At 63.0% G+C, this 112,865-nt stretch carries 112 protein-coding genes, 1 tRNA gene and 1 pseudogene (2 of these 114 only partly in view); 57 read left to right on the top strand and 57 right to left on the bottom strand.

Annotated features, from left to right (window positions below; genetic code table 11):
* From CUV01_RS00825 to CUV01_RS00840, 4 genes are all read right to left on the bottom strand, one after another.
* Window positions 1-1,697, bottom strand: partial view of a hybrid sensor histidine kinase/response regulator gene (locus CUV01_RS00825; RefSeq protein ID WP_101461762.1) — the 5' portion only. It extends 370 nt beyond the left edge of the window; only the first 1,697 of its 2,067 coding nucleotides appear in the window; it begins with the start codon at window positions 1,695-1,697; the stop codon falls past the left edge of the window.
* 89 nt (window positions 1,698-1,786) lie between these two features.
* On the bottom strand, window positions 1,787-2,944 hold the full coding sequence (locus CUV01_RS00830) for an RsmB/NOP family class I SAM-dependent RNA methyltransferase (protein WP_101458815.1): 1,158 nt from the start codon (window positions 2,942-2,944) through the stop codon (window positions 1,787-1,789).
* Between the two features lie 63 nt (window positions 2,945-3,007).
* Window positions 3,008-5,146, bottom strand: coding sequence for a malate synthase G (locus tag CUV01_RS00835; protein WP_101458816.1), 2,139 nt, complete (start codon window positions 5,144-5,146; stop codon window positions 3,008-3,010).
* A gap of 204 nt (window positions 5,147-5,350) precedes the next feature.
* Window positions 5,351-6,328: a hypothetical protein gene (locus tag CUV01_RS00840; protein WP_101458817.1), complete on the bottom strand. Its 978-nt coding sequence runs from the start codon at window positions 6,326-6,328 to the stop codon at window positions 5,351-5,353.
* Between the two features lie 199 nt (window positions 6,329-6,527).
* Here CUV01_RS00840 and CUV01_RS00845 point away from each other — a divergent pair, with 199 nt between their 5' ends.
* The 5 genes from CUV01_RS00845 to CUV01_RS00865 are packed head-to-tail and all read left to right on the top strand — an operon-like array spanning window position 6,528 to window position 11,698.
* Window positions 6,528-7,274 carry a 5-oxoprolinase subunit B family protein gene (locus CUV01_RS00845; RefSeq protein ID WP_157994744.1) on the top strand — a complete coding sequence of 249 codons (747 nt, stop codon included), beginning with the start codon at window positions 6,528-6,530 and terminating at the stop codon, window positions 7,272-7,274.
* Window positions 7,271-8,287 carry a 5-oxoprolinase subunit C family protein gene (locus CUV01_RS00850; protein WP_101458819.1) on the top strand — a complete coding sequence of 339 codons (1,017 nt, stop codon included), beginning with the start codon at window positions 7,271-7,273 and terminating at the stop codon, window positions 8,285-8,287. The genes CUV01_RS00845 and CUV01_RS00850 overlap by 4 nt, the downstream gene beginning before the upstream one ends.
* Window positions 8,287-9,054, top strand: coding sequence for a LamB/YcsF family protein (locus CUV01_RS00855; protein WP_101458820.1), 768 nt, complete (start codon window positions 8,287-8,289; stop codon window positions 9,052-9,054). Before CUV01_RS00850 ends, CUV01_RS00855 begins: the two co-directional genes overlap by 1 nt.
* Before the next feature lie 19 nt (window positions 9,055-9,073).
* Window positions 9,074-10,864 carry a gamma-glutamyltransferase family protein gene (locus CUV01_RS00860; protein WP_101458821.1) on the top strand — a complete coding sequence of 597 codons (1,791 nt, stop codon included), beginning with the start codon at window positions 9,074-9,076 and terminating at the stop codon, window positions 10,862-10,864.
* Between the two features lie 3 nt (window positions 10,865-10,867).
* Window positions 10,868-11,698, top strand: a complete 831-nt coding sequence (locus CUV01_RS00865) for a sulfite exporter TauE/SafE family protein (RefSeq protein ID WP_101458822.1) — start codon at window positions 10,868-10,870, stop codon at window positions 11,696-11,698.
* A gap of 21 nt (window positions 11,699-11,719) precedes the next feature.
* Here the strand turns inward: CUV01_RS00865 and CUV01_RS00870 are convergent, their stop codons facing one another.
* Window positions 11,720-12,985 (bottom strand): MFS transporter, encoded by a 1,266-nt coding sequence (locus CUV01_RS00870; RefSeq protein WP_101458823.1) that lies wholly within the window; start codon window positions 12,983-12,985, stop codon window positions 11,720-11,722.
* 63 nt (window positions 12,986-13,048) lie between these two features.
* Entirely contained in the window at window positions 13,049-14,125 is a 1,077-nt protein-coding gene (gene queA / locus CUV01_RS00875) for a tRNA preQ1(34) S-adenosylmethionine ribosyltransferase-isomerase QueA (RefSeq protein WP_101458824.1), read from the bottom strand.
* A 116-nt stretch (window positions 14,126-14,241) separates the two neighbouring features.
* On the opposite strand from queA, the gene CUV01_RS00880 reads away from it, so the two are divergent.
* Both CUV01_RS00880 and bfr read left to right on the top strand, forming a co-directional pair.
* The gene (locus CUV01_RS00880) at window positions 14,242-14,535 is read left to right on the top strand and encodes a (2Fe-2S)-binding protein (RefSeq protein WP_101458825.1); all 294 of its coding nucleotides are present in this window, start codon (window positions 14,242-14,244) and stop codon (window positions 14,533-14,535) included.
* Window positions 14,483-14,968 carry a bacterioferritin gene (gene bfr / locus CUV01_RS00885; RefSeq protein WP_101458826.1) on the top strand — a complete coding sequence of 162 codons (486 nt, stop codon included), beginning with the start codon at window positions 14,483-14,485 and terminating at the stop codon, window positions 14,966-14,968. The genes CUV01_RS00880 and bfr overlap by 53 nt, the downstream gene beginning before the upstream one ends.
* 101 nt (window positions 14,969-15,069) lie before the next feature.
* On the opposite strand, the gene CUV01_RS00890 is transcribed toward bfr, so the two are convergent.
* Window positions 15,070-15,744 (bottom strand): HAD hydrolase-like protein, encoded by a 675-nt coding sequence (locus CUV01_RS00890; RefSeq protein ID WP_101458827.1) that lies wholly within the window; start codon window positions 15,742-15,744, stop codon window positions 15,070-15,072.
* A 105-nt stretch (window positions 15,745-15,849) separates the two neighbouring features.
* Between CUV01_RS00890 and glmU the strand changes: the two genes are divergently transcribed.
* Window positions 15,850-17,193 (top strand): bifunctional UDP-N-acetylglucosamine diphosphorylase/glucosamine-1-phosphate N-acetyltransferase GlmU, encoded by a 1,344-nt coding sequence (gene glmU / locus CUV01_RS00895; protein WP_101458828.1) that lies wholly within the window; start codon window positions 15,850-15,852, stop codon window positions 17,191-17,193.
* Complete coding sequence (gene glmS, locus CUV01_RS00900; protein ID WP_101458829.1) at window positions 17,194-19,011, top strand: glutamine--fructose-6-phosphate transaminase (isomerizing); 1,818 nt, start codon at window positions 17,194-17,196, stop codon at window positions 19,009-19,011.
* 565 nt (window positions 19,012-19,576) lie between these two features.
* On the opposite strand, the gene CUV01_RS00905 is transcribed toward glmS, so the two are convergent.
* Together CUV01_RS00905 and CUV01_RS00910 are read right to left on the bottom strand one after the other, a co-directional pair.
* Complete coding sequence (locus CUV01_RS00905; protein ID WP_101458830.1) at window positions 19,577-20,245, bottom strand: ABC transporter ATP-binding protein; 669 nt, start codon at window positions 20,243-20,245, stop codon at window positions 19,577-19,579.
* Window positions 20,238-21,539, bottom strand: a complete 1,302-nt coding sequence (locus tag CUV01_RS00910) for a lipoprotein-releasing ABC transporter permease subunit (RefSeq protein ID WP_101458831.1) — start codon at window positions 21,537-21,539, stop codon at window positions 20,238-20,240. Before CUV01_RS00910 ends, CUV01_RS00905 begins: the two co-directional genes overlap by 8 nt.
* Window positions 21,540-21,674: 135 nt before the next feature.
* Here CUV01_RS00910 and radA point away from each other — a divergent pair, with 135 nt between their 5' ends.
* From radA to purF, 3 genes are all read left to right on the top strand, one after another.
* On the top strand, window positions 21,675-23,039 hold the full coding sequence (gene radA, locus CUV01_RS00915; RefSeq protein WP_101458832.1) for a DNA repair protein RadA: 1,365 nt from the start codon (window positions 21,675-21,677) through the stop codon (window positions 23,037-23,039).
* A gap of 40 nt (window positions 23,040-23,079) precedes the next feature.
* Complete coding sequence (locus tag CUV01_RS00920; RefSeq protein WP_101458833.1) at window positions 23,080-23,679, top strand: CvpA family protein; 600 nt, start codon at window positions 23,080-23,082, stop codon at window positions 23,677-23,679.
* A 149-nt stretch (window positions 23,680-23,828) separates the two neighbouring features.
* Entirely contained in the window at window positions 23,829-25,313 is a 1,485-nt protein-coding gene (purF, locus tag CUV01_RS00925; RefSeq protein WP_101461763.1) for an amidophosphoribosyltransferase, read from the top strand.
* 23 nt (window positions 25,314-25,336) lie between these two features.
* On the opposite strand, the gene CUV01_RS00930 is transcribed toward purF, so the two are convergent.
* Window positions 25,337-25,543, bottom strand: a complete 207-nt coding sequence (locus CUV01_RS00930; protein ID WP_101461764.1) for a SlyX family protein — start codon at window positions 25,541-25,543, stop codon at window positions 25,337-25,339.
* A gap of 49 nt (window positions 25,544-25,592) precedes the next feature.
* Between CUV01_RS00930 and hisS the strand changes: the two genes are divergently transcribed.
* The 3 genes from hisS to hisG are packed head-to-tail and all read left to right on the top strand — an operon-like array spanning window position 25,593 to window position 28,809.
* Entirely contained in the window at window positions 25,593-27,077 is a 1,485-nt protein-coding gene (gene hisS, locus CUV01_RS00935; RefSeq protein ID WP_101458834.1) for a histidine--tRNA ligase, read from the top strand.
* Window positions 27,074-28,141, top strand: a complete 1,068-nt coding sequence (locus CUV01_RS00940) for an ATP phosphoribosyltransferase regulatory subunit (RefSeq protein ID WP_101458835.1) — start codon at window positions 27,074-27,076, stop codon at window positions 28,139-28,141. Before hisS ends, CUV01_RS00940 begins: the two co-directional genes overlap by 4 nt.
* Complete coding sequence (gene hisG / locus CUV01_RS00945) at window positions 28,135-28,809, top strand: ATP phosphoribosyltransferase (protein ID WP_101458836.1); 675 nt, start codon at window positions 28,135-28,137, stop codon at window positions 28,807-28,809. The genes CUV01_RS00940 and hisG overlap by 7 nt, the downstream gene beginning before the upstream one ends.
* A 16-nt stretch (window positions 28,810-28,825) precedes the next feature.
* Here the strand turns inward: hisG and CUV01_RS00950 are convergent, their stop codons facing one another.
* From CUV01_RS00950 to CUV01_RS00965, 4 genes are read right to left on the bottom strand one after another with little or no spacing between them, the layout of a single operon-like run.
* Window positions 28,826-29,665 carry an ATP-binding protein gene (locus CUV01_RS00950; RefSeq protein ID WP_101458837.1) on the bottom strand — a complete coding sequence of 280 codons (840 nt, stop codon included), beginning with the start codon at window positions 29,663-29,665 and terminating at the stop codon, window positions 28,826-28,828.
* Window positions 29,662-30,540, bottom strand: a complete 879-nt coding sequence (tatC, locus tag CUV01_RS00955; RefSeq protein ID WP_101458838.1) for a twin-arginine translocase subunit TatC — start codon at window positions 30,538-30,540, stop codon at window positions 29,662-29,664. The genes CUV01_RS00950 and tatC overlap by 4 nt, the downstream gene beginning before the upstream one ends.
* A gap of 1 nt (window position 30,541) precedes the next feature.
* Window positions 30,542-31,009, bottom strand: a complete 468-nt coding sequence (gene tatB / locus CUV01_RS00960; protein WP_101458839.1) for a Sec-independent protein translocase protein TatB — start codon at window positions 31,007-31,009, stop codon at window positions 30,542-30,544.
* Between the two features lie 19 nt (window positions 31,010-31,028).
* Window positions 31,029-31,271, bottom strand: a complete 243-nt coding sequence (locus tag CUV01_RS00965; protein WP_101458840.1) for a twin-arginine translocase TatA/TatE family subunit — start codon at window positions 31,269-31,271, stop codon at window positions 31,029-31,031.
* A gap of 161 nt (window positions 31,272-31,432) precedes the next feature.
* On the opposite strand from CUV01_RS00965, the gene CUV01_RS00970 reads away from it, so the two are divergent.
* On the top strand, window positions 31,433-32,044 hold the full coding sequence (locus CUV01_RS00970) for a MarC family protein (RefSeq protein ID WP_101458841.1): 612 nt from the start codon (window positions 31,433-31,435) through the stop codon (window positions 32,042-32,044).
* On the top strand, window positions 32,044-32,625 hold the full coding sequence (locus tag CUV01_RS00975) for a retropepsin-like aspartic protease family protein (RefSeq protein ID WP_101458842.1): 582 nt from the start codon (window positions 32,044-32,046) through the stop codon (window positions 32,623-32,625). The genes CUV01_RS00970 and CUV01_RS00975 overlap by 1 nt, the downstream gene beginning before the upstream one ends.
* Before the next feature lie 39 nt (window positions 32,626-32,664).
* Here the strand turns inward: CUV01_RS00975 and CUV01_RS00980 are convergent, their stop codons facing one another.
* Together CUV01_RS00980 and CUV01_RS00985 are read right to left on the bottom strand one after the other, a co-directional pair.
* Window positions 32,665-33,114 carry a DNA polymerase III subunit chi gene (locus tag CUV01_RS00980; RefSeq protein ID WP_101458843.1) on the bottom strand — a complete coding sequence of 150 codons (450 nt, stop codon included), beginning with the start codon at window positions 33,112-33,114 and terminating at the stop codon, window positions 32,665-32,667.
* A gap of 78 nt (window positions 33,115-33,192) precedes the next feature.
* The gene (locus CUV01_RS00985) at window positions 33,193-34,809 is read right to left on the bottom strand and encodes a leucyl aminopeptidase (RefSeq protein WP_101458844.1); all 1,617 of its coding nucleotides are present in this window, start codon (window positions 34,807-34,809) and stop codon (window positions 33,193-33,195) included.
* A 106-nt stretch (window positions 34,810-34,915) separates the two neighbouring features.
* Between CUV01_RS00985 and lptF the strand changes: the two genes are divergently transcribed.
* Genes lptF through rsmA form a run of 6 tightly spaced genes read left to right on the top strand, consistent with a single transcriptional unit; the run spans window position 34,916 to window position 42,642 of the window.
* Window positions 34,916-36,055 carry an LPS export ABC transporter permease LptF gene (gene lptF / locus CUV01_RS00990; protein WP_101458845.1) on the top strand — a complete coding sequence of 380 codons (1,140 nt, stop codon included), beginning with the start codon at window positions 34,916-34,918 and terminating at the stop codon, window positions 36,053-36,055.
* Entirely contained in the window at window positions 36,052-37,161 is a 1,110-nt protein-coding gene (gene lptG, locus CUV01_RS00995) for an LPS export ABC transporter permease LptG (protein WP_101461765.1), read from the top strand. Before lptF ends, lptG begins: the two co-directional genes overlap by 4 nt.
* Window positions 37,158-39,473: an LPS-assembly protein LptD gene (locus tag CUV01_RS01000; RefSeq protein WP_232962373.1), complete on the top strand. Its 2,316-nt coding sequence runs from the start codon at window positions 37,158-37,160 to the stop codon at window positions 39,471-39,473. Before lptG ends, CUV01_RS01000 begins: the two co-directional genes overlap by 4 nt.
* A 32-nt stretch (window positions 39,474-39,505) precedes the next feature.
* A complete protein-coding gene (locus tag CUV01_RS01005; RefSeq protein WP_232962378.1) occupies window positions 39,506-40,762 on the top strand; it encodes a peptidylprolyl isomerase in 1,257 nt (418 codons plus the stop codon).
* Between the two features lie 10 nt (window positions 40,763-40,772).
* Window positions 40,773-41,738, top strand: coding sequence for a 4-hydroxythreonine-4-phosphate dehydrogenase PdxA (gene pdxA / locus CUV01_RS01010; protein ID WP_101458847.1), 966 nt, complete (start codon window positions 40,773-40,775; stop codon window positions 41,736-41,738).
* Between the two features lie 52 nt (window positions 41,739-41,790).
* Window positions 41,791-42,642, top strand: coding sequence for a 16S rRNA (adenine(1518)-N(6)/adenine(1519)-N(6))-dimethyltransferase RsmA (rsmA, locus tag CUV01_RS01015; RefSeq protein ID WP_101458848.1), 852 nt, complete (start codon window positions 41,791-41,793; stop codon window positions 42,640-42,642).
* Window positions 42,643-42,779: 137 nt separating this feature from the next.
* Here rsmA and CUV01_RS01020 read toward each other — a convergent pair whose 3' ends face one another.
* The 6 genes from CUV01_RS01020 to CUV01_RS01045 form a co-directional block, all read right to left on the bottom strand.
* Window positions 42,780-43,463: a DUF4167 domain-containing protein gene (locus tag CUV01_RS01020; RefSeq protein WP_101458849.1), complete on the bottom strand. Its 684-nt coding sequence runs from the start codon at window positions 43,461-43,463 to the stop codon at window positions 42,780-42,782.
* 238 nt (window positions 43,464-43,701) lie between these two features.
* Entirely contained in the window at window positions 43,702-44,556 is an 855-nt protein-coding gene (gene prmC, locus CUV01_RS01025) for a peptide chain release factor N(5)-glutamine methyltransferase (RefSeq protein WP_232962382.1), read from the bottom strand.
* Window positions 44,553-45,605: a peptide chain release factor 1 gene (gene prfA, locus CUV01_RS01030; RefSeq protein ID WP_101458850.1), complete on the bottom strand. Its 1,053-nt coding sequence runs from the start codon at window positions 45,603-45,605 to the stop codon at window positions 44,553-44,555. Before prfA ends, prmC begins: the two co-directional genes overlap by 4 nt.
* 160 nt (window positions 45,606-45,765) lie before the next feature.
* Window positions 45,766-46,728, bottom strand: a complete 963-nt coding sequence (speB, locus tag CUV01_RS01035; protein ID WP_101458851.1) for an agmatinase — start codon at window positions 46,726-46,728, stop codon at window positions 45,766-45,768.
* Window positions 46,729-46,840: 112 nt separating this feature from the next.
* Entirely contained in the window at window positions 46,841-47,980 is a 1,140-nt protein-coding gene (locus CUV01_RS01040; protein WP_232962384.1) for a Hint domain-containing protein, read from the bottom strand.
* A gap of 155 nt (window positions 47,981-48,135) precedes the next feature.
* Window positions 48,136-48,720, bottom strand: coding sequence for a YceI family protein (locus CUV01_RS01045; protein ID WP_101458852.1), 585 nt, complete (start codon window positions 48,718-48,720; stop codon window positions 48,136-48,138).
* A 318-nt stretch (window positions 48,721-49,038) separates the two neighbouring features.
* On the opposite strand from CUV01_RS01045, the gene rpsF reads away from it, so the two are divergent.
* From rpsF to bmt, 4 genes are all read left to right on the top strand, one after another.
* Window positions 49,039-49,401 carry a 30S ribosomal protein S6 gene (gene rpsF / locus CUV01_RS01055; RefSeq protein ID WP_101458854.1) on the top strand — a complete coding sequence of 121 codons (363 nt, stop codon included), beginning with the start codon at window positions 49,039-49,041 and terminating at the stop codon, window positions 49,399-49,401.
* Between the two features lie 12 nt (window positions 49,402-49,413).
* Window positions 49,414-49,641 (top strand): 30S ribosomal protein S18, encoded by a 228-nt coding sequence (gene rpsR, locus CUV01_RS01060; protein WP_085867363.1) that lies wholly within the window; start codon window positions 49,414-49,416, stop codon window positions 49,639-49,641.
* Window positions 49,642-49,653: 12 nt separating this feature from the next.
* Window positions 49,654-50,277: a 50S ribosomal protein L9 gene (gene rplI, locus CUV01_RS01065; protein WP_101458855.1), complete on the top strand. Its 624-nt coding sequence runs from the start codon at window positions 49,654-49,656 to the stop codon at window positions 50,275-50,277.
* Between the two features lie 161 nt (window positions 50,278-50,438).
* The gene (bmt, locus tag CUV01_RS01070; RefSeq protein WP_101461769.1) at window positions 50,439-51,449 is read left to right on the top strand and encodes a betaine--homocysteine S-methyltransferase; all 1,011 of its coding nucleotides are present in this window, start codon (window positions 50,439-50,441) and stop codon (window positions 51,447-51,449) included.
* Window positions 51,450-51,499: 50 nt separating this feature from the next.
* Here bmt and CUV01_RS01075 read toward each other — a convergent pair whose 3' ends face one another.
* Together CUV01_RS01075 and CUV01_RS01080 are read right to left on the bottom strand one after the other, a co-directional pair.
* A complete protein-coding gene (locus CUV01_RS01075; RefSeq protein ID WP_101458856.1) occupies window positions 51,500-51,880 on the bottom strand; it encodes a DUF3461 family protein in 381 nt (126 codons plus the stop codon).
* 86 nt (window positions 51,881-51,966) lie between these two features.
* Window positions 51,967-53,046 (bottom strand): PA0069 family radical SAM protein, encoded by a 1,080-nt coding sequence (locus CUV01_RS01080; protein ID WP_101458857.1) that lies wholly within the window; start codon window positions 53,044-53,046, stop codon window positions 51,967-51,969.
* Window positions 53,047-53,187: 141 nt separating this feature from the next.
* Here CUV01_RS01080 and CUV01_RS01085 point away from each other — a divergent pair, with 141 nt between their 5' ends.
* From CUV01_RS01085 to CUV01_RS01100, 4 genes are all read left to right on the top strand, one after another.
* Window positions 53,188-53,892: a corrinoid protein gene (locus CUV01_RS01085; protein ID WP_101458858.1), complete on the top strand. Its 705-nt coding sequence runs from the start codon at window positions 53,188-53,190 to the stop codon at window positions 53,890-53,892.
* A 194-nt stretch (window positions 53,893-54,086) separates the two neighbouring features.
* Window positions 54,087-54,266 carry a hypothetical protein gene (locus tag CUV01_RS01090; protein WP_101458859.1) on the top strand — a complete coding sequence of 60 codons (180 nt, stop codon included), beginning with the start codon at window positions 54,087-54,089 and terminating at the stop codon, window positions 54,264-54,266.
* The gene (locus CUV01_RS01095; protein ID WP_101458860.1) at window positions 54,256-54,888 is read left to right on the top strand and encodes a DUF1638 domain-containing protein; all 633 of its coding nucleotides are present in this window, start codon (window positions 54,256-54,258) and stop codon (window positions 54,886-54,888) included. The genes CUV01_RS01090 and CUV01_RS01095 overlap by 11 nt, the downstream gene beginning before the upstream one ends.
* Window positions 54,885-55,343, top strand: coding sequence for a GNAT family N-acetyltransferase (locus CUV01_RS01100; RefSeq protein WP_101458861.1), 459 nt, complete (start codon window positions 54,885-54,887; stop codon window positions 55,341-55,343). The genes CUV01_RS01095 and CUV01_RS01100 overlap by 4 nt, the downstream gene beginning before the upstream one ends.
* Window positions 55,344-55,346: 3 nt before the next feature.
* On the opposite strand, the gene CUV01_RS01105 is transcribed toward CUV01_RS01100, so the two are convergent.
* Window positions 55,347-55,940 carry an HNH endonuclease gene (locus CUV01_RS01105; RefSeq protein WP_101458862.1) on the bottom strand — a complete coding sequence of 198 codons (594 nt, stop codon included), beginning with the start codon at window positions 55,938-55,940 and terminating at the stop codon, window positions 55,347-55,349.
* Window positions 55,941-56,123: 183 nt separating this feature from the next.
* Between CUV01_RS01105 and CUV01_RS01110 the strand changes: the two genes are divergently transcribed.
* Window positions 56,124-56,567, top strand: coding sequence for a VOC family protein (locus CUV01_RS01110; protein WP_422385858.1), 444 nt, complete (start codon window positions 56,124-56,126; stop codon window positions 56,565-56,567).
* Here the strand turns inward: CUV01_RS01110 and CUV01_RS01115 are convergent.
* The 7 genes from CUV01_RS01115 to CUV01_RS01145 all read right to left on the bottom strand — a co-directional run bounded on the left by CUV01_RS01115 (window position 56,564) and on the right by CUV01_RS01145 (window position 61,927).
* Complete coding sequence (locus CUV01_RS01115) at window positions 56,564-57,634, bottom strand: 2'-deoxycytidine 5'-triphosphate deaminase (RefSeq protein ID WP_101458863.1); 1,071 nt, start codon at window positions 57,632-57,634, stop codon at window positions 56,564-56,566. The genes CUV01_RS01110 and CUV01_RS01115 overlap by 4 nt on opposite strands.
* A gap of 72 nt (window positions 57,635-57,706) precedes the next feature.
* A tRNA-Pro gene (locus tag CUV01_RS01120) sits at window positions 57,707-57,784 on the bottom strand.
* Window positions 57,785-57,867: 83 nt separating this feature from the next.
* Entirely contained in the window at window positions 57,868-58,497 is a 630-nt protein-coding gene (locus tag CUV01_RS01125) for a MerR family transcriptional regulator (protein ID WP_101458864.1), read from the bottom strand.
* Window positions 58,498-58,511: 14 nt separating this feature from the next.
* Window positions 58,512-58,814, bottom strand: a complete 303-nt coding sequence (gene ihfA / locus CUV01_RS01130) for an integration host factor subunit alpha (RefSeq protein WP_101461771.1) — start codon at window positions 58,812-58,814, stop codon at window positions 58,512-58,514.
* A 135-nt stretch (window positions 58,815-58,949) separates the two neighbouring features.
* Window positions 58,950-60,035: a TRAP transporter substrate-binding protein DctP gene (dctP, locus tag CUV01_RS01135; protein WP_101458865.1), complete on the bottom strand. Its 1,086-nt coding sequence runs from the start codon at window positions 60,033-60,035 to the stop codon at window positions 58,950-58,952.
* Window positions 60,036-60,084: 49 nt separating this feature from the next.
* Window positions 60,085-61,416 carry a TRAP transporter large permease gene (locus CUV01_RS01140; protein ID WP_198731857.1) on the bottom strand — a complete coding sequence of 444 codons (1,332 nt, stop codon included), beginning with the start codon at window positions 61,414-61,416 and terminating at the stop codon, window positions 60,085-60,087.
* A complete protein-coding gene (locus tag CUV01_RS01145) occupies window positions 61,406-61,927 on the bottom strand; it encodes a TRAP transporter small permease subunit (RefSeq protein ID WP_232962393.1) in 522 nt (173 codons plus the stop codon). Before CUV01_RS01145 ends, CUV01_RS01140 begins: the two co-directional genes overlap by 11 nt.
* A gap of 137 nt (window positions 61,928-62,064) precedes the next feature.
* Here CUV01_RS01145 and CUV01_RS01150 point away from each other — a divergent pair, with 137 nt between their 5' ends.
* The gene (locus CUV01_RS01150) at window positions 62,065-62,334 is read left to right on the top strand and encodes a DksA/TraR family C4-type zinc finger protein (protein WP_101458867.1); all 270 of its coding nucleotides are present in this window, start codon (window positions 62,065-62,067) and stop codon (window positions 62,332-62,334) included.
* Window positions 62,335-62,374: 40 nt separating this feature from the next.
* Here the strand turns inward: CUV01_RS01150 and CUV01_RS01155 are convergent, their stop codons facing one another.
* The 3 genes from CUV01_RS01155 to rpmF are packed head-to-tail and all read right to left on the bottom strand — an operon-like array spanning window position 62,375 to window position 64,699.
* Window positions 62,375-63,349 (bottom strand): beta-ketoacyl-ACP synthase III, encoded by a 975-nt coding sequence (locus CUV01_RS01155; protein ID WP_101458868.1) that lies wholly within the window; start codon window positions 63,347-63,349, stop codon window positions 62,375-62,377.
* Entirely contained in the window at window positions 63,346-64,473 is a 1,128-nt protein-coding gene (gene plsX / locus CUV01_RS01160) for a phosphate acyltransferase PlsX (RefSeq protein ID WP_101458869.1), read from the bottom strand. Before plsX ends, CUV01_RS01155 begins: the two co-directional genes overlap by 4 nt.
* A gap of 19 nt (window positions 64,474-64,492) precedes the next feature.
* Complete coding sequence (rpmF, locus tag CUV01_RS01165) at window positions 64,493-64,699, bottom strand: 50S ribosomal protein L32 (RefSeq protein WP_101458870.1); 207 nt, start codon at window positions 64,697-64,699, stop codon at window positions 64,493-64,495.
* Between the two features lie 279 nt (window positions 64,700-64,978).
* Between rpmF and CUV01_RS01170 the strand changes: the two genes are divergently transcribed.
* Complete coding sequence (locus CUV01_RS01170; RefSeq protein ID WP_157994745.1) at window positions 64,979-66,244, top strand: cation:proton antiporter; 1,266 nt, start codon at window positions 64,979-64,981, stop codon at window positions 66,242-66,244.
* A 5-nt stretch (window positions 66,245-66,249) separates the two neighbouring features.
* Here CUV01_RS01170 and CUV01_RS01175 read toward each other — a convergent pair whose 3' ends face one another.
* Entirely contained in the window at window positions 66,250-66,777 is a 528-nt protein-coding gene (locus tag CUV01_RS01175) for a YceD family protein (protein WP_101458872.1), read from the bottom strand.
* Window positions 66,778-66,905: 128 nt separating this feature from the next.
* Between CUV01_RS01175 and CUV01_RS01180 the strand changes: the two genes are divergently transcribed.
* Complete coding sequence (locus tag CUV01_RS01180) at window positions 66,906-67,346, top strand: outer membrane protein assembly factor BamE (RefSeq protein ID WP_101458873.1); 441 nt, start codon at window positions 66,906-66,908, stop codon at window positions 67,344-67,346.
* Window positions 67,347-67,360: 14 nt separating this feature from the next.
* Here CUV01_RS01180 and CUV01_RS01185 read toward each other — a convergent pair whose 3' ends face one another.
* From CUV01_RS01185 to CUV01_RS01220, 8 genes are all read right to left on the bottom strand, one after another.
* Window positions 67,361-68,473, bottom strand: a complete 1,113-nt coding sequence (locus CUV01_RS01185) for a THUMP domain-containing class I SAM-dependent RNA methyltransferase (protein ID WP_101458874.1) — start codon at window positions 68,471-68,473, stop codon at window positions 67,361-67,363.
* 51 nt (window positions 68,474-68,524) lie between these two features.
* Window positions 68,525-68,728 (bottom strand): hypothetical protein, encoded by a 204-nt coding sequence (locus CUV01_RS01190; protein ID WP_101458875.1) that lies wholly within the window; start codon window positions 68,726-68,728, stop codon window positions 68,525-68,527.
* Between the two features lie 9 nt (window positions 68,729-68,737).
* Complete coding sequence (gene scpB / locus CUV01_RS01195; protein WP_101461773.1) at window positions 68,738-69,355, bottom strand: SMC-Scp complex subunit ScpB; 618 nt, start codon at window positions 69,353-69,355, stop codon at window positions 68,738-68,740.
* An 87-nt stretch (window positions 69,356-69,442) separates the two neighbouring features.
* Window positions 69,443-70,273, bottom strand: coding sequence for a segregation and condensation protein A (locus CUV01_RS01200; protein ID WP_101461774.1), 831 nt, complete (start codon window positions 70,271-70,273; stop codon window positions 69,443-69,445).
* A gap of 86 nt (window positions 70,274-70,359) precedes the next feature.
* Window positions 70,360-71,361 (bottom strand): beta-N-acetylhexosaminidase, encoded by a 1,002-nt coding sequence (gene nagZ / locus CUV01_RS01205; RefSeq protein WP_101458876.1) that lies wholly within the window; start codon window positions 71,359-71,361, stop codon window positions 70,360-70,362.
* Complete coding sequence (locus tag CUV01_RS01210; RefSeq protein ID WP_157994746.1) at window positions 71,358-72,578, bottom strand: SPOR domain-containing protein; 1,221 nt, start codon at window positions 72,576-72,578, stop codon at window positions 71,358-71,360. The genes nagZ and CUV01_RS01210 overlap by 4 nt, the downstream gene beginning before the upstream one ends.
* Window positions 72,579-72,650: 72 nt before the next feature.
* Window positions 72,651-74,393, bottom strand: a complete 1,743-nt coding sequence (gene argS, locus CUV01_RS01215; RefSeq protein ID WP_101461775.1) for an arginine--tRNA ligase — start codon at window positions 74,391-74,393, stop codon at window positions 72,651-72,653.
* Between the two features lie 146 nt (window positions 74,394-74,539).
* Complete coding sequence (locus tag CUV01_RS01220; RefSeq protein WP_101458878.1) at window positions 74,540-76,585, bottom strand: cation:proton antiporter; 2,046 nt, start codon at window positions 76,583-76,585, stop codon at window positions 74,540-74,542.
* 278 nt (window positions 76,586-76,863) lie between these two features.
* Between CUV01_RS01220 and CUV01_RS01225 the strand changes: the two are divergent.
* Window positions 76,864-78,498: pseudogene (locus tag CUV01_RS01225) on the top strand (DEAD/DEAH box helicase); the annotation flags it as partial.
* A 475-nt stretch (window positions 78,499-78,973) separates the two neighbouring features.
* Entirely contained in the window at window positions 78,974-80,515 is a 1,542-nt protein-coding gene (gene lnt, locus CUV01_RS01230) for an apolipoprotein N-acyltransferase (protein ID WP_101458880.1), read from the top strand.
* Window positions 80,516-80,519: 4 nt separating this feature from the next.
* On the opposite strand, the gene CUV01_RS01235 is transcribed toward lnt, so the two are convergent.
* Window positions 80,520-81,080, bottom strand: coding sequence for a CAP domain-containing protein (locus tag CUV01_RS01235; protein ID WP_157994747.1), 561 nt, complete (start codon window positions 81,078-81,080; stop codon window positions 80,520-80,522).
* 122 nt (window positions 81,081-81,202) lie between these two features.
* Between CUV01_RS01235 and guaA the strand changes: the two genes are divergently transcribed.
* A complete protein-coding gene (guaA, locus tag CUV01_RS01240; RefSeq protein ID WP_101458882.1) occupies window positions 81,203-82,756 on the top strand; it encodes a glutamine-hydrolyzing GMP synthase in 1,554 nt (517 codons plus the stop codon).
* A gap of 56 nt (window positions 82,757-82,812) precedes the next feature.
* Here the strand turns inward: guaA and CUV01_RS01245 are convergent, their stop codons facing one another.
* Window positions 82,813-83,694 (bottom strand): AbaSI family restriction endonuclease, encoded by an 882-nt coding sequence (locus tag CUV01_RS01245; RefSeq protein WP_101461776.1) that lies wholly within the window; start codon window positions 83,692-83,694, stop codon window positions 82,813-82,815.
* Window positions 83,695-83,998: 304 nt separating this feature from the next.
* On the opposite strand from CUV01_RS01245, the gene CUV01_RS01250 reads away from it, so the two are divergent.
* Window positions 83,999-84,730, top strand: a complete 732-nt coding sequence (locus CUV01_RS01250; protein WP_101458883.1) for a DUF72 domain-containing protein — start codon at window positions 83,999-84,001, stop codon at window positions 84,728-84,730.
* 74 nt (window positions 84,731-84,804) lie between these two features.
* Entirely contained in the window at window positions 84,805-85,536 is a 732-nt protein-coding gene (locus tag CUV01_RS01255) for a GNAT family N-acetyltransferase (RefSeq protein ID WP_232962395.1), read from the top strand.
* Window positions 85,537-85,557: 21 nt separating this feature from the next.
* On the opposite strand, the gene CUV01_RS01260 is transcribed toward CUV01_RS01255, so the two are convergent.
* From CUV01_RS01260 to alr, 6 genes are all read right to left on the bottom strand, one after another.
* Window positions 85,558-86,466, bottom strand: a complete 909-nt coding sequence (locus CUV01_RS01260; protein WP_101458885.1) for a hemolysin family protein — start codon at window positions 86,464-86,466, stop codon at window positions 85,558-85,560.
* Window positions 86,463-86,975 carry an rRNA maturation RNase YbeY gene (ybeY, locus tag CUV01_RS01265; RefSeq protein ID WP_101458886.1) on the bottom strand — a complete coding sequence of 171 codons (513 nt, stop codon included), beginning with the start codon at window positions 86,973-86,975 and terminating at the stop codon, window positions 86,463-86,465. The genes CUV01_RS01260 and ybeY overlap by 4 nt, the downstream gene beginning before the upstream one ends.
* Window positions 86,968-88,041, bottom strand: coding sequence for a PhoH family protein (locus CUV01_RS01270; protein WP_232962397.1), 1,074 nt, complete (start codon window positions 88,039-88,041; stop codon window positions 86,968-86,970). Before CUV01_RS01270 ends, ybeY begins: the two co-directional genes overlap by 8 nt.
* A 141-nt stretch (window positions 88,042-88,182) precedes the next feature.
* Window positions 88,183-88,887 (bottom strand): ABC transporter ATP-binding protein, encoded by a 705-nt coding sequence (locus CUV01_RS01275; protein ID WP_101458888.1) that lies wholly within the window; start codon window positions 88,885-88,887, stop codon window positions 88,183-88,185.
* Window positions 88,887-89,648 (bottom strand): MlaE family ABC transporter permease, encoded by a 762-nt coding sequence (locus CUV01_RS01280; RefSeq protein ID WP_101458889.1) that lies wholly within the window; start codon window positions 89,646-89,648, stop codon window positions 88,887-88,889. The genes CUV01_RS01275 and CUV01_RS01280 overlap by 1 nt, the downstream gene beginning before the upstream one ends.
* On the bottom strand, window positions 89,645-90,661 hold the full coding sequence (gene alr / locus CUV01_RS01285) for an alanine racemase (RefSeq protein ID WP_101461777.1): 1,017 nt from the start codon (window positions 90,659-90,661) through the stop codon (window positions 89,645-89,647). The genes CUV01_RS01280 and alr overlap by 4 nt, the downstream gene beginning before the upstream one ends.
* A gap of 616 nt (window positions 90,662-91,277) precedes the next feature.
* Between alr and CUV01_RS01290 the strand changes: the two genes are divergently transcribed.
* A protein-coding gene (locus tag CUV01_RS01290) for an IS3 family transposase (protein ID WP_232962399.1) occupies window positions 91,278-92,431 on the top strand; the annotation gives its coding sequence in 2 pieces (ribosomal slippage) (window positions 91,278-91,530 and window positions 91,530-92,431; 1,155 coding nt in all).
* A gap of 1 nt (window position 92,432) precedes the next feature.
* Here CUV01_RS01290 and CUV01_RS01295 read toward each other — a convergent pair.
* The 4 genes from CUV01_RS01295 to CUV01_RS19985 form a co-directional block, all read right to left on the bottom strand.
* Entirely contained in the window at window positions 92,433-92,834 is a 402-nt protein-coding gene (locus CUV01_RS01295) for a restriction endonuclease subunit S (protein ID WP_198731858.1), read from the bottom strand.
* A gap of 549 nt (window positions 92,835-93,383) precedes the next feature.
* Window positions 93,384-94,937 carry a type I restriction-modification system subunit M gene (locus CUV01_RS01300; RefSeq protein WP_101458890.1) on the bottom strand — a complete coding sequence of 518 codons (1,554 nt, stop codon included), beginning with the start codon at window positions 94,935-94,937 and terminating at the stop codon, window positions 93,384-93,386.
* Between the two features lie 305 nt (window positions 94,938-95,242).
* Window positions 95,243-95,710: a P-loop NTPase family protein gene (locus tag CUV01_RS19980; RefSeq protein WP_232962400.1), complete on the bottom strand. Its 468-nt coding sequence runs from the start codon at window positions 95,708-95,710 to the stop codon at window positions 95,243-95,245.
* Between the two features lie 30 nt (window positions 95,711-95,740).
* A complete protein-coding gene (locus tag CUV01_RS19985) occupies window positions 95,741-96,343 on the bottom strand; it encodes a hypothetical protein (RefSeq protein ID WP_232962402.1) in 603 nt (200 codons plus the stop codon).
* A 483-nt stretch (window positions 96,344-96,826) separates the two neighbouring features.
* Between CUV01_RS19985 and CUV01_RS01310 the strand changes: the two genes are divergently transcribed.
* From CUV01_RS01310 to CUV01_RS01340, 8 genes are all read left to right on the top strand, one after another.
* A complete protein-coding gene (locus CUV01_RS01310; protein ID WP_101458891.1) occupies window positions 96,827-98,359 on the top strand; it encodes an acyl-CoA carboxylase subunit beta in 1,533 nt (510 codons plus the stop codon).
* Between the two features lie 213 nt (window positions 98,360-98,572).
* Window positions 98,573-98,713 (top strand): hypothetical protein, encoded by a 141-nt coding sequence (locus CUV01_RS19880; RefSeq protein ID WP_198731859.1) that lies wholly within the window; start codon window positions 98,573-98,575, stop codon window positions 98,711-98,713.
* Between the two features lie 81 nt (window positions 98,714-98,794).
* Window positions 98,795-99,202 carry a hypothetical protein gene (locus CUV01_RS01315; protein ID WP_101458892.1) on the top strand — a complete coding sequence of 136 codons (408 nt, stop codon included), beginning with the start codon at window positions 98,795-98,797 and terminating at the stop codon, window positions 99,200-99,202.
* A 127-nt stretch (window positions 99,203-99,329) separates the two neighbouring features.
* Window positions 99,330-99,569, top strand: a complete 240-nt coding sequence (locus CUV01_RS01320; protein WP_101458893.1) for a hypothetical protein — start codon at window positions 99,330-99,332, stop codon at window positions 99,567-99,569.
* 117 nt (window positions 99,570-99,686) lie between these two features.
* Window positions 99,687-99,911, top strand: coding sequence for a hypothetical protein (locus CUV01_RS01325; RefSeq protein WP_101458894.1), 225 nt, complete (start codon window positions 99,687-99,689; stop codon window positions 99,909-99,911).
* Between the two features lie 109 nt (window positions 99,912-100,020).
* Window positions 100,021-102,069, top strand: coding sequence for an acetyl-CoA carboxylase biotin carboxylase subunit (locus CUV01_RS01330; RefSeq protein WP_101458895.1), 2,049 nt, complete (start codon window positions 100,021-100,023; stop codon window positions 102,067-102,069).
* Between the two features lie 143 nt (window positions 102,070-102,212).
* Entirely contained in the window at window positions 102,213-102,491 is a 279-nt protein-coding gene (locus tag CUV01_RS01335) for a hypothetical protein (RefSeq protein WP_157994748.1), read from the top strand.
* A gap of 19 nt (window positions 102,492-102,510) precedes the next feature.
* Window positions 102,511-103,158, top strand: coding sequence for a hypothetical protein (locus CUV01_RS01340; RefSeq protein ID WP_101458897.1), 648 nt, complete (start codon window positions 102,511-102,513; stop codon window positions 103,156-103,158).
* 272 nt (window positions 103,159-103,430) lie between these two features.
* Here CUV01_RS01340 and CUV01_RS01345 read toward each other — a convergent pair whose 3' ends face one another.
* Window positions 103,431-103,955, bottom strand: coding sequence for a DUF4174 domain-containing protein (locus CUV01_RS01345; RefSeq protein ID WP_101458898.1), 525 nt, complete (start codon window positions 103,953-103,955; stop codon window positions 103,431-103,433).
* Window positions 103,956-104,014: 59 nt separating this feature from the next.
* On the opposite strand from CUV01_RS01345, the gene scpA reads away from it, so the two are divergent.
* From scpA to CUV01_RS01385, 8 genes are all read left to right on the top strand, one after another.
* Entirely contained in the window at window positions 104,015-106,159 is a 2,145-nt protein-coding gene (gene scpA / locus CUV01_RS01350) for a methylmalonyl-CoA mutase (protein WP_101458899.1), read from the top strand.
* Between the two features lie 124 nt (window positions 106,160-106,283).
* Window positions 106,284-106,814 (top strand): hypothetical protein, encoded by a 531-nt coding sequence (locus CUV01_RS01355; protein WP_101458900.1) that lies wholly within the window; start codon window positions 106,284-106,286, stop codon window positions 106,812-106,814.
* Window positions 106,807-107,268 (top strand): methyltransferase family protein, encoded by a 462-nt coding sequence (locus CUV01_RS01360; RefSeq protein ID WP_157994749.1) that lies wholly within the window; start codon window positions 106,807-106,809, stop codon window positions 107,266-107,268. Before CUV01_RS01355 ends, CUV01_RS01360 begins: the two co-directional genes overlap by 8 nt.
* A 72-nt stretch (window positions 107,269-107,340) precedes the next feature.
* Entirely contained in the window at window positions 107,341-108,630 is a 1,290-nt protein-coding gene (locus CUV01_RS01365) for a homoserine dehydrogenase (RefSeq protein WP_101458902.1), read from the top strand.
* Window positions 108,631-108,709: 79 nt separating this feature from the next.
* The gene (locus CUV01_RS01370; RefSeq protein WP_101458903.1) at window positions 108,710-109,882 is read left to right on the top strand and encodes an IS5 family transposase; all 1,173 of its coding nucleotides are present in this window, start codon (window positions 108,710-108,712) and stop codon (window positions 109,880-109,882) included.
* Window positions 109,883-110,206: 324 nt separating this feature from the next.
* On the top strand, window positions 110,207-110,665 hold the full coding sequence (locus CUV01_RS01375; RefSeq protein WP_101458904.1) for a (2Fe-2S)-binding protein: 459 nt from the start codon (window positions 110,207-110,209) through the stop codon (window positions 110,663-110,665).
* Between the two features lie 3 nt (window positions 110,666-110,668).
* The gene (locus CUV01_RS01380; protein ID WP_101458905.1) at window positions 110,669-112,813 is read left to right on the top strand and encodes a xanthine dehydrogenase family protein molybdopterin-binding subunit; all 2,145 of its coding nucleotides are present in this window, start codon (window positions 110,669-110,671) and stop codon (window positions 112,811-112,813) included.
* Window positions 112,814-112,830: 17 nt separating this feature from the next.
* Window positions 112,831-112,865 carry the 5' portion of an Isoquinoline 1-oxidoreductase subunit gene (locus CUV01_RS01385; RefSeq protein ID WP_101461779.1) on the top strand. Its footprint extends 568 nt past the window's final position, so only the first 35 of its 603 coding nucleotides appear in the window; its start codon is at window positions 112,831-112,833; its stop codon lies beyond the right edge, outside the window.

Here is a 112,865-nt window from a genome sequence, read left to right on the forward strand (position 1 = left end):
ATCGTGGCGCCGCTGGTTTCGGTCAGCATCTGCGCTGCGCCGGCAGCCTTTTCCAGTTCCTTGGGCTTGGCGCCCTCATGGGCAGGGAAATACAGCGTGAAAACAGTTCCCTGCCCCAATGTGCTGTCACAAAAGATGAAGCCTCCGGTTTGCTTGATGATGCCGTAGACGGTCGACAATCCCAGGCCGGTTCCCTCGCCGGTGCGCTTGGTCGTAAAGAACGGCTCGAATATCTTGGTCAGGTGCTTGGGCGCGATCCCGTTGCCTTCATCGCGCAGTTCGACCATCACATAGGAGCCCTTGGCCAGAACCGCGCGATCCCGTTCGAATGCCTCGTCCAGATGGATATTGCGGGTCTGAATCGTGATATCGCCGCCCGACGGCATCGCGTCACGCGCATTCACCACCAGATTCATGATGACCTGCTCAAGCTGGCGCTTGTCGGCGCGGATCGGCAGCAGTTGTGCATCGTGCAGAATGTTCAGGGCAACGCGGCCACCCACCAGACGGTTCAGCAAATGGGTCAGATCGGCCAGGATATCGCGCAGATCCAGGATTTCGGGCTTCATCGTCTGCTTGCGTGAAAAGGCCAGCAGCTGACTGACCAGTGCCGCAGCGCGATTGGCGTTCTGGCTGATCTGATCCAGATCGGCATAATCCTGATCAGCCTTGTCGTGACGCATCATCAACAGTTCGCAATGCCCGCTGATTGCCGTCAGCAGATTGTTGAAATCATGCGCGACGCCCCCCGCCAACTGCCCGATGGCCTGCATCTTCTGGCTTTGGACGAACTGTGCCTCCAGCGTCTTCAAGGCACTGGCATCTGTCAGAACCGCGATATGGCCGGAGGCCTGCACGGGATCGCGGGCAAGGGAAATCTGGAAATGCCGGTCGGTATCAGCGCCGCGCAGTCGCAGCATCTCGGCGCGCTGATCGGTGCGCCCGGCGGCCACATCGGCCAACCAGTCCCCCACGGGGCGTCCCGGACCTTCGAGGATCTTGCCCAGATGAATGTCAATCGGACTGCTGCCCAGCAGGCGCCGGGCGGTCGGGTTTGCACGGCGCACGATGCCGTCACCCGACAGGCGCAGCAATGAGACCGGCAATGCGTCGAACTCGTCCTCCGGTTCGGGTTCGCTGTCATCCTCCTCGGCCTCATCCGAGCTCGCTTCATCGAGGCCGTGATAGGACCAGATCTGCAAGGGCGCATCCACCGAACGGCCCAGTGCCAACACGTCGCCATCAGGCAATTCGGCCTCTGCAAATCCCGATCGGTCGGCGCGGTTCATCAGGTCTTCGATCAGGTTGCTGGCATCGGCGCGAATATGGGCAATCCACGTCAGGATACTGCGCCCGACGATATCCCCGAACCCGTCCAGCGAGGCGGCATTCTGAAACAGGACCAATCCATCGGAATCGGTGATCCAGATAGGCTCGGGTGCGGCGACAACCTCTGATTTGATGGCCGACAGCGCCCGCCGACCCGCCATGCCACGCGCAGCCTGCAGCAGGGACATCGCCCCGCCCAGGATATACCACGCCACCGCGATCGTGGCGAAGATGATCGCCGCCTTGCCGCTGCTGCTGTCGGGAAACATCACCAGCAGCGCACTGCCCAGCAATGCCGGCAGCATCAGTGCGGGCAGGAATACGATTGCGTTACGCGGCAAACCGATCAGGCGTTCCCATCGAGCCATGATTCGTCCTTTGAACTGATCCCGCCGAACCAGATCCTGCCGATCGTTTGTTAATATCGCGTTAAGACGTGCCTTGCGGATCAAGGAATTCACTCGTCCGACTTTCGAAAGAGCGCCAGGAAAAAGCCATCGCTGGCATCCATGGGCGACCACCGGCGCTGATCGATCAACTGAAAATCCGCCGAAGCCGCAAGGAAGGCCGCGACACGGTCATCGTTTTCTTCCCGCAGCAGCGAACAGGTCATATAGGCAAGATGCCCCCCCGGCCCGACATGAAGCGCGGCTGTCGCCAAAATCTCATCCTGAACTTGAGTTAACTCATTCAAGCGACTGCTATCAAACGACCATTTTGCATCAGGTGCCCGCCTCCAAGTGCCCGAACCAGAGCAGGGCACATCCGCAACCACCAGATCATAAAGCCCTTGAGGCTGCTCGACGAGACGGATCGTTGCACCCGCGCGCGCCGCACGCGCTGGCAGATCGGCCATGCGGCGCGGTTCAGCATCATGCGCGTCGATGCTGAGATCAGCGCGCGCCGCCAGCGCCAGTGCCTTGCCCCCACCGCCGGCACAATAATCCAGAACACATGCGCCATCGCGCAGCGGCAGCGACGCGCAGGCCAGTTGCGGCGACAGATCCTGCAACTCGACCCAGCCCTCAAGATAGGCAGCCGCGGCGTTGATGCGACGGCCACCGCTGCGCACCTGCAGCGCAGTGGGCAAACGCGGATCGGCCTCGGCCTCTACCCCGTTTTCGGCCAGCGACGCGATGGCGCCCTCTCGCGTCGCCTTGGCGGTGTTGACCCGCAGCCAGATCGGCGCGCGCGAGGACATGGCACGGGCAATCGGCCCCGCCTGATCCGCCAGCGATCTTTCCCATAATGGGTGCAGCCATTCTGGCAGGTTCATCTGCTGATGCGGGTCCGGCGGGCTGCCTGCTGCCAATTCATCCTCGCTCAGCGGCGCCGGCGCATGGCCTTGACCGGTGAACATCTGCGCAGGATCGGCAGCCTCGGCGCGAAGCCGGCCCAGCATCAGGCCACGGCCATCCCTCTTGCCGCCCCAGACAGAATAGCTTGTGCGACAGCGCAAGGCATCGAAGACCAGATCCCGAACAGCCGCCCGATCCCCCGACCCGGCAAAGCGGCTGCGTCGCGACCAGCGCAACAACGCCTGTTCCGCCGGCAATCCGCCCCCGATCCCATCGAGGATCTCAATCGCTGCGGCAATCCGCGCCTGTGGTGTCATGATCGCCCCTTCCTCAGGCTCACCGCACCGGCCAGCCGGGTCAGTCCGGCCAGCGGCTGGCCTTTAGCCAATATTGGCCGCCTTGGCCCGACGCCGCGCCGCATGCAGCAAAGGCTCGGTATAACCCGATGGCTGACTGGCACCCTGCAAGATCAGATCGCGCGCCGCGGTAAATGCGATGCCATCAAACCCGGGCGCCATCGGCTGATAGTCAGGGTCACCGGCATTTTGTTGATCGACCTTGGGGGCCATGCGGCGCAGCGCGGCGTCGATATCGTCGACATCGCACAGGCCATGCATCAGCCAGTTGGCCAGGTGCTGCGCTGATATCCGCAGCGTGGCCCGATCCTCCATCAGCGCCACGTCGTTGATATCGGGCACTTTCGAACAGCCGACGCCCTGATCTACCCAACGAACGACATATCCCAGAATCGACTGGCAAGAATTGTCCAGCTCGTGCCGGATTTCCTCGGCCGACAGATTGCGCCCGCGCAACAGAGGCAGCGTCAACAGGGCCTCTTGCGAGGCATGCGGCCGGTCCGACAGACCCTCTTGCACCTCTGCCACATCGACGCGGTGATAATGCGTCGCGTGCAACGTCGCTGCGGTCGGCGACGGCACCCAGGCAGTATTGGCGCCCGCCAGGGGATGGCCGATTTTCTCTGCCAGCATCGCCGCCATCTCGTCGGGCTTGGCCCACATGCCCTTTCCGATCTGGGCGCGTCCCGCCAATCCACAGGCAAGGCCGGTGTCGACATTGCCATCCTCATAGGCCGACAGCCAGGCGGCGGATTTCATCTCGGCCTTGGGCACCATCGGCCCCGCCTGCATCGAGGTGTGGATCTCATCCCCGGTGCGATCAAGAAAGCCGGTATTGATGAACACGCAGCGATTTTTCACCGCAGCAATACACGCGGCCAGATTGGCCGATGTGCGGCGCTCTTCGTCCATGACGCCCAGCTTGACGGTATTGCGCGGCAACCCCAGCAAGTCCTCGACCCGACCGAACAGCGTGTCGGCGAAGGCGGCCTCTTCGGCGCCGTGCATCTTGGGCTTGACCACATAGACCGATCCCTTGCGGCTGTTGCGCGCCCCGCTGGTCTTGCGCAGATCATGCATGGCGGCGGCAACGGTCACGACGGCGTCCATGATGCCTTCGGGCGTATCCTCGCCGTCCAGGCGCACCGCATCGGTCAGCATCAGATGACCGACATTCCTTACCAGCAGCAAAGCGCGACCCGGATGCGATATCGGGCGGCCAGCCGGGTCTAGATAATCGATGTCGGGGTTCAGCCGACGCGTCTGGGTCTTGCCACCCTTGGTAAATGTCTCGGACAGATCGCCCTTCATCAGCCCCAGCCAATTGGCGTAAACGAGGCACTTGTCCTCGGCATCGACTGCCGCGACCGAGTCCTCGCAATCCTGTATAGCGGTCAGCGCGCTTTCCAGCACCACATCGGCGATCCCGGCAGGATCATCGCGGCCGATCGGGCTGTCGCGGTTGATCACAATGCGCATCAAGAGGCCGTTGACGCGCAAAAAGATATCGCCGGCCCCGGCGTAACCGGCGAACTGCGCGGCATCGGCCAGCCCGGTTGCGCCATCGGGCAGTGTCACGCGCAGCGCCCCGTCCGCGACAGACAGCGCTGCCACATCCGCCCAACTCCCTTGATCCAGCGGAACGACATCGTCCAGATGCGCGCGCGCCCAGGCAATCACCTGCGCGCCGCGTTCGGCGTCAAAGCCCTTGCCCTCAGGCGTGCCGGGGATCGCATCGGTTCCGTAAAGCGCATCATAGAGCGAGCCCCAACGGGCGTTTGCCGCGTTCAGCGCAAATCGCGCGTTCATCACCGGCACGACAAGCTGCGGGCCCGCCTTTCCCGCGATTTCGGGATCGACGTTTTCGGTGCCAAGCCTGAAATCAGCGGCGGCGGGCTGCAAATAGCCGATGCTGGTCAGGAAGTCGCGATATCCGGCCGCATCATGCGGTTCAGAGCGGTGCTGCTTGTGCCAGTCATCAATCTGCGTCTGCAGGGCCTCGCGCTTTTGCAGCAGCGCCCGGTTCACAGGCATCAAATCGCGCAGGATGGCGGCATAGCCCGACCAGAAGGCATCGGCATCGACACCGGCCAGCACCTGCGTTTCGATCAGATCGGCAAGCGGCGCTGCCACTTCCAACCCATGGCGCGAGACATATGACATATTCCGTTCCTCCTGCCTGTCGTCCTGAGCACCCGGTTGTCCGGGCGATATCGGCACGGGGCCGTTCTGACAGGATTAGTCGCGCAGGCCGGGCGGCTCAAGGGAGGATGACGAGATTGCCGGAAATGGCTGACGGCGCAGCTTTGCCCAGAACGCGTGTGACGGGGCGGCATGGTTCCGGGCAGTGGTCCGGGTTGACGATCACTACTCGAAACGACGCAGATAGGATCTGACACGCGCCTCACGTTCGGGATCATCCGTCGGCGCGCCGAAAAGATGGCTTTGGGCGAGGCGAAGGGGGATCTGGAACGGGCTTAGAATTTCGGCGATCCGGCGATAGGCCAGCAGTTCGGCATCAGCCCCGACGCGCCCCCAGCCCGGCTCGGCACCGGCGGTAATCGAGGTGACGCCGTTACGGCGACTGACGCTGATGCCGCAGCCCAGAGACTGCAATTGCGACAGATCAGGCAGCGTATCCTGAAAAACCGGCCCCAACATGGTGCGCCAGCCGATATCTGCGATATGCGGTGGCCGGTCTTCGGCCTTGGCCCGGACAGCCGGATTCAGGCAGGCGGCGGCACCGCGCGGCGATACCTCGATCGCGGCAGGTTTGCGCTGCATCATCGCCGGGCAATTGAACATCAGGCTTTCCATATAATCGGGCAAAAAGCAGCCATAGCCCACGACAGCGCAGCGCAGTGCCATCGCCTCGATGATCTGACTGGCCTGCTCAGAGAACTGCGTCAAATCAGCCGCCTCATGCGGCAGTTCCAGCGCCAGATAGGCGAGGCCGTGGCTTTCTCCCACCCGCAGGCAGGGTGTCGATTCGATAAAATGCGGCGCGTCGATCCAGCCGGCCAGACGCAAGTCCAGCGGCTCGTCCGATTTGCCGCCTGACAGCGCCTCGCGGGCCGCATTCAGAACATGATCGGAGACGGGCAGTGTCTTGTGTAGGCCTGCCTCGGTTCGAAAGGTCGCATTGCGAAGCTGCGCGCCCCAACGCTCGAAAAACAGGTCCGAAATCGCCCAAAGCGAATCGCGATTGCCCGGATCACGCCAACTGCCCTCACACCAGACAAGAATGCGGAAGGCAGGCGAGGCAATGGTTCGCCCGTCAAAGTACAGAAATTCCTCGCGCTCTGTGTTGAGGATCGGCTCAGCGGAATGATCTTTGACGGGCATCGGTCTAAACATGGGAGAATACTCAATTTACCTCTACGGACCTGGGGGAATCAGCGGGCCTTGAGCGGTGATACGACAAATGTCCTGACAAAAGGTTGCCAGACCCGTTCGACCTTTCGATATGCCCCCAGCTTGCACATGGCACCGCTTGCGACGCAGGATGCGACTGATCCGACCCAGTACGCGGAACGCAGCCCATATGAGCGACCCGACAGAATTGACCCCCACCGCCCTGCCCGCCGGGCTGGACGGCGTGTTGATAAGGATGGCGCTGACGCCTGCCCCTGCTGCGATGGCCGCGGCGCAGATGCTGGCGGCTGAACTGGATCGCACACCACCCAAGGGAACGGTCGAGATCGCACCGGGGCTGGTGTCGGTCCTCGTGCGGTTCGACGCGGCGGTTACGACCCGCGATCAACTGGCGAAGGCGATGCTGCGACGCGCCTCGGTCATCGCCAATGATCCCCCCGGCCTGCCCGATCCGGCGCGGCGCTGGACGATCCCGGCGGCCTTCGGCGGCGATCATGGCCCCCAACTGGGCGAGGTCGCCCGCACCGTCGGCCAATCCGAAGAGGCCGCAATCGACGAAATTTGCAGCGCTGATCTGCGCATTCTGGCGATCGGCTTTGCGCCCGGCCAGCCCTATGTCGGGCTGCTGCCCGAGGCCTGGAACCTGCCCCGGATGAGCGAATTGAACCCGCAGGTGCCGGCAGGCGCCTTGGTCTCGGCGGTGCGTCAACTCGTGATGTTCACCGCAGCGTCCACGACCGGCTGGCGACAGATCGCGCAGACCGGCTTTCGTTGCTTTGATCCGGGCCGCGATCAACCCATTCCGCTGAGGCCGGGCGACGCGATCCGATACACAGCGGTCAGCGCGTCCGATATGGCCGGGCTGATGGCAACGACGGATGGTCTGGGCGGCGCGCGCCTTGAGGTGCTGCGATGAACGCCCTGCACGTCCTGCGCGCCGAAGGCGTGCTCAGCGTTCAGGATCTGGGCAGGCCCGGCCATATCGCGCAGGGCCTCTCGCGCGGCGGCGCGATGGACCGGCTTGCGCTGATCGAGGCCGGGGCGCTGCTGGGTCTGAAATCGGTCGTCGCAGGGATCGAGATGGCGGGCACAGGCGGGCTGTTCACGGTGGATCAGCCGACGCGCATCGCGCTGACCGGCGCCGCGATGACCGCCACACTGAACGATGCCCCGCTGCAATGGCAGGCCTGTCATCTGATCGCACCCGGTCAGCGGTTGCGGATCGGCGGTGCGCAAGCCGGTGCCTACAGCTATCTGGTGCCGGCAGGTGGCGTGCTGACGCCGGAATGGCTGGACAGCCGCGCCGCCCATCTCAACATCGGGATCGGAGCGATCCTGACTTCGGGACAAAAGCTGAAGATCGGCACAGATCGCGCGCCCGAAACGCCCAGCCTGATCATCACCGTCGCCCCGCGTTTTCAGGGCGGCACCATCCGAATGATGGACGGCCCGCAAACGTCGCTGTTTTCCGATCATGTGCTGGCGACGTTCTGCCAGACCACGTTCGCGCGCGCCCCGCGCGGCAACCGACAGGGCGTGCGGCTGGATGCGGATGCGCGCTTTGCGTCGGATCACGCCGGCAGTCTGGCCTCGGATATGCTGCTGCCCGGCGATCTGCAGATGACCGGCGACGGCGTGCCCTATGTGCTGCTGGCCGAATGTCAGACCATGGGCGGCTATCCCCGCATCGGCTCGGTCATCCCGGCCGATCTGGCGCAGATCGCCCAGACCCCGCCCGGCGGTCAGATCCGGTTTCAGCGCATCACGCTGGAACAGGCCGACGCGCTTTTCCGAGACGAGGCCGGGCAGCTACGGGATGCTGCGGCCCGCTGCCGTTACCTGACCCGCGATCCAGCGATGATGGCAGACCTGCTATCCTATCAACTGGTTGGCGGCATGACGCGCGGCGACGAACTGGAGGAGGACTGATGCAAGTCGATCTGAACGCCGATATGGGCGAAAGCTTCGGGCCGTGGCGCATGGGCGATGATGATGCGCTGCTCAAGATCATCACATCGGCCAATATCGCCTGCGGATTTCACGCCGGTGATGCGGATGTGATGGCCAACACCATGCGTCTGGCTGCGGCAAACGATGTCGGCATCGGCGCGCATCCGGGCTTTGCCGATCTGCAGGGCTTTGGACGCCGGCGGATCAGGCTGTCGACCGAAGAGCTGGGCAATATGGTCGCCTATCAACTGGGCGCGGCGCAGGGCATGGCGCGGCTGGCAGGTGGCCGGGTGCGGCATCTGAAACTGCATGGCGCGGTGGCCAACATGGCCAGCGAGGACGCTGCAATCGCACGGGCCTGTTACGCGGCCGCGCTGAAGGTCGATCCCGACATCATTCTGGTCACATTGGCCGCCACCGCCTCAGAGGCCACCGCACGCGATCTGGGCGCGGCCTATGCCAATGAGATCTTCGCCGACCGCGCCTATAATGACGACGCGACGCTGGTCGATCGCAGCCAGCCCGGCGCAGTGTTGCATGATCCGGGCGTCGCGGGCCTGCGCATGGAGCAAATGATCCGCGCCGGCGGTATCGTCACGCAATCGGGCAAGACCATCCCCTGCCGCATCGACACGATCTGCGTGCATGGCGACAGCCCCGATGCCGTGGCCATGGCCGGCGCCGTCCGCAATCACCTGCAAGGCGCGGGCATCACCCTGCGCCAGTTCCCCGGCCAGCGCGCCTGAGCCTTCGAAAGATCCCGAGATGAATGATTTCACCACCCGCCCCGACATTCGCGGCACCTTCGGCACCGTGACCTCGACCCATTGGCTGGCCTCGGCCGCGGGCATGGCCATGCTGGAACGCGGCGGCAATGCCTTTGACGCGGCGGTGGCCGCCGGACTGGTGCTGCAAGTGGTGGAGCCGCATCTGAACGGCCCCGCAGGCGATCTGCCGGCAATCGTTCATCTGGCAGGTACGGGGGAAACCCGCGTCCTCTGCGCCCAGGGCACAGCGCCTGCAGGGGCGACGATGGATCACTATCATGCGCTCTTCGGCGATGGGTTGATCCCGGGATCGGGCCTCCTGGCCACGGTCGTTCCGGGTGCCTTCGACGGCTGGATGCTGATGCTGCGCGATCACGGCAGCATGGAACTGGCACAGGTCATCGAACCGGCCATTACCTATGCCCGCGACGGCCACCCGATCCTGCCGCGCGTCGCAGCAACGATCGCCGGGATCGCAGATTTCTTCCGCGACGAATGGCCCAGCAGCGCGGCCACATGGCTGCCCGGCGATGCGCCGCCAGAAGGCTGGGAGCTGTTTCGCAACCCCGATCTGGCCAACGCCTATCAGCGCCTGGCAGACGAGGCACAGGGCAACACGCGCACGCAACGCATCGATGCCGCGCGCAAGGCCTGGTCGTGCGGGTTCATAGCGGATGCCATCTGCGATTATCTGGCCGATGCATCGGTCATGGATGTCTCGGGCCAGCCGCATTCGGCGGTTCTGGCGCGCGAGGATATGGCTGACTGGCAGGCCCGATGGGAAGACCCGATCAGCATCGACTATCACGGCTGGACCGTTATCAAGACCGCACCCTGGTCACAAGGGCCGGTCATGTTGCAGGCGCTTCGTCTTCTTGAGGACATCGACCTCGCCGCCATGGACCCGTTCGGCGCCGATTTCATCCATACCGTGACCGAGGCGATGAAGCTGGCCTATGCCGACCGAGAGGCCTTTTACGGCGATCCCGATCACTTCGACATCCCTCTGGACATGCTGCTGTCGCGCGACTACGCCGCCGAACGCCGCAAGCTGATCGGCGACACCGCCAGCGATGAACAGCGCCCCGGTCGCCTGCCCGGTCTTGAGCATCTGGCCGATGCGGCCATCGCGCGGGCCGGGCGTGATTTCAACGCCGCGCGCGGTGCCAGCGCGGGCGAGCCGACCATGGCCCATCTGACCGAACGGCGCGGCGATACCGTGCATCTGGATGTGATCGACCAATGGGGAAATATGGTCAGCGCGACGCCTTCGGGCGGCTGGCTGCAATCGAACCCGGTCGTGCCGGGCCTCGGCTTTCCGCTCAACAGCCGGGCGCAGATGTTCTGGCTGGAAGATGGCCTGCCCTCATCCCTGCGCCCCGGCACACGTCCGCGAACCACACTGACCCCGTCACTGGCCGAAAAGGATGGCACCCGCATCGCCTTTGGCACGCCCGGCGGCGACCAGCAGGATCAATGGCAACTGATCTGGTTCCTGCGCTACGTCCATCACGGGCTGGGGATGCAGCAGGGCATGGATGCGCCGCTGTTTCATTCGATGCATTTCCAATCCAGCTTTTACCCGCGTCAGGCCAAGCCCGCCGAGATCATGGTCGAACCCGGCTTCGGGGCTGAGGTCATCGACGATCTGCGCGCCCGCGGCCACAAGGTCACCGTATCGGACCCCTGGTCCATCGGTCGGCTGACAGCCGCGCGGCGCGAACCCAATGGCATGCTGACCGCCGCTGCCACCCCGCGCCTGATGCAGGCCTATGCGGTGGGGCGCTAGGCGATGGAGGGGTTGAGCACAGGCACTTTGCTGGAACTGGCCGCCGTTGCCGTCGGCGCCGGCATGGCGGGCGGTGTATTGGCCGGTCTGCTGGGCGTGGGTGGTGGCATCGTCATTGTCCCCGCGCTTTATTTCGCGCTGACCCTGTCGGGGATGGAGGGCGACATTGCGATGAAAATCGCGGTCGGCACCTCGCTGGCGACGATAGTTTTCACCTCGCTGGCCTCCAGCCTCGGGCACTACAAACGCGGCGCGATCGATACCGGGCTGCTCAAACTATGGGCACCCTCGATCCTGATCGGTGTGGTGTTGGGCAGCCTCTTGGGGGGCTATGTCTCGGGCAAGGTGCTGATCGCTGTCTTCGCGACCGTGGCGCTGCTGGTGTCAGCCGACATGATCCTGCGCAAGGGCCGCGCCGATCCGGAACCGCGCAGCTTCAGCAAACCCGTCTGGGCGTTCTTTGGCGTCATTACCGGCACACTCAGCGCCATGATGGGCATCGGGGGCGGCACCATTGGTGTGCCGCTGTTGAACTTTCTGGGCTATGATATCCGCCGCGCGGTCGGCACCTCGGCAGCCATCGGCTTTCTGATCGGTCTGCCCGGCGCGCTGATCTATGCCCTCAGCGGCCTTGGCGCAGAGGGGCTGCCGCCCTTTTCCCTGGGCTATGTGAACCTGCTGGCGGCGGCGGTGATCATTCCGCTGACCACCACCTTCTCGCAATTCGGGGTCAAGCTGGCCCATTCGATCCCGCGCAGGGCTCTGCGGCTGGCCTTTGGTGGCTTTCTTCTAATCACCGCCACGCGAATGTTCATCGACCTGTTTTCAGGCTGACGCCGCCAACCCGCAGGCGGTTCAGTTCGCTTGCGGGTTTTCCTCATCCGCGCCAGCCGAGGATTGCGCCTCGTCCAGCGCCGCGCCGACGGCCAGGCTGGTCGCGGTCGGGTTGATGAGCGTATAGCCGCCCTGTTCTTGCGCGCTCAGCGAACGGCGACGCGTCATGCGCCACCCACCATAGGCCGCCAACAGAGCCAGCAGCACGCCCATATAGACCCAGAACCCGTCAGGGCCGATCCCTGCCATCAGCCAGCCGGTGACCATCGGCCCGATGATCGAGCCCACGCCATTGATGAACAAGAGCCCGGCAGAGGCCGAAGCCATATCGGACTGATCCAGATAGTCGTTGGTATAGGCCAGAAGCAGCGCATAGATCGGGTTGGCCACGCCGCCGATGATTGCGGCAATGATCGTCATGCCCCAGATATTCAGGTCCAGCGTGACCACCACAACAATGGCAAGTGCACCGATGACCGAAAGGCCCATGATCAGTTTGCGTCGGTCATAGCGATCTGACAGCCAGCCAATCGGATATTGAACCGCCAGCCCACCGATATAGATCGCGGCCACAAAGGTCGAAATCTGGCGCACCGACATGCCGACCTCGGCGCCCCAGACCGAGGACATGCCAAACAGCGCCGAGAAGACGCCACCGATCAGGAAAACGCCGATACAGCCAAGCGGCGAGGCACGATAGAGGCGACCAAAGCTCATCCGTTTGTTGGTTTCAAAGGCCGGGACGGGCTGGGCCGACAGCAGGATCGGCGTGAAGGACAAAGAGACCAGCACCGAGGGGATGACAAAGAGCAGGAAGTCCCTGGGATCGCCCAGGTTCAGCAGAAACTGCGCCGACACGACGCCCATCATCTGCACCATCATATAGGCCGACAGCGCCTGTCCCCGCTTTTCATTCGAGGTGCCCGCGTTCAGCCAGCTTTCGCCGGTGATATAAACGCCGCAAAAGCTGAACCCGATGATAAAGCGCAACACCGACCACGCGATCCAGTTGGGCGCGACGGCGTAAAGGACCAGCACCGCCGAGATCAGCGAACCCAGCGCCGCAAAAACCCGGATATGGCCGACCGTGCCGATCATCCCCGGCACGACCAGACTGCCCAGCAGGAAGCCGCCGTAATAGGTCGACATGACGAAGGACATCTGCAGTGTCGGGATCCCCTCGATCCCGCCGCGAATACCCAGCAGCGTTCCCTGCATGCCGTTGCCGACCATCAGCAGCAGGATGCCAAGAAGCAAAGGCCAGGTAGAGCGGACAACCGAGTTCATGTCACAACGTCCATCGACAAGAGAAAAAGGGGGAAAGGGTCAGAAAGCCTGCCCTAGCCCTGCTCAGTCGCCGATGCCAGCCCGAAAGCGACCGTCCGGGATCAACAGCGACGCATCCCCATAACTGAAAAATCTATACCGTTCATGAACGGCATGATCATATATTTCCTGTATTTTTTCTACGCCCATCAGCGCCGAGACCAGCATCAGCAGGGTCGATTTCGGCAGATGGAAATTCGTCATCAACCCATCGGTCACCATGAAGTGATAGCCCGGATAGATGAAGATGTCGGTCGTGCCCTCGAATGCCTCGACGCGGCCGTCCTGTGTCGCGGCTGATTCGATCAATCGCAGCGCGGTGGTCCCTACCGGGATCACCCGCCGCCCTGCCGCCCTGGCCGCATTGATCTGCGCAGCCGCATCCGCCGTGACCTCGCCCCATTCAGCATGCATCCGGTGGGTGGTTACGTCCTCGACCTTGACCGGCAGAAACGTCCCCGCGCCGACATGCAGGGTGACGTGGACGAAGTCGACGCCGCGATCCGCCAGCGCCTGCAGCAGGGCGGCGTCGAAATGCAGGCTGGCGGTCGGCGCGGCAACGGCACCCTGCCGCGCGGCCCAGACCGTCTGGTAATCCTGATGATCCTGCTGATCGGGTGCCCGCTGCGCCGCGATATAGGGCGGCAGCGGCATCGCACCTACCTGCTGCAGCGCCGCATCAAAAGCCTCGCCTGCGGCATCGAATCGCAGGCGCAATTCGCCGCCCGCGATCTCGGCCACTTCGGCGGACAGGGCCTGGCCAAAGCGGATCACCTCGCCCTCGCGCAATTTGCGCAGGGGCTTGGCCAATGCCCGCCACCCATCGGCGGCAGGCTCCAACAGGGTGATCTCGACCCGGGCCACCGCCTCGCCCTGGCCTGTCTGACGGCTGCGCGTGCCGGTCAGCCGCGCTGGAATTACCTTGGTGTCGTTCAGGACCAGCAGATCGCCGGGCTGCAAAATCTGTGGCAGGTCAAAGACATGGCGGTCAGAGATCACGCCCCCCTCGGCCAGCAGCATCCGCGCCGCGCTGCGCGGGCGGGCCGGACGCGTGGCGATCAGCGCGTCTGGCAGATCGAAATCGAAATCGTTCAGTTTCATGGGCGGGCTTCTGCGCCCTCGGACTGCAACGGTCAAGGCAGCAGATCACCAAGTGAAAGACTAAGACTTTACTTCTCCGACAGATTTGCTAAGAATTCACGCATCAGGAGCCCATCATGATCGTCTGTCACTGCACCGGTATCACCGATCACGACATCCGCGCTGCGGTTGACTGGATGCGCGCGGCTGATCCCGAGACGATCATCACCCCCGGCAAGATCTATCATGCGCTTGGCAGGCGCGCCGATTGCGGCGGCTGCATGCCGCTTTTGCTGGACACCATGCGTCATTGCGATAGCTTCGGCGTGGCCCCGCCGATTCTGCGGGACAATTCACATCGCATGAAGGGGACGCAGCATGAAGGGCGACGCCAAGGTCATCGAATACCTCAATTCGGCACTAAGATCTGAACTTACGGCCGTCAGCCAGTACTGGCTGCATTACCGCCTGCAAGAAGATTGGGGTTATGGCCGCATCGCCGATAAATCCCGCGCCGAATCCATCGAAGAGATGAATCACGCCGACCGGCTGATCCAGCGCATCCTCTTTCTTGAAGGTCATCCGAACCTGCAAAAGCTGGACCCGCTGCGGATCGGCGAAAACCCCAAGGAAACGCTGGAGGCCGATCTGGCAGGCGAGCATGATGCGCGCAATCTTTACATCGAGGCGCGCGATCACTGCGAAAAGGTTGGCGACTATGTCAGCAAGGCATTGTTCGAGGATTTGATCGGCGATGAAGAGGGTCATATCGACTACCTCGAAACCCAGATCGAACTGCACACTACGATCGGTGCGGAAAACTATGGCTTGTTGAACGCCAAGCCCGCCGACGAGGCAGAATAAACACAGATGGGGGCTGCCGCCCCCGTCCGTCCGCTGGCCGGCCTCCCCCGCGGATATTTCGATGAAGAAGAACGCGGTGTGATGCCGATGCGTTGCCGGTGTCAGGCCAGCCAGCTTTCGGCCAGTGCGGGCAGGTCATCGAAGTGATCCAGCAGCGCATCTGGGCCAAGCCGCGCAATTCCAGCACCTTCAGGGCCGAAACTGACCAGCGCAACCTTGACGCCGGCGGCTGCCGCGGTCTTGCGGTCGGTGTCCGTATCGCCCAGCAGGAAAGAGCGACCGACCTCGCCGCCGGCCGCCGCGACGGCCGCCTTGTAGGGCGCGGGATCGGGCTTGCGGACGGGCAGCGTGTCGGCGCCGATCAGACTGGCAAACGCGTCCCGAATGCCCAGTTGGTCCAGTAGCGCATGGGCCAGTCCCTCGGGTTTGTTGGTACAGACCGCAAGTCGATGCCCCTGCCCCGCCAGGGCATCGAGCGCCGCGACCACGCCGGGATAGAGCTGGGTACAGGTCGCGATATTGGCGGCGTAGTGTTCCAGCAGGCGCGGGTAGTCGTCACCCTCGGCCCCCGGCGGCAACAGGCTGTTGCCGGACATGCGCCCGTAACCTTCGCGCAGCATCGCGCGCCCGCCCTGGAACGCGATCAGACTGTCGGCCACCGGGTCCAGCAGATCACCAAGGCCGCGCGCCCGAAAACAGGCGTTGGCGGCCCCGATCAGGTCAGCCGAGGTATCGGCGAGCGTCCCATCGAGGTCAAAAACCACCGTTCCGGCCATGCTGCTGTAACCTTCCGTAAAGATGTTTGAACGCACAGGCCCTTTCGCCCGTGCTGGTGCTTGGTTAGAACGCGCCGAAAAGAAAGACAAACAAACAGGCATCCCATGTCCGATACACCCGTCGCACTCATCATCCTGGCCGCAGGCCAGGGCAGCCGGATGCAATCGGATCTGCCGAAGGTTCTGCACCGTCTTGGCGGCGTGCCACTGGTCGGTCATGCGCTGGCCGCGGGACGCGGTCTTGAGCCGGAACAGGTTGTCGTGGTCGCCGGCCATGGCGCCGATCTGGTCACCAAGGCGGTCGCCAAGCTGGAACCGGAGGCCGGGATCGCCCTGCAGACCGAACAGCTGGGCACCGGGCACGCCGTGCAGCAGGCGATGCCGCTGCTGGAGGGCTTTGCGGGCAAGGTGATCGTGCTTTATGGCGACACCCCCTTTATCTCGGAAACGACGCTGGAGGCATTGGCCGCGCATAAATCCGATGTGGTCGTGCTGGGCTTTGAGGCCGCCGATCCGGGCCGCTATGGCCGGCTGGTCGTCAACGATCAGGGTTTGCAGCGGATTGTCGAATACAAGGACGCCGATGCCGCCACGCGCCAGATCGCGCTGGTGAATTCCGGCGTCATGGCGCTGGATGCGGCCCTGCTGCGCGAGTTGATCGGCAATCTGGGCAATGACAACGCCTCGGGTGAATACTACCTGACAGATCTGGTGCAACTGGCACGCGAGGCAGGCCGGCGCGCCGATGTCGTCACCTGCGACGAGACCGAAACGCTTGGCATCAATACGCGCGCCGAACTTGCCGCCGCAGAGGCCGCCTTTCAGGCTCGCAGACGCACCGAGGCGCTGGAAAACGGCGTCACGCTGATCGAGCCCGCCACCGTCTGGTTTGCGCTGGACACGACCATCGGACGCGACGCGGTGATCGGTCAGAATGTCGTCTTTGGTCCCGGCACCACAATCGAAAGCGGCGCCGAAATCCTGCCCTTCTGCCATCTGGAAGGCTGCCATATCGCCTCGGGGGCAAAGGTCGGTCCCTTTGCACGGCTGCGGCCTGGTGCGGAACTGGGCGGAGATGTGCGTGTGGGCAATTTCGTCGAGATCAAGAACAGCGTCCTGGACGAGGGCGCCAAGGTCGGCCATCTGACCTATCTGGGCGACACGCATGTGGGCGAGTTCGCCAATATCGGCGCAGGCACGGTGACCTGCAACTATGACGGGGTGATGAAGCATCGCACCGAGATCGGCGCAAATGCCTTTATCGGCAGCGACACGATGCTGGTTGCACCGGTTCGCGTAGGCGCCGGTGCCATGACGGCATCAGGCAGCGTCATCACGCAGAACATTCCCGACGAAGCGCTGGGCATGGCCCGTGCGCGTCAGATCAACAAGGCCGGCCTTGCCACGCGGATCATGGCGGCGCTGCGGGTCAGGAAGGATAACAAGTAAATGTGTGGTATCATCGGCATTCTGGGCAAGCACGAAGTTGCCCCGCAACTGGTCGAGGCGCTGAAGCGGCTGGAATATCGCGGCTATGACAGTGCCGGCGTGGCCACCATCGACGCAAGCGGCCAACTGGATCGCAGGCGCGCGGTGGGCAAACTGGTCAACCTGAGCGACCGACTGGTGCATGAGCCGCTGTCTGGCCATTCGGGCATCGGCCACACACGATGGGCCACACATGGTGCCCCGACCGAGGTGAACGCACATCCCCATCGCCATGGTCCCGTCGCCGTCGTGCATAACGGTATTATCGAGAATTTCCGCGACCTGCGCCAAGAGTTGATCGCCGCTGGCCTGACGCCTGAATCAGACACCGATACCGAAACCGTCGCATTGCTGACCGCGCATCACATGGCGCAGGGCATGGCGCCGATCGAGGCCGCGCGGGCCACGCTGGCACGGCTGCATGGCGCCTTTGCGCTGGCATTCCTGTTCGATGGCGAAGACGATCTGATGATTGCCGCACGCAAGGGCAGCCCGCTGGCCATTGGCCACGGCGATGACGAAATGTTCGTGGGCTCGGATGCGGTGGCGCTGTCGCCCTTTACCGATCGCATCACCTATCTTGAAGAAGGCGACCACGCCGTTCTGACGCGCGAAGGCGCCAAGATCTTCGACGCTCAAGGCCAGCAGACCAATCGCGATATCACCCGGATCGACGTCGGTGCCACGGCAATCGACAAGGGCGGCTATCGGCATTTCATGGCCAAAGAGATCGCCGAACAGCCCTCTGTTCTGGGCGATGTTCTGAACCACTATATCAAGGATGGCCGGATCGTCCTGCCCGATGGTCTGGATTTCGCCGGCGTTGACCGGCTGACGCTGGCCGCCTGCGGCACGGCCTATCTGGCGGGATATGTGGCGAAATACTGGTTCGAACGTCTGGCCGGATTGCCCTGCGATCTGGATGTCGCGTCCGAATTCCGCTATCGTGAGCCGCCCTTGTCCGGGAAAAGCTGGGGCATCTTTATCAGCCAATCGGGTGAAACGGCGGACACGCTGGCCGCGCTGCACTATGCGCAGGACCGGGTGGCCAAGACCATCGGCGTGGTCAATGTGGGCACCTCGGCCATCGCGCGCGATACCGATATCGCGCTGCCGACCATGGCCGGTATAGAGGTCTGCGTGGCCTCGTCGAAGGCCTTTACCTGCCAGTTGGCCGTGCTGGCCGTGCTGGCGATCAAGGCCGCGCAGGACCGTGGCCGCCTGACCGACGAAGAGGCCGCCCGCCATATCGACGACCTGCGTTCCATCCCTGCCCTCTTGAACCAGGCGCTGACCGTCAGCGACGAATGCCGCGCGCTGGCCGACTGGCTGGCAGAGGCGCAGGACGTCCTGTATCTGGGCCGGGGTGCACTTTACCCCGTTGCACTTGAGGGCGCGCTAAAGCTGAAAGAGCTTAGCTATATCCACGCCGAAGGCTATGCGTCGGGCGAATTGAAACACGGCCCCATCGCACTGATCGACCGCAATGTGCCGGTCGTGGTCGTGGCCCCGCGTGACGCACTGTTCGAAAAGACCGTGTCCAATATGCAAGAGGTCATGGCTCGGCATGGCCAGGTGCTGCTGGTCTCGGATGCGCAGGGCATTGCCGAGGCGGGCGACGGCATCCGCGCCGGGCTGACCATGCCCACCGGCGGCGGCCTGTTCCAGCCGATCCTTTACGCGGTGCCCATGCAATATCTGGCCTACCACACAGCCGTCGCCAAGGGCACCGATGTGGATCAGCCGCGCAACCTCGCCAAGTCGGTGACGGTGGAATAGATCCGGTGAAGTGGCGGCGCGATCTTTGAAGAAACAATAAGGTTCTTACCTCCACGACAAAGTTCGCAACGAAATGGACCTGCACCGGTTTCGTTCCGGTCTTCTGAGAGCGATGCTTGAGGTGCCCCTGGTTTCCCAGACACCTGCCTCGTTCAGTTTCTGCTGTCTTACTTCGAAGTCACCCTGGCCAGTTCCCGCTTCAAACGCCGGTTCTCGGCTTCGTGGTCTCCGCCCGGCTTTGGTGACGGTTCAGCAAACAGCCTTCAAGCAGACGCACGCGATTTCTAAAAAATTATGCTGCGGTCACAGCACAAGGGTTTCCTGCCCCGCAAGTGACTGCTTCAAAGTAACAACGTCGCGCCGTCCCACCAACTCCTGCAATTCGCGCAACATCTCTTAACCCATCCCGAACCGCACGCGCGCAGCCTGTGTACAGGTAGTGTACGCCCTGTGTACGCGCGGTGTACGGATGTCACAGCCAAAAACCCAGCATTTGCTGGCATTTCCGCGTCAACCTCCGGGCGGTGTTGCGCAACAGCGTGCGCTGTGGTTGCACCGCAAAGGGTTAACCAGCCGCACCCAGATGGATGACCCGATCCATCCGTCCCGCCAACTCATGGTTATGGGTCGCGATCAGCGCGCTTAGCCCGGTCTCGCGCACCAGATCCATCAACACGCCAAACACCTTGTCCGAGGTTTCGGGATCAAGGTTGCCCGTCGGCTCATCCGCCAATAGCAGAGCCGGCGCATTGGCCAGAGCGCGGCAGAACGCCACCCGCTGTTGTTCGCCGCCCGACAATTCGGCGGGCCTGTGATCCGCGCGATGCGACAGACCCACCCGGTCGAGCAATTCACCCGCACGGGCAGCGGCCGCGCCCTGCCCCGTGCCATTGGCCAGTTGCGGCAGGATGATGTTTTCGGCGGCCGAGAATTCCGGCAGCAGGTGGTGGAACTGATAGACGAACCCCACATCGACACGGCGAGCCTCGGTCCGGGCCTTGTCGCCAAGATCGGTCATGTCGCGGCCTTGCAGGACCACGCGGCCCGTATCGGTGGTGTCCAGCAGACCGGCAATATGCAGCAGCGTGGACTTGCCCGAACCAGAAGGCGCGACCAGTGCCACGACCTCGCCGCGCGCAACGGTCAGATCGAACGCGCGCAGCGCCTCGACGGGCGCGGGGCCGTCCGCGCCATAGGTCTTGGATACGCCGTCCAGTCGCAAAACATCACTCATAGCGCAGGGCCTCGACCGGGTTCATCCGCGCAGCGCGGCGCGCGGGAAAGATGGTGACGATGAAGGACAGCGTCAGCGACAAGGCCACCGCGCGGAAGATATCCCAGCCTCGCAGATCGGCGGGCAGACGGTAGATGCCGCGCACCTCGGGCTGCCACGCGCCGCCCCCGGTCAGCGCGTTCAGCGCCGCCATGATGCTGTCGACATTCAGCGCCAGCAGCACCCCCAGCAGCACACCGATCATCGTTCCGATCACGCCCGTAAAAGCACCGCAGAGGATAAACACCCGCAGCACAGCGCCCTCGGTCAGGCCCATCGTGCGCAGGATGCCGATATCGCGGCCCTTGTTCTTGACCAGCATGATCAGCCCCGAGGTGATGTTCATCGACGCGATCAGCACCAGCACAGAAAGGATCACGAACATCACGTCGTCCTCCATATCCAGTGCCGACAGGAACGAGCCCGATGCGTCTTTCCAGGTCCAGACCAGCGCTCCCTCGCCCGCGGTTTGCAGCAGCGGCACGGTCCAGTCGCCCACCCTTTCGGGATCATCGACAAAGACCTGAATTTCATCGACCGCGCCCTCGCGGTTGAAATAGCTCTGCGCCTCGGTCAGCGGCATATAGATGCGGGTGCGGTCGATATCATAGCGCCCGGCGCTGAAGATATAGGTCACGTCATAGGCGTTGACGCGCGGCGTGGTGCCAAAGGCGGTCTTGGCGCCATCGGGGGCGATCAGCTTGATCTTGTCGCCGATCCCCAGGTTCAGTTCGCGCGCAATACCGCTGCCTATGGCAACGCCCCGATCGAAATTGGCCAGATCGCCCGCCGAGGTCGCAGGATCTGTGATGCGCGGCATCGCGGCCAGCGCCGCGTCGCTGACGCCGAACACCTCGGCCACGTTCGAACTGTCGCCCGCCGTGGCCATCACCTGCCCTTTGACAACCGCATCCGCCCGCGTCACGCCGGGCAGTGCCGCGACCTGCGCGGTCATCGCGTCGTAATCCTCGATCACGCCGGCCTGGGTATAGACCTCATCGGTCAGTTCATTGGTGAAACTGGTCGATGCCATATACAGCGTCGTATGCGCATTGGCGCCCAGGATCGTGTCGACGAACTCGGCCCGAAACCCCGACCTCACCGCCAGAGTCGCGATCAGGGCCATGACGCCAAGCGCGATCCCGATCAGGCTGATCCAGGTCATCACGCTGACCCCGCCCTCGGCGCGGCGGGCGCGCAGATAGCGCCAGGCGATCATGAATTCATAGCGCGAGAAAGGTGCTGGGCTGGACATCGGCTGACCTTGCAAAAATCGCGCAGACCCTGACCGCGCGCCTTCGAAAGATCAAGCCGACAATGGCGTGAGCATTTGTTTCCAGTGCAAATACTCATGTTGCGGTGCCGCCAATCAGATGCCACAAGATATGCCATGGCCAAGCCCGTCAACGCCTTTACCTGCACCGCCTGCGGCGCCTCCCACAAGAAATGGGCCGGGCGCTGCGAGGCCTGTGGCGAATGGAACAGCATCAGCGAAGAGGCGCCCTTGTCGCAAGGCCCCGGCCGTGGCCTTGGCGCCGCAAAAGGCCGCGCGGTGCCGCTGTCGCCGCTGACCAGCGACGAGGCACCGCCGCCCCGCACTGATAGCGGCATGGCCGAGTTGGACCGGGTACTGGGCGGCGGGTTGGTGCCGGGCAGCGCGATCCTTGTGGGTGGCGATCCGGGCATCGGCAAATCGACCCTGCTGCTGCAGGGTGCTGCGGCTTTTGCGCGGCGCGGGTTGCAGGCGGTCTATATCAGCGGCGAAGAGGCCGGCGCCCAGATCCGCCTGCGCGCGCAACGTCTGGGCCTGACCGACGCCCCGATGCGATTGGGCACCGAAACCAATCTGCGCGACATCCTGACCACGCTGGATCAGGAACGCCCCGATCTTGCGGTGATCGATTCCGTTCAGACCCTTTGGTCCGATCAGGTCGAGGCCGCACCCGGCAGCGTGGCACAGGTCCGCGCGGCCGCACACGAATTGGTGACCTTTGCCAAAAGCCGGGGCGTCTCGGTGGTGCTAGTCGGCCATGTCACCAAAGAGGGCCAGATCGCTGGCCCCCGCGTGGTCGAGCACATGGTCGATACCGTGCTTTATTTCGAGGGCGAACGCGGCCACCAGTTCCGCATCCTGCGCAGCGTCAAGAACCGGTTCGGCCCCGCAGGCGAGATCGGCGTCTTCGAGATGACCGGCGCAGGTCTGGCCGAGGTGTCAAACCCCTCGGCCCTGTTCCTCAGCGAACGTGGCCAGCCCAGCCCGGGCAGCGCGGTTTTTGCAGGCATAGAAGGCACGCGCCCGGTGTTGACCGAAATTCAGGCGCTGGTCGCCCCTTCCACATTGGCCAGCCCGCGCCGCACCGTTGTCGGCCTGGACAGTGGTCGCGTCAGCACCATTCTTGCGGTTCTGGAATCGCGCTGCGGCATTCCCTTCGCGGGGCTGGATGTGTTTCTGAACGTCGCGGGTGGAATGCGGGTCAACGAACCCGCCGCCGATCTGGCCATCGCAGGCGCGCTGTTGAGCGCGCGAGAGGACAGCGCACTGCCCGCCGACTGTGTCCTTTTCGGTGAGATCAGCCTGTCTGGCGCACTACGTCCCGTCGCTCAGGCGGAAAACAGGTTGAAAGAGGCGCAAAAACTTGGTTTTTCACAAGCGATTTTGCCCGAAGCCCGGAAGGTCGAGGGTGAGACCGGTATGTCCCTCATGGGGATTTCCGATCTGACAGGATTTGTGGGTGATGTATTCGGCGCCGGCTGAACCCCCTGAAAACAAGGAAACCGGCGCAAGGGCAGGATAAATGGACGGCTTTACCCTCATCGACGGCATCGTTGCCGCGGTTATCATTCTATCGGCCATATTGGCCTATTCGCGCGGCTTCGTGCGCGAATCACTGGCCATTCTGGGCTGGATCGGTGCGGCCATCCTGGCCTTTCTGTTCGCAGCCACGATGCGCCCGCTGATCGCGCAGATCCCGTTTTTGCGTGATTTTCTGGGCGACAATTGCGAACTCAGCATGATCGCGGGCTTTGCCGTGGTCTTTGCACTGGCACTGGTGGTCTTTTCGATCATCACCCCGCTGTTTTCGTCAGTGGTGCAGCGCTCTGCGCTAGGCGGCGTCGATCAGGGCATGGGCTTCCTGTTCGGCGTGGCGCGCGGGGTGCTGTTGGTCGCGGTGGCCTTCATCATCTATGATCGAGTGATCACCACCGAGGGCGTCACCATGGTCGACAACTCTCGCTCTGCGCAGGTTTTTGCACGCCTCGGCAATCAGATGAATGACAGCCTGCCGGATGATGCACCGGGCTGGATCGAAAGCCGCTACGAGCAACTGGTCGGCAGCTGCGGCGGCACCGCCACCGAGGTTGACGCAACCCAGACGCCCCCAGCCAGCAACTGAGCCAGGCTGATCAAAGGCTCGGCCCGGTCCTGGTAACAGGCCAATGACAAAATCACGCCCCCGTCACCACGCGGGGGCGTGACTTTTGGTCGGTGCCCCCCTACATAGCGAACGAACCCGCGCAAAACCCCGGAAAGCAGATGACCCAGATGCAACCTTTCCTGGCCCATCCGTTCGATTCGGACCGCCTGCATGAAGAATGTGGCGTCTTTGGCGTCACCGGCGTGACCGAAGCCGCCAGTTTCGTGGCCCTCGGGCTGCACGCCCTGCAACATCGCGGACAAGAGGCCGGCGGCATCGTCGCCCATGATGCCGGGCAAGGCTTTAACAGCGCCCATCGCTTTGGCTATGTCCGTGACAATTTCACCAAATCCGACGTGATGGACACGCTGCCCGGGCCGCTGGCGATTGGCCATGTGCGCTATTCCACCGCCGGGACCAAGGCCAATACCGCGATCCGCGACGTGCAGCCCTTCTTTGGCGAGTTTCACATGGGTGGCTGCGCCATCGCCCATAACGGCAACATCACCAATGCCGCGGCGCTGCGCCGAGAGTTGATCGAGCGCGGCAGCATCTTTCAATCCTCATCCGACAGCGAATGCATCATTCACCTGATGGCGCGCTCGATCCAGCGCAACATTCCCGAACGGATGAAAGACGCTCTGCGCCGCGTCGAGGGTGCCTTCAGCGTCATCGCCATGACCCGCACCAAGCTGATCGGCGTGCGCGACTCGTTGGGCGTGCGTCCGCTGGTCCTGGGCAAGATCGGCGATGACGGCTTTGCGCTGGCGTCGGAAACCTGCGCGCTGGACATTATCGGCGCAGAGTTCGTCCGCGAGATAGAGCCGGGCGAGATGGTCGTCATCTCAAAGGGCAAGATCGAATCCAGCCGCCCCTTTGGTCCCTCGACAGGTCGGTTCTGCATCTTCGAGCATGTCTATTTCAGCCGCCCCGATTCGATCATCGGCGGCCGTTCGGTCTATGAAACGCGCCGCCAGATCGGCGTCGAACTGGCCCGCGAGGCCCCGGTAGAGGCCGATCTGGTCTGCCCTGTTCCCGACAGCGGCACCCCGGCTGCCATCGGCTACGCGCAGGAATCGGGGATCCCCTACGGCATGGGGATCATCCGCAACCAGTATATGGGCCGCACCTTCATCGAGCCGAGCGAACAGATCCGCAATATGGGCGTCCGGCTCAAGCTGAACGTCAATCGCTCGCTCATCGCGGGCAAGCGGGTCGTGCTGGTCGACGATTCGGTCGTGCGTGGCACCACCAGTCGCAAGATCAAGGACATGATCCTCGATGCCGGCGCCGCCGAGGTGCATTTCCGCATCGCCAGCCCGCCAACGGCATGGCCCTGTTTTTACGGTGTCGACACACCTGATCGTGAAAAGCTGCTGGCCGCGCAGATGACAACCGAGGAAATGCGCACATGGATCGGCGTCGATTCGCTGTCATTCGTATCGCTGAACGGTCTTTACCGGGCCGTGGGCGAGGCGCGCGGACGCAACGCTGACAATCCGCAATATTGCGACGCCTGCTTTTCAGGCGATTATCCGGTCGCCCCCTTCGATCAGCTGGAACGTGGTTTCCGCATGAAACAGGGCTCTGAGACCGCGCACGCCGCAGAATAGCCCGGCACCGGCCTGCGGCGATCCTACCAATGCGGCGGGCGCTGATCTGCCACAGGCACCGATCCACCGGCATCCAGCTCTCGCTCGGCGGCGGCGCGCAGCAGGGCCTCGACCCGCCGGGTCAGCCGCGCAATCTCGGCGTCCTGCCGTGCGACCACCTCGGACAGGTCATCCACCACACGGGTCAGATGGGCCATCGCCTCTTCCAAGGCCTCGCTGCGCTTGTCCATGCCGGTCCCCTCCGGTAAAGCAGCCACGGACCGGCCAAAGGCGATCATCATGGCAAAAGATCAAAAAAAGCAGCCCCGTCCCAAGGCGGAAACGCCAAAGGGCTTTCGTGACTATTTCGGCGCTGACGTGACCGAACGCAAGCAGATGCTGGATGCGATTGCCGCCGTCTACCATCGCCACGGCTTTGATCCGCTGGAAACCAGTGCCGTCGAGACGGTTCAGGCATTGGGCAAGTTTCTGCCCGATGTGGATCGGCCCAATGCGGGCGTGTTCGCATGGCAGGAAGAGGCCGTTCCCGGCGGCGGCACGGCAGGCGACTGGCTGGCCCTGCGCTATGATCTGACGGCGCCCCTGGCCCGCGTGGCCGCGCAGTTCCGCAACGATCTGCCCAGTCCCTACCGGCGCTATGCGATGGGGCCTGTCTGGCGCAACGAAAAGCCCGGACCGGGGCGGTTCCGGCAGTTCTATCAATGCGACGCCGATACGGTGGGCAGCGCATCGGTGGCCGCCGATGCCGAGATTTGCGCCATGCTTGTGGACGCGTTGGAAGCCGTCGGCATCGCGCGCGGCGATTACCTCGTGCGGGTCAACAACCGCAAGGTCCTGAACGGCATCATGGAAACCGCCGAAATCCGCCCCGATCAGGCCGACGATGTCCTGCGCCAGATCGACAAATTCGACAAGGTCGGACGCGATGGCGTGCTGGCCCTGCTGACCACCGGCCGCAAGGACAACAGCGGCGCCGAGATCGGCGGCGTCGGGCTGGCAGATGCGCAGGCAGCCCCGGTGCTGGCCTTTCTGACCTCGAAAGGCCACGACAACGCCGCGACACTTGCCAATCTGCGCGACGCCGTTGGCAGTTCCGAAATGGGCGCCGAGGGCGTGGACGAACTGGCCCAGATCGCAGACATGCTGGCCGCCATGGGCGTGGCCGAGGATCGCGCCGTTATCGACCCCTCGATCGTGCGCGGACTTGGCTATTACACAGGCCCGGTCTTCGAGGCCGAACTGACCTTTGAAATCCTCGACGAAAAGGGCCGCAAACGGCAATTCGGCAGTGTCGCGGGCGGTGGCCGCTATGACGGGCTGGTCGAACGCTTTACCGGGCAGAAAGTCCCCGCCACCGGCGTCAGCATCGGCGTGGACCGGCTGCTGGCGGCCCTGCGCGCCAAGGGCTTGTCGGGCGGCGAAAGCGCCGGCCCGGTCGTCGTCACCGTCATGGACCGTGACCGGATGGGCGATTATCAGGCCATGGCTGCGGAACTGCGCGCCGCAGGCATCCGCGCCGAGGTCTACCTGGGCAACCCCAAGAACTTTGGCAACCAATTGAAATACGCCGACAAACGTCAATCGCCCGTCGCCGTCATCCAGGGCGGGGACGAGTCCGAACGCGGCGTTGTCCAGATCAAGGATCTGGTCCTTGGCGCGCGTATCGCAGCCGAGGCCAGCCATGAGGAATGGAAGGCCCAGCCCGCCCAGACCGAGGTCCCGCGCGATCAGCTTGTCGCCGAAGTCAGGCGCATACTGGGATGACCGGCAAACGCGAGAAACAACTGGTCGGCCAGCGCCTTCTGGCTGCCTTCCGCGACGCGGGTGCCGTCGAGGTCGCCCCCGATATCCTGCTGCCGGCCGAGACGCTGCTGGATCTCTACGGCGAGGATATCCGCGCCCGCGCCTATCTGACCGATGACCCGTTGCGCGGCGAGGTGGCCCTGCGCCCCGATTTCACCGTACCGGTCGTGCAGATGCACATGGAAAACGGCGCTGAACCCGCGCGCTATTGCTATCTGGGCGAGATCTTTCGCAAGCAGGATCCCGGCGAAACCCGGCCCGATCAGCCACGCGACAACGAATATCTGCAAGCAGGCTTCGAACTGTTCAGCCGCGATACTGACGCCGATGCCGAGGTCTTTGCGCTGTTTTACCGATTGCTGGATGCATATGGGCTCAGCCCGGCGATCGGCGATATGGGCCTGTTGATGGATGCCGTGCGCGCCCTGCCTCTGCCCGCGCCGCGCCGCGATGCGCTGCTGCACCACATCTGGCGCCCTCGGCGCTTTGCCGCATTGCTGACCCGGTTTTCCGCGCCATCGACCGCACGCGCCTTCGCGCCCTCGGCGGCACCGTTGACCGGGCTGCGCGGCATGGATGAAATTCAGACCCGGCTGGACCGACTGGCCGCAGATGCCGATGTCGCGCCCCTGCCTGCCGAATGGGGCGACCGGCTGACGCGGCTCTTTGCCATCGCCGGCCCGGCACCCGATGCGATGAATGATCTGGCGCGTCTGAGCGATGACATCCCGGCGATCCAGCCCGCAATCGAACGATTGGCCGCGCGGCTCGACGCCATTGCCGCGCGCGGCATCGACACGCGCGGACTGCACTTCGACGCCAGCCACGGCCGCCAGACGATGGAATATTACGACGGCTTCACCTTCAGCTTCACGGCAGCCGACAGGTCCGACTGGCCACCGATCGCCTCGGGCGGGCGCTATGACGCGCTGACGGCACAACTGGGCAAAGCCGGTGCCATCCCCGCCGTGGGTGGCATTGTCCGCCCCGGCCTGATCGCAGAGCTAGAGGCCGCGCCATGCTGAAACTGGCCGTACCGTCCAAGGGGCGGCTGATGGAACAGTGCTTTGACTGGTTCTCGGATCGCGGCGTGACACTGTCGCGCAGTGGATCTGACCGGGAATATGCAGGCCGGGTCGAGGGCGCGGACAACCTGTCACTGGTGCTGCTGTCAGCGGGCGAAATCCCCCGCGAACTCGGTGCAGGCCGCGTCGATCTGGGCGTGACCGGCACCGATCTGGTGCGCGAAAAGCTGGCCGGATGGCGCAGCATGGTGACCGAGATCGCGCCGATGGGATTTGGCCATGCCGATCTGGTGCTGGCCGTGCCCGCAGGCTGGACCGACTGTGAGACGCTGGATGATTTTGCGGCCATCACCCGCGATTTTCACCGCGAGCACGGGTTTCGCCTGCGCATCGCCACGAAATATCACCGCCTCGTCCGCGCCTGGCTGTCCCAGCATGAGGTCGCTGACTACCGGCTGGTCGACAGTCAGGGCGCGACCGAGGGCACGGTTGCCAATCTGACCGCCGAAGCCATCGCCGACATCACCAGCAGCGGCGAAACTCTGCGTGCGAACCATCTGAAAATTCTGGATGAACAGCCTATCCTGCAGTCTCAGGCAACCCTCTTTGCCAGCCGCCTGGCAGCGCCGGATCAGATTGCCGCCTTCGCGCATCGGTTGGGGCAGTAGAGGCCGCTTTGCCGCGTCAGACGCGGATGCCGTTGCGCCCGGCCAGATCGGTAAAGAATTGCCAGGCCACACGGCCCGACCGCGCGCCGCGCGTCGCCTGCCATTCAATCGCCTGAGCGCGCAGATCTTCTTTGGCAATCTCGACGCCATAGGCATCGCAGTAGCCCTGAACCATCGCCAGATATTGATCCTGATCGCAGGGATGAAAGCCAAGCCACAGCCCGAAACGATCCGATAGCGATACTTTTTCCTCGACCGACTCGCCGGGCTGGATGGCCGTAGAGCGTTCGTTCTCGATCATGTCGCGCGGCATCAGATGGCGCCGGTTCGAGGTGGCATAGAGAATCACGTTCTCGGGCCGCCCCGCAATACCGCCATCCAGCACGGCTTTCAGCGATTTATACTGCGTATCGTCATGGCTGAAGGACAGGTCATCGGAAAACAGCACAAAGCGTCTGTCTGTGGCACTGCCCAGAATGGCCAGCAGCCGTCCGACCGAGCCCAGATCCTCGCGCGCGATCTCGACCAGGATCAGCGGCAAGCCCTCGGACACCGCCTGCGCATGGACAGCCTTGACCAGCGAGGACTTCCCCATCCCACGCGCGCCCCAAAGCAGCGCGTTATTCGCAGCCGCGCCACGCGCGAATTGCAGCGTGTTGGCCAGCAGGATGTCGCGCGCGCGGTCGATGCCGATCAGTTGCACCAGATCGACGCGGCTGACGGCACTTACCGGGTCAAGTCGGTCGGGATCGGGCTGCCAGATAAAGGCGGTCGCCTCGGTAAAGCTGGGCGGATCAGCGGGCACGGGCGCCATGCGTTCCAGCGCCTTGGCGATGCGGGTCAGGGCGTCACTCATCTATCGGTCTCGGCCTCGGGCTCGTCCTCGACCGGCTCGACCCACAGGCCCTGGGCACGCAATTCCGCCTCGCGCTTTCTTTCGATGCGGCGCACCAGCTGGATAGAGATCTCGTAAAGCCCGTAGACCACCACGAACAGCACAACCTGGCTGATCACATCGGGCGGCGTCACCAGTGCGGCCAGCACGAGAATTCCCAGCACCGCATACTTACGCATGCTGGCCAGCCCCTCGGCCGATGCCAGCCCCGCCTTGCCCATCAGCGTCAGCAAGACCGGCAGCTGGAACGACAGGCCAAAGGCCAGCAGGAACTTCATCGTCAGGCCAAGATATTCCTGCATCGAACCCTGAAAGGCGATGCCGGCGACCTGTTGCGTCTGCGTAATCTCGTCCGTCGTGGCGACGACCGGGCCCTGCTGAAAGCCGAGGAAAAAGTCATAGGCCATTGGCAGGATGATATAAAACGCAAAGCTCGCGCCCAGAAAGAACATCACGGGCGAAGCCACAAGAAACGGCAGGAAAGCCTGTTTTTCGTTGCGATACAGCCCCGGCGCGACAAAACGCCAAAGCTGATAGCCAATGATCGGGAACGCGAGGACGAAACCGCCGAAGAATGAAATATTGATCGCGGTGAAAAAGCCCTCTTGCAGCTTGATGATCTGCAACTGGCAATCCTGACCGCGCTCTGCCAACTCGCGGCAGATGGGCTGGGTCAGGAAATTATAGATCGGCTTCCACACGGTGTAGCACGCCACCATGGTCACGATGAAAGCCAGAATCGCCCAGATGATGCGGGTGCGAAGCTCGGCCAGATGCTCGATCAACGGTGCCGAACTGTCGTCTATCTGATCCTCGGGGCGGTTTGCTGTGGCCACTTCAGTCGTCTTTCATGTCCGAGCGCCGAACGGCGTGAATTCGACGCTGCCCGGTCGCGGGGCTTTTTTCAGCCACCATCGCGTCCCCGGCATCGGCGGCCGCAGGGCTGGCTGCGGCGACGGGGGTCGGTTGGGCAGTGTCGCCCGGATCACGCTTTGGCCCGGTTTTTTCACTGGGCTTCATCGGATCCCATTTCTCGAACTTGTTCGCGGCACGGTCCAGCGCATCTAGTCCAAGATTTTTCTTTGACGTCAGCGATTTGACCTCGTGAATGGACTTGGCAGCCTCATCCAGGTCCGCGGATTTTGCCGCGTCGTCCATCGCCGAGGTAAATTCGCGCGCCATCGACCGCGCACGCGCGGTGAACCGCCCCAATTGGCGAAACAGTTGTGGCAAATCCTTGGGCCCCACGACGATCAGCGCGACAACGCCGATCAGCAGAAGCTCGCTCCAGCCAAGGTCCAGCATGGCGGATCGCTCCTGCGGCTCAGACCTTGTCCTTGGTCTCGACGGGGGTCGGCGTCACGTCGCGGGCGGTCTCGCCGGACACTTCGCGCGGCGCATCGGGGTCGCGCTCCATCTCGTCGGTGCTGTCTTTGACGCCGCGTTTGAAAGCGGTGATTCCCTTGCCGACCTCACCCATGAGCGAACTGATCTTGCCGCGGCCAAACAGAACCAGCACGACCACTGCGATGAGAAGAAGGCCGGGAAGGCCGATATTGTTCAGCATTGTCTGCTCCCTCATTGCGGGCCTGTTGCCCGCCTGCGGGCAATATCTAGGGCCTCGGGCCGCCGATTGCAAAGCCCGATTACGTGATTTTGAGGCTGCGGCGATGCGACGCCGGAACAAGACCTGCTTGGCAGTACGGCAGCGCCACGCCATAAGGAGCCATGGATATCGCGCCTTATATCACGGCCTTCGTCACACTGTTCGTGGTCATCGACCCGATCGGTCTGGCGCCGCTGTTTATCGCGCTGACACGCGACATGCAGCCGCCCGAACGCCGTCGGGTCGGCTGGCGGGCGGTTGGCATCTCTTTTGTGTTGCTGACCTTGTTCGCGCTGGCGGGCGAGCAGATCCTGGGCGCCATCGGGATTTCGCTGTCTGCCTTTCGCATCGCCGGCGGCATTCTGCTGCTGCTCACCGCCTTTGACATGCTGTTCGAGCGCCGGACCGAGCGCCGCGAAGGCCAATCGGTCGATGATGCCGACGACCCGTCCGTCTTTCCGCTGGCCACACCGCTGCTGGCGGGTCCGGGCGCGTTGGCGACGATGATCTTGTTGGTTGGTCAGGGCGATGGCTGGGGTCATCTGGCGCTGATTCTGGTGGTCATGGCGCTGGTGCTGGCCGTGGCGCTGATCCTGTTCGAGGCGGCAGGGCCGCTGGCGCGCGCGCTTGGACGGACGGGTACGATGGTCGTGACACGGCTGTTGGGGATGCTGCTGGCGGCGCTGTCGATCCAGTTCATCATCGACGGGCTCATGGGATCGGGATTGGTGTGATGGGGGATCTGCTGCCGGATGACTGGGCCAGCCTGATCTATTACGGGCTGTTGCTGCTGTTCATCGGCGGCGCGATCGCGATCGAATTTTCGGGCCGCGGCAGCCAGGCGCTGCGCATGGCGGCGCTTTGGGCCCTGATCTTTGGCGTGGTGATCTTTCTGGCCGGGCTTTGGCAGGATTGGAACGCGCCGCGTCAGATGGTCAGCGAGGACGGCACGAGGATCGAAGTCCCGATGGATTCCAGCGGGCATTTTCTGCTGACCGCCGAGGCGAACGGAGAGCCGGTGCGATTCATCGTCGATACCGGCGCCAGTTCCATCGCGCTGTCGCCCGAGGATGCCCGGCGCATCGGCCTCGACCCCGACGATCTGGCCTATATCGGGAAGGCCGAGACTGCCAATGGCACGGTCGAAACCGCCCCTGTCACGATACAGCAGTTCGCCATCGGCGACATCGTCGACACCAATGTCCCCGCCGTGGTAATCGGTGCGGAAATCTCTGGTTCGTTGCTGGGTATGTCTTACCTACGCCGGTTTGCGAGGGTCGGGTTCGAGGGCGACCTGCTGATACTTGAACGTTAACATGTTGGATGATTTTATTTCTGTAACCAACTAATAAAACTAACGTTTCCGCTCCCACCCGCCGCCTTCTTCAGACCAGTATTCGCTGGTAACCCCTGCACCCGTCAAAGCGCGCCACTGGTCGCGGGCGCGTTCGGTCGACGTGGGATCATTGCCATCGAACAGGATACAGACGCGCTGTAATTGCGCGCATTCGTCCGGCGCGACCTCCGCCCCATCCAGCGCCATCAGGCAGGCCGGCGCATTCGCGGCCTGCTGGCTGGCCAGCGTCAGCAGCACGGGCTGGCGCGCGTCATGCGGACCGCCTGCCAGACCATGCGGCATGAAACCGTCATCCATCCACAGCCGTTCATCCAGCCGCGACAGGCGCTTGGGGTCGGTGCCGCGCAGCTCTACCCGCCAGCCGGCCTGCAGCGACTTGTCGATCAGCACCGGCAGCAGCGATTCCGCAGGCGAGCGGGTCAGGTGATAGAACATCGCATTCCCCATGCCCCACCCGCCCCTAGGCCAGTTCGAGGGCTGAGCGCGCAGCCCTGACACGGGCTGCGTTGGCATTGGGGTGTACGATCATTCCGTCTCGTACTTGTCGCGAACCAGACGGTCCAGCGTCATCACACCCCAACCCGTCGCGCCCTTTGGCGCCAGATCGGTGGCCGAAGGCGGCAGTGCCACGCCGGCGATGTCGATATGCGCCCAAGCCTGACCCTTGCGGATGAACCGCTGCAGGAACTGCGCCGCCGTGATAGAGCCCGCTGCGCGGCCGCCGGTGTTCTTGATATCGGCCAAGCGTGACTTGATCAGCGCGTCATAACCCGGACCCAGTGGCAACCGCCAGGCACCCTCGCCCTCGGCCTTGGCGGCTTTCAGCAGGTTGCCGGCCAACGCGTCGTCATTGGCAAATATCCCTGCGTTCTCGTGGCCAAGCGCGATAATCACGGCGCCGGTCAGGGTGGCAAGGTCGATCACCGCGGCAGGCTTGAAACGATCCTGCGCGTACCACAGCACATCCGCCAGAACCATGCGGCCCTCGGCATCGGTGTTGATGACCTCGATCGTGTCACCCTTCATGGATTTCACGATATCGCCGGGGCGCTGTGCACGACCATCGGGCATGTTTTCGACCAGACCGACCAGACCCACGACATTCGCCTTGGCACGGCGCAGCGCCAGCGTGCGCATGACGCCAGCCACGACGCCGGCGCCACCCATATCCATGGTCATCTCTTCCATGCCGGCGGCCGGCTTGATCGAGATGCCGCCGGTGTCAAAGACGACGCCCTTGCCAACCAGTGCCAGCGGGGCCTCGCCCTCGGCGCCGCCTTGCCACCGCATGACAACCACTTTCGAGGGGCTTTCGCTGCCCTGCCCAACGGCCAGCAGCGCGCGCATACCCAGCTTTTCCAGTTCCGCCTCTTCCAGCACCTCGACGCTGAGGCCCAGTTCTTCCATTGCGGCCAGACGGTTGGCGAAATCGGTCGTCGTCAGCACATTGGCGGGCTCGTTCACCAGATCGCGGGTGAAAAAGACGCCCTCGGCCACGGCAGCGCCATCGCGCGCGGCGCTGGCCAGCGCCTCGGGGTCCTTGGCCATGAAGGTCACGCGGGCCTTTTCGGGCTGGGGCGCATCGGCATCGCTGCCGCTGGCGGGATTTCTCTCGCCGCCCTGTGCGTCGCCCAGCAAGGCATCGCCCTGCCCGCCACGCCCGGCCAGCGTCTGCGGCACGGCGCCTGCGTCATCATCGCCCGCCGCACCGTCATCATCATCCTGCTGCTTGGTGTGGTAGACGTCAAAATCATATCCCCGCAGCGCCAGCCCCAACGCGACCTCGGCTGCGCGTTTGTGATTGCCGGACAGCACCAGCGTATGGGTCTTGCCCAGTTTCGCGCCGATGGTTGCGCCGGCCTTGCGGGCCTCATCGACCGTTGCGCCATTGGGCAGGGCGACCAGCTGAACCGCCTCGGCCTCCATTCCGGCAGGCCAGGCCAGCTCTATCGCCTGACCCGGTTTCATCTTGCCGACATCCTTCGCGTTCATCGCGCGGCGCACCGCATCGCGGGCGGGCCGGGAAAAACCGGGCAGGCGCGGCATCGAACCGGGCGTCACGAGGACCGCGATTCGACCGTCATGGGTAGGGATCTTGTCCGTGTCGGCTTCGGTGAACTGGATCTCGACGGGATGGGTCATGGATGGTCCTCACTTCTGGTTGCGCAAAAGCCTAGCCCTACCGCAGCCCCTTGGCCAGAGCCGCCCTTGACGCTAATCAGGGTCAACCGATCCCGTTCAGGACACCATGCCCCGTATTGACCGCTATATCCTGTCGCAAATGCTGACATTGTTTGGCTTTTTCGCGCTGGTGCTGGTTTCCGTCTATTGGATCAACCGCGCCGTCAGTCTGTTCGAGCAGTTGATGAGCGACGGACAAACGGCCCTGGTGGTGCTGGAATTCACCGCGCTGACGCTGCCGCTGGTGATCTCGGTCGTGCTGCCGGTCGCGGCCTTTGCGGCAACGGCCTATGGCACCAACCGGATGGCCAACGAATCCGAGATGGTCGCGATGCAGGCCGCAGGGTTATCGCCCTGGCGTTTGGCGCGGCCAATCATGATCTTTGGCCTCTTCGTCGGGTTGATGGTGGCGGTGCTGGTCCACGGGCTTGTTCCTGCGGCACGGGCGCAACTGGCAGACCGCCAGGCCGAACTGGCCGAGAACGTCACCGCACAATTCCTGCGCCCCGGCGTTTTTCAATACCCATCGGATGGTGTGACGATTTTCATCGGCTCGATTGCCAGCGATGGCAGGTTGCTGGATCTGTTCCTCGAGGATGCGCGCGATCCCGCGCGGCAGGCATCCTATACGGCCGAAGAGGCGCTGGTCGTACGCGGTGAAGCCGGGCCGGTTCTGGTGATGCTGAAGGGCATGATCCAGGTGCGACATCTCGGCGATGACCACAGCCGGCTGGACGTGACCCGGTTCGAAGAGCTTAGCTATGACATCGGCGCCATGATCGCGGGCGGCAGTGCCCGTGGGCGTGACCTGCGCGATTACGCCACCCTTCGATTGCTGGACCCCGATCAGGAATTGCTGTCAGCGACAGGCGCCACCCCAGAACGAGCGCGCGTCGAGGCGCATGAGCGGATTGCCCAACCGCTGCTGTCGCCCATCGCCGCGATGATCGGTTTTGCCACGCTGCTGATCGGCGGCTATTCGCGATTTGGTGTCTGGCGGCAGGTGGTCTGGGCCATCGTCGGGCTGATCGCGGTGCAGTTCCTGACCAACGCTGCCGCCAATCAGGCGGCGTCCGATCCGTCGCGCTGGCCCCTGCTCTACATTCCCGCGCTGGCCGGAACCGGGCTGTGTCTGCTGCTTCTCTGGCTGGCCGGGCGCGCGCGCAAACCGCGCCGGGCGGCTGCGACGACGGAGGCCGCGCCATGACGATGTCGCTCTATATCGCAAGACGGTTCCTTCGCAGCTTTCTGCTGATCGGCGGCGTGTTCGGGCTGATCCTGTTCCTGATCGAAATGATCGAGATGATCCGGCGCTTTTCCGATGACGGCGTCGGGCTGGCGGGCGCGGCGGGTCTGGCCGGATTGAATATCGCCGGCAGCTTCTACGCCATTCTGCCGCTGATCGCCGTTTTGTCGGGCATCGCGCTGTTTCTGGGGCTCGCGCGCACCTCCGAGATGGTGGCCATCCGCGCCTCGGGCCGCTCGGCACTGAAAACGCTGATCGCGCCGGTGCTAACGGCGCTTGTGATCGGGGCGCTGGCGGTGGCGCTGATGAACCCCTTTGTCGCGGCCACGGGCAGTCGGTTCGATACGGCTGCGGCCAATATCGAACGCGACAACAGCCAGACCGTCAGCCTGAGCGACAGCGCCGTCTGGCTGCGTCAGGGTCTTTCCGACGCGACCAACGAGGACGGCCAGCTGATGATCCGCGCAGGTCGGGCCAGCCCGGACGCGGCCACGCTGTATGATGCCACCTTCATCATCTTCGCGACCGAGGCCGGTCCGATCCGGCGGATAGAGGCGCGTGAGGCAGTGCTGCTGCCGGGCGAATGGCAGTTGAGCGGCGTGACCGACTATCCCCTGACCGAACCCAACCCCCAGGCAGCCGCGCGCAGCAGCGATGTGCTTACCCTGCCCTCGGAACTGACTGCACAGCGCATCCGCGAAGGGTTTGGTCGGCCCGATGCGGTGCCGATCTGGCAGTTGCCGGCCTTTATCGCGGGGCTTGAACGGGCGGGTTTCTCTGCAACGCGCCACCGCACATGGTTTCAACAAGAGCTTGCTCTGCCCTTCCTGATGGCGGCCATGGTGGTGATCGCAGCGGCATTCACCATGCGCCATGTGCGTGGCCGAAATACCGGGGTCGCGGTGCTTTTGGCCTTTGGCGCCGGCATTGGCGTTTTCTTTTTGCGCAATCTGGCGCAGGTTCTGGGAGATAGCGGGCAGGTCGCGCCCTGGATTGCGGCATGGGCCCCACCGGCAGTGGCTGCACTGCTGGCGCTGGCGCTGGTGCTGCAAAGGGAGGACGGATGAGAACGCGTTTGGCAATCGTTGCGGGACTGGCGCTTGGCTTGGCATTGCCACAGCCGGGGCGCACGCAGGACAGCGGCGATTTTGGCAGCGGCCCGGCCCTGGCGCCGACCGCACCGATGCTGGACTTCTCGCCGCTGGCAGATGGCACCCTGGCCTCGACCGCGCCCGAAACCGTGGCCTCCACGGCGGATGTGACACTGACCGGCACGCCCGCTGGTGCTGCACCTGACGACGCGGCAACCGTGCTGGCCGACAATATCGTTCTGCAGGGTGACCGGACCCTGATCGCCGCAGGCGGTGTCGTGATCTGGTATCAGGGCACGCGGCTGGTGGCCTCGCGGCTGATCGTCGAGGGCGCGACCGGCGATCTGACCATCGAAGGTCCGATCCATCTGACCGAACCGGGCAAGGCCGGCACCGATGCCGAGGCCACCCTGATCGCGGATTCGGCCCAACTGGACCGCAAGCTGCAGGACGGCATCATCCGCGGCGCGCGGCTGGTCATCGCACGAGAGTTGCAGCTGGCCGCCCGCGAATTGCAGCGCACCGGCGGCGGTCGGATGACACGGCTGACCCAAGTGGTGGCATCATCCTGCCAGATCTGTGCCGAAAACCCGATCCCGCTATGGGAAATTCGTGCGCGCTCGATCACCCATGATGCCGAGCAGCGCGAACTGACATTCGAACATCCCCAATTTCGCGCCTTCGGCCTGCCGGTGGGCGGTCTGCCCTTTACCATCAGCGCGCCCGACCCGACGGTCGAACGGCGCACGGGCTTTCTGCGGCCACAGCTGCGCACGACCTCCAATCTGGGATTCGGCATCAAGATCCCCTATTTCATCACCCTTGGCCGTCATGCCGACCTGACGCTGACCCCCTATCTGGCCGCCAGCCGCACCAGCACGCTGGAGGCGCGGTATCGCCAGGCCTTCAGCAATGGCGCGCTGCAACTGGAAGGCGCGATCAGCCGCGACGACATCCAGCGCGGCGAAACACGCGGCTATCTGTTCGGGGCGGCCCGCATTGATTTGCCCCGCGACTACCGGCTTGGGGTGCAGGTGCAGACGGCCTCGGACCGGGCCTATCTGCTGGATTACGACGTCACCGACGCCGACCGCCTGTGGAGCGGGGTGACCCTGGAACGGGTGCGCCGTGACAAGTTGGTGGCCGCGCGCGTGGGCAATTACGAATCGATGCGCGAGGACGAAGACGACGCCACCTCGCCCGCTCAGGTGGCCGATGTGATCTGGTTGCGCCGTTTCGAGCCCGGGCTGATCGGCGGCGAGGCGCTGCTGGAATGGTCGCTGCATGCGCATCGGCGTCCCTCATCCGCCGATATGGATGGCCGCGACGTGGCACGTGGCTCTATGGGGTTGGACTGGCGGCGCAGTCAGATCCTGCCCGGCGGCGTGGTTGGCGCGGCGCTGGTCGGGCTGGACGCCGATATCTACCGGATCGCTCAGGACAGCAGCTATGACGACGTGGTGACCCGCGTGACCCCCAGCATCGGCGCCGAACTGCGCTGGCCGCTGATGGGCCAGTCCGGTGGCGCGACGCATCTGGTCGAGCCTGTGGTTCAGTTGCTGTATTCACCGCGCGACGAAGACAGCGATACCCCCAACGAGGATAGCCGGCTGATCGAGTTCGACGAGGGCAACCTCTTCAGCGACAATCGCTTTCCGGGCTGGGACGTCAAGGAAACCGGGCTGCGTGCCAATGTCGGCCTTAGCTGGACCCGCATGGACCCGACGGGCTGGTCGCTTGGCGTCACGGGCGGGCGGGTCTTTCGCGCGGATCCGGCAACCGAATTTGCACCCGATTCGCCCTTGGCAGGTCGCCGCTCCGACTGGCTGCTGGCCGCGCATTACTCTGGTCCGAACGGTCTGGCCGTCGCCAATCGCGCGCTGTTTGACGACGGCTTCAACTTTTCGCGAAACGAGCTGCGTCTGGGGTGGGTGCGGCCCGATCTGCAGCTCTCGGCGGGCTATCTCTGGATTGACCGTGACCGAGGCGAAAGCCGCGCCATCGACGCCTCGGAACTGACGGCCTCGGTTGGCTGGCAGGTCGCGCCGGGGCTGTGGGGGACGGCCGAAACACGCTATGATTTCGTCGCCGATCGCGCCCAGAACGCGCAACTGGGCCTGACCTACCGCAACGAATGCATCACCCTGGATATGGGTGTGCAACGGCGCTTTTCGACATCGGACATGCTGGATGCGCAGACCGATTTCGACCTTTCGGTAAGACTGGGCGGCTTTGGCCGACAGAAAGACGGTCCCGGCACAGTGGCGCGGCGATCCTGCATGCGCTAGTGTCGCGCCAAACGCAAAGAATTCAGAGGCAGATGATGCGGCATTTTCTTTCCGGCCTGGCACTGGCAACGACGCTGATGATGGCCAGCCCCCTTATGGCGCAGAATCTTTTCGAGCCGGTGATTTATGTCAACGACTCGGCGGTCACCCGGTACGAGGTCGACCAGCGCATCCGCTTTATGCAGCTGCTGAACGCGCCCGGCGCCACACCCGAGGCCGCCGAAAAGGCCCTGATCGAGGACCGTTTGCGGATGCAGGCCGCGCGCCGGTTGGGCATCACCGTCAGCGAAGAGGCGCTGAACGAAGGTCTGGCCGAATTCGCCGGTCGTGCCAATCTGGATACGCTGTCCTTTATTGATGCGCTTGGTCAGGCCGGGGTCGAACGTCAGGCGTTCCGTGATTTCGTCGAGGCCGGCGTGGTCTGGCGCGAGGTGATCCGCCAGCAGATCGTTCCCGGCGTGCAGGTGCGCGATTCTGAGATCGATCAGGCTTTCAAGCGCGAGATCGAGACACCGATCATCGACAGGGTGCTCTTGTCGGAAATCATCATTCCCGCGCCTCCGGGTCAGGAAGAGGCCGCGATGAACGCCGCGCGGCAGGCCGCGGCCAATGCCACCAGCGAGGCCGCATTTGCCGATTCCGCCCGCCGCCTCTCGGCCACCCCGTCGGCTTCGCAAGGCGGTCGGCTGGACTGGGTGGCGCTGGACAATCTGCCGCCCACCCTGCGCCCGATCATTCAGGCGCTGCGGCCAGGCCAGGCGTCGCAACCCCTGACCGTCCCCGGTGCGGTGGTGTTGTTCTACTTGCGCGATTCGCAGGGCACGCTGCGCCCCGGTGCAACCGAACAGGTGCTGGATTACGCAACGCTGCGCGTACCGTCCGCGCAGGATGCAGCAAATGTCGTCGCCCGTGTCGACACCTGCGCCGATCTCGAGGCGCGCGGCAATGGCCAGACCCTGCGCCAGACCCTGTCGCAAAACGCCATTCCGACGCTGGTGGCCACGCAGTTGGCCTCGCTGGATGCCGATGAGACAACGCAGATCAATATGGGCGGTGCGGTCGACGTGCTGATGTTGTGCTCGCGCCAACCTGCGCTGCTGGCGCAGTCTCAGGCCGATATCCCGGTGACCGCCGAAGCCGAGGACGGGGTCGAGGCGGCAGTGCCCGACGCCAATGCCCTGCCCGACCGCGAAGCCCTGCGCCAGTCACTGCTGAACCAAAAGATCAACGCCATGGCCAATGCCTATCTGGCCGAACTCCATGCTGATGCGGTGATCCGCCGGCCCTGAGGAGCGCTCAATGATCGACCGGGTGATCCTGACCTGCGGTGAGCCCGCCGGCATCGGCCCAGAACTGGCCGCCAAGGTGGCGGGCTGCGGCGTCGATTTCGCCTATCTGGGCGATCCACGCCACCTGCCCTGCGGCACCGACTGGACCCCGATCGAAGCACCGGGCGATCCGGTGCCAGTGGGCAGCCTGCCCGTTCTGCGCCATGATTTCACCGCGCCGAACCAACCGGGCCAGCCCGATCCCGCCAATGCTGAGGGCGTCATCGACGTTATCGCCCGCGCCGTCGATCTGGTCATGGCCGGACAGGCCAGCGCGATCTGCACCCTGCCCATCAACAAGCAGGCTCTGCAGGAGGGCGCGGGTTTCGCCTATCCCGGCCATACCGAATATCTGGCGCATCTGGCGGGCGATGTGCCGGTGGCGATGATGCTGAGTTCAACAACCGTTTCGCCGCCCTGTCGCGTCGTGCCTGCGACGATCCATATCCCCCTCTCGCTGGTTCCAGCGGCGCTGACGCCCGAAACGCTGGAACAGGCCATCCGCATCACCCATGCCGCGATGATCGCGCAATTCAACATCGCCGCGCCGCGCATCGCCGTCGCGGGGATCAATCCCCATGCTGGCGAAGGTGGCCGGATGGGCCGCGAGGAAAGCGACTGGATCGGGCCGCTGCTGGACCGCCTGCGCGGCGAAGGGCTGATCATTACCGGCCCCCTGCCCGCTGACACCATGTTTCACGCTCCGGCCCGCGCGCGCTACGATGCCGCCATCTGCGCCTATCATGATCAGGCACTGATCCCGATCAAGACGCTGGATTTCGCCGGCGGTGTGAATATCACCCTTGGTTTGCCCTTCATCCGCACCTCGCCCGATCACGGCACAGCCTTTGACATCGCAGGCACCGGCAAGGCCGACCCCACCTCGACCATCGCCGCCCTGACCATGGCCCGCGACATGGCGGCTGGCCGCAGATGAGGCTGACGTCAACCAGCAGAACAGGCGCGTGTTTTCAGGGGATCGCAATATCATGAGCGCGATCGACGACCTGCCTCCCCTGCGTGATGTCATCGCCCGCCATGATCTGCGGGCAAAAAAGCAATTGGGGCAGAATTTCCTTCTGGATCTCAACCTGACGGCCAAGATCGCGCGGCAGGCCGGCGATCTGAGCGGCACCGATGTGCTGGAAATCGGACCCGGCCCGGGCGGGCTGACACGCGGCTTGCTGGCCGAAGGGGCGCGGCATGTTCTGGCCATCGAAAAGGATGCCCGCGCCCTGCCCGCCTTGCACGAAATCGCAGAGGCCTATCCCGGTCGCCTGACCATTCTCCACGGCGACGCGCTGGCCATCGACCCGTCCGAGCACCTGACAGCGCCGATCCGCATCGCCGCCAACCTGCCCTATAACATCGGCACCGAATTGCTGATCCGCTGGCTGACGCCGCCCGAATGGCCCCCCTTCTGGCAATCGCTGACCCTGATGTTCCAGAAAGAGGTCGCCGAACGGATCGTGGCCAAACCGGGCAGCAAGGCCTATGGCCGGCTGGCGCTGCTGGCGCAATGGCGCGCTGATGCGCAAATCGTCATGACCCTGCCGCCCGAGGCCTTTGTGCCGGCACCCAAGGTACATTCCGCCGTCGTGCAACTGACCGCGTTGCCCCAGCCCCGCTATCCTGCGGACCCGGCGGTCCTGTCGCGCGTCACCGCCGCCGCCTTCAACCAGCGCCGCAAGATGCTGCGCGCCTCGCTGCGGGGTCTGCACCCCGACATCGAGGCAATGCTGCTGCAGGTCGAAATCAAGCCCACCGCACGGGCCGAGGAAATCGACCTGGCGCGGTTCTGTGCATTGGCACGGCTGCTGGAACGCAATCCCGGCCGTTGACCCCGGCACCGGCATCGCAAAGGTCACGTTAAAGATCGCGCCTATGGTGCGATAGTGGACGAAAAACCCGCCCCCCAAAAACGCAAGACGGGCCGCAAAAAGGCCCGCCATGCGATCATCTCTGCCTGGAATGCGGATTATTCGCCCGGCGCGGCCTCTGGCGCGCTGCCAACCGCATTATCACCATCCTTGGCCGCAGGTTTGCGACGGCTACGGGGTGCCGCGGGCGTCCGCGTCGCAGCCCCTTCACCGCGTGGTGCACGCGTCCGTTTTGGCTTGGGCTTGGCTTGGGCCTCGGGCGTCTCGACCAGACCGCTATCCTTCTCGTCCTCAGACGCGACCGCATCGGGCAGACCGCCCTGCGAGGCGTTCTGTTCGTCGCGCGGCGCCCGCTGCTGGTGACGATCCTCGGATTGGTTGGGCTCGGCATTCTGTGACTGCGGGTCCTGTTGTTGTGGACCTCCGTTGCCACCGCGCCCATCCTCATCGCCGGAATTGCGCTGGTTCTGATGCGGATTGTTATTGTTGTTATTATTATTGTTGTTTTGCTGATGCTGTGCCTGACGTTCTGCCTGCTCGCGCAGTGCTTCGCCTAGCATCCGGGTATAATGCTCTGCATGTTGCAGAAAGCTTTGCTCTGCCACGCGGTCATTCGACAGCTGCGCATCGCGGGCGAGTGTCAGATATTTGTCAATGATTTGCTGCGGCGTACCGCGAACCTTGCCTTCGGGTCCCGACGAATCGAAGACCCGGTTAACGACATTGCCCAACGAACGCTGGCGGTTCGACTTATTACGTGATCGGGATTTGGATGATCTCATCAATCTGTCTGTCAGTGCTTCCAGTTGTCGGTCTGGATTTGGTTGGGGCCGCCCGTCAGTATCTGCGCCACTGTTTGCCTATCAAGGCAGGGCAGATACCCTATTCAGCGTTATGTCTTGTCAGGCTGACCCGTGCGTTGGCGCGCTGCGCCCCCGTCACAAGACCGAATAAACATGCTGCCCCTGCTGTTACAAGTCCAAAGTGAACAATTTATTGCCAACCACAGCAATTATGGCGTTATTTCGCCGGAAATACCGCAGAAATGACGCGATTCCGCCCGTCGAGGTCACGCAGCACATCAGTCACAGCACCCTGTGCGGCAAAGAGCTCACTGACCGCCGGGGCCTGGCTTGCCCCTATTTCAACCAGCACACTGCCTCCGGGCGCAAGATGCGCACGCGCGCCCGCCGCAATCGCGCGATAGGCCGCCAGACCGTCGCCACCATCCGTCAGCGCGGATGCCTGCTCCCAGTCTCGCACTTCGGGGGCCAGCCCGGCCATCTCATCCAGCGCGATATAGGGCGGGTTCGACACGATCAGGTCAAAGCGTCCCTCGACGCCCGCATACCAATCCGCCCGGGTAAACGTGGCGGTGACGCCAATTTTCGCTGCATTGGCCCGCGCCACATCCAGCGCGGCTGTGGAAATATCGGTGCCCTGCCCGGTCGCGTCAGGCCGGGCCGCCAGCAATGAGATCAGGATCGCGCCGGTGCCGGTTCCCATGTCCAATACGCTCTGCCAGGGCCGCGCCAGCGCTGCCTCGACCAGCGTTTCTGTTTCAGGGCGCGGGTCCAGCGTCTCGCGCGTGACCTGAAACTCGTGTTCCCAAAAGGCGCGGCGGCCGATAATCTGGCTGACCGGCTGGCGGGCGGCGCGGGCGGCAACCATCGACGCAAAGGCTGTACTCAATTCCGCGGGGGCCTGCTGTTTCAGATGCTGGGCAAGCTGGTGGCGAGGCACTCTTTTTCCCAAGGATTGCTCAAGCGCGTGCAGAAACAGGCGTGTTGCATCGTTATAGGCATCGGCAATCCCCGCCGCCTCGAATCGCGACTGCGCGTCCAGGCACAGTTGCATGCCGGTCGGCGCGCTCATTCCTGCTGGGCCAGCTTTGCTGCCTGATCATCTGCAACAAGCGCATCGATGATCTCGGTCAGGTCACCGGCCATCACCCGATCCAGCGAATAAAGCGTGAGGTTGATCCGATGATCGGTCATCCGACCCTGCGGAAAGTTATAGGTCCGGATCCGTTCACTGCGATCACCGCTGCCGACCTGTGATTTCCGGTCCGCCGCCCGTTCGGCATCGGCCCGCTGACGTTCCATATCGTAAAGTCGCGCACGCAAGACAGCCATCGCATTGGCCCGGTTCTGGTGCTGCGATTTCTCGGAGCTGGTCACGACAATTCCGGTCGGAAGATGGGTGATGCGCACCGCCGAATCGGTCGTGTTCACATGCTGCCCACCCGCACCGCTGGCGCGCATCGTGTCGATGCGAATATCGCCTGCGGGGACATCGATATCGACATCTTCCGCTTCGGGCAGCACGGCGACAGTTGCTGCGCTCGTGTGAATGCGGCCACCCGATTCCGTTTCGGGCACACGCTGAACGCGGTGCACACCGGATTCGTATTTCAACCGCGCAAAGACACCCTCGCCCTCGATCCGCGCAATGGCCTCTTTCACGCCGCCCAGTTCCGTTTCGGTCAGATCCAGCAGTTGAAACTGCCAGCCCTGTGCCTCGGCGTAACGGCGATACATAGACAACAGATCGCCCGCAAACAGCGCCGCCTCGTCACCGCCGGTGCCGGGACGGATCTCGATCAGCGCCGGGCGGGCATCAGCGGCATCCTTGGGCAAGAGGGCGATCCGCAAACGTTGTTCCAGCGCCGGGATCGCGCGCTCAAGCCGCTCAACCTCGTCCTCTGCCAGTTCACGCATTTCAGGATCGGCCAGCATCCCCCGCGCATCGACCAGATCGGAACGGCCGTCCCGCCATGCGGCGATTTCCTCGACCACAGGCTTCAACTCGGCATATTCCCGGCTGATCGCACCAATCCTGTCAGGTGCCGCGCCCGCGTTCAGCTGTGCTTCGAGAAACTCGAAACGTTCCGTAATCTGTCTGAGGCGCTCTTCGGGCAACATGGGGCGGGGATTACCTGCGCGGGCGGTCTCGGGCAAGACAGAACCGCATCGCGCAGAAAAGCGCAGTTCTTCTTCACGCAAATATCCTGCGGGGGGTCCGGGGGGCTGCAAAAGCCCCCCGGCCATCGCGGGACGCATATATCGACGGCGCCGTTCGCGCTCAGCCGCGCCGGTTCCAGCCACATAGCGCGATCAATTCCATCGCCACATGCGCCCCGGCAATGGCCGTCGCACCCGTGTAGTCATAGGGGGGTGAAACCTCGACCACATCGCCGCCAATCAGGTCGATGCCCGCCAAACCCCGCAGCAGCGCCGCTGCCTGCCAGCTGGCCAGCCCGCCCCAGACCGGGGTGCCAGTGCCGGGTGCGAATGCCGGGTCCAGCGCGTCGATGTCAAAGGTGATGTAGACCGGCCGATCACCGATCACCTTGCGAATACCGGCCAGGGTTGCATCCGTACCAAGCTGATGAACCGAGGGCGCATCAAGGATGGTCACGCCAAGCGTATCGGGATTGTCGGTTCGAATACCGATGCTGACACTGGCCGCAGGATCAACCACACCCTCGCGGATCGCCTTGTAAAGAAACGTCCCGTGGTCGATCCGCTCTGGATCATCATCGACCCAGGTGTCGGAATGCGCATCAAACTGGATCAGGGCCACCGGGCCGCGTCGTGCCGCCACCGCGCGCAGGATCGGCAAGGTCACGAAATGGTCGCCTCCCAACGTCACCGGTACAACGCCTGCATCCATGATGGTGCCGATATGCGCCTCGATCCGGCCTGGCACATCGCGCGTATTGGCATAGTCAAAGGCCAGATCGCCATAATCCACGATATTCAACAGCGACAGCGGATCATAGCCCCAGCCATAGGGCGGATCATAGGGTTGCAGGGTCGATGCTTCGCGGATGGCGCGCGGACCAAAGCGGGCGCCGGGACGGTTGGTGACGGCCTGATCAAAGGGAATGCCCGTGACCGCCAGATCCACACCCGCAAGGTCCTTGCTGTAACGGCGGCGCAGAAAACTGGTCGCACCACCAAAGGCATTCTCAAAGCTGAGGCCGCGCCATTTTTCGCGTGTAAAGGCCTGATCTACCTGATTTTTAGCGTCTTCCAGCGACATGCTCTGCACCCCCGACGATATCTCGCACCCGCAGCCATCAAGACCGCGCCTCGCGTCGATCACATCGCATCATAAAGACGACGGCAAGACCAAACGGCCCTCACACCGCCTGTCACTGCACCAGAGGCTGACGATTCCTGCTGTGTCGCCCCGCCAGGCTGCGGCCCTCTCGGCCTGACAGAACCTGGCGGGCGTGGGGAAATCCTGCGCTTGCGACGTCCATCTGCGGGAAAAGCGAGCAGATCTCTTGCCGTGCCGCCGCGCTCAGCGTTTTCAGCGCCTCGGGCCCGGTATAAAGGGTTTCGGCCTCGGCACCGTCGACATGAACGATCTGATGGTCATCCAGCAGGATATGGACATAGGTGACGTTCGACAGGTCCTGCGCCACATCGATGCCGTCGATATCCAGCAGGTGTTTCGCCGCGACCAGAATTTCCGCCGCGCCAAACATGCGCAGCGCGATTTTCGAGCGAACCAGAATGCGGTGCTGCGGGGACACGACCAGATCGCGCGACGGCGTTCCCGCACCAAGCGCGCCCCTGCTGATCCTGATCGGACGCAAACGCGGCAACATGGCCAGTTCACCGGCGCCAACCCTGCGAGAACCGATCCAGCGCACTGGCTGATACCCGTTGTCACGGGTCTGAACCATCATCCCCTTGCGCAGATCGCCGATGCGGATTTCACCGACTTGGGTCATGATCAGCGCATCGGCGGAAAAGCAGATGGCGCTGAAAGGAACCTCGGGGCTGCCGCCAAAGCTGGACTGGCCCTGAATATAGGTCAGCGTCGTTCCGGGGGGCGGCGGATCACCGATGAAGGTCACGCCGGCGACGCGGATGGTATAGCCCTCGACAATGGAAACGCCCAGCATGGTGTATTCATTGCCCGCGCCGTCAAACAGCGTAACCGAGAATTCAGCGCGAACATAGACCGCCGATTGCCACAGAATATCGCTATTGCCGGGTTGGTATGTCACACCATCAATTGTCGTCGGCTGGCTAAGCAGTTGGTCGGTGACGGTATTGCCGTTGACGGGCGCGCTGTTGAGCACATCGCCGGCTTCATCAAACGTGATCGAAGCATTGGGTGCGTCAAAAGTCAGCGCGACATTGCTGGGGTTCTGCCACGAAAAGGCGTCGCCATTCACCGCATTCCTCAGCGGGTTGTTTCCTTGCAGCGAATTGCCATTGTCGGTCCGAAAGATCGGAATGCTACCGACCGAGTAAATCTGGATCGTTTGATCAGGCATAGCGACACCCCATTACAAAAACACCTTGCACAAGATCGGGCGTATAACCTGCAGCGAGAAACTTCGCCATAAATTTACTGATACTTCGACATAAATAAACGGGCGCGCAGATGACCTCTGCGCGCCCGAATACGGATCGGTTGTGATCGTGTCGGTTATTCGGCTTTGATCGCCTCGACAGAGATGTTGATTTCGACCTCGTCGCTGGTTGCCGGGACGAACATGCCCAGGTCAAACTCCGAACGCTTGATCGTGGTTTCCGCGTCAAAACCCATCGTGGGCTTGCCAGAGGCGGGATGATCGCCGCGCTGGTTCAACTCTGCCTCAAGCACGATCTGCTTGGTGATGCCGTTCAGGGTCAGATCGCCGGTGATCTTGGCTTCGTCTTCGTCCTCAAGCTCGACCGAGGTCGATGTGAACGTCACCATCTGATCATCGCCTTCGGCTGCACCGAAGAAATCATCGGACATGAAATGGGTAAAGCGCTCTTCCCAGCCGGTCAGCATGGTGCGGACGGGAAAGCTGACCTCGACCGAGGAATTCTGCGGCTCGGCTTCATCCAGATTGATGACGCCCTCGAACCCGCTGAACATGCCGGTGGTGGTCGAAAAGCCCAGGTGGTTGTACTCGAACACGATCTGGCTGTGGCTGGGGTCAAGGTTCCAGACGGTGGTTTCCTGTGCAACGGCGGGCATGGCGAAGGCGGCAAGTGCTGCTGCGGTCGTCAGAGCGAATTTCATGATTATCTTCTTCCTGTTTAGACCAAGGGGCACGCGCCCCGAGGAAATGGTGATCGTTGTATTTGCAACGGTCAATAACAAATTTTCAGCCCCCGCGCCGCAGGAATTCGGTGCCACAGCGCACATCGCCTGTGCGGTGCGCGCGGGAACCCTGCGCGCCCCTGCCGCGCCGCGGGAATCACCTTGCAATCGCAGCAATTGCCGCTATAAGGCCGCATCCTTCCGCAGATTTGCGAAACCGATGCAGCCTCTCGTGGCGGGGCGCGGAAGGCTGGATACCCGCCGTTGAAGCGCATCTTGAGAAGAGAAAGGATCGCCATGCCGCTTTATGAGCATGTGCTGATCGCTCGTCAGGACCTGTCTAACACACAGGCCGAAGGGCTGATCGAACATTTCTCGACCGTGCTGGCCGATAATGGCGGCAAGGTCGTAGAGAACGAATATTGGGGTATCCGTACCCTCGCCTACAAGATCAACAAGAACCGCAAGGGCCACTACGCCTTTCTGCGCACGGACGCACCGTCCGATGCCGTGCATGAAATGGAACGCCTGGCCCGCCTGCATGACGATGTGATGCGCGTGATGACCATCAAGGTCGACACGCACGAGGAAGGCCCCTCGATCCAGATGCAGAAACGTGACGAGCGTGGCGACCGCCGCGAGCGTCGTGACCGGAACTGAGGAGACTGATCCATGGCGAACAAACCGTTTTTCCGCCGTCGCAAGGTCTGCCCGTTCTCGGGTGAGAATGCGCCGAAAATCGACTATAAAGACACGCGGCTGCTGCAGCGTTACATCTCCGAGCGTGGCAAGATCGTGCCCTCGCGGATCACCGCCGTCTCGGCCAAGAAGCAACGTGAGCTGGCTCGTGCCATCAAGCGCGCGCGTTTCCTGGCCTTGCTGCCCTACGCCGTGAAATAAGGAGGAAGACCAATGCAAGTCATCCTGCTGGAACGTGTGGCCAAGCTGGGTCAGATGGGCGAAGTCGTGAATGTAAAGCAGGGCTATGCCCGCAACTACCTTTTGCCTCAGGGCAAGGCATTGCGTGCGAGCCAGGCGAATATCGACGCCTTCGAAGCCCAGAAAGCCAATCTGGAAACGCGCAACGCCGAAAGCCGCGCCGAAGCTGAAAAGCTGGCAGCCGAACTGGACGGTCTGAAATTCGTGATCATCCGCTCGGCATCCGACGCTGGTGCGCTCTATGGTTCGGTCACCCCGCGCGACGTCGAAGCCGTCGCCGCAGATGGTGGCCATCAGATCGACCGCAAACAGGTCGTCCTGGGCAACCCGATCAAGGATCTGGGCCTGCATGACATCGCTGTCGTGCTGCACCCCGAGGTCGAGGCAACGATCACGCTGAACATCGCGCGGTCGCCCGAAGAGGCCGAATTGCAGGCTCAGGGCAAGTCGATCCAGGATCTGGCCGCCGAGGCCGATGCAGAAGCCGAGTTCGAGATCGCCGAATTGTTCGACGATCTGGGCAGTGCTGCTGCGGACGATCTGGACGACGACGCGCCCGCGGCCACTGCCGACGAGGACGAGGAACAGGCGCAGTAAGCCATCAGGCTTACGGTACGTTAATCTTCAGCCGCGCCGGGCGACCGGCGCGGCTGTTCCCTTTCAGGCACGCAAGACCTGCGTGTATCTGTCGCGGGATATGAATTTGACCTGCCAATCCAGCCATGGAAAAGCAGATGGAACAGCCAGAGGAACACATGATGAGCGATGCGCTGACACGGTTGATGGCGGAACGCGACTGGTTGCTGGCCGATGGGGCGACCGGCACGAACCTGTTCAATATGGGCCTTTCCGCCGGTGAGCCGCCCGAATTGTGGAACGTCGATCAGCCCGACAATATTCGCGCGCTATATCGTGGCGCCGTCGATGCGGGCTCGGATCTGTTTCTGACCAATACCTTCGGCGGCAATGCCAGCCGGCTCAAGCTGCACAGCGCCCAGGACCGGGTACGCGAATTGAACCGCGTTGGGGCGGAACTGGGCCGGGAACTGGCCGATGCCGCTGGCCGCACGGTCGTCGTTGCCGGCAGCATGGGCCCGACCGGTGACATCATGGCGCCGATGGGCAGCCTGACCCACAATGCCGCGGTCGAGATGTTCCACGAACAGGCCGAGGGCCTGAAAGAGGGCGGCGCCGACGTGTTGTGGCTGGAAACCATCAGCGCACCCGAGGAATACAGGGCCGCCGCCGAAGCCTGCGATCTGGCCGGCATGCCCTGGGTCGGCACCATGAGCTTTGACACCGCCGGACGCACAATGATGGGCCTGACCTCGGCCGCGATGTCGGCCATGGTCGAAAAGCTGCCCAATCCCCCGCTGGCCTATGGTGCCAATTGCGGCGTCGGCGCATCGGACCTGTTGCGCACGGTGATGGGCTTTGTCGCTAGCGGCAATGAACGCCCGATCGTCGCCAAGGGCAATGCCGGCATCCCGCGCTTTGAGCATGGCCATATCCATTACGATGGCACGCCCGAACTGATGGGCGAATATGCCGTTCTGGCGCGTGATCTGGGCGTCCGCATCATCGGCGGCTGCTGCGGCACCATGCCCGAGCACCTGCGCGCCATGCGCGAGGCACTGGAAAGCCGCCCGCGCGGCGAGCGCCCGACACTGGAGTTGATCGCCTCGAAACTGGGTGGCTTTTCCTCGACCAGCGACGGCACCGACGATTCCGGCCCAACCCGCGAACGCCGCAACCGCCGCCGCGGGTGATCCGTCTGGCGCAATCTTCGAAAGGATTGCGCCGGCCGGTCCCTGCCCGTCTAACCGCCGGTGGTTTCGCGGATCTGCCGCGTCAGGCTGCGCACGCGCGCCATTTCCATCTCAATTGCCGTCATGGCATCGTTGATCTGGGCTGCCAGCGATGAAACCTCGCCGTGCGCGGCCAGCAGTTCATCCAGCTCGACCACAGCCTTGCTGAGCTTGGGCGAGATTTCCGTGGCCGCCTTATCCCCTGTCTGCGCCGCGGGCACCCCGATGCGACGGAAACGATAGACCCGGATCTCTGGCAACAAAGAGCCAGGCTTGCGGCGATAGCGGACGCGCAACACATCCTCTTCGCCGATATCCTCGAACAATTCGTACGAGCTGATTTCACCGGGGGAGGTGATCCCCATCTCGGTCAGCGTCGGATACATTGCCATTCCTCCTTGGATCGCGGCCGTCCCTCATACCTTTACGATAGCGCTACCGGTCAAACAAATCAACGCTCTCTGACCGAAGTTCGGTTTCAAAACAAGGATAACTGATCACCCTTGCGCGGCGGCGGGCCAAAGCGGCTGCAATCCAGCATCGGGGTTCGATCCCAATAGCCCAAGCGCTTGCGAGCAAGGTGAAAACGCTGGCGCATCAACTCGGCCTCGATCCCCTGCCCGCGCATCCGGGCACCGAAACGCGGATCATTGTCGCGCCCGCCCCGCATGGCCTGAATGCGGTTCATGATATGGTCCGCCTTGCCCGGATGATGGCGATCCAGCCAGTCGCGAAACAGCGGCGCCACCTCATTGGGCAGTCGCACGGGGATCATGCTGGCGGTGGTGGCGCCAGCCTCGCGCGCCGCCGTCAGGATGGATTCGATCTCGGGCTCGGTCAGAACCGGGATAACCGGCGCCACCATGACGCGCACCGGAATGCCCGCCCGCGACAACTCGCGGATCATCCGCAGCCGCGTGGCGGGCGTGGGTGCGCGAGGCTCCATCTGCCGGGCCAGACCCGCATCCAGCGTGGTCAGCGAGATGCCGATCGCCGCCATGTATTTCGCCGCCAGTTCCGCCCACAGATCCAGATCGCGCAGCACCGTCTGACCGCGTGTGACCAACGTGACGGGATGGTTCCAGTCGCGCAGCACCCGCAGGATGCCCGGCATGATGGCAAACTTCGCCTCGGCGGGCTGATAGGGGTCGGTATTGGTGCCCAAGGCAATCGGGGCGACCTTATAGGATTTGCGCCCGATTTCCTGCTCCAGCAGACGGGCGGCGTCGGGCTTGGCAGTAATCTTGGTCTCGAAATCCAGCCCCGAAGACAGGCCCACATAGGCGTGACTGGGCCGCGCAAAGCAATAGATGCAGCCATGCTCGCAGCCCCGATAAGGGTTGATCGACCGATCGAAGGGCACATCCGGGCTGGTATTGCGGGTGATGATGCTGCGCGGCTGTTCTGTCACGATCTCGGTGCGCAGCAGATGGTCATCCTCGGGGATGTCCCAGCCATCGGCCTCGCGCTCGGCTGACAGGCGGTCAAACCGCGGCGCGGGCCGTGTATCGGCACCGCGTGCCTTGAGGCGTTCATCAGGGTTACGGGTCGGCAGCATGGCCTAAAAATAGAACATAACAGGAACAATTGCCAGAGAATCCGTCGCCACGTCGCCCGCATGCGCCGCCATGTCGGAATTTGGCTATTCAACTGACGAAAAGCCGTCCAAAGGGCAATAAAGTGAACTGGAGGCCGCATCATGGCTGACGAAAACGACGAAATCATCCTGTCCGAGCTCAGCGACGACGACCTTGTCCAACAGATGATGGACGACCTCTATGACGGTCTCAAGGAAGAGATCGAAGAGGCGGTCAATATCCTGCTGGAACGCGGATGGGCGCCCTATGACGTGCTGACCAAGGCGCTGGTCGCCGGCATGACCATCGTCGGCCACGATTTCCGCGACGGTATCCTGTTCGTTCCCGAGGTGCTGCTGGCCGCCAATGCGATGAAAGGCGGCATGTTCATCCTCAAGCCGCTGCTGGCCGAAACCGGTGCGCCGCGCATGGGCAAGATGGTGATCGGCACGGTCAAGGGCGACATCCATGACATCGGCAAGAATCTGGTCTCGATGATGATGGAAGGCGCCGGCTTCGAGGTGGTCGATCTGGGCATCAACAACGCGGTCGACGCCTATCTCGAGGCCGCCGCCCGCGAAGAGGCCGACATCATCGGCATGTCCGCCCTTCTGACCACAACCATGCCCTACATGAAGGTGGTCATCGACGCGCTGAAGGAAAAAGGCCTGCGCGACGATTACATCGTGCTGGTCGGTGGCGCACCGCTGAACGAAGAGTTCGGCCGCGCCATCGGTGCCGATGCCTATTGCCGCGACGCGGCGGTCACGGTGGAAACCGCCAAGGAATTCATCCTGCGCAAGCATAACCAATTGGCCGGCGGCTGAGCCGGTCAAAGGTGATCACGCGTTGGCACAACTGCCTCCTCTGGCGCCGGCGGCCCGCACCGAGCACGTCGGACTGCCCGCCGGGGGCCATGGGCGAAACATCGCGCACAGGCTTGTGATCAGCCTGAATCCTAAAACTGAACCTAACTTGCCCTTTTCATCCAGCTCTTTGCGCCCCATATTAGAGGGGCAAGATGAAAGAGGACATCATGCCGCTGCCACATTTTCTGCTGATGATTGCCGCTGTTATTCTGGCGGCCGCGTTGACCATCTGGGCCACGCTGTCGGCGGGTGTGCCCTTGGCTGCGCTGGCCCTGATCGCGCTGACGGGGGCGGCTGTGCTGCACCTGTCGATGCGCGACAATGAAGGCTGACATCAACCACCTGACCGCGGCACCGACCGCGCTGCCCCGCACGCTGCTGCTGGCCTGCGGTGCCCTGGCGCGCGAAATCATCGCCATCCGCAATGCCAATGGCTGGGCGCATATGGACCTGCATTGCCTGCCCGCCGAACTGCATCTTTATCCGCAAAAGATCCCCGATGCGGTCGAGGCGGCCGTCGCCAAGAACCGCGCAGCCTATGACCAGATCATCGTCGTCTACGCCGATTGCGGCACCGGCGGGTTGTTGCAGGCGCGCTGCGAGGCGCTTGGCGTGCAGATGATCCCCGGCCCGCATTGCTACGCCTTCTTTGACGGGCTGAGCGATTTCGAGGCGCGGCAAGAGGATGAATTCACCGCCTTTTATCTGACCGATTTTCTGGTTCGCCAGTTCGACGCATTCGTCTGGCGCGCCATGGGTTTCGACCGCCATCCCGAGTTGATCGAAATGATGTTCGGCAATTACGACCGGCTGATCTATCTGGCCCAGACCGAAGACGCGGCACTGGACGCCAAGGCTCAGGAGGCCGCCGAACGGCTTGGCCTGCGTTATGTGCGGCGCCAAAGCGGCTATGGCGATCTGCCGGGCATTCTGGCAGCGGCGGGCCGCGTATGATCCGATGGGCAGAGCCGGGCGACAGCGACGCCCTGGGCAAGATCATGTTCGATGCGATCCACCGGGGCGACAGCCCCTATAGCGCCCAGCAACGCCGCGCCTGGCTGCCCGAACCCTATTCGGGCCGTGCCTGGTCGGGGCGTCTTGCGCGGCAGCGTGTCGTCGTGGCCGAAGAACAGGGCCAGTTGGTCGGTTTCATGACGATGGGCGATGACGGCAATATCGACCTGGCCTTTATCCTGCCCGAAAACCGCCATCACGGACTGTTTCGCGATCTTCTGGACCGGATCGAGCTTGCCGCAAGGGACGCCGGCATTGACCAGCTTTGGACCAATGCCAGCCTGATGGCCGAGGGTCCGTTCAAGGCCACGGGCTTTGTCACCGACCGCACTGAACATGTCGAACGCGACGGCCAGAAGCTGACGCGATTTCGCATGCATAAGTGGCTGTTCTGACAGTCAGCTTTCCAGTTCGGCGTCCCAGTAAAGGAAATCCATCCAGCTTTCGTGCAGGTGGTTTGGCGGAAAGCGCCGGCCAACCGCGTGCATCTCTTCGCTGCTGGGGCTGCGAGGGGTCTGGCGCAGGCGCATCCCGGAATGGCGCAGCGACTTGTTGGCCTTTTTCAGATTGCAGGGCGAACAGGCCGCAACCACGTTTTCCCAACTGGTGATCCCGCCACGCGACCGGGGGATCACATGATCAAAGGTCAGATCGCCCTTGGACCCGCAATACTGACATGAAAATTCGTCCCGCAGGAAAAGATTAAAGCGCGTGAAGGCCACGCGCTTTCTGGGTTTTACATAGTCTTTCAGCACAACGACCGAGGGGATCCGAAAGGCCTGCCGCTGACTTCGGACGACCTCGTCATATTCGGCCAATATGCTGACCCGGTCCAGAAATACCGCCTTGATCGCCTCTTGCCAGGGCCACAGCGACAGCGGGTAATAGCTGAGCGGTCGATAATCCGCGTTCAGCACCAGCGCCGGGTGCTGGCGAAGGCCCGAAGGCTCGCGCACGAAATGGGTTCGAAAGTCGCCGTGATCGTCAAGCATTGCTACGTTCCCGTCCGCCCCAACGGGCCAGGTCTGGGGCAAAGCACTGATCCATTGCGCCGACTATATATCGCGTCCAGCATCTGACAAGCCCCTGCATGTATTGGCACCACCTGATAGCGCCCGGCTGTGACAGCGCCATGACGGATTGCGGCACGCAGCCTGCCATGGCAGGCTGGGTGCATGTCTGATGAAATCGCCACACCTCCTTTGCTTGGAACGCTGGAATCGGCGCTTTATGCTGATGATCTGGATGCGGCCATCGGCTTTTGGCAGGATGTGATGGGGCTCGATTGTTTCCAGCACAACGAAGGACGCCATGCCTTCTTTCGCGTCAGCAACGCGCCGCGCCCGCAGGTCTTGCTGGTCTTTCGCGCCGCGGTAACGCAGCAGCCACCCGCAGCAGATGCCCGTCTGCCGGTGCCGCCCCATGGCGCGACCGGGCCGGGGCATTTCTGCCTGGCCGTTGCGCCCGACAGGCTGGACGAGTGGCGCGGGCATCTGGAAAAGGCAGGCGTGACGATCGAGGCCGATTTCCTGTGGCCCAACGGCGCGCGCTCGATCTACTTCCGCGATCCCGCAGGCAATTCCATCGAACTGGCCGATCCGTCGATCTGGGCGGGCTAGCGGAACTGCTTGGCCAGTTTCAGCCCCTGCCCCTGATAGTTCGACTTGATCCCCGCGCCGTACAGCCGGTCCGGCCGCGTGGCCATGCGCTCATAGACCAGACGGCCCACCACCTGCCCGTGCTCCAACACAAAGGGCGCCTCGTGGCAGCGAACCTCCAGCACACCGCGCGCGCCCCGTCCGACATCGCCGACACCGAAACCGGGGTCAAAGAAACCCGCGTAATGCACCCGGAACTCGCCCACCATGGCCAGATAGGGGGCCATCTCGGCGGCGTAATCGGCTGGTATCGCCACGGCCTCGCGGCTGACCAAGATATAAAAGGCCCCCGGATCAAGGATCAGCCGGCCCTCATCAGTGCGCAATTCGTCCCAGAACTCACGCGCGTCATAAGCCCCGATCCGGTCCAGATCGACCACGCCGCTATGCGGCTTGGCGCGATAGCCGACCAGATCACCATCCGAGGGCTGCAGATCGACCGAAAAGCCCAGCCCCTGATCGATCAGCGCAGGGCCGCCCGTGACCAGCGGCTGATCGCCATGCAGCGCGGACAGATCGGCATCGGACAGGACCGCCTGCCCCCGGCGCAGGCGCAACTGGTTCAGCCGCATGCCGGGGCGCACCAGAACGCTGAAGGATCTCGGGCAGATCTCGGCATAAAGCGGGCCATCATAGCCATCGGGCAGCCGGTCGAATTCGGTGCCGTCATCGGTGACCAGCCGGGTCAACAGGTCCAGCCGCCCGGTAGAGGATTTGGCATTTGCCACCGCCGTCAGCCCTTTGGGCAGGCGCAGGCGTTCCATCAGCGGCACCAGATAGACGCAGCCGCGTTCAAGTACCGCACCGCCGGACAAGTCCATCTCGTGCATCTGGAAATCGGCCAGCCGGTCAACGACGCGGTTGCCCTTGCCGGTCAGAAAGCTGGCGCGCAGCCGATAGGCGCGGGTTCCAAGGCGCAGATCAAGGCTGGCAGGCTGGATCTGTTCGGGGATGATCGCGGGCTCGGCGGAAATCGCACCGCTGTCGATCAGGTCGCGCAAGCCGCCGTCTGGCAGAACACCGTTCATGTCATCCCCCCTGAAAAGGCGATCTCTGGATATGCAAACGCCCACCCGGCGAGGGGTGGGCGTTGGCTGAATTGGTCGGGCTGGCGAGATTCGAACTCACGACCTTCCGTCCCCCAGACGGACGCGCTAACCAGGCTGCGCCACAGCCCGACGCCGGCCATATAGAGCGAACCGAGAGGGCTGCACAAGGGTCGACGAACGGAAAAATGACGGCAGGGCGACATTGGCGCTGATCAGAAGTGATCGGCGATGGTGTCCAGCAGGCGATGTGCCGCTGCACGCGCCGGATCGGACATTTGCGCGCCGCCGGGATGCTTGCGCAGCACGGCATTCGTTTCAGTCAGCCGCATCAACCAGCCAGCCTGCGCGGCATCAACCGGCGAGAAGGGCACGGGCGCGGGCTTGGGCGCAGCAACCTCTGCCGGCGCGACCGCCGCGGCGGGTTTCTGCTCCTCGGGAAACAGCGGCAAGGTATCGGATCCGCGGGGTGCGGGGCGCTTGCGGGTGCGAACGCGCGGCTCGGTTGCCGCCGTCTCATCCTGCGCGGCCTCAACCTGCTGATCACCCTCGTCCTCCAGCGCCTCACCCAGCTTGATCGCGCCGCGACGGCGAACGGTCTCGCCGCGATCCTTGGCCAGCAGCTTCTTGGCGCCGCGAATCGTCAGGCCTTCATCGCGCAAGACCTCGCACAGACCAGCCGCCAGACGCACGTCGTCGGGCCGGTAATAACGGCGGCCATCGCCGCGCTTCATCGGTTTCAGCAGGCTGAACTGGGTTTCCCAATAGCGCAGGACGTGGGGCGCGACTCCGATCATCTTGGCGACTTCACCGATGGACCGAAATGCCTGTGCGCCCTTTGCCATTCGCTATCTGGTCCTCAACCCTTGTTTCCCGCCGCCACGCGATCCTTCATCAGGTGTGACGGACGAAAGGACAAGACCCGGCGCGGCGTGATCGGCACCTCTTCCCCGGTCTTGGGGTTACGGCCAATGCGCTCGTTCTTGTCGCGCACGCTAAAGGTGCCAAAGGACGAGATCTTGACCTGATGTCCGGCGACCAGCGCATCAGAAATATGCCCCAGCACACTTTCCACCAATTGCGCAGATTCGTGCCTTGAAAGGCCGACCTCGCGGAATACGGCTTCGGCCAGATCCATCCGTGTCAGCGTCTTTTCACTCATACCCGCACCCTGTTGATTGTGCTCAAGATTGGTCAGTTTCGGTTCTTCTGTCAACAAGCGGGGCGGGGGATTCGTTCCCCCGCCCCGCGCTTTATCATTGTTTTTGTGCGGTATACCGCTGCGAAAGGCCGTCGATCAGCCCGCGCAGCCCTGGATTTTCTCCAGATCGGGACCATTGGGCGAGCGACCCAGATTATAGGGCGCCGATGCATCACGCCATTTGCTGTAATCCTGCAGATAGCTGATCATGCTGGCATAGACCTTGGCCGAAAGCGGGTTCTCGCAGGCCGCCTCTTCGATGGTCTCATTGGCCAGCGTCTGGATGTTTTCCAGCGTCGCGTCGTCCAGACGCGTGATCTCGATGCCAGCTTCCTCGAACTGGGCATAGGCTTCGGTCGCGCGCTTTTCGGTGAAGGCCAGCGACCACAGCAGATTGGCCGAAGCCGCGACTTTCAGCGTTTCCTGCGTCTCGGGCGTCAGCGCATCCCAGCTTGCCTTGTTGATCATCACACCGAACACCGATGCCGACTGGTGCCAACCCGGCGTTGACCAGTATTTGGTGACCTGCTGGAAGCCGCCCGACCAGTCAACGTTGGGGGTCGAGAACTCGGCCCCGTCAATCACGCCGCGTTCCAGCGACTGATAGATCTCGCCGCCGGCCATGCTGACCTGGTTGCCGCCCAGCTTTTCCAGCAGTTTGCCCTGCTCATAGCCCGACAGGCGCAGGCGCAGGCCTTGCAGGTCCTCGGTGGTGCGGATCGGCTTGTCGACGGTGCGGAAGCCCGATTCGTTGTTGGTCACGCCATAGGGCAGATAGACCATGCCGAACTTGCCATAGACCTCGTTATACAGCTCTGCGCCGCCCCATTCCTGGATCCAGTTGATGTAATCAACCGCGTTGAACAGCGCCGAGGTCGTCGCCAGCGGTGAAAACGCGCTGTCACGACCGGCCCAATAGCCCGGCCAGTCGGCGCCGGCCTGAACAGTGCCCGATTCGACCGCACCGAAGACCTCGCCCGCCGGAACCAGCGAACCGCCCTCGAAGAATTCGATGGTCAGCTCTTCGTCGGCGATCATGGCATTGGCCAGTTCGACGAAATGCTTGTCGATCTCGATCAACTCAAGGCTGGACGGCCAGGTGCTGGTCATGGTCCAGTTTTCGGCCATTGCGGGCGCGGCAGCGGCTGTCGCCAGCGCCGCTGCGGTCAGAAGATGTTTCATCTTTATTCCTCCTTGTTGAAATCGTTCATTCGTTCCCGGCACCCGACCCTCAAAGGGCGGGACCGTAAAGGGTTGTTGGCAGCCAGCTGACCAGCGGCGGATAGAACATGATCAATCCACACATCAAAAGCACCAGCGCGATAAAGGGCAGCACACCGCGAATAATATCGGCGGTACTGACCTCGGGTGGCGCTATGGCTCGCATATAGAACAGCGCATAGCCAAAGGGCGGCGACAGAAAGCTGGTCTGCAGCACCACTGCCATCAGCACCACGAACCACAGCGGGTCCATGCCCATTTCGCTGACCAGCGGCAGAAAGATCGGAAAGGACAGCAGCACGATGCCGGTCCAGTCCAGGAACATGCCCAGCACAAAGACGACCAGCAGCATCACCGCAACCAGCGTATGCGGGTTGTCAGCCAGCCCCCGGATCAGATCCTGACTGGCGCGCAAACCGCCGGTGATGTTGAACACCCCGGTAAAGGCGGTGGCACCCACCACGATGAACAGGATCATCGCCGAGGTGCGCCCGGTTTCCAGCATCGCCGAATAAAAGGTCCGCCATTCGAAGCGGCCGCGCACGATCACGATCAGCAGCGCCAGGGCGGCGCCGATGGCACTGGCCTCGGTCGCGGTGGCAACACCTGCCAGCATCGAACCCAGAATACCCAGGATCAGCACCAGCGGCGGCACCGCCTCGATCAGCAGCATCTTCCACAGCGCGCCGCGCTCGATCTGTTCTTCCTCTTGCACCGGCGGCGCCCATTCCGGCTTGAGCCAGGCAACCACCGCCACATAACCGGCATACATCAGCCCCAGCAGCAGCCCCGGCACCATGGCACCTGCAAACAGCTGCCCGACGGACAGACCGGGCGCATAGGATGCCATCAGGATCAGCATGATCGAAGGCGGGATCAGGATGCCCAGACAGCCCGAGGCCGCGATCAGGCCGCTGGCCAGCCGCTTGTCATAGCCATATTGCAGCATCGGACGCAGCGCCATCATGCCCATCACCGTGATCGACGCACCGATGATACCGGTTGTCGCCGCCAGCAGGATCGAGATGAACACCACCGCAAGGCCCAGCCCCCCGGTGACCCGCGCCATCAGGTGCCTGAGCGCCTCGAACATTCGGTCCGTGACGCCGCTATCTGACAGGAACCGCGCCATCAGAACGAAAAGCGGGATCGCGATCAGCACGTAATTGTCCAGCACATCGCCAAAGATGCGGTTGATGACAATGCCCAGCACCATCGGCTTGCCCGCGATAATCGCGCCCATCACCGCGGTGCCGCCCAGCACAAATGCCAGCGGATGGCCCATGAACAGGCCGACGACCAGCATTCCGGCCATGATCAGGCCGATCGTTTCACCGGACATCAAGCGGCTCCATTGGTTCGAGGTGATCGGTCTTGTTCAGCACCAGCTTCAGGAACTCGCTGATCCCCTGGACCAGCAGCAGCACCGCCGCCACGAACATCGCCATCTTCAGCGGATAGACCGGCAGCGAGACCGCGCCATAGGTCACCTCGCCCTGGTTCCACGAGGTCATCGCGAATTTCCAGCTTTCGCGCGCAAAGATATAGGTAAAGGGAAAGAAAAAGATGACATAGCCCGCAGCTTCGACCCACCGCCGGGCATTATGGCTGAGACGCGCGGTCACCAGATCGACCTTCACATGCGCCTGATGGCGCAGAGCATATCCGCCCAGCATGATGAAATAAAAGCCGAATAGCTGCTTGGTGACATCAAAGGCCCAACGCGTCGGTTCTTCGAACACATAGCGCAGGATGACGTCATAGATGATGATGCCGGCAAAAATGATTGCGACGACCGAAACAACCCGACCGACCGCCTCATTCACGCCGTCTATGAGACGGATAATGGGCAAGATTTCCTCCCTGTCGCGGATCTCTTGCCGCGTTGCAGAGAATGTTTCAGTCAGGTTCCCTAGTGTCAACAGCGTCCACATGCGTTTGCGTTAACAACTGTGGATACCTATCTAAGGTGACGTAACGGGAGGCAAAGATGGCCGGTGGATGGGCGCGCGAGGGCGCGGTGAACGAACAGATCGAAGCTTCGACCCGCGAGGCAATCGAACGCATGCGTGCGCGGCAGCGTCAGGGCGGCGACAGCGCCGAATTCTGCGTGGAATGCGACGAGCCGATCCCCGAGGCCCGGCGCCAGGCCGTGCCCGGTGTGAAACTGTGCATCGATTGCCAGTCAGGGCGCGACACGGCCTATCGCAAGACGGCGGGCATCAACCGGCGCGGCAGCAAGGATTCGCAGCTGAAATAAAGCGGCATGGAACGGCAGCGGCCGGACCGCTGCCCGTCTGTTACCAGCGCAGGACGACGCTGCCCCAGCTTAGCCCGCCGCCGATGGCCTCGGTCACGATCACATCGCCGGGCTTGAACCGCCCCTCGGCGGCCGCGACCGACAGGGCCAGCGGGATAGAGGCAGCCGAGGTATTGCCGTGATCGGACACAGTCAGGACAACCTTTTCCATCGGCAGGCCCATCTTTTGCGCCGTGGCGCTGATGATCCGCGCATTGGCCTGATGCGGCACCAGCCAGTCGACCTGCTCGGCGGTCAGCCCGGCCTTGTCCAGCGCGGTATGGGCGGTCTTGGCCAGTTTTTCGACGGCATGGCGAAAGACCAGATTGCCCTGCATCTTCAATTGTCCGGCGGTGCCGGTGCTGCTGACGCCGCCATCGACATACAGCAGGTCGCGATACTGGCCGTCGCTGTTCAGGTCGCTGGCCAGGATACCGCGATCATCGCTGGTGCCCTGCCCTTCGGCGGCCTCCAGCACCACGGCCCCGGCGCCATCGCCGAACAGCACGCTGGTCGAACGGTCGTCCCAATCCAGAATCCGGCTGAATGTCTCGGCCCCGATCACCAGCACGCGTTCGGCCTGCTCGGTGCGGATCAGCCCTTCGGCATTGGCCAGCGCAAAGACGAAACCGGCACAGACCGCCTGCACGTCAAAGGCAAAGCCACGGGTCATGCCCAGCCCCGCCTGCACCATGGTGGCCACCGCCGGAAAGGTCAGGTCCGGCGTCGAGGTGGCCAGCACGATCGCGTCGATATCATCCGCGCTCATGCCGGCATCGTCCAGCGCGGCCCGGGCGGCGCGAATGCCCAGATCGCTGGTCATCTGCCCTTCGGCGGCAAAATGACGGCGCTCGATCCCGGTGCGGCTGCGGATCCATTCGTCGTTGGTGTCGACCTTGCCTTCGAACCAGCTGTTCTCGACAACCCGTTCGGGCAGATAATGGCCGGTGCCCCGGATCACCGCGCGACGGATCATGGGCCCACCTCATTCTTTGGCTCTGCGCCGTCTTCGTCATGCTGTTCGGTAACGCCGACGCCTTGCGCCACGCGCGCGGCCAGCCGTTCCTGAAAGCCCGATTTGGCAAGCTGAAAGGCCAGCTTGATCGCCGCCGAGATACCCGTCGCATCGGCAGAGCCATGCGACTTGACCACGGTGCCGTTCAGCCCAAGGAACACACCGCCATTCACCCGGCGCGGATCAATGCGCTTTTGCAGCCGCTTCAACGAGGTCATCGCCAGCACGGCCGCGAATTTCGACATGAACGAATTGCGGAACGCCTCGCGCAGCAGTTCGCCCACCAGCTTGGCCGTGCCCTCGCCGGTTTTCAGCGCGATATTGCCGGTGAACCCATCCGTCACGATCACATCGACCCGGTCCGACGGCAGATCCCCGCCCTCGACGAAACCAAGATAATCGAAATCACCGGCCTCGGCGGCCTGGGTAATCAGTTCATGCGCCTCTTTCAGCTCAGAGCGGCCCTTGTGCTCTTCGGTGCCCACATTCAGCAGGCCCACACGCGGGCGATCAATATCCAGACCGTTGCGCGCATAGGACGCGCCCATCATCGCATATTGCAGCAGATCGCCGGGCTCGGCACGAATATCGGCCCCGGCATCCAGCATGATGTTGAAACCCTGCGCGCTTTTCGACGGCCAGAGGCAGGCGATGGCGGGGCGGCTGACGCCCGGCAGCTTGCGCAGGCGAATCATCGACAGCGCCATCAGCGCGCCGGTATTGCCACAAGAGACCGCGACGGTTGCCTCGCCCTGACGCACCGACTCGACCGCCGACCACATCGAACTGCCCTCGCCCTTGCGCACGACCTGGCTGGGCTTGTCATCCATGGTCACAACGCCATCGGCATGACGGACATCACAGCGCTCGGCCAGACCGCGCTTTTTCGCGATCAGCCTGTTCAGCTCTGCCTCATTGCCGTGAACGATGAACCGGATCTCGGGGTTCTTGTCGGCGCTTTCCGCGATGCCCGCAACAACCGCCGAAGGCCCGCGATCGCCGCCCATTGCGTCAATCGAAATCACCACGTCGCCCCCGTTTTCGAGGGCGCGTGGTGCTGGACTTTGCGCGTTGCTGCTGACCATGGATCAGACGTGTTGCGGCTTATGCCGCGTCGTCGTCCAGGTCGATTTCATTGGCAACAGCGACCACTTCACGGTCGGCGTAATTGCCGCAGGACGGGCACACGTGATGCGGGCGCTTCAATTCGCCGCAATTGGTGCATTCGTTCGGGTTTCCCGCGACCAGCGCGTCGTGGGCACGACGCATGTTGCGCTTGGAGCGGGTTACGCGATTCTGAGGGACAGCCATGTCACAACCTCGGTTCTATATCTGGCCGGGCGCGACGGACGCGACACCGGTACAAGCCTGAATTCGTGGACGAGCCGCGCCAATACGCCATCACGGCCGGGCCTGCAAGGCCATTCCCCACGATGCGGGTTCTCGGCCGGCGGGCGAAAGGCGCCGTCCGGGATGAAGCGCCGAGGTAAGCCATCAAACTGCGCCACGCAAGGATAAACTGCGCGTCAGAAGCCCGATTTCATCCTTGCCTGCCGATCTGCCACGGCGCAAAACTGCCAGGTCATGACGATGAGCTATGAAATCTTTCTGGCCATGTTGGGCTTTGGTGTACTGTCGTCCGCCATCGTCCCGGCACTGGCGCGCCGCATGGGCTGGCGCCTGCCGGTTTCGGTCCCGATTGCCTGCCTTTTCGGCGGCATCGGCGTCGGGCTGGTCTTTGACGGCATCCCTGTGATCGACCCGATCGGACAGGGCGTGCTGGTCCAGCGCATCACCGAGATGGCGGTGATCCTGTCGCTGACCGGCGGCGGGCTGAAATTGGACCGCGCCATCGGCCTGCGCAGTTGGGCCTCGACCTGGCGGCTTCTGGCGCTGACCATGCCGATTTGCATTCTGGCGCTGGCCGGGCTGGGCTGGGCGGCGCTGGGGCTGCCCGTGGCCGCCGCATTGCTGCTGGGGGCGGTCATGGCGCCCACCGATCCGGTTCTGGCCGCCTCGGTTCAGGTCGGCCCGCCCGGCGAGGCCAAGGAAACCGAGGCCCGCTTTGCCCTTACATCCGAGGCCGGCCTGAATGACGGGCTGGCCTTTCCCTTTGTCTATCTGGCGATTGCCGCCACCGCCGACCGGATGGCCGAAACCGGAGGCCCCGGCGACGAGGGCAGCTTTGACCCGCCGGTTCTGTGGGAATGGCTGGCCATCGATGTCTTCTGGAAGATCGCGGCAGGGCTGGTCATGGGCTGGCTGATCGGGCGCTTTCTGGGCTGGGCCGTGTTCCGGCTGGCGCCGCGCAAGGGCGTGTCGGACGCCTTTCTGGCGCTTGGGCTGACGCTGTTTGCTTATGGCGTGACCGAGATGGTGAACGGTTACGGCTTTATCGCCGTGTTCATCGCCGCGCTGACATTTCGCCGCTTTGAGCGCGACCACTCGTTTCATACCGACCTGCACCACTATGTCGAACAGACCGAGATGATCTTTCTGATCTGCGTCGTCTTCGTCACCGGCATCGCCATTGCGCAGGGCATCCTCGCGCCGCTTGGCCTGTCGGGCTTGCTGGTGGCGGGACTGTTTCTGTTCGTGGTCAGGCCGCTGGCCGGCTGGATGTCGCTGTCGGGGCTAAAGCTGACGCGCGGCGACCGCTTTGCCATTTCCGTCCTCGGCATCCGCGGGGTGGGGTCGATGTATTATCTGGCTTACGGTCTGAATCACGCCCCCTACAGCATGGAATCGGGCCGGTTGCTCTGGGCCATCGTGGCGCTGATCGTCGCCATCAGCGTGGTCGCCCACGGCATTGGCGCGCCGCGCCTGATGTCGCGGCTGACCCCGCAGGATGACTGACCCCTTTACTGCCGCGTCTTCGACAGCAGCGCATCCAGCCCGGCAAAGGGCTTTTGCCGCTCGTCCTCTTCGTCAGGCGTGTCGTCCTGCTCGGGCAGTTCGGCACCCTCTGCGCGCGGATAAAGCGGCAGCGCCAGGGCCAGCGCCTCGATCATGACCGCGCCCGCATCGATGAACTGGCCCAGCAGTTCCATCTCGTCGTCGGGCATCTCGACCTCTTCCTCGACGGGCGCGGCGGCATGGGGCGAAAAGATCCTGCGGACCTCGTCGTCAATGCTGCTTTCCACCGGCGCCAGCGTCACCACGCAGGGCTGAACCACCCGCGCCGTCAGATTTCCGCTCAGCAGCCAGGCGTCATTGCCCTGCGCCGTGATCCGCCCCTCAAGGCGCAGCGCCGGCAGCCGCAGCAGGCCCAGTTCGGCGGCAATCGCCTTGCGCGCCTGCGCATCAGGTTCCAGCAGCACCGGATTGGCGGCGCGCGGGTTCAGATGCGCCACGCGCAACCGATGAGTAAAAGCAGGGGCCGAGGTCATGAGTCTCTCCTTCACATCGGCAGTATGAAATCTGGGGCTTGCGCCTTATTCTTGAGCGTAGTGGCCGAGTTTGCTAAGCGGGACCGGCGGCGTCAACAGAACGACCGGAAAAGAGGGACCAAATTTCTATGTCAGCCATCCGGCGTTTCCTGATCCTGGCCGTTCTTGCCGTTGCAGCCTGTGCCCCCGTTTATCGCAATCACGGCTATGTTCCACCCGAGTTGGACCTGGCGGCGGTCATTGTCGGCCAGACCACGGTCGATGAGTTGCCCACATTGATCGGCAGGCCCAGTTCGCAAGGGCTTCTGACCGGTTCGGGCTGGTATTACGTCGGCTCTCGCTGGCGCCATTACGGCCCCTATGAGCCCGAAGAAATCGAACGTCAGGTTGTCGCCGTCACCTTTGCCGAGACCGGCACCGTCGCTAATGTCGAACGTTTCGGGCTGGAACGCGGACGGGTCGTCGCGCTGTCGCGCCGGGTCACTGATTCGGGTATCGCGGATGTGTCGCTGATCCGGCAGCTCATGGGCAACCTGGGCAACTTCACCGCAGGCCAGCTGATCGACTAAGCCACGGGCGGCGCTCAACCGCCCAAAGGCCCGGTCTGCCACAGCCGCACCTTCAGCCCGCCATGCGCCACGATCGGTCCGGCCGGCTGAAAGGGCAGCCCCGTGGCCTTGGCCAGCCCGCCTTCGCTGGTGACAATACCCACGCGCCAGCCCGCGAAACGATCGCGCAGCACCTGCCCCATCGCCGCATGCAGCCCGTATAGCGGGCCCTTGTTGCCGACCCGCGCGCCATAGGGCGGATTGATGATCACGATCCCCGCCGGCCCTTCCGGTCGCTGCAGATCCGCCACCGAGCGGGTTTCAAAGCGAACCCAGTCCGCCACCCCCGCCCGCATGGCATTCTCGCCGCTCATCCGCACTGCGCCCGCATCGCGGTCGCTGCCAAAGAACTGCGTCGCCGGGCGGGTCACAGGCTCGGCGCCGCGCAAAGGCGTCAGTGCTGCGACATCGAACCCCGCCAATTGCTCAAAGGCAAAGCCACGCGCCCGGCCCGCCACCAGACCGGCGGCCATCTCGGCGGCCTCGATCACAAAGGTGCCAGAGCCGCACATCGGGTCCAGCACCGGCTGGCTGCCGTCAAAACCCATCTCGCGCAGGAACATCGCGGCCATGGTTTCGCGCATGGGGGCCTTGGCCACGGCCTGTTTATGACCCCGCTTGTGCAGCGACTCGCCGGTGGTATCGAGGCTGATCGTGCACAGATCATCCTCGATGCGGATCTTGATCGTGATCGGCGCATCGGCGGCAATCGGCGCGCCCAGTTCTTCGCTGATGGCGCGTTCGAATCGCTGCGTGATGGCACCGGCATGATAAACCCGCGACTTGCGACTGGTCGCCTCGACCCGGACCGCCACATCAGGGCGCAGGAACTGATCCCAGGGGAATTTGCGCGCCCGCTTGTCCAGCTGCGCCAGATGCATGGCGCGAAACGCGCCGATCCGCACCAACACGCGCGTGGCCCCGCGCAGCATCAGATTGGCACGCCAGATATCGGGCCAGTGCCCGTGGACCGTCAAACCGCCGGGCTGGATTTCGGGCTCAAAGCCCAGACCCGCCGCCTCGGCGGCCAGAGGCGCCTCCAGACCGGGGGTGGCGACAAGAAAGATTTCAAAGGGATCGCTGCTCATCGGGTCGGCATAGTGCGCTTTGCCGCCCGGCGCTATCCCCCGCCGTGCGGATCAGCGCCCGATGCGCCGGGTGATCCGCGCCGCCTGACGGGCGCGCTTGACTGCGTCGCGCGTCACCTTGGCCTGCTGGCGGTTTTGCGGCGTGGCCTTCCCGCCAGAGCCGCGCCTGGACATGTAATCAATGCCGGAATTGATGCCGCGATTGGTCAGTCGGTTGATCAACTGTCGCATCATCTGGTTCAGAAAGCGGTTCATGTCCCTGCCCTAATCATCTTCGAACAGATCGTCTGCTGGCGATCCGTCGTCAAGATCGTCATCTTCATCCTGCGGTACAAGGGGCACCTGCATGCCTTCTGCCTGTGGCCGGCTTTCCAGCAGACCGGCGGCGCGCAATTCCGACAGGCCGGGCAGATCGCGCGCCGATTCCAGCCCGAAATGATCAAGGAATGTCTCGGTCACCACAAAGGTCGCCGGCCGCCCCGGCGTCATCCGCCGCTGGCCCATGCGCACCCATTCCATTTCGATCAGCTGATCCAGTGTCCCGCGCGAGACGGCAACGCCACGAATCTCTTCGATCTCGGCGCGCGTGACGGGCTGATGATAGGCGATGATGGCCAGCGTCTCGGTCGCCGCACGCGACAGGCGGCGGCTTTCGACCGTCTCGTCCTGCATCAGAAATGACAGATCCGGCGCTGTGCGAAATGCCCATGCATCGCCCAGCTTTTCCAGGACAACGCCACGGTCGCGATACCGCGCGGCCAGCGCCCGCACCGCCTCGGCCGGATCGCAGCCGCGTGGCAGGCGTTGGGCCATTTCGCGCACGCTCATCGGCCCGCTGGATGCAAACAGCAACGCCTCGACCATGCGCTCCTGCGTGTCCATCGGCGGGGGCGGAAATTCGTTCGGGTCCTGTTGGTCCGACTGCTCGGGGTCGGGTTCGATATCACTCAATTCGTTCACTGCACTCACTTAATGTGGCCTGCGCCTTATCGTTATCGGGGTAAAACTCCCGTCCTGCTTCAATTCCAACTTTCCCTGACGCGCAAGCTCCAGCGAAGCCGCAAAGGTCGCCGCCGTCGCCGACCGCCGCCGTTCAGGATCGGTTTCCCAGCCCTCAGGCAGAAAATCCGCCAGCTCGGTCCAGTCGCCGGCAAAGCCGATCAGCTTTCGCACCCGCTCCAGCGCCTGTTCCATGGTGAAAACGCCCTTGCGGTCAAAGGCATAGGGGCGAAATTCATCCTTGGTCTTCATCCGCGCATAGGCGCGCATCAGGTCGATCAGCCCGGCCTGATACTCGGTGCGACGCTTGCGGATCACGGTTTCCGGCGACCCGCGCTGAAACCGGCTCTGGCCCAGCCTGTCACGCCCCATCAACCGGCTGGCCGCCTGCCGCATCGCCTGCAGGCGTTCCAGTTGAAAGGCCAGATGCGCCGCCATGTCTTCGGCCGATGGCCCCTCGGCCTCGGGGTCGGGCGGCAAGAGCAGGCGCGATTTCAGAAAGGCCAGCCAGGCCGCCATCACCAGATAATCGGCCGCCAGTTCGATGCGCAGCTTGCGGGCCTGTTCGACAAAGGCCAGATATTGCTCGGCCAGTTTCAGCACCGAGATCTTCATCAGATCGACCTTTTGGGTCCGAGACAGCGTCAGCAGCAGGTCCAGTGGGCCCTCGAACCCTTCGACATCGATGATCAACGCCTCATCCGCACGACGTGCGGCAACGGCGTCGAACTCGTCATCCGGCGCCCCCGCCTCATCCGGCACGGGTTTGAGATAGGGTACATCCTTGCCGGTTCGGGACATGGCAGCCATCCGCAAAGGTCAGGCTGACAGGGTCGGCGCAATGGCCCTGCGAGTCAAGCTGCGCTGTCTGACGCCCCCTGCAAAGGCTAGGCCAGCGCGTCCCCGCCGCCCGGAACCAGGTCGCGATATTCGGCCATCAGCGCCACCAGATCCGCCGCGTCGGGCGCCTGGCGCATCGCCAGCGCAGCCGCCGCGCGGCGCAGCGCCGCATCGGTCATCGGGCCGGTGGCGGCGATGACGGTTTCCATCTCGGCAATCGTGCTGTTGCAATGCAGGACCAGATCGCAACCTGCGGCCATGGTGGCAGCGGCGCGTTCGGCATGGCTGCCCGGCAGGGCATTCATGGTGATGTCGTCGCTCATCAGCAGACCGTCAAAGCCGATCCGATTGCGGATGAGGTCGATCATGCGCGGCGATGAGGTCGCGGGCTGATCGTCCAGCGCGGCAAAGCGGATATGGGCGGTCATCGCCATCGGCAGATCGGCCAGCGCGCGGAACGGCGCGAAATCCACCCGCTCCAGTTCTTCCAATGATGCGGTCACGGTCGGCAGATCCTTGTGGCTGTCAGCCACCGCGCGGCCATGGCCCGGCATATGCTTGACCACCGGCAGCACACCAGCCGCCAGCAATCCATCCGCCGCAGCCCGGCCCAGATGGGCAACCTGCGCCGGGTCAGAGCCAAAACAACGGTTGCGCAGAAAAGGATGCGTTTCGGCCTGCGCGACATCCAGCGTCGGGGCGCAATCGCTGTCGATGCCCACGGCGCGCAGCTCCGCCCCGATCAGACGATAACGCAGCCACATGGCGCGTGCGCCCAGATCGGCCTGATCCAGCGGCGGCACCCATTCGGCCCAATGCGGCGCGCGCATCCGCTGCACCCGCCCGCCCTCCTGGTCGATGGTAATCACCGCGTCGCGGCCCACGGCCTCGCGCAGATCGCCGGTCAGGCGGCGCAGTTGTTCGGGATTGTCGATATTGCGGCCAAAAAGGATAAAGCCCCAAGGGTCCGCCGAGCGAAAGAAATCCCGCTCGGCGCTGGTCAGGTCAGGCCCTTCGATCCCGCCAAGGATCGTCGCGCTGTGGCTCATTGCGCGGTGGCCGGGATGCAGTCGGTTCCGCCGGCCTTCAGCTTGGCGCAGAAATCCTGTGCGGCGGCGCGCGTTTCAAAGCCGGCGACCCGCAGCCGCCAGAAGGTGCGGCCATTGACCTCGTGGCGCTGGATCACCTGACCCTTGCCCGAGAACAGATTGCCGAACTTGCCCGACAGGCGGCCCCATTCATTGGCAGCAATCGAATCGCTGTCAAAGGCACCGATCTGCACCAGCGGCGCACCCGACGACACTTGTGCGGTCTGGGCAGGCGCGGGTGCAGGTGCTGGTGCCTGCGCATCGGCGTCGGCTGCGGCCTGCGCGGCCTCCGGGCGGCGTGCGGGGGCCGCGTCAGCCTCGGCGGTTGCGGCCTGAACCGGGGCGGGCGCGGCAGCAGGCGGCGCGACCGAGGCCACACGGCGCGGACGCGGTGCGGGACGGGCCGAGCGGGCCACGGCGGGCGTCGCGGCAGTTTCTTGGGCCTGTTCCAGTGCCTCGCGGATGGCATCGGTCTGGGTCGGATTGCCGGTCTCGTCGGTGACGACACTGGTGATCGCCCCCTCTTCTGCCGGCTCATCGGTGACCGTGGCAGCGGCGACCTGCGCCTCTGCGGCGGCGGCCTCGGCAAGGGCTTCCAGATTGGCGGCTTCGGCCAGCGCCTCAGAGGCGGCACGGGCTGCGGCGACTTCGCTGTCTTGCGTGGCGATCTGTGCCTCACCGTCAAAGTTCAGCGCCTGGTCGGTCGCGGCCAGCGGCTCATGGGCGGCCGCGCCCAGTTCACCCATGGCGACATCGGTGTCGTCCAGCGCGGTCGCGGCGGGCGCAATGCCAACCTGATCGGCAGGCACGTCCTGCGCGCCGCCCGATACGTTATTGACGGCAAAGCCGGTATGCCCGGTCAGTTCCCCACCCGGATCATCAGGCGTGGTGCGTGCGGCACCGGCAACCGCCTTGATCACCGGCACACCCGAGACATCGCGCATGACAAGCTGCCAGCCCCAGGCCATCAGCCCCACCATCAGCGCGACCGAAACCAGCGCGCCCAGGTAATGCGTCAGCCGCCCCAGCCGCACCGACAGGCTCGGTTCTGCGGGTTCAGCCGCATAGGGCGCGCCCTCGGCATCGCCATCTTCGCCATTGTCACGATAAGAAAATTCCCGCCGCTTGTCGCCGCGCGAAAATACATGTCCGCCATCGCGGAAATCCATCACTGCCATTGCCTGCCTGCCCGCCGGTTGATCCGGCATTACCGTTGACTGCTCTGCTCGGCCCGGCGGCGACGGCTGTTATCAGCGCATTTCTTCCACCGGATTGACGCCAAGGATACCCAGCCCGGATGAAATGACAACGCCAACTGCCCTCGCCAACGCGATTTTTGCGGCTGTTGTGTCCTTATCGCCATCCTGAACAAAGCGCAGCGAGGTGTCGTCATTGCCCCGGTTCCACAGCGAATGCAGATTAGAGGCAATGTCATAAAGGAAAAACGCGACCCGGTGCGGCTCATGGGCGCGGGCGGCATGTTCGACCAGCCGTGGCCATTCTGCAACTTTCCGCGCCAGATCCAGCTCGGCCTCGTGGTCCAGCCGGGTCAGATCCGCCCCCGCCAGCGCCGTGTCGCTGACATCGACGCCCATTTCGGCGGCCTTGCGCAACACCGAATGCACCCGCGCATTTGCATATTGCACATACCAGACCGGGTTATCCTTGGATTGCTCAAGCACCTTGGCGAAATCGAAATCCAGCGCGGCGTCATTCTTGCGCGTCAGCATGTGGAAACGGGTCACATCAGCGCCCGCCTGCTCGACCACATCGCGCAGCGTGACAAAGGTCCCTGCCCGCTTGGACATCTTGAACGGCTCGCCATTCTTGAACAGCTTGACCAGCTGGATCAGCTTGACGTCCAGCGGCACGCGGCCGTTGGACAGCGCCTTGACCGCCGACTGCACGCGCTTGACGTAACCGCCATGATCCGCGCCCAGCACGTCGATCAACTGGTCATAGCCGCGTTCGATCTTGTCATAATGATAGGCGATATCGGGCGCGAAATAGGTCCAGTCGCCATCCGATTTCTGGATCGGGCGGTCCTGATCGTCGCCAAACTCGGTCGATTTGAACAGCAGCTGTTCGCGCGGCTCCCAATCATCGGGCAGCTTGCCCTTGGGCGGCTCCAGCGTGCCGCGATAGATCAGACCCGCCGATTTCAGCCGGTCAATCGCCGCCTCGATCTTGCCGGTGCCGAACAACGCCTTTTCGCTGGAATAGACGTCCATCTTGACGCCCAGCATGGCCAGATCTTCACCGATCATCGCCATCATGGCCCGGGTGGCGAATTCGCGAATATCGGCCAGCCAGTCCGCTTCGGGCTTGTCGATCAGACTGTCGCCATATTTGGCCTTCAGTTCCTCGCCCACCCCGATCAGATAGTCGCCCGGATACAGCCCCTCGGCGATCTGCGGCTCCAGCCCGTTGGCCTCGCGGTAACGTTCATAGGCCGAGCGCGCCAGCACATCGACCTGCGCGCCGCCGTCATTGATGTAATATTCGCGCGTCACCTCGTGGCCGGCGAAATCCAGCAGGCTGGCCAGCGCATCGCCAAAGACCGCGCCGCGCACATGGCCCACATGCATCGGGCCGGTGGGGTTGGCGCTGACGAATTCCACGTTGACCTTGTTGCCCGCACCAGCGGTCGAACGGCCAAAATCAGCGCCCGATTGCAACGCCCCCGCAACGACCTGCCGCCAGACGTCGGGCGACAGCCGCAGGTTCAGAAAGCCCGGCCCCGCCACCTCGGCGCTGGTGATCCGGTCATCGATCAGCCGCGCGGCCAGTTTATCGGCAATATCGCGCGGCTTCATTCCAGCGGGCTTGGCCAGCACCATCGCGGCATTGGTCGCCATGTCGCCATGGGCTGCGTCTCGCGGAGGCTCTACCGTGACATTGCCGTAATCCAAGGCGGCAGGCAGTTCGCCCGCCTCGGCCATCTGGTCCAGCGCGGCGATCACGACGCCGCGGATATCGGAGAAAAGGTTCATCATGCGCATCCTGAAATCTGGATGCCGGTTAACGCCGCCACCGCCCAAAGGTCAACAGCGCCAGCCCCGGCAGTGACAGGTTTATCACTGCGCGGGGCCTCGCCTGGCCGTGCAGCCGCTGCGCCAAACCGGGCGCAGCGTCGAGATCAGGTCTTGTCGGTTTTTTCGACCGGAGCGACATCATCGTCATCAGTGCCAATGTCGGCATCGATGTCGGTCTCATCGTCTTCCCCGTCGTCTTCCCCATTGTCGGACCCGTTCGTGGGCTTCCCGGCAGAGCCGGTATCCGCCTCTTGCATCTTGCGCGCGGACTCGGCCTCTTCGCGGGCAATGGCGCGGGCCTTTTGCCTGATGCTGCCCTCTTCCTCGCTTTCCTGCCGGATCTGTTCGGCCAGATCGGGCGGGATCATCGACACGATGCGCGCACCGGATTTCGCCTCGAACGTCTCGGCATCCTCGACAAAGCGCATGCCATCGCCGTTGACCACGACCAAGGGCACGGCGCCCTCGCGCGCGGCGCGCCAATCCTCCTGGCTGTATTCATCGGTCAGGCGGGTGGTGCGGAAGGTCCAGCCCTCGGCCAGCAGTTCAAGATACTGCGCCAGCGTCCGCTGCCCGGCGATCGACTGCCCGCCCAACTGGCTGGGCAGCGCATAACGGGCCCGGCCTTCCTTGTGACGCGAAATCTGCCAGATCACATCGCGGCCGAATTCCGGGCCAAGGTCGGATGCGATCAGCGTGTTGTAGGCGTCGTTATCCGATGCCGCGAGGATCGCCGAATAGGCGATGAACTCGACGTTATGCTCTGCCGCCTCGCCCAGAATATCACCGTAAAAGATCGGCACACCCGCCACCCGCGCGGTGCGCAGGTGGTCGCGGTTGGTATCGGTGATCAGCACATTGACGTCGGCCTTTTCCAACGCCTTGGCCAGCCCGGTAGAGAACAACGAGCCGCCGACGATCAACAGACCCGGCTTGTCGCCCGAGGTCAGGCCAAGCTTTCGCGCCAGCGGCGCCAGCGTAAAGCCGTGCAGAACCACGGTGGCCAGCACCAGCACAAAGGCCAGGGGCGCGATCAGCGCACCGTCCTGCACACCCTCGGCGGCAAGACGCTCGGCAAAGACGCCAGATACCGCGACCAGCACGACACCGCGCGGCCCGGTCATGGCGATCAGCATTTTTTCCTTCCATGGCAGATCCGTGCCCGCCAGTGAGATCAGCACCGTCAAGGGCCGCGCCACACAGATCACCAGCAGCACGAACAGACCCGTCCGCCACCAGTTCAACTGGGCGAGCGTCTCGAACTTGATCCCGGCGGCCAGCAGGATGAACACGCCCGAAACCAGCAGGATCGTCGCATGTTCCTTGAAACGGTACAGCTCGTTATAGCTGGGCAGATCCGCGTTCGCGATCACCAGACCCATGACCGTCACGGCCAGCAGCCCGCTTTCATGCAGCAGCGAATCAGAGATGGCAAAGACGGCCAGCACGCTGACGAAAAGCAGCGGCACCTTCATGTATTCGGGCACCCAGTTGCGGCGGAACGCGGTCACGATCAACCAGCCGCCCACGGCACCGCAGGCAAAGGCGAACAGGATGCCCAGCACGAATTGCGACACCGCCGTGCTGGCCTGCAAATCGCTGCGCAGCACTGTCACCACACCCATCGCCAGCACCGCAACCAGCGCGCCGATGGGGTCGTTGACGATGCCTTCCCATTGCAGGATCTGCGCCGGGCGCGAAGTCAGCTTGGCCTGACGCAGCAGCGGCGCAATCACCGTCGGGCCGGTCACGATCATGATGCCACCAAAGACGATGGCGGCCTCCCAGCTCAGTCCGGCACCGTAGACCAGCACCAGCGAAGAGGTGATCCAGCCCAGAGGCGCGCCGATATATACCAGCCTGCGAACGGCGGGGCGCGCATCTGCCAGCTTCTTGAAGCTCAGCGTCAGCCCGCCCTCGAACAGGATCACCGCAACGGCCAGCGAGATCATCGGCGCCACCAGCGAACCTATATCGCGCGACGGCACAAAGATGCCCGTGACGGGGCCCAGCAACAGGCCCACCGCCAGCATCAGAACAATGGCTGGCAAGCGGAACCGCCAGGCCAGCCATTGCGCGGCCACACCGGCAACGCCGACCATTGCGAATGCCTCGACAGGACTCAGCCCGCCAGTTGCTTCTGTCGCCATCTTTTCCACCGTCCCGGTTGTATGCGCGCTTTTTCTAGCACCCAAACAGCAACCTATAGGTCACGGTTCCACCAATGGCGCGCATTTTTTCCACTGTTATCCGTGCAATATTGACGCATACGCCGCTTTGGTCTAGGCCAACCTTGCCCGCATCCGGCGGGCGCAAGGAGGGGCGTGCGATCATGCGTCCCAATTTCGCCGTTAGAAACCCCGCCTCGGGGACACGGCATGGAACGCACCGCGCCCGAGCAGGGCGTCGCATATCGAGAAAGCGCCCTATGACCAAATTTGCCGACCTCAAACTGGATCTCAAGGTCCTGAAAGCCATTGCCGAGGCAGGTTACGAAAACCCCACACCGATCCAGGCCGGTGCCATTCCGCCCGCTCTGGAAGGGCGCGACGTGCTTGGCATCGCGCAGACCGGCACCGGCAAGACCGCCAGCTTTACCCTGCCGATGATCACCCTGCTGGGCCGTGGCCGCGCCCGCGCCCGGATGCCGCGCAGCCTTGTTCTGTGCCCGACGCGCGAACTGGCAGCGCAGGTCGCCGAGAACTTCGACACCTATGCCAAACACACCAAACTGACCAAGGCGCTGCTCATCGGCGGCGTCAGCTTTGGCGAACAGGACAAGCTGATCGACCGCGGCGTTGACGTGCTGATCGCCACGCCCGGCCGTCTGCTGGACCATTTCGAACGCGGCAAGCTGCTCTTGACCGGCGTGCAGATCATGGTCGTGGACGAGGCCGACCGGATGCTGGATATGGGCTTCATCCCCGATATCGAACGCATCTTCCAACTGACGCCCTTTACCCGTCAGACGCTGTTCTTTTCGGCCACCATGGCGCCGGAAATCGAACGCATCACCAACACCTTCCTGCACAGCCCCGAACGCATCGAGGTCGCGCGTCAGGCCACCACCAGCGAAACCATCACGCAGCGGCTGATCCAGATCACGCCCACGCGCCGCGACCAGACGGCCAAGCAGAAACGCGAATTGCTGCGCGCCCTGATCGACGCCGAAGGCACGGATCTGAAGAACGCGATCATCTTCTGCAACCGCAAGACGGATGTAGATATCGTCGCCAAGTCTTTGAAAAAGCACGGCTATGACGCAGCGCCGATCCATGGCGATCTGGACCAGTCGCAGCGGATGCGCACGCTGGACGGATTCCGCGACGGCAGCTTGCGCTTTCTCATCGCATCGGATGTGGCCGCGCGCGGGCTGGATATCCCGGCCGTCAGCCATGTGATCAATTTCGACCTGCCCAGCCATTCCGAGGACTATGTCCACCGGATCGGGCGCACCGGGCGCGCGGGCCTCAAGGGCACCGCAATCAGCCTCAGCACGCCCTCGGATGAAAAATACCTCACGGGCATCGAGAATCTGGTCAAGCAAAGCCTGCCGCGCGGCGAACTGCCCGAGGGCTTTTCGCTGTCCGAGGGATCGCAAGCCGAACCCCGCAGCAGCGGCAAGGACGACCGTCGCGGCAACCGTGGCGGGCGTGGACGCGACCGGGACCGCAGCAGCAGCCGCAGCCGCCGGTCAAGTGAAGACAACGCAACCGCCAGCGAAGAAAAGGCCGCGCCGGCAGCCGCCAGCGCCCAGCCCGAAACCCGCGAAGAGCAGCCGCAACCGCAGCCCCGCGCGGCTGAACGGAAAACAGATCGTAGTTCCGACCGCAATTCCGATCGCAATTCGGACCGCAAGCAGGATAGCGGGCGCGATGATCGCCGCAACGACCGCCGCGACGGGGGCCGCGATGGGGGCGGGCGTGACCGCCGGCGCGATCAGGATCGCGGCAACGACGTGATCGGGATGGGCAATCATGTGCCCGAATTCCTGACCCAGAGCTTCCGCACCTCCGATCTGATGCCCGAGGGCATCGACGCCGAAACCGAAACAGCCGAGGCACACTCCGATCAGGAGCCCGCCGAAAAGCCCAAGCGTTCGCGCCGCAAGAAAGCCGCGCCCAAGCCCGACGCCGAAACCGGCACCGAAACCGGCACCGAGGCGCAGGCCGCAGACGCCAGCACGGCCGATACGGCAGCCGCACCCGAGGCAGACGCAGCAGCCGAAAAGCCCAAAAAGCCGACGCGCAGCCGCCGCAAGTCCCCGGCAAAGAAAGACGCCGATACGGCAGAGGCTGGCGCAGATACGGCAGCAGCGCCCGAGGCGCAGGCAGAGGCCGACAAACCGGCAGAAAAGCCCAAGCGCACGCGTCGCAAAAAGACCGACGCCGATGCGCAAGCCGCGGCACCGGCAGATCAGGCAGCAGCCGACAGCTCTGCCGAACCCGCGCCTGACGCACCTGCCAAGCCGCGCCGGACGCGCCGCAAGAAAACCGACGAAAGCGCCTCCGACCAGGCATGATCCGGGGCTTGCGGCCATGATCCAGCCCAGCAAACCGCCTCGTGTTCGCGCGCCGTGGCACCACCGCGTGGCTGCGACGCTTGTTCCGCTGGCACTGGGGGTGATGGCGGCGCTTGGGCTTGATCCTTACGGGGTCTGGGCGGCAACGCCGGTGGCATTGGCCGTTTTGCTGTGGATACTGGCGCGCGCCCGCGACCGCCGGGTCGCCTTCTGGCAGGCCCTTGCCGCCGGTGCGGGCTGGTTTGCGCTCAGCCTCAGCTGGATCGTCGAGCCGTTTCTGGTTCAACCCGAAATCTATGGCTGGATGGCGCCCTTCGCGCTGATCCTGATGGCCTTGGGCGGTGCGCTCTTCTGGGCCATCCCGGTCTGGGCTGCGTGGCGGATCGGCGGCGGCTGGCGCGGTCATGTCATCACCATCGCGGCGGCGCTGGTCCTGTCGGACTGGCTGCGCGGCTGGATTTTCACCGGCTTTCCCTGGGCGCTGATCGGCCATGTCTGGATCGGCACGCCCGTCGATCAAACCGCAGCATTTCTGGGCGCGCCGGGATTGTCGGCGCTGACCCTGCTGGCCGCCAGCCTGCCCGCGCTGCTGTGGCGCCCGCTTGAAAACCGCGCCGCCGGCTTTGCCCCCGGCACCATCCTGTCGGTGCTGCTGATCGGCGCGGTCTGGGCCGGCGGCATGGCACGCCTGTCAAATCCCCTGCCCCCGGACCGCCCGACACAGTTGCGTGTGGTGCAGCCCAATGCCGAACAGCATCTGAAATGGGATCCGGACTGGGCGCAGGTGTTTTATCAGCGCCTGCTGGACCTGTCAGCCAGCCCCGGCCCGCGCGATCTGGTCATCTGGCCCGAAACGGCGGTAAACTTTCTCCTGAATGACGCGGGCGCGGTGCTGCCCGATATGGCCCGCGCCGCCGATGCGCCGCTGATCATGGGCATCCAGCGTCTGGATGGCAGCCGCTTTTACAACAGCCTCGTCACGCTGGACCGCGCCGGTCAGGTGACAGGCCTCTATGACAAGTTCCACCTCGTGCCTTTTGGCGAATATATTCCCTGGGGCGACGCCATGGCCCGGTTCGGCATCTCGGCCTTTGCCGCCCAGCAGGGCAACGGCTATTCGCCCGGCCCCGGCCCGCAGGTCATGACGGTCGAGGGCACGGCACCCTTTCAGCCGCTGATCTGCTACGAGGCGATCTTTCCCCAGCACCTGCGCGGCCTCAACGAACGCCCCGGCTGGCTGCTGCAGATCACCAATGACAGTTGGTTCGGCCAGTTTTCGGGCCCTTATCAGCACCTGGCCCAGGCGCGGCTGCGCGCGGTGCAATCAGGGCTGCCGCTGGTGCGCGCGGCCAATACCGGCGTCTCTGCGGTGATCGGCGCGCGCGGCGGCCTGCGCGGCACGCTGGCCCTGGGCGAGACGGGCGTGATCGACGCCCCCCTGCCCGGCGCGCTGCCGCCCACACCGTGGCTGCGGTGGGGCGACTGGCCCATCGTCGCACTGATGATCGCGCTCTTGGCGGCCCGGCTGATGCTGGTTGCGCGCCGCAAGCGCGCCTGACGTCCTAGCGGCAGTTATCGCCGATCACCAGGCTCCACCAGTTGCGCCCGTCGGCACCGCGGGTAATGCCGGCGCCGATCTCATCGCTCAGCTGACCCAGCAACTGCTCACGATGCGCATCCGAGCGCATGCCGGTCGCCACGGCCTCAAAGGCCGATCCCCCCAGCCACGCCATCTGGATCACACCGCAGGTCGGATAATTCACCGAGCGCGCCCGATCGACGATGCTGGACCCGTTGGACCCGGCAACCTGCACCCGCCCGATCCGCGCCATGTCGCAGGAATTGCTTTGCGCGACGGTGTTCAGACGCGCATTCTCGGTCAGCAGCACCTTGCCCTCGGCCCCGCGCACGGCGTTCACCGCCTCGATCAGCGCATTGGCCTGAACATCGTCACGCACACAGGACCCGGCCAGCGTCTCGGCGGCAGGATCGGCGGGAATCCCGGTCTCGATCGGCGCCAGATCGCCGCCATCCAGCGTGATCGCGGTTGTATTGGTGCCGGGCTGGCAAGCCGCCAAAAGGCCGGCACAAGCTGTCAAAGCGGTCAGTCGAATGAAGGCCATCGGCGCGTTCCTTGCACAGTGATCTGTTTCAATTGATAAAATCCAACGCCCCAAGGGCTTTCCGGGTTCCCTTGCTCCGCCTGCCCCTTGCACCGCCCTCAGGCGCCGCTTAAAGCGCATCCATGACCCAGCATCAGCGCCTTCTCATCATCGATTTCGGCTCTCAGGTCACGCAGCTTATTGCGCGTCGCCTGCGCGAGTTGAACGTCTATTGCGAAATCCACCCCTATCAGAACGTGACCGACGCGTTCCTGCAGGACTTCGCGCCCAAAGCCGTCATCCTGTCCGGCGGCCCCGACAGCGTCACCCGCGAAGGATCGCCCCGCGTCCCCGATAACCTGTGGGACATGGGCGTGCCGATCTTTGGCATCTGCTACGGTCAGCAGGTGATGATGCAGCAGCTTGGCGGTAACGTCGAAGCGGGCCATCACGCCGAATATGGCCGCGCTTTCGTCACCCCGGCGGCTGGTCACAGGAAAGACGGCATCTTTGCCGGACTGTCCGATCGCGAACAGGTCTGGATGAGCCATGGCGACCGCGTGACCGAACTGGCACCGGGGTTCGAGGTGATCGGCACCTCGCCCAACGCCCCCTTCGCGATCACCGCCGATGAATCGCGCGGTTTCTTTGCCGTGCAGTTCCACCCCGAGGTGCATCACACCCCGAATGGCAAGCTGATGCTGGAAAACTTTGTCCGCATGGCAGACCTGACCGGCGACTGGACCATGGCCGCCTACAAGGAAGAGGCGATCCGCAAGATCCGCGATCAGGTGGGCGACAAAAAGGTCATCTGCGGGCTGTCAGGCGGCGTGGATTCCTCCGTCGCGGCCGTTCTGATTCACGAGGCCATCGGCGACCAGCTGACCTGCGTCTTTGTCGATCACGGGTTGCTGCGCCTGAACGAAGCCGAAGAAGTCGTGACAATGTTCCGCGACAATTACAACATCCCGCTGATCCATGCCGACGAATCCGAGCTGTTCATCGGAGAGCTGGACGGCGTCAGCGACCCCGAGACCAAGCGCAAGATCATCGGCCGCCTGTTCATCGACGTGTTCCAGAAATACGCCAATGAAATCGACGGCGCCGAATTCCTGGCCCAGGGCACGCTCTATCCCGACGTGATCGAATCCGTCAGCTTCTCTGGCGGCCCCTCGGTCACCATCAAATCGCACCACAATGTCGGCGGCTTGCCCGAAAAGATGGGCCTGAAACTGGTCGAACCCCTGCGCGAACTGTTCAAGGACGAGGTCCGCGCCCTTGGCCGCGAATTGGGCCTGCCCGACAGCTTCATCGGTCGCCACCCCTTCCCCGGCCCCGGCCTGGCCATCCGCTGCCCCGGCGAGATCACCCGCGAAAAGCTGGACATCCTGCGCAAGGCCGATGCCGTCTTCATCGACCAGATCCGCAAACACGGCCTTTACGACGATATCTGGCAAGCCTTCGTGGCCATCCTGCCCGTCCGCACCGTCGGCGTCATGGGCGACGGCCGCACCTATGACTTTGCCTGCGCCCTGCGCGCCGTCACCTCGGTCGATGGCATGACGGCGGATTATTACCCCTTCACCCACGATTTCCTGGGCGAAACCGCCACCCGCATCATCAACGAGGTCAAGGGCATCAACCGCTGCACCTATGACATCACCTCAAAGCCTCCCGGCACGATTGAGTGGGAATAGGCCGGACCTGACGGAAAGCGATCAGCTTGCGCCAGCGGGCAGAATGCCGAGGCCTCTTACCCCCTCGCTGAATCGCTGGATGGATATGTTTTAACTTTGGTCGCGATTCTTTTGAATCTGTGTTCATTCCCGGTGCGAAAGTCTGGCAAGGCCTCGAATACGCCAACAAAGCGATATAGCGTCCTGTTTAATTCATCACGCGAGCGCGCCATTACGATGCGCGTATCGTAGGGTTCTTCGTAGACGTGTTCAGGGTTCTTGTTGATTTCAACGATTGTTTCACCGTCGTCCGAAAGTGAGTTGATCCAGTTTGGTTGCTCGTAAAGCTTTGGGAACCAGACCATGCACTTACCTGGATGACCAATCGACTTTGCCACCTCAATCGGCAGATCCCATACGCCGCGCTGCCAGTGCCCCTTATTGTAGCCAAAGCAGTTCAATGCATCTTTATGTGTCCTAAACGCGGCATGGGGGCCAATTTCGATGAACCCGGATTCCAAGTGCGGCGCTGCGGTAAAGCGCCGTTCGTAGTCCCATGGTCGAAAACGATTATCATCCACGGCGTTTTTCTTCCGCCGCCGAACAAGCTCAACAAAATTGTCGATACATTCATTGAACTTTTCTATTGTCACTTGGCTTGCTTTTATTCTTCGTTCTTCAAGCCCTGAAGCGCCTAATATATCAAAGCTGCGCTTGGCATCTTTGATCTTCGCTTGATCTACGTCGTAATGTCCTTCGTCGATTTCAAGATACAGCCCAAGCTGTGGAAAAAACAGGTCTACGAGATATAACTTGTCTTTTCCGCGACTGCATTGCTGACAAATGAACTCCAGGCCGGGATCGTCAAGGCGATGATAGATCCGGTTGACCGCATAGTGCTCCCAACGCTTCTTTGATGTCTTTGAAAGTGACCTGAGTATGTAGTCAAATCGATTCACGATTTGCTTTCCCCGCAATGAAATGTCCGACTTACAATACGAAGACATGCTTGTGATGAAAGAGGCCCGTCAGATGATCACTCGCAGTCTGTAGCAAAACCTGCTCCACCGCCCGCTGCCTGTGTACAGCCTGTGCACGCCCTGTGCCTCTTCTGTGCACGCCCTGTGCAGCCTGAAACCCAGCATTTACTGGCCCGAACCACATCGCCTCGCGCAACAGTTTCGCCACGCAACGCGCGCCCCTGTTGCGCGCCTGGGACTGCCCGACTACGCTCCGCGCAACACCATCCAAAAGAGGCGCATCATGATCCGCATCGGCATCGGCGGCTGGAACTTTCCGGAATGGCGCAAGGGTGTGTTCTATCCCGAGGGCCTGCCCCAGCGGCAAGAGCTTGAATTCGCCAGCCGCGCGCTGGGCAGCATCGAAATCAACGCCACATATTACCGCAGCCAAAAGCCGGAAAGCTTTCAGAAATGGCATGACGAAACCCCCGATGATTTCGCCTTCGCCGTCAAGGCCAGCCGCTTTGCCACCAACCGCCGCGTGCTGGCCGATGCGGGCGAAAGCGTCCAGCGTTTCCTGACCTCTGGCATCACCCGGCTTGGCCCAAAGCTGGGCCCGATCAACTGGCAATTCGCCGAAACCAAGCAATTCGACGCCGATGATTTCGCGGCCTTCCTGAACCTGCTGCCCGACAGTCAGGACGGCCAGCCCCTGCGCCACGCCATCGAGGCGCGGCACGAGACTTTCGCCGATCCCAAGGCCGCCGATCTCTGCCGCGACCGCAACATCGCGCTGATCCGTTCCATCGACAGCAAATTCCCCGATATCGACGCCGAAACCGCCGATTTCGCCTATGTCCGGCTGATGGGCACCACCGATATCGAAAGGGGCTATGACGATGCAGCCCTTGACCGTCACGCGAGGGATGCCCGCCGCATGGCCGCTGGCCGCGATCTGTATCTCTATGTTATCTCTGGCGAAAAACACCGCAACCCGGCCTGCGCGCAGGCCCTGATGGAAAGACTGACATGAGCTGCGCCTGCGGACACCATCACGCCCCTACCGCCTGCGACGACACAGGCGCCCCAATCGCGCTGAAACGCCCGATGATCGCACTGACCGGACGCCTGATCTGCGCCGATGCCGCCCAGATGATGACCGCGCTGGCACATCTGCCCGATCACACCACGCTAAGCCGCGCCGAGCCCGGAAACCTGCGCTTTGACCTGACGCAGGACGAGGACCCGTTGATCTGGCAGCTAACCGAGCTGTTCGCCGATGCCGACGCCTTCGCCGCCCATCAGGCGCGCAGCAGAGACAGCGCGTGGGGACAGGCGTCGACCGAGATCAAGCGCGATTTCACCAAGACAGAGGCCATGCCGCATCTGCGCCCCGAAAGCACCGCCGATCATGCCGCCATCCATGCGCTGACCGTCGCCGCCTTCGGTCAAACCGATGAGGCCGATCTGGTCGACGCCCTGCGCCGCGCCGGTGATCTGGATCTGTCGCTGGTCGCCAGCCAGGGCGGCACCGTCCTGGGCCATATCGCACTGTCGCCCATAGACGCACCTTTCCCTGCACTGGGATTGGCACCGCTGTCGGTTCATCCGGCCATGCAGCATCGCGGCATCGGCGCGGCACTGGTCACCGCCGCCATCGCGGCGCGCCCCGACCACGCGATCATCCTTTTGGGCGATCCGGCCTATTATGCGCGCTTTGGCTTTCAACCCGCCGATCTGCAATCGCCCTATGCCGGCCCCTATTTGCAGGCCACCGGCCCCGGCATCACAAAAGGCGCGGGCATCACTTTCGCGCCGGCTTTCGCCAGTCTGGGCTGACGGATTGGTCCCGGTCCGGACCTATTCGGCAGGGACGTTCGGCGCGCGCAACCGTACCCGCTTGATCCGGCGCGGATCGGCATCGACAACCTCGAACTCGGCGCCCGAATCGTGGCCGATCACCTCGCCGCGCAAGGGAATGCGGCCGGTCATCATAAAGATCAGCCCACCAAGCGTGTCGATCTCTTCGTCCTGATCATCGCTGCCAAGGCGCAAACCGGTTTCGGCCTCGACCTCATTCAGCGGCGCACGGGCCTGGATCAGCCATTGGCCGGGCTTTTCCTCGACCCAGAGGCCGCCCTCGGCCTCGTCATGTTCGTCCTCGATCTCGCCGATCACCTGCTCGATCAGGTCCTCGATCGTGACCAGCCCGTCCACGCCGCCATATTCGTCAATGACCAGCGCCATATGCATCCGTTTCTGCTGCATCTGCTGCAAAAGCACGCCGATGGGCATGGATGGCGGCACATAAAGCAAAGGCCGCAGCATCGGGCGCAGGGTAAAGCGCCCGCCCTTGCCAAAGCCGTGTTTCAGCGTCAGATCCTTGAGGTGGATCAGGCCGACCGGACTGTCCAGCGTGCCGCGAAAGACCGGAATGCGGGAAAAACCGTGCTCGCGGAACATCTCGACCAGATCGTCCAGCGAGGTCGTGATCGGCGCCGCGACAATTTCGACCTTGGGAATGGCAACGTCATCGACACGCAAACGGCGCAGGTTGACCATACCCGGCGCGGGATGGGTCGTCGGGCGACCGTCTTCGCGCGTTTCCTCTTCGTCGGAACCCTCTTCCTCGCTGCCGAAAATATCGCCGAAAAAGCGCCCAAGGAACCCTCGGTTGCTGGGCAGATCGCGCCCATCCCCCCCCACGCCATCGGCCGTGCCGGCCGGCTCGTCGAGAGGGGGGGTGCTAGATCGGGGTTCGGAACTCATGTCACTGTCTCTGTATAAGGGTCTGAAATATCAAGGCCGGCAAGGATTGAACGCTCTGCCGCCTCCATGGTTTCGGCGTCGGGGTCATTTTCGTGATCATAGCCGGCCAGATGCAAAATCGCATGGACCAGCAGATGCGTCGCGTGATCGGCAAGGGGCTTGCCTTGCGCCTGCGCCTCGGCGGCGCAGGTATCGTATGAGATGGCGATATCACCCCACTCATCGCCGCCGGGCAGTTCGGGCCGCGCGCCCGGCGCGTGGGCACGGTGTTCGATAGCGGGCCAGCTCAACACATTGGTCGGGCGGGGCTTGCCACGGAAATCGGCATTCAGCGCGGCAATGCGTTCGTCATCACAGCCCATCACCACGATCTCGACCGGGTCCGCCTGCAGCCAGTTCAGGGTCGCACGCGTCGCGCGCTGTGCCAGTGCCGGCAATCCCGCGCTTTCCCATCTGTCATCCTCGATGACTGTTTCAACCGTTCCGCAATCTGCGACCGGATCAGCCATCGCCACGTCCCCGCCGGGGCGGATAGGTACCACGGATCGGTTCGCCCTCGCCACGGGCGAGTGCTGCCTCGGCCTCGCCATCATAGGCTTCGATGATCCGGGCGACCAACGGATGCCGGACCACGTCCTTGGAGGTAAAGTAGCTGAAGCTAATGCCCTTGATATCGTTCAGGATATGCTCGGCATCCACCAGCCCGGAATGCACCCCGCGCGGCAGGTCGATCTGAGTTCGGTCGCCGGTGATAACCATGCGAGAACCCTCGCCCAGGCGGGTCAGAAACATCTTCATCTGCATGGTCGTGGCGTTCTGCGCCTCGTCCAGCACCACAAAGGCGCTGGCCAGCGTGCGGCCACGCATAAAGGCCAGGGGCGCGATCTCGATGCGCTTTTCCTCGATCAGTTTCTGCATCTGCTTGCCGGGCAGAAAATCATTCAGCGCATCATAGAGCGGCTGCATGTAGGGATCGACTTTTTCCTTCATGTCGCCTGGCAGAAAGCCCAGACGTTCGCCCGCCTCGACGGCGGGACGCGACAGGATGATCTTGTCGACATGGCCGTTGATCAGCATGGTCACGCCGACGGCCACGGCCAGATAGGTCTTGCCGGTGCCTGCCGGGCCGATCCCGAAAGCCAGCTCATTTTCGAACAGCGCCCGGACATAGGCCTTTTGCGCCTCGGTGCGCGGCTCGACCGATTTCTTGCGGGTGCGCAATTCGTAATTGCCAGCCTGGAACATCTCCAACTGATCGGTGGGCGCGGTTTCGGTGATCGTCTCAGGCCCCATGCGCAGCGCGGCATCGACCTCGCCCATCTCGACGGTGCGGCCTTGTTCCAGCCGTGCATACAACGCGCGCAAGACCTGCGCTGCCTCGGCCTGGGCATCGGGTGCGCCGACCACGGCCAGCAGGTTGCCCCGGCGCAGCACATGGACGCCCAATGCCTCTTCGATCCGCGCCAGATGCCGGTCATTGGCACCGCACAGATCAATCAGCAGACGGTTGTCGGGGAACTCCAGCAAGGTTTCGCTGGCGGCGGGGGAAACGGGGGGAGTGGGATTCAGACCCAAATGCGACTCCTGAAACGGGCTTATGCATATATGGTGGCAAGCGCCGGCCGGTTTCGCAAGGGATTGCATAAAAATTGGCAAACGAATGTGACAGGATTTCGTCAATCCGCGGTTTATTGCCACACGGCCGCACAGAAAGCGTCACTCTGTGCCCAGAAATCCCCGCAGCGCCGCAGCCTGATCCATATCCGCGACCGGGCCATCCCAGGCAATGCGCCCCTCTTGCAACAGCGCCACCCTGTCGCCGATGGCGCGCACCGAGCTCATGTCATGGGTGATGGTGATCGCGGTCGCGCCCGTCTCATCGACGATGCCCCGGATAAGCGCGTTGATCCGGGCCGCGCGGATCGGGTCAAGTCCGGTGGTTGGCTCGTCGAAAAAGATCACCGCCGGGTCGTCAGCGATGGCGCGTGCCAGCCCGGCGCGTTTGCTCATCCCACCCGACAGCTCGGCCGGCATCAGATCGGCGGTCTCAGATCCAAGTCCCACGCGGGCCAGCTTGTCCAGCGCGATGGCGCGAGCCTCGGCATCGGGCATACGCTGGCGCAGACGAAAGGCGACATTTTGCCAGACCGACAGGCTGTCGAACAGTGCCGCGCCCTGAAACAACATGCCAAAGCTGGCCAGAAAATCGCGTCGCCGCGCGGCGGTCAGCGTCTGACCCCGCCACAAAACCTCGCCTGCGTCGGGCGTCTCCAGTCCAAGGATGCATTTCAGCAAAACCGATTTTCCGGTGCCGGACTGACCGATCACGCAGAGGCTTTCCCCCTGCCTGACGCCGATGCTGACGCCGTCCAACACAGGTTTCGTGCCAAAGGTTTTGACCAGTCCGCGCGTCTCGATCATCAGAAGAACACCCCGGTCAGCAGAAAATTCGCCGCCAGAATGGCCACGGCGGCGGCCACCACAGCGGATTTAGTGGCCCGCCCCACGCCCGCCGCACCGCGACCAGAACGCATTCCGAACCAGCATCCGCTGACCGTCACGATCAGCCCGAATGCCGCGCCCTTCAGCAGCCCCGAAACGATATCCCAGTTTTCCAGATAGGCCCCGCTGTTCGAGATGTAATCGGCCGAGGTAAACCCAAGCGACTGCGTCCCGACCAGCCAGCCGCCCATGATGCCCACGACATCACCCACTGCGACGAGTAAGGGCACGGTCAACAGCCCGGCCCAGAGGCGCGGCGTCACCAGCCAGCGCATCGGGTCAGTGGACAGCGTGACCAGCGCGTCGATCTGTTCGGTGACCTTCATCGTGCCGATTTCGGCTGCGATGGAACTGGCCACGCGCGCGGCGACCATCAGCCCACCCAGCACCGGGCCAAGCTCGCGCACCATGCCAATGGCGACAATGGCGGGCACCACATCGCTGGCCTGAAACCGCGCCCCGCCCGAATGGATCTGCAACGCCAATGCAGCGCCGGTGAAAAGCGCCGTCAGCCCGACGACCGGCAGCGACAGCCAGCCGATCTGCAAAAGCTGCGCGGCAAAGGCGCGGCCATAAAAAGGCCGCAGCCCGAACAGACCGCGTATCGTGAACAGCGTCACCCCGCCGATCCCGCGCGTCACCCGCAGCGCAGCGCGACCAATCAGACGGACAGGGTTCACAAATAGGTCCGTTCATAGCGGTGCCCAAGCGAGGTCAGGATCTCATATCCAATGCTGCCAGCCAAGCCGGCCAGATCGTCGATCTTTTGCGCCGGGCAGATAATGTCCAGCGTCTCGGGCACTTGGGCCAGTGCGGTGACATCGGCAGTAATCAGGTCCATCGAAACGCGGCCAACGATGGGACAGGCAGTCCCCGCCGCGTAAAGGTTGGCCCCCTGCCCGGACATCGTGCGCAACAAGCCGTCCGCATAACCCGCCGCCACCGTGGCGATCTGGCACGGCTTGTCGGCCGACCAGGTCGCCCCATAGCCCACGAACTCGCCGGCCTGAACATCACGGGTCTGGATCACCGGCAAGGACAGGCGCACGACCGGCTGTGCCTCGGCAAAGGGTTGCCCGCCGTAAAGGCCGACACCGGGCCGGACCAGATCGAAATGATAGTCCGGCCCCAGCAAGATACCGCCCGTCGCCGCCAGCGAAAGCGGCACGTCGCAGCCAGCGGTCATCTGCTGGAAGGCCGCCAGTTGCATCGCATTTGCCGGGTGATCAGGTTCATCTGCGCAGGCCAGATGCGAAATGATCAGGGCGGGCTGGTCGGCCAGCGCCTCATCGCGGATGACGGCCCATTGCGCGGGCTCGATCCCAAGGCGGTTCATGCCGCTATCCAGCTGGATCGCAAAGGGCTGGCCCGGCCGCATTGTCCGGTCGCGGAAGAACTGGCGCGGACTGTTCAGCACCGGGATCACCCCGGTCAGTTCCGCACCCTCCATATGTCCCGACAGGATGAAAATGCGCGTGTCATCCGGCAGAAACGCCCGCAGCGTCTGCCCCTCGCTGGCCAGCGCAACAAAAAAATCCCGCGCCCCGGCCTCATAAAGCGCGGGCACCACGCGCGGCGCACCCAGCCCATAAGCATCGGCCTTCACCACGGCTGCCGCACGCGCGCCTGGCGCCTTGCCCGCCAGCGCCCGGTAATTCGCCTGAACGGCACCAAGATCTATCTGCAAACCCATCTGCATCGCCTTTTCGGATAAGCTGCTCGGCGTCAACAGCCAGAGACACCTTGCGTGATCACTCGCTGTTCAAGCGTCTAACTGAACATCTCGGCGCCATCCAGCTTGTCAGTCAGGGTGGAGCTTACGAAAAAAACGTGGCCAACGAAACGCGCGGTGTCGAACCCATGAAATAATGACCATTGGGGAAGATATGAAGATTATATGTAATTGAAATTATTATGTAAATAGTTGATTCTCACCCGCTTGAGCGGCCAGGTTGTCCATTAAACACGCAGTTCTTGTCCATCGATTTCTCAATGAAAAATGCCGCCCGAAGGCGGCATTGAACACTGGTAAGGATAAAGGTCGGAAGGGCGCCGAACTTGGCGGTGTAGTGTAGAATCAACGCCGCGCTGGCTTGAGCCGTTTCGGGTGCCGGATGTGGTTGCGTTGAACCATCACACCGAGGATTTTGCGTTCGGTTGTCACGGGCTCGGTCGCAACAATATGTTTGCGAAGCACATCCCGGATCGGCCCACGATCATCATGATTGGTGAGCTACTCCCCGAAATTCGGACACTGACATAAGCTAGGATTTGCAGTCTGCTGATCTTCGACGAGAAGGAGATCAGAAATGTCGAAACGCAAACAGCACGCGCCTGAGTTCAAGGCGAGGGTCGCGCTGGAAGCCCTGAAGGGCGAGGAGACGGCGGCCGAGCTGGCGAGCCGGTTCGGGGTGCATCCCACGATGATCCATCAATGGAAGCGAGCCCTGCTGGAAGGGGCCTCCGGCGTGTTCGAGCGCGGCGGTCGAAAGAAGCCCGAGATTGACGAGGAGCAGGTGAAGGAGCTTCACGCCAAGATCGGGGAGCTGGCGGTGGCCAACTCTTTTTTGGAACGAAAGCTGAAGCCCTGGGGCGGGAAGTGAGGCGCGGCATGATCGAGCCGGACTATCCCCAGCTGTCCATCGGTCAGCAGTGCAAACTGCTCTCGATCGCGCGCTCGTCCTATTACTACGAGCCCAAGGGAGAAACCGAACAGAACCTCGGCCTGATGCGGCAGATCGACGAGCAATTCCTTGAGACCCCGTTCTTCGGCGTCCGGCAGATGACCTGGCACCTGCGCAATGAGGGGCATCTCGTGAACGAGAAGCGGATACGCCGGCTAATGCGCCTCATGGGCTTGATGCCGATCTACCAGAAGCCCAATACCAGCAGGCCGGCGAAAGGGCACAAGACCTATCCCTACCTGCTGAAAGGGCTGCGTGTGGAACGCCCGAACCAGGTCTGGTGCTCGGATATAACCTATCTGCCCATGCGGCGCGGCTTCCTATACCTCGTCGCAATCATGGACTGGCACACTCGAAAGGTCCTGTCCTGGCGGATCTCGAACACGCTGGAGGCCGACTTCTGTGTCGAGGCGCTGAACGAGGCCATCCACAAATTTGGCCCGCCCGAGATAATGAATACTGATCAAGGATCTCAGTTCACGTCCTTCGCTTGGACGGATCGGCTCCGCCGGTCGGGCGTGCGGATCTCGATGGATCGGAAAGGCCGTTTCCTGGACAACATCTTCATCGAGAGGCTGTGGCGCACCCTGAAATACGAGTGCGTCTACCTGCATGCCTGGGATACAGGATCAGAGACCAAGGCGGCCATCCGGAAATGGATGACCTTCTACAACCACCAGCGCCCGCACTCGGCCCTCGGCGGCAAGCCTCCGGCGCTGGTCTACTGGAAGAGAAATGATATCAACCAACCCGATCAGCAGGTGCAACGAGTAGCTTAATCTACGCCAGATCCTGTCCAAGAGATGGGGAGTAGCTCAAAGCGACCCATAGCGAAGTATTATGAGGCCAAAACGCTTCTTCAATATAGTGAACTTTTCCAATTGTCCCAGAGCGTCCTGTCACGACACCTGGCCCATTGGTCCGGGCCTCGTTGTGGTGCTTCAAAATACCATTTGAGTAAACAATTGGGACTGAACCCGGTTCAATTTTTTCGTTTGGCAGATCAAACCCACGCTGTAGTGGGGCAACGTCCGACAGTGCCTTCTCCTCCCAATCCGGGAAGGGTTGGCCGTCGTCGCGGGTGAAGCGGAGGGTTTGGGCGAAAGGCTGTTGCATCAGGCCGTATTTGAACGCCTCCAGCCCGCCCTTCTTGCGCTGCAAACCCGCCAGCTTGGCATCCACCACCCCCAAAAACGCTGCGATTTTTGTTTGTTCGGGGAGGGAGGGAGGGAAGAAACAAATGCGTGGAAAGAATAGTCTTGTTCGACGTGTGACGAACAGTTGAACCAGTAGCCGTTTCGCGTATTCGCAGCAAGAAAGCCGCCGTCTGCATAAATTGTAGAATGAGGTCTTTGCGAGCAAGCGACTCTTCTACTTCGATCTGTGCAATACGTTGATTCAATAGAACAGGCTCATCGTCTTTAGTTAGAAGAAGGGGACGCCCGAGCAATTCGCAACTTGGATTTAGGTCCGTCAGAAGGACAAGCAGGTCGCCAGACTTGCATTGAAATTTTTTGTCCACTTTTTCAGTGGTTCGCTTGCAGAAAGCTGCTGCGAATTTACCCCTTCCATTCTTGCTGAAATTCTTTGGAATGACGAGTAGGCTACCTTCGTCACAAAAAAGTTCACTCGAAAATGCATAACCGGACTGTAATTGCGCGACAGACGAGAACCTTGATCCAACCCACTCCCCCTCAAACCCCGGAAACCGCAGGGCTGGCACCACCCCGCTCATACCGGGGACTCCAGACCCAGCTCAGCGCAAAATGCGCGCAGTTGGGCGTCGATGTCGGCCATTTCCGCCTCAACCCCGCGCAGGTCTGCCGTCACGGCGGCCAGATCAATCGCCTTCGCCGCCTCAAACGTCTCGACATAGCGCGGGATGTTCAGGTTATGGTCATTTCCGGCAATCTCCTCCCGGCTGGCCGCGTGCGAAAACCGCGCCACCACCGCGCGCGACCGGTAAGCGCTGACGATCTGGTCAATATCGCCTTCGCGCAGATAGTTCTGGTTCTTGGCCTTCTCGAAACAGCCGGATGCATCGACGAACAGCACATCCTCCGTCTCGCGGCATTTCTTGAACACCATCAGGCAGGTGGGAATGGAGGTGCCGTAAAAGATATTTGCGGGCAGGCCGATCACCGCATCCAGCCAGTTCTTTTCGCGTATGATGAATTCGCGGATCGCCCCCTCGGCCCCGCCCCGGAACAGCGCGCCGTGGGGCAGCACCACGGCCATGGTGCCATTGTCATCCAGATGCGCCAGCATGTGCTGTACAAAGGCGAAATCGGCCTTGGACGCCGGGGCCAGCCGCCCGTATTGCGCAAAGCGGTCATCCGACAGCATCACCGGGCGCGCGGCCCATTTGGCCGAAAACGGCGGGTTGGCCACGATGGCCTCGAACAGCATCCCCTCATGCTGGGGGTGTTCCAGCGTATCCTCCTGCCGCAGGTTGAAATTGCGGTAGCTGACCCCGTGCAGGATCATGTTCATCCGCGCAAGGTTATAGGTGGTGCGGTTCATTTCCTGACCGAAGAAGTCATCGACCTGACCCACCTCACGCGCGACGCGCAACAGCAGCGACCCGGACCCGCAGGTCGGATCATAGACCGACCGCAGCCGCGATTTGCCGGTGGTGACGATGCGCGCCAGAATGGTGGAGACCTCTTGCGGGGTATAGAACTCGCCCGCCTTTTTGCCGGCGCCCGATGCGAACTGGCCGATCAGGTATTCATAGGCATCGCCCAGAATATCGCTGTCGGCATCGTCCAGCGCGAAGTCGATGGCATCAAGGTGGGTCAGCACGCGTGAGATCAGATCGTTCTTGGCCTCTTCGGCGCGGCCCAGCTTGGTCGAAGACAGGTCAAGGTCTTCGAACAGATGGTCGAAATCTTCCTCGGATTCGGTGCCCATCGTGGAGCGTTCGATATTGTTCAGGATGGTCTGCAATTCGCCCAGGATGAACTGCCCTTCGGCACCCCGGCGGGCGACGGCGGTGAAAAGCTCGGACGGGCGCAGGAAATACCCCAGCGCCTCCAGCGCGGCATCGCGGACTGCATCCAGAACGGCATCGCCATGCGGCTGGCCCTCGGCAATGTCCGTATAGGCCACGCCATCCTCGGCCAGAATCCGGTCGGCATAGAGGTTCATGCGTTCCGACAGGTATTTGTAGAAGATGAACCCCAGAATATAGTCGCGAAACTCATCCGCGCCCATCTTGCCCCGCAGGGTATTGGCGATGTCCCAGAGCTTTTGCTCCAGCTTCTTTTTCTGCTCGTCAGTCATCTGGGCGCGCCGGGGTAAAATACGGATAATGCTCGGAAAACCGGCCCGCGCTTGGGTCATGCGGTATTCTTAGGCAGTGGGGGCGGGCATGACAACGCAGGGCGCGCGGATTTATGTGGAAAAGGTGGGGGGAAGGATTGGGCAGGTGATTGGCATGCCTGCATCAACCGTCAGCCTAAAGTCCGACGGGGCCGCATGGCGCAAGAGTCAAACAACGCGCTTACTTGTATCGTCACGATGAACAGCAGGTGAACATCGAGCATTGCAGCACCGTGTGTATGGGGGCCGTTCCTGCGCATGCTTTGTCAGTGCAGTCGGACGCCAATTGCCTGAAGCTGCGCAGCCCTTTCGATCATCCGCACCACAGTCCGAAGGCTCAAGTTGAACTGATCATGGCGTTCGATGGCTTCAATAACCGCCTCGATTGAAACCTCGTCCAGAGCCTTTCTTTGTCCTTCGCGTCGGGCGAAGCCGACCAGTTCGGCGGTAGTGATTTCCTGCAGCCGGATCGGGGGGCAGCGGCTTAGAAGCGGTTCCAGCAAGCTGGCCGCGTTGTTCGATGTCATCACCCAGTTTACATAGCTCATATCAAATTTGACTTCGAAATAGGGGCAAGACCAGCCTGCAGCGCTAAGCGGCTCCAGCAAGGGAAGCAGCGCATCGGTCAAGCTATAGGCTTCGCCCCTCTTCGATTCCGCTCGCCCGCTCTTTTCCACTTCATCACCCACCACGACGGGGTTACCGACCCGCGTCGCAAGGATGGTGTTGAGCAAGCGGCCGGGATTTGAATTCCCCCAGTTGAGCTACGACCCGACGAGGCCAAAGGACGCGTTCTCCACGGTTGCTTCATAGGCGATGGTTGGCACTTTGATCAGGTTGGCCAGCGTGCGGGCCCAGGCACTTTTGCCAATGCCCGGCAGGCTGTCCAACAGCATTAGGGGCAGGCGCAGGCCGATATCGCCATCTCGTGCGGAGAGGCGCATACCGTGCCAGACGGCTTCGGTAGCCGGACCCATCCATGGAAATTCGGCGTGGAGAGCCGCCGCAAGTTCATCGGCCTGATGTTCGGTCTCGATCTGCACCAGACGAACGCCTCCGCGCAATGCCTCCAGCTTCTTCAGGTCATCGGGTTTCAAATGCGATAGCCCGCTGCCTTGTGAAAAGCGGTCGCTTATCTTGGTGGCGCGGCGCTCGATTTTGCGACTTTCCTCAGGGTCGGGGCGGAGAGGATCCTTTTGGTTCAGCCAGTCCAGATCGTTTTTGGCCGCCGCCTCAATCAGAGCAGCAGTTTGCTGCTGTCGGGCCGCAAGAAGCTTGCGACGATGTGCAAGGAGGCGTGCGGTGATCTGCGCCCTTGAACGCGCGGGGTCCGGAAGGCGTGCTTGGATGAAACGGAACGGTGGCATGGCATGTCCTGTGGCGGTTGATGCGGCGAGGCCGCGCTGCACCCTATCCCCGTGGAAAGGGCGCAGAAAAAAGGAAAGGACCGGGCCTGCAGGGCCCCTTGTTCAGTGCGAACAAGGCCGGCGTGATGGGGGAGGATTGAGGGCTGGCGATGCTGACGTCAACCGGGGGAGGCGGGCCACGCGGCCGGTTCAGCCGTTGTTGTTCTGCTCAACGCGACTTCCCATAATACGTTGATTCAAAAACTGAATTCAGAATTCGAACTTCTGGGTGGACAGCAACCATGTGTGAAAATGGTCAAAACCCCCCCAAATTGGACATTATTTCCTGTGTCCGACAAAACGCGCGGCAGGCAAGCTCGATTGATTTAGCTTATTTGCATTTTGCACAACGTCACCCCGGCATAGTTTGCAAATTTTCCCGATTTTTCTTTTCTCTGCGGTGCGGCAGGCGTAGTTTCGCGCAACTTCACCGGGAGGCTTCGCATGAAAGACATTCTGGAAGAGCTTGAGCGCCGCCGCGATCAGGCCCGCCTTGGGGGCGGCGAGCGCCGCATCGAGGCGCAGCACAAACGCGGCAAGCTGACAGCCCGCGAGCGCGTCGAACTGTTGCTGGACGAGGACAGCTTTGAAGAGTTCGACATGTTCAAGACCCACCGCTCGACGGATTTCGGCATCGACGCCGAAAAGCCATATGGCGATGGCGTCGTCACCGGGTGGGGCACGATCAACGGCCGCATGGTTTATGTCTTTTCGCAGGACTTCACCGTCTTCGGCGGCTCGCTGTCGGAAACCCATGCCCAGAAGATCTGCAAGATCATGGATATGGCGATGCAGAACGGCGCTCCGGTCATCGGCATCAACGACTCGGGCGGTGCGCGGATCCAGGAAGGCGTCGCCAGCCTTGCCGGCTATGCCGAGGTGTTTCAGCGCAACATCATGGCCTCGGGCGTGATCCCGCAAATCAGTCTCATCATGGGCCCCTGCGCAGGCGGCGCGGTCTATAGCCCCGCGATGACCGACTTCATCTTCATGGTGAAGGATACCAGCTATATGTTCGTGACCGGCCCCGATGTGGTCAAGACGGTGACGAATGAGGTGGTGACCGCCGAACAATTGGGCGGTGCATCGACCCACACCAAGAAAAGTTCGGTCGCGGATGGGGCGTTTGAAAACGATGTCGAGGCTCTGTCCGAGATCCGTCGGCTGTTCGATTTCCTGCCCCTGAACAATCGCGAAAAGGCCCCGACCCGGCCCTTCTTCGATGATGTGGCGCGCGTCGAGACCAGTCTGGACACATTGATCCCGGACAATCCGAACACGCCCTATGACATGAAAGAACTGATCACGAAGGTCGCCGACGAGGGCGATTTCTACGAGATCCAGCGCGATTATGCCGCCAATATCATCACCGGCTTTATCCGCATCGAGGGCCAGACTGTCGGCGTGGTCGCCAACCAGCCGATGGTGCTGGCAGGCTGTCTGGATATCGACAGTTCACGCAAGGCCGCGCGCTTTGTGCGCTTTTGCGATGCTTTCGAGATCCCGATCCTGACCTTCGTCGATGTGCCGGGCTTCTTGCCGGGCACGACACAGGAATATGGCGGCGTCATCAAGCACGGCGCCAAGCTGCTGTTCGCTTATGGCGAAGCGACGGTGCCCAAGGTCACGGTCATTACCCGCAAGGCCTATGGCGGGGCCTATGACGTGATGGCGTCCAAGCATTTGCGCGGTGATTTCAACTATGCATGGCCCACAGCGGAAATCGCCGTGATGGGCGCCAAGGGCGCGGTCGAGATCCTGTATCGCAGCGAGCTGGGCGACAAGGAAAAGATCGCCGCACGGACCAAGGATTACGAGGATCGCTTTGCCAATCCCTTCGTCGCGGCCGAAAAGGGCTTTATCGACGAGGTGATCCAGCCGCACTCGACGCGCAAGCGCGTGGCACGGGCATTTGCCAGCCTGCGCGGTAAAAAGCTGACGAACCCCTGGAAGAAACACGACAACATTCCCTTGTAGAAACACCGTAACGGGTTGAAACATGTCGCTTTTGCACGAATCCGTGAATGATGCAGCGCCGCCACAGGGCGGCGGACATCTGCCTGTTGCCGATACGGTCCGCTGTATCGGCGCTGTTCTCACGGCTATCATGAGGCGTCCGGCGCATGAAGATGCCGGTATCAACGTGAGCAGTCGGGCCGCTTTCGGTCCGCAAAACAGGAGCATCAATTCATGGCCAAGAAAATTGCCTTCGCCCTTATCCTGGTTGGCGTCGTCGCCGCCTGCCAACCGCAGCAACCCGACGTCGTTGTCACCGACCCGATGGTGCCGGTCTCGCAAGAGCCCGTCTATCAGGGCAAATACGGCAACTGACCTTGCCTCGCGCGGGGGGCCTGATCGCCGCCCGCGCATTCTGCCGGCCCTGCGTCTGATCCAGTCAACAGGGGGCCTGGCATGATAAAGCACCGCAATTTCCCGTCGCGCCTGCCGGGCACGAACTTTCAGTTCACCATTCGCCGCGCGGTGGACAAAAAAGGCGCCACGCCAATCATCAAGCGCGAGCGTTTCCGCCATCGCAAACCCGCTGACCGTCGCGCCGACGAGGGCTTTCTGGCTGCCTTGATCGAGCATTTCGGCGAAGAGCCGTTCGAGCGCGGCAATCTGGATGCCGGTCGCCTGTCCTGGCTGATCGACCGCGAGGTATTGGCGATCGGTGATCTGGATCCGGTCGATTACGAGCAGATGCTCAGGGTTGACCTTGCGGCGGCGCAGGCGTCTTTTCCCCTGATCTTTCAAGGCGAAGAGGCCGAAGAGAATTGGTCAGAGGACACGGATGAAAAAGATCAATGGGGCAGCCGCTGATGCGCGATTTGCCGCTTATCGCGTTTCTGTCACAGCGTTGTCAGTTTGACGCCGCAGTCCGGCATGGCATAGTCCCGTGTTATACAGCAACGACCCGCAACAGGGTCCTAAATACAGGCAAGACCACATGCAGACCAAGACCTTCTTCCGCCTCTCGGGCGCCGTCCTCGTCGCAGCAGCCCTGTCGGCTTGCGCACCTGGCTACCAGACCGGCCTGTCGGCCGATACGCAGCGTGCCGCCGGTGGCGCCGTTGCCGGTGCTGTTGTTGCCAAGGCACTTGACGAAGACATCGCAACCGGCGCGGCGCTCGGTGCGGCTGCTGGCGCGCTGTGCGACGACGCACGCGTCTGCCAGACGGGCTACTGATCTACGAAACCGTGAAGCCCCCGCGGCGGAACGACAGACCGTCGCGCGGGTTTCGCTCTGGACAGGACAGGGCGCCCCGCGCGCTGAGTGTTCGGAAAATGACAAAGGATATGATCCATGCGTAAATCCGCCACGTTCGCTTCAATTGCGGCTTTGGGCTTCGCCGTCGCTGGCTGCACCCAGGGCATCAACCCGACCGACACCGACCGTGCCATCATCGGCGCAGCCGTCGGTGCGACCGCAGCCCATGTCGGTGATCGCGAAGAAAGCGACTACTACAAGGCCGCTGCTGCCGGCGCCGCTGCTGGCGCGCTGTGCGACGACGTTCGCCTGTGCCAGTAACACGCAGCTGACCCTGCGCGGCCCTTTCGCCGCCGCAGCAAGCTTCATCAACGCCGTTCCCGCCACCTGCGGGGACGGCGTTTCTCGTTTTCAGCCTCGGGGATAGCCCATGTTCAAGAAAATCCTGATCGCCAACCGGGGCGAAATCGCCTGCCGCGTCATCAAGACCGCCCGCAAGATGGGCATCAAGACCGTGGCCGTCTATTCCGATGCCGACCGCAACGCGCTGCATGTGAAGATGGCCGATGAAGCTGTCCATATCGGCCCGCCGCCCGCTAACCAGTCCTATATCGTGATCGACAAGATCATGGACGCGATCCGCCAGACCGGCGCAGAGGCCGTGCATCCCGGTTACGGCTTTCTGTCGGAAAACATGAAATTCGCCGAGGCACTGGAAGCAGCAGGCGTCGCCTTTATCGGCCCGCCCGCCGGTGCCATCGAAAAGATGGGCGACAAGATCACGTCGAAGAAACTGGCCAAGGAAGCCGGCGTTTCCACGGTGCCGGGTTACATGGGCCTGATCGCCGATGCTGATGAGGCGGTGAAGATCTCGAACGAGGTTGGCTATCCGGTGATGATCAAGGCCAGCGCCGGCGGCGGTGGCAAGGGCATGCGCATCGCCTGGAATGACGAAGAGGCGCGCGAAGGTTTTGATTCCTCAAAGAACGAGGCCGCGAACAGCTTTGGCGACGACCGCATCTTTATTGAGAAATTCGTCACGCAGCCACGCCATATCGAAATTCAGGTGCTGGCCGACAAGCACGGCAATGCCGTCTATCTGCACGAGCGCGAATGTTCGATCCAGCGCCGCAACCAGAAGGTCATCGAAGAGGCCCCCTCGCCTTTCCTCGACGAAGCCACCCGCAAGGCGATGGGCGAACAGGCCGTCGCGCTGGCGCAGGCCGTGGATTACTCCAGCGCGGGCACGGTGGAATTCATCGTCGATGGTGACAAGAATTTCTACTTCCTCGAAATGAACACGCGCCTGCAGGTCGAACATCCGGTGACCGAGCTGATCACCGGCGTCGATCTGGTCGAACAGATGATCCGGGTGGCCGATGGCGAGAAACTGCCCTTTGCGCAGGCGGATCTGAAGATCAACGGTTGGGCCATGGAAAGCCGGCTTTATGCCGAAGATCCCTATCGCGGCTTTCTGCCATCCATCGGGCGCCTGTCGCGTTACCGCCCGCCAGCCGAGATCGCAGCCGGCCCGCTGAAGACCAGCGGCAACTGGGTCAATGACAGCGAGGGCGGCGAAAGTCCCGTCGCCGTCAGGAACGATACCGGCGTCTATGAGGGCGGCGAGATCAGCATGTTCTATGACCCGATGATCGCCAAGCTCTGCACATGGGCCCCGACGCGCGGCGAGGCAATCGAGGCCATGCGCGTCGCGCTGGACAGTTTCGAGGTCGAGGGGATCGGGCATAACCTGCCCTTCCTCAGCGCCGTGATGGATCACCCGAAATTCACCTCGGGCGATATGACGACGGCCTTTATCGCAGAGGAATATCCAGACGGCTTTCAGGGCGTTGAACCCGCTGACACCGACGTCAAGCGCATCGCCGCCGCCGCCGCCGCCATGCACCGCGTGGCCGAGATCCGCCGCACACGCATCACCGGTCGGCTTGGCAATCACGAACGCCGGGTGGGCAAGCATTGGGTGGTCTTTATCGGCGCCCACGAGATCCCCGTTGAGATCGAGGCCGACCGCGAAGGCTCGACCGTGACCATCGACGGCAAAGAGATGCGGGTCGAAAGCAACTGGCGCCCCGGTCAGTCCCTGGCGCGGCTGCTGGTCGATGGCGACCCGCTGGTCCTGAAGGTCGACAAGATCGCCGCTGGTTACCGCCTGCGCACACGCGGCGCCGATCTGAAAGCCTATATCCGCCGCCCCCACGCCGCCGAACTCGCGCGCCTGATGCCGGTGAAAGAGGCGCCGGATACCTCGAAATTCCTGCTCTGCCCGATGCCCGGACTGGTCGTAAAGATCAACGTGGCCGCCGGCGACGAAGTGCAGGAAGGTCAGGCACTGGCCGTGGTCGAGGCGATGAAGATGGAAAACACCCTGCGCGCCGAAAAGAAGGGCGTGGTGAAATCCATCAACGCCGAAGCCGGTGAAAGCCTGAAGGTCGACGATGTGATCATGGAGTTTGAATGAGGACAAAGGGCCAAACCTGTCTGGTCGGGGCAGCGTCCCTTCTGGGGGGCTTAGGCGGCTATTTTGCCATGGGCGTGGCGAATGCGATCGTTTGGCACCCGCCGGTTGTCCGCACCTTTCCTGCAGGGCTTACGGGTTGGCCGGTGTGGTGGCCCAGTGCCCCCGGCCGGTTCCTCGCCTGGAACCAGCCCATCTGGGGCGCCGCTGGCGCGCTGGCCTATGCGCTGGTCTGGCGCGGTCTGGGCGGCCCGATCCGGTGGTCAAGGGTCGTCGTCCTCTGGGCCGGAATGGTGTCAGCGATCATCCTTTTGGGCCTGATGGTGCGCGACGGCTTGATCGGCTTCGGCCATGCGACCGCCGCCGCGTTCTGGCTTTACGGGCTGATCGGACTGTTTTCGGTCCGTGACTGGGTTATTCGATGAAAGGGCGAGGGATTTAGGTTTGGACTGGCAGACGCTGATATCGAACGAACGGGTCGTTGCGTCCTTTGTCACCGCCATTGTCGGCGGTGGGGTGGTGGCTGCTGGTTGGTTCTGGACCCATGCCCTGTCGCGGCGGCGCGACAAGTTGCTGCGCAGCGAACGTATCAACGACATCCAGCGGGCCCTGCTGGCTGAAATTCGGGCGCATGTCGTGGCGCTTGAGGCGCAGCGCGATACCGGCGGGTTGCAAAGCCTGACCATGATTTCGGATAAGGATTATCTGCCCATCCTGCCGCATGACGCCAATGACCGCATCTTTCGCGCCATCGTGGAAGAGGTTCACATGCTGCCCGAATGGGCCATTGATCCGGTCGTGCGCTATTACCGGCTATTGGCCGTGCGTGCGGCGCTGGCACAGGACATCCGCAGCAATGCGAGGGATTATCCCCGGCGCGCGGCAGAGATGTTTCAGGACTATATCGCCCTGAACGAGGAAACGCTGGAAACCGGTCTGGATGCGGTCGAGGTGCTGACGGCCAGCCTTCATGGCGGACGCCAGGAGGTCGAGGCGATGCTGGTGCGCCGGCAGCGCGATATGGCCGGGGATCTGGTGGCGGCGGCGCCGCGCGCGCCTAATACGCGATCTTCGGACCCGAGAGACCTGTGATGGGCGTCAATCCGATGGCAGCGGTAATTTCATTGGCACTGCGCCGCCGCACAGGCTTGGGCAGCGGCTGCACCGCATCCGATGGCTTGCGGCGCTCGCGGACATCACGCGTCGCGCCTGACCGTTCATTCTGTGGGCTACGTTTGTCGGCTGCCGAATTTGCCATTGCGAAGTCCTCTGTCACGGCGAATTCATCCGCCATAAAAGATAATATAAGCCAGCAGCGACCAATCCACAACATTTTGTGCAAGGCGCAAACTGTGTGCAGGACCTCAGGGCGCAATGCCCGCGCGGCCGATCTCTTGCCGGCGCAGCGGGAATTTGTCGATGGCCCGGCTGATCTCTCGCACGCTCCACGGGAAGGGCTTGCGCAGTTTGACCTGCCCGTCCTTGTCCATCAGCACCAACGAAAAACCGCGCGGGTGCAATGTGTTACGCCAGACAGTTTCAGCCGCAGGATCGGTGTCGGTGATGACCACCACATCCCGCTCGATCAGCATGGTCGGATCACGCTCAAAAGCCTGCATTTGCTCTACAAAGGCCGGATCCTGGGGCGTGTCAGCGAAAACCACCATCGGTCGCTGTTGCCACAGGAACTGATCCGGCTCCGTCTCGGCGGCGGACAGAACCGTCAACTCGAACTCGACCTCGGCGGGTGCCTCGGGTTCGACCGCGACAGGCTCGACCGGCGCTTGGGCGACGGGCGGCAGATCGGCCGCCGCCTCGGGCGGCCCACCGGATTCACCGGGCCCCATCGCGGCCACCAGCATCACAAACAAAACGGGTCTCAGATTCATCGGCACCTCTTCCTATTGGAATATAGGGTGAATACGCCGCTGCGAAAGGACAGAACGCTATGACTGACCAAACAAAACCGGCATTGGACGACTGGCGCAAGCTGGCGGAGAAGGAATTAAAGGGCAAACAGCTCGAGAGCCTGAACTGGGAAACGCTGGAGGGGATCACCGTCAAGCCCCTCTACACCGCAACAGATACCGACAATTTGCAGCATATGGGCACCCTGCCCGGCCTTGCGCCCTTCACGCGCGGGCCCCGCGCCACAATGTATGCGGGCCGGCCCTGGACCATCCGCCAATATGCAGGCTTTTCGACGGCCGAGGAATCCAACGCCTTCTATCGCCGCAATCTGGCCGCCGGTCAGCAGGGCGTGTCGGTGGCCTTCGATCTGGCAACGCATCGCGGCTATGACAGCGATCATCCGCGCGTCGAGGGCGATGTCGGCAAGGCCGGTGTGGCCATCGATTCTGTTGAGGATATGAAGATCCTCTTTGACGGCATCCCGCTGGACAAGGTCAGCGTGTCTATGACCATGAACGGCGCGGTGATCCCGATTCTGGCCAGCTTCATCGTCGCGGGCGAAGAACAGGGCCATGACCGATCCGTCCTGTCGGGCACCATTCAGAACGACATTCTGAAGGAATTCATGGTCCGCAACACCTATGTCTATCCGCCCGAACCCTCGATGCGGATCATCAGCGACATCATCGAATATACCAGCACCGAGATGCCGCGTTTCAACTCGATCTCGATCTCCGGCTATCACATGCAGGAAGCCGGCGCGAATCTGGTGCAGGAACTGGCCTATACACTGGCCGACGGGCGCGAATATGTCCGCGCGGCCATCGCGGCGGGCATGGATGTCGACGCCTTTGCCGGGCGGCTGTCGTTCTTTTTCGCCATCGGCATGAACTTCTTCATGGAAATCGCCAAGCTGCGCGCCGCGCGGCTGTTATGGCACAAGATCATGACCGAATTCGGCGCGCAAAAGCAGTCATCGCTGATGCTGCGAACGCATTGCCAGACATCGGGCGTCAGCCTGCAGGAACAGGACCCCTATAACAACGTCGTCCGCACTTCCTATGAAGCAATGTCGGCGGCCCTTGGCGGCACGCAATCGCTGCATACCAACGCGCTGGACGAGGCCATCGCCCTGCCCACCGATTTCTCGGCCCGGATCGCGCGGAATACCCAGCTGATCCTGCAAGAGGAAACAGGCATCACCAATGTCGTCGATCCGCTGGCGGGATCTTACTACATCGAAAGCCTGACCGCCGAACTGGCCGAAAAAGCCTGGGAGTTGATCGACGAAGTCGAAGAACTGGGCGGCATGACCAAGGCCGTCGCAACGGGCATGCCCAAGCTGCGGATCGAAGAAACCGCCGCGCGCCGTCAGGCGATGATCGACCGTGGGCAAGAGGTCGTGGTCGGCGTCAACAAATACCGCAAGGAAAAAGAGGATCCGATCGACATTCTGGATGTCGACAATATCAAGGTCCGCGACAGTCAGATTGCCCGGCTGGAAAAAATCCGCGCCACCCGCGATCAGGATGCCTGCGACGCGGCGCTTGCCGAAATGACCCGCCGCGCCGAAGAGGGCGGCAACCTGCTGGAGGCTGCGGTCGAGGCCGCCCGCGCCCGTGCATCAGTCGGAGAAATCAGTATGGCCATGGAAAAAGTATTCGGCCGCCACCGCGCCGAGGTCAAAACACTGGCAGGCGTCTATGGCGCCGCCTATGAGGGCGACGAAGGCTTTGCAGCCATTCAGCGCGACGTCGAAAAATTCGCCGAGGAAGAGGGCCGCCGCCCGCGTATGCTGGTGGTGAAGATGGGTCAGGACGGCCATGACCGGGGTGCCAAGGTCATCGCGACCGCCTTTGCCGATATCGGCTTTGACGTCGATGTCGGCCCGCTGTTCCAGAACCCGGATGAGGCCGCGCAGGACGCCGTGGACAACGACGTGCATGTCGTCGGCATCTCGTCTCAGGCTGCAGGCCACAAGACTCTGGCCCCGAAACTGATCGAGGCGCTGAAAGCCCAGGGCGCGGGCGAAATTCTTGTCATCTGCGGCGGCGTCATCCCGCAGCAGGATTACGAGTTCCTCAAAAAGGCGGGCGTCAAGGCGATCTTCGGGCCGGGCACCAATATCCCCGCCGCTGCCGCCGATATCCTGCAACTGATCCGCAAGGCCCGTACAGCCTAGCGCCTGACGACGATCGGCCTTGCCCCAACGTACTGAGTTTCATCGGTGCAAAATAACCCTGGGGGCGAGGGCCGATCAGGCCAAGGGGCAGACAACCCCCCTTTCCGCAGCTACAAGATGAACCATGAGCCTGCCACGCGCACCTGATCGACTTTCTGATGACATGGCTCAGGCCATCGGCCACGCCGTATCCGCCTTTGGCTTTCTGGAAGAGGCGCTGAAACGCGCGATATTCTCGCTGACCCGGCAGAGGTTGGGCGAGGATGTGTCTGAAAAGGCCATGCAGAAATGGCTGCGCCGGATGGAAGATATCGCCGATGACAGCCTTGGCACGCTGATCGACAGCTTTATCGCCGCCCTGCGGCAGGCGGGGATAGACGAACGCCATGTCCTGTCAGACGCACTGACCAAGATCCGGATCCAGCGCAACCTGCTGTGCCACGCCTCATGGCGACCGGGCGAACAGCCCGGTTACTGGCACCCGACCTTTATCAACACGCGCGGCGAATCCTATCCCGATGACATGAACCCCGCCGATGTGATGGCTGTTCATGCCGCAACCCTTGGCACCGCGCGGCGCGTCGTCAGCATCATGCGCGCCACAGGGATCGAGGGCGAATGGGTCGGTTGGGACGAGGAAGAGGTCAATGGCTAAGCAGTCCAGGGAATGGCCGATCACGCTGGATTATCCGCAGATCTGGCTGCCGGTTTTCGCACTGGCGATCTGGTTGATCGGGCGCGTCCTGCCATCTGGCGCTGATCTTTTCGTCGCCCTTGGCTGGTTGTTGGTACTGGCAGCATTGGCGCTGATGGTCTGGTCGGCGCAGCATTTTCGCCTTGCGCGCACCTCGATCAATCCGCATGGGCAGCCCGATGCGCTGATCACCGGCGGGCCTTTCCGGTTTTCGCGCAACCCGATCTATCTGGCCGACGCGATGATCCTGATCGGCTTTTGTCTGGCCTGGCGGGCGCTGCCTACGCTGATCCTGATCCCTGTTTTCGTCTGGCTGATCAACCGCCGCTATATCGTGAAAGAAGAGGCGCGGCTGACCGCGGCCTTCCCCGAAACCTATCCGGCCTACACCCAACGCGTGCGCCGCTGGCTGTGACGCTGCTTTCCCGCGTTGCAACGCAGGCCGGTCCGCGCTAACACCCCGGCGATACAGAACCTGAGGGACATCATGTCAGCCCCCCTTCGCCTTGGCATTGCCGGGCTCGGCACTGTCGGGACCGGAGTGGTCAAGATCGTGCAGAAACATGTCGAACTGCTGGCCGCGCGATCGGGCCGGCCTGTGACGATCACGGCCGTCTCGGCCCGCGACCAGATGAAGAACCGCGATGCCGACCTGTCGGGCTTCGACTGGGAAGCCGATCCGATGGTGCTGGCCTGTCGCGACGATGTGGATGTCTATGTCGAGTTGATCGGCGGTGACGAGGGCATCGCCAAGGACAGCATCGAGGCGGCTTTGCGTGCCGGCAAGGATGTGGTGACCGCGAACAAGGCGCTGGTGGCCATCCACGGACAAGAGCTGGCCGTGCTGGCCGAAAGCCTGGGCCGTGTGATCCGTTTCGAGGCGGCGGTGGCCGGCGGCATCCCGATCATCAAGACAATGACGGAATCGCTGGCTGGCAACGGCATCACCCGCGTGATGGGCGTGATGAACGGCACCTGCAACTATATCCTGACGCGGATGGAAAGCGCCGGCCTGCCCTATGAGACGGTGTTCGAAGAGGCGCGTCAATTGGGCTATCTCGAGGCCGACCCGACGCTGGATGTGGGCGGGATCGACGCCAGCCACAAGCTGGCCATCCTGTCCTCTATCGCCTTTGGCACCAAGGTCGATTTCGATGCGGTCGAGATCGAAGGGATCGAGCGCGTCAGCATCGACGATATCAACCGCGCCGCCGATATGGGCTACAAGATCAAGCTGCTGGGCGTGACGCAGATGACCGGGCGCGGCCTTGAACAGCGCATGTCGCCCTGTCTTGTTCCCGCCGACAGCCCCCTAGGGCAGTTGCAGGGCGGCACCAATATGGTTGTCGTCGAGGGTGATTCCGTAGGCCAGATCGTGCTGCGCGGCGCTGGCGCCGGCGAGGGCCCCACCGCCAGCGCCGTGATGTCGGATATCGTCGAAATCGCACGCGGCGTCCGCCTGCCGGTCTTTGGCCAGCCGGCCTCTGGCCTGCGCAATGCGCAGCCCGCCCGCACTGCCGTGCCTGCTGCCTATTACATCCGCATGGAATTGCAGGACAAGCCCGGCGCGCTGGCCAAGGTCGCCTCGATCCTGGGTGATGCCGGCATCTCGATTGACCGGATGCGGCAATACGGCCATGGCGAGGATGATCGGGTGCCGGTTCTGATCGTCACGCACAGGACCACGCCCGACGCGATTGATCACGCCATCGAACTGCTGCCCCGGACCGGCGTTCTGGCCGGTGAGCCGGTCGAGTTACGGATCGAAGACCTCTAGCAGGGTGCTGAAATAGTCACTTCTGGACAACGATTTGAGAACATGATTCCTGCTCCGCAGGAGATCGGTGGGGGTCAAGATGCGCGGGACAGATGAAACGAGCGGGGCGCTGTTCAGCTACGTCGATCTTGAGGATCGCATTCCCGCCAGCCATCCGCTGCGCAAGATCCGGCAAGTGGTCAACGATGCTCTGGCCAGCCTCGACGGCGAGTTTGCCCCGCTCTATGCCGATTTTGGCCGCCCTTCGATTGCACCCGAGCGGCTGATCCGGGCCAGCCTGATCCAGATCCTGTTCTCTGTGCGATCCGAGCGGCAGTTGATGGAGCAGATGCAATACAACCTGATGTTTCGCTGGTTCGTCGGCCTGGGCATCGACGACCCGGTTTGGGTCGCAACGGTGTTCACCAAAAACCGGGACCGGCTGCTGACGACCGACATGTCGCGCAAGGTGATGGCAGCGATCTTGGCGCACCGCGAGGTGGCGTCGCTGTTATCGGATGAGCATTTCTCGGTCGATGGGACATTGATCAAGGCTTGGGCGTCGATGAAAAGTTTCCAACCGAAGGCGGAGGACACGCCACCCGACGATGAGGGGCCGGATGATCCGCCAGCGCCCTCCATCGACCCCGACAATCAGCCCACCCAATCCGAACCCGAGACCGAACCGATGCCCCGCTCCAATCACCGCAACCGTAACGCCGAGGCCGACTTCAAGGGCGAGAAGCGTTCGAACGCCACCCACGCTTCGACCACGGACCCGGAGGCACGGCTCTACAAGAAATCGCCCGGCACCGGCGCGACACTGTGCTTCATGGGTCATGCGCTGATGGAGAACCGGCACGGTCTGGTTGTTCAGGGCGACTTGACGCAGGCTGACGGCCATGCCGAACGGCGTGCCGCCTTGGACATGGTGCATCGCCACTCCCCCGGATCGACCCGGCAGCTGACACTTGGGGCGGACAAGGGGTATGACGCTGCCGAGTTCGTCTCTGACCTCCGGAAGGCCTGCGTCACTCCGCACGTCGCGCAGAAATCGCGATATTCAGCGATCGATGGGCGCACGACCCGACATCAGGGCTACGCATTGTCGATCAAGCACCGAAAGCGGATTGAGGAAGCCTTCGGCTGGGCCAAGACCGTCGGCGACATGGCGCAAACCGTCTACCGCGGCGTCGAACGGGTGCGATCCCGCTTTATTCTGACGATGGCGGCCAATAACCTGGCCCGACTGCCCAGATTGCTGGGGGCATGAAGCGGAAGGCGACTGCATGGGGGTCGAAAATCTCGGACCCTTGTTGACGAGCGAAGTGCGCATTCAACCCATCGGCAGAACAACGTTCCCAAGCGTCGACTAATTCAGCGGCCTGCTAGAGGCACCGACAAGCCGGCCGCTTCGCGGGCGCAATGCCAAGGCCGGGCCGGACCATATGCCCGCCAGAACGCGCCCACCAAAAAACAGGCCCATCCCGGACCCTTCGCGCAACGAATGGGTCGGGTCGCGCGTTGATGATGGACAAAACCTGATCTCGCACTAAACTTCGGGTTGAATGTTGGTCAAGCCGGAGGAAGCCAGACCATGATTACACTCACAATCAACGGCAAAGACGTCAGCTGGGATCTTGACCCGGAAACGCCCCTTCTCTGGGCGCTGCGCGATCAAGAGCACCTGACGGGAACGAAATTCGGCTGCGGTATCGCGCAATGCGGTGCCTGCACGGTCATGCTGAACGGCATGCCCCGGCGATCCTGTGTGACGCCGATCAGCACACTGGAAGGCGCCGACGTCACCACCATCGAGGGCATGGAAGGCGCCGAGTTCGACGCCGTTCAGCAGGCTTGGCAGGGACTGGATGTGCCACAATGCGGTTGGTGCCAGTCGGGCCAGATCATGTCGGCCACCGGGCTTTTGCAGTTCAACGCCGCGCCGAGTGACGATGACATCGACAATGTCATGGCCGGCAATGTGTGCCGCTGTGCCACCTATGTGCGCATTCGGCAGGCGATCCATGATGCCGCCAAGACGCTGGAGGGCTGAGCCATGACAATCCAGACAACACGCCGCGGATTTCTGGCCGCAGCCGGTGGCTTTATCGTTGCGCTGACCTTGCCGGTGCGCGGGGCAAAGGCGCAGGCCGCTGCACCACAAATGCTGCCGCCCAATGCCTATGTCCATATTGGCGAGGACGATCTTGTCACCGTGATGGTGCGCAATATCGAGTTTGGCCAGGGTCCGATGACCGGGATGGCCACGCTGGTTGCCGAAGAACTGGACGCCGACTGGTCGCAGATGCGCGCCGAAAGCGCCCCGGCGGATCCGGTCTATGCCAACCCGCTGATGGGGATGCAGGGAACCGGAGGCTCGACCGCGCTTGCCAGTTCCTACATGCAGATGCGGCAGGTCGGCGCAACCATGCGTCACATGCTGGTCGCTGCGGCGGCCGCCGAATGGGGCGTGCCAGCCGACGAAATCACGGTCGAAAAGGGTCGCATCAAGCATGGCTCGGGACAAGAGGCAGGCTTTGGCGCCTTTGCCACCGCCGCCGCACAGACCGAGCCGCCGACCGAAGCGCCGGCGCTGAAAGATCCCGCCGATTTCATCCTGATCGGCACCGATCTGCGCAAGCCCGATACCAGCGGCAAGACCGACGGCACCGCCATGTTCGGGCTGGATCGCTATATCGAGGGGATGCAGACCGTGGTGATCGCGCGCCCCAATGTGATTGGCGCCACCGTCGCATCGTTTGATGATGCCGCTGCACTGGCGGTCTCGGGCGTGCAGGCGGTCCGTCAGCTACCCGTTGGTGTGGCCGTCTATGCCGACAACACATTCGCCGCGCTGAAGGGCCGTGATGCGTTGACCGTCGAATGGGATATGGCCAATGCCGAAACCCGTGACAGCGCGCAGATCCATGCCGATTTCACCGCCGCCGCGCAGGAAACGGGTCTGGACGCCGAGGTCGAAGGCGATCTGAGCGTGCTGGACGGCGAGGGCCTGACCATGGTCGAGGCGGAATACAGTTTTCCCTTCCTTGCGCATGCCCCGATGGAACCCCTGAACGGGGTGATCGAGCTGAAGGATGGCAAGGCAACCGCGTGGTACGGCGCGCAGTTTCCGGGCGGCGAACAGCCTGCGATGGCGCAGGTTTTGGAGCTGCCAGCCGAGGATGTCGTGCTGAACGTCACGCTGGCTGGCGGATCGTTCGGGCGTCGGGCGCAACCCTCGATGCATATGGCGGCGGAACTGGCCATGGTGGCCAAGGCCGCGGGCGATGGTGCCTATAAGGTCGTGTGGACGCGCGAGGACGACATTCGCGGCGCCTATTATCGCCCCAAGGCCCTGCACCGGTTCCGGGCCGGGCTGGACGCGGACGGGCAGATCGTCGGTTGGGAAAACATCATTGCAACGCCGTCGATCATCCGCGGCACCTTCTTCGAAGAAATGATGATGGGCAATGGCCTTGATACGACCTCATTCGAGGGTGCCAATGAACTGCCCTATGATCTGGGTGCGCGGCGTATTGGCTGGGTCGAAACCACGGTAAAGATCCCGCTGCTTTGGTGGCGTTCGGTGGGTTCAAGCCATACGGCCAGCGCGGTCGAGGGCTTTATGGACGAGGTCTTGCTGCAAGCCGGGCGCGATCCGGTTCAGGGCAGACTTGATATGCTGAAAGAGGGCGAAGACCGTCCCCGCGCGGTGATCGAGAAGGTGGCCGAAATGGCCGGATGGCCGGATGGCGCCGCCGAAGGTCGCGCCCTGGGATTTGCCTATGCCAAGAGCTTTGGCACCTTCGTGGCGCAGGTGGCCGAGGTCGAGGATCGCAACGGCTTTCCACATGTGACGCGGGTCTGGTGCGCGGTCGATTGCGGCGTCGCCGTCAATCCGAACGTGATCCGCGCACAGGTCGAAGGCGGCATTGGCTATGGCCTGTGTGCGGCGCTGTTCGATGAGATCACACTTGGCGAAGGTGGTGCGGTGCAGCAAAGCAACTTCGACAATTATCGCATGTTGCGCATTGCCGAAATGCCGGCAGTCGAGGTCGAGATCATCGCATCGGACGCCGATCCTACAGGCATCGGCGAACCGGGCGTGCCGCCGATCGCGCCTGCGGTCATGAACGCATGGCGCAAGCTGACCGGGCAAACCGTACGCGAGTTGCCCTTTACCCGCAGCCTGAACAGCTGATCGGAAAGGAAATGACGATGAAACGCATCACGCTGATCGCGGCGGCCTTTCT

It is taken from the genome of Paracoccus tegillarcae (assembly GCF_002847305.1).
GTDB classification, from domain to species: Bacteria; Pseudomonadota; Alphaproteobacteria; order Rhodobacterales; family Rhodobacteraceae; genus Paracoccus; species Paracoccus tegillarcae.

Coding starts and splice junctions, on each gene's coding strand:
- CUV01_RS00970 (WP_101458841.1), top strand. CDS start 31,433: ATGGATATCGCGCCTTATATCACGGCCTTCGTCACACTGTTCGTGGTC.
- prmC (WP_232962382.1), bottom strand. CDS start 44,556: ATGAGCGCGCCGACCGGCATGCAACTGTGCCTGGACGCGCAGTCGCGA.
- CUV01_RS01040 (WP_232962384.1), bottom strand. CDS start 47,980: ATGCCTGATCAAACGATCCAGATTTACTCGGTCGGTAGCATTCCGATC.
- CUV01_RS00850 (WP_101458819.1), top strand. CDS start 7,271: ATGAACGCCCTGCACGTCCTGCGCGCCGAAGGCGTGCTCAGCGTTCAG.
- dctP (WP_101458865.1), bottom strand. CDS start 60,035: ATGAAACATCTTCTGACCGCAGCGGCGCTGGCGACAGCCGCTGCCGCG.
- glmS (WP_101458829.1), top strand. CDS start 17,194: ATGTGTGGTATCATCGGCATTCTGGGCAAGCACGAAGTTGCCCCGCAA.
- CUV01_RS01140 (WP_198731857.1), bottom strand. CDS start 61,416: ATGTCCGGTGAAACGATCGGCCTGATCATGGCCGGAATGCTGGTCGTC.
- ybeY (WP_101458886.1), bottom strand. CDS start 86,975: ATGGCTGATCCGGTCGCAGATTGCGGAACGGTTGAAACAGTCATCGAG.
- scpB (WP_101461773.1), bottom strand. CDS start 69,355: ATGGACACGCAGGAGCGCATGGTCGAGGCGTTGCTGTTTGCATCCAGC.
- alr (WP_101461777.1), bottom strand. CDS start 90,661: ATGGGTTTGCAGATAGATCTTGGTGCCGTTCAGGCGAATTACCGGGCG.
- CUV01_RS01220 (WP_101458878.1), bottom strand. CDS start 76,585: ATGGCGACAGAAGCAACTGGCGGGCTGAGTCCTGTCGAGGCATTCGCA.
- lptG (WP_101461765.1), top strand. CDS start 36,052: ATGACGATGTCGCTCTATATCGCAAGACGGTTCCTTCGCAGCTTTCTG.
- lnt (WP_101458880.1), top strand. CDS start 78,974: ATGATCCAGCCCAGCAAACCGCCTCGTGTTCGCGCGCCGTGGCACCAC.
- CUV01_RS01255 (WP_232962395.1), top strand. CDS start 84,805: ATGATCGCACTGACCGGACGCCTGATCTGCGCCGATGCCGCCCAGATG.
- CUV01_RS01355 (WP_101458900.1), top strand. CDS start 106,284: ATGAGCCTGCCACGCGCACCTGATCGACTTTCTGATGACATGGCTCAG.
- CUV01_RS00880 (WP_101458825.1), top strand. CDS start 14,242: ATGATCGTCTGTCACTGCACCGGTATCACCGATCACGACATCCGCGCT.
- bfr (WP_101458826.1), top strand. CDS start 14,483: ATGAAGGGCGACGCCAAGGTCATCGAATACCTCAATTCGGCACTAAGA.
- rpsF (WP_101458854.1), top strand. CDS start 49,039: ATGCCGCTTTATGAGCATGTGCTGATCGCTCGTCAGGACCTGTCTAAC.
- CUV01_RS01105 (WP_101458862.1), bottom strand. CDS start 55,940: ATGCTTGACGATCACGGCGACTTTCGAACCCATTTCGTGCGCGAGCCT.
- CUV01_RS19985 (WP_232962402.1), bottom strand. CDS start 96,343: ATGCCACCGTTCCGTTTCATCCAAGCACGCCTTCCGGACCCCGCGCGT.
- CUV01_RS00940 (WP_101458835.1), top strand. CDS start 27,074: ATGACCGGCAAACGCGAGAAACAACTGGTCGGCCAGCGCCTTCTGGCT.
- CUV01_RS00965 (WP_101458840.1), bottom strand. CDS start 31,271: ATGCTGAACAATATCGGCCTTCCCGGCCTTCTTCTCATCGCAGTGGTC.
- CUV01_RS01345 (WP_101458898.1), bottom strand. CDS start 103,955: ATGAATCTGAGACCCGTTTTGTTTGTGATGCTGGTGGCCGCGATGGGG.
- purF (WP_101461763.1), top strand. CDS start 23,829: ATGCAACCTTTCCTGGCCCATCCGTTCGATTCGGACCGCCTGCATGAA.
- CUV01_RS01210 (WP_157994746.1), bottom strand. CDS start 72,578: ATGGCAGTGATGGATTTCCGCGATGGCGGACATGTATTTTCGCGCGGC.
- CUV01_RS01125 (WP_101458864.1), bottom strand. CDS start 58,497: ATGGCAAAGGGCGCACAGGCATTTCGGTCCATCGGTGAAGTCGCCAAG.
- CUV01_RS00840 (WP_101458817.1), bottom strand. CDS start 6,328: ATGCCCGTCAAAGATCATTCCGCTGAGCCGATCCTCAACACAGAGCGC.
- bmt (WP_101461769.1), top strand. CDS start 50,439: ATGAGCGATGCGCTGACACGGTTGATGGCGGAACGCGACTGGTTGCTG.
- CUV01_RS00905 (WP_101458830.1), bottom strand. CDS start 20,245: ATGAGTGATGTTTTGCGACTGGACGGCGTATCCAAGACCTATGGCGCG.
- rpmF (WP_101458870.1), bottom strand. CDS start 64,699: ATGGCTGTCCCTCAGAATCGCGTAACCCGCTCCAAGCGCAACATGCGT.
- CUV01_RS01190 (WP_101458875.1), bottom strand. CDS start 68,728: ATGAACCGCTTTCTGAACCAGATGATGCGACAGTTGATCAACCGACTG.
- CUV01_RS01000 (WP_232962373.1), top strand. CDS start 37,158: ATGAGAACGCGTTTGGCAATCGTTGCGGGACTGGCGCTTGGCTTGGCA.
- CUV01_RS01315 (WP_101458892.1), top strand. CDS start 98,795: ATGATAAAGCACCGCAATTTCCCGTCGCGCCTGCCGGGCACGAACTTT.
- hisG (WP_101458836.1), top strand. CDS start 28,135: ATGCTGAAACTGGCCGTACCGTCCAAGGGGCGGCTGATGGAACAGTGC.
- CUV01_RS01085 (WP_101458858.1), top strand. CDS start 53,188: ATGGCTGACGAAAACGACGAAATCATCCTGTCCGAGCTCAGCGACGAC.
- CUV01_RS01170 (WP_157994745.1), top strand. CDS start 64,979: ATGAGCTATGAAATCTTTCTGGCCATGTTGGGCTTTGGTGTACTGTCG.
- CUV01_RS01045 (WP_101458852.1), bottom strand. CDS start 48,720: ATGAAATTCGCTCTGACGACCGCAGCAGCACTTGCCGCCTTCGCCATG.
- pdxA (WP_101458847.1), top strand. CDS start 40,773: ATGATCGACCGGGTGATCCTGACCTGCGGTGAGCCCGCCGGCATCGGC.
- CUV01_RS01370 (WP_101458903.1), top strand. CDS start 108,710: ATGCGCGGGACAGATGAAACGAGCGGGGCGCTGTTCAGCTACGTCGAT.
- nagZ (WP_101458876.1), bottom strand. CDS start 71,361: ATGAGCCACAGCGCGACGATCCTTGGCGGGATCGAAGGGCCTGACCTG.
- glmU (WP_101458828.1), top strand. CDS start 15,850: ATGTCCGATACACCCGTCGCACTCATCATCCTGGCCGCAGGCCAGGGC.
- CUV01_RS00950 (WP_101458837.1), bottom strand. CDS start 29,665: ATGAGTGACGCCCTGACCCGCATCGCCAAGGCGCTGGAACGCATGGCG.
- CUV01_RS01310 (WP_101458891.1), top strand. CDS start 96,827: ATGAAAGACATTCTGGAAGAGCTTGAGCGCCGCCGCGATCAGGCCCGC.
- CUV01_RS00835 (WP_101458816.1), bottom strand. CDS start 5,146: ATGTCATATGTCTCGCGCCATGGGTTGGAAGTGGCAGCGCCGCTTGCC.
- CUV01_RS01155 (WP_101458868.1), bottom strand. CDS start 63,349: ATGATCCGTCGCGCGGTGATCCGGGGCACCGGCCATTATCTGCCCGAA.
- CUV01_RS01075 (WP_101458856.1), bottom strand. CDS start 51,880: ATGGCAATGTATCCGACGCTGACCGAGATGGGGATCACCTCCCCCGGT.
- radA (WP_101458832.1), top strand. CDS start 21,675: ATGGCCAAGCCCGTCAACGCCTTTACCTGCACCGCCTGCGGCGCCTCC.
- speB (WP_101458851.1), bottom strand. CDS start 46,728: ATGTCGCTGGAAGACGCTAAAAATCAGGTAGATCAGGCCTTTACACGC.
- CUV01_RS01360 (WP_157994749.1), top strand. CDS start 106,807: ATGGCTAAGCAGTCCAGGGAATGGCCGATCACGCTGGATTATCCGCAG.
- CUV01_RS01325 (WP_101458894.1), top strand. CDS start 99,687: ATGCGTAAATCCGCCACGTTCGCTTCAATTGCGGCTTTGGGCTTCGCC.
- CUV01_RS00930 (WP_101461764.1), bottom strand. CDS start 25,543: ATGGACAAGCGCAGCGAGGCCTTGGAAGAGGCGATGGCCCATCTGACC.
- lptF (WP_101458845.1), top strand. CDS start 34,916: ATGCCCCGTATTGACCGCTATATCCTGTCGCAAATGCTGACATTGTTT.
- CUV01_RS01235 (WP_157994747.1), bottom strand. CDS start 81,080: ATGGCCTTCATTCGACTGACCGCTTTGACAGCTTGTGCCGGCCTTTTG.
- CUV01_RS01180 (WP_101458873.1), top strand. CDS start 66,906: ATGTCAGCCATCCGGCGTTTCCTGATCCTGGCCGTTCTTGCCGTTGCA.
- rplI (WP_101458855.1), top strand. CDS start 49,654: ATGCAAGTCATCCTGCTGGAACGTGTGGCCAAGCTGGGTCAGATGGGC.
- CUV01_RS01090 (WP_101458859.1), top strand. CDS start 54,087: ATGAAAGAGGACATCATGCCGCTGCCACATTTTCTGCTGATGATTGCC.
- CUV01_RS01005 (WP_232962378.1), top strand. CDS start 39,506: ATGATGCGGCATTTTCTTTCCGGCCTGGCACTGGCAACGACGCTGATG.
- prfA (WP_101458850.1), bottom strand. CDS start 45,605: ATGTTGCCCGAAGAGCGCCTCAGACAGATTACGGAACGTTTCGAGTTT.
- CUV01_RS00910 (WP_101458831.1), bottom strand. CDS start 21,539: ATGTCCAGCCCAGCACCTTTCTCGCGCTATGAATTCATGATCGCCTGG.
- CUV01_RS01115 (WP_101458863.1), bottom strand. CDS start 57,634: ATGAACGGTGTTCTGCCAGACGGCGGCTTGCGCGACCTGATCGACAGC.
- guaA (WP_101458882.1), top strand. CDS start 81,203: ATGACCCAGCATCAGCGCCTTCTCATCATCGATTTCGGCTCTCAGGTC.
- CUV01_RS01380 (WP_101458905.1), top strand. CDS start 110,669: ATGACAATCCAGACAACACGCCGCGGATTTCTGGCCGCAGCCGGTGGC.
- CUV01_RS00870 (WP_101458823.1), bottom strand. CDS start 12,985: ATGAACTCGGTTGTCCGCTCTACCTGGCCTTTGCTTCTTGGCATCCTG.
- CUV01_RS01300 (WP_101458890.1), bottom strand. CDS start 94,937: ATGACTGACGAGCAGAAAAAGAAGCTGGAGCAAAAGCTCTGGGACATC.
- rpsR (WP_085867363.1), top strand. CDS start 49,414: ATGGCGAACAAACCGTTTTTCCGCCGTCGCAAGGTCTGCCCGTTCTCG.
- CUV01_RS01330 (WP_101458895.1), top strand. CDS start 100,021: ATGTTCAAGAAAATCCTGATCGCCAACCGGGGCGAAATCGCCTGCCGC.
- tatB (WP_101458839.1), bottom strand. CDS start 31,009: ATGCTGGACCTTGGCTGGAGCGAGCTTCTGCTGATCGGCGTTGTCGCG.
- CUV01_RS00980 (WP_101458843.1), bottom strand. CDS start 33,114: ATGGGGAATGCGATGTTCTATCACCTGACCCGCTCGCCTGCGGAATCG.
- ihfA (WP_101461771.1), bottom strand. CDS start 58,814: ATGAGTGAAAAGACGCTGACACGGATGGATCTGGCCGAAGCCGTATTC.
- CUV01_RS01185 (WP_101458874.1), bottom strand. CDS start 68,473: ATGAGCAGCGATCCCTTTGAAATCTTTCTTGTCGCCACCCCCGGTCTG.
- scpA (WP_101458899.1), top strand. CDS start 104,015: ATGACTGACCAAACAAAACCGGCATTGGACGACTGGCGCAAGCTGGCG.
- CUV01_RS01020 (WP_101458849.1), bottom strand. CDS start 43,463: ATGAGATCATCCAAATCCCGATCACGTAATAAGTCGAACCGCCAGCGT.
- CUV01_RS00985 (WP_101458844.1), bottom strand. CDS start 34,809: ATGACCCATCCCGTCGAGATCCAGTTCACCGAAGCCGACACGGACAAG.
- CUV01_RS19880 (WP_198731859.1), top strand. CDS start 98,573: ATGGCCAAGAAAATTGCCTTCGCCCTTATCCTGGTTGGCGTCGTCGCC.
- queA (WP_101458824.1), bottom strand. CDS start 14,125: ATGAAACTGAACGATTTCGATTTCGATCTGCCAGACGCGCTGATCGCC.
- CUV01_RS01080 (WP_101458857.1), bottom strand. CDS start 53,046: ATGCTGCCGACCCGTAACCCTGATGAACGCCTCAAGGCACGCGGTGCC.
- CUV01_RS01110 (WP_422385858.1), top strand. CDS start 56,124: ATGTCTGATGAAATCGCCACACCTCCTTTGCTTGGAACGCTGGAATCG.
- CUV01_RS01260 (WP_101458885.1), bottom strand. CDS start 86,466: ATGAGTTCCGAACCCCGATCTAGCACCCCCCCTCTCGACGAGCCGGCC.
- CUV01_RS01095 (WP_101458860.1), top strand. CDS start 54,256: ATGAAGGCTGACATCAACCACCTGACCGCGGCACCGACCGCGCTGCCC.
- CUV01_RS01100 (WP_101458861.1), top strand. CDS start 54,885: ATGATCCGATGGGCAGAGCCGGGCGACAGCGACGCCCTGGGCAAGATC.
- CUV01_RS01275 (WP_101458888.1), bottom strand. CDS start 88,887: ATGATCGAGACGCGCGGACTGGTCAAAACCTTTGGCACGAAACCTGTG.
- CUV01_RS00845 (WP_157994744.1), top strand. CDS start 6,528: ATGAGCGACCCGACAGAATTGACCCCCACCGCCCTGCCCGCCGGGCTG.
- rsmA (WP_101458848.1), top strand. CDS start 41,791: ATGAGCGCGATCGACGACCTGCCTCCCCTGCGTGATGTCATCGCCCGC.
- CUV01_RS00855 (WP_101458820.1), top strand. CDS start 8,287: ATGCAAGTCGATCTGAACGCCGATATGGGCGAAAGCTTCGGGCCGTGG.
- CUV01_RS01250 (WP_101458883.1), top strand. CDS start 83,999: ATGATCCGCATCGGCATCGGCGGCTGGAACTTTCCGGAATGGCGCAAG.
- CUV01_RS00975 (WP_101458842.1), top strand. CDS start 32,044: ATGGGGGATCTGCTGCCGGATGACTGGGCCAGCCTGATCTATTACGGG.
- CUV01_RS00830 (WP_101458815.1), bottom strand. CDS start 2,944: ATGACACCACAGGCGCGGATTGCCGCAGCGATTGAGATCCTCGATGGG.
- CUV01_RS01200 (WP_101461774.1), bottom strand. CDS start 70,273: ATGTCCCGAACCGGCAAGGATGTACCCTATCTCAAACCCGTGCCGGAT.
- CUV01_RS00865 (WP_101458822.1), top strand. CDS start 10,868: ATGGAGGGGTTGAGCACAGGCACTTTGCTGGAACTGGCCGCCGTTGCC.
- argS (WP_101461775.1), bottom strand. CDS start 74,393: ATGAACCTTTTCTCCGATATCCGCGGCGTCGTGATCGCCGCGCTGGAC.
- CUV01_RS01175 (WP_101458872.1), bottom strand. CDS start 66,777: ATGACCTCGGCCCCTGCTTTTACTCATCGGTTGCGCGTGGCGCATCTG.
- CUV01_RS01320 (WP_101458893.1), top strand. CDS start 99,330: ATGCAGACCAAGACCTTCTTCCGCCTCTCGGGCGCCGTCCTCGTCGCA.
- CUV01_RS01365 (WP_101458902.1), top strand. CDS start 107,341: ATGTCAGCCCCCCTTCGCCTTGGCATTGCCGGGCTCGGCACTGTCGGG.
- CUV01_RS00860 (WP_101458821.1), top strand. CDS start 9,074: ATGAATGATTTCACCACCCGCCCCGACATTCGCGGCACCTTCGGCACC.
- CUV01_RS01150 (WP_101458867.1), top strand. CDS start 62,065: ATGGCCGGTGGATGGGCGCGCGAGGGCGCGGTGAACGAACAGATCGAA.
- CUV01_RS00890 (WP_101458827.1), bottom strand. CDS start 15,744: ATGGCCGGAACGGTGGTTTTTGACCTCGATGGGACGCTCGCCGATACC.
- CUV01_RS00920 (WP_101458833.1), top strand. CDS start 23,080: ATGGACGGCTTTACCCTCATCGACGGCATCGTTGCCGCGGTTATCATT.
- hisS (WP_101458834.1), top strand. CDS start 25,593: ATGGCAAAAGATCAAAAAAAGCAGCCCCGTCCCAAGGCGGAAACGCCA.
- CUV01_RS01375 (WP_101458904.1), top strand. CDS start 110,207: ATGATTACACTCACAATCAACGGCAAAGACGTCAGCTGGGATCTTGAC.
- plsX (WP_101458869.1), bottom strand. CDS start 64,473: ATGGTCAGCAGCAACGCGCAAAGTCCAGCACCACGCGCCCTCGAAAAC.